Consider the following 115,343-nt stretch of genomic DNA (forward strand, 5'->3'; position numbering starts at 1 on the left):
ATACGGTGACGGTGATTTTTTCCGCCAGCGGCGGACGGCTCAGGAACCATTCGGCGTCGGCCCAGGATTGCATCACCTGTTTGGCATATTCATTGCCCGCTTTGGCTTTCTCTTCGACGTCGTAGAAGTTATCGAACATCAGCAGGGTGTGGGACAGCGCTTTGGCCGCAATCGGCGCCAGTTTCGCATCGTCCAGCGCATCAATCAGCGGATGAATGTTGTAACCACCCTGCATAGTGCCCAGCAGTTCAATGGCTTTTTCTGGGGAGACCAGCGGGGAGGTGGTGTCGCCTTTCGCGACAGCAGCGAGAAAACCGGCTTTAACATAAGCGGCTTCATCTACGCCAGGAGGAACGCGGTTGATCAACAGGTCTAACAGGAATTCTTCTTCGCCCACAGGCGGGGTCTTCAGCAGCTCGACAAGCGCAGCCATTTGGGTTGCGTCTAAAGGTTTCGGCACAATCCCCTGGGCAGCACGCTCAGCTACGTGCTTACGGTATTCTTCTAGCACGACGATATCTCCTCGCTCTCATTGTCATAATGCGGCGCTTTTGTTGATGGGCGATTCTCTTCACGCTCCTGTGAGACAGTAGTTAGTAGGGTAAATGCCCGGTACCGCATACGGCACAATAACAGGATTTTCTTTAAGTGTTAATCTGTTTACAAAAAAGCAACATAAAAAAGTGGCTGAATCGTTAAGGATGGTCTAATGCTCTACTGAGACGGGAGCTACAGCCATAAATGCTTACCTCATTTCGTGCTTTGATCGTCACGTAACGTTACCGATCCCAACATTAGCTAAAAATTAAACTATCGTCCCTTTATACTCACGCGAAACTGCACCCCGTCGGCGGCAGGCATAATGACCATAGCGATTCTCTGGAATCGGGAGAGATAAAATGACGTTGCCCTTTAAACCCCATCTCATTGCCCTTGTGTGCAGTGCCGGGTTATTTGCCGCTTCGGGCGTACTGTATGTTAAAAGCCGCGCTCCCGAAGCGCCCGCGCAGGCGGCAGCTCGCGCCTCTGAGCCAACGCAGACCGCTGTGCCCGCGCCTGTCGCGAAAACGACCTTTACCACTGCGCAAATCGATCAATGGGTCGCGCCTGTCGCGCTTTATCCCGATGCCCTGCTTTCGCAGGTGCTCATGGCCTCCACCTACCCGGCGAACGTGGTTCAGGCCGTCCAGTGGTCGCGAGATAACCCCACGCTGCAGGGCGATGCCGCTATTCAGGCGGTGGCCAGCCAACCGTGGGACCCCAGCGTCAAATCGCTGGTCGCCTTTCCTCAGTTGATGGCGCTTATGGGCGAGAATCCGCAATGGGTGCAAAACCTGGGCGATGCGTTCTTAGCCCAGCCACAGGATGTGATGGATGCGGTGCAAAGGCTGCGTCTGCTCGCTCAACAAACCGGTTCGCTAAAATCAACGCCGCAGCAAACCGTCACCAGCGTGCCGAAGTCCAGCGCTTCTACCGCCGTCACGACGACAACAACAACCACCACATCCGCCAGTACGCCAGCGACACCGTCGACCGTCATCAAAATTGAACCCGCGAATCCGCAGGTGGTGTACGTGCCGAACTATAACCCCGCGACGGTGTATGGCGCCTGGCCCAATACCGCTTATCCGCCGGTGTATTTACCGCCCCCTCCGGGGCAGCAGTTTGCCGATAGTTTTGTTAAAGGTTTTGGTTATAGTCTGGGCGTCGCCACCACCTATGCGTTGTTCAGCAGCATAGACTGGGATGACGACGATCATCACCACCATGACGACGACCATCATGATGATGATTACCATCATGGTGGTAACGGTTATCAACATAATGGCGATAATATCAACATCAATGTCAATAATTTCAACCGGATATCCGGGCAAAATCTGCCGGGCCAAACGATGGGCTGGCAGCATAATCCCGCCTGGCGCAATGGCGTCCCCTATCCGAATAATACCGTTGCGCAACGGTTCCATCCCACCAATGTTAGCGGCGGGTTAAGCACAACGCAGCAAGCGCCAGTGTCTCGCGACAGTCAGCGCCAGGCGGCCATGACGCAATTCCAACAGCGCAGCCATACATCACCCGCTAACCTGTCAGGCGAGACATCCCGCGATAGACAGCGCAAAGCGGCATCGCAGCAGTTAAATCAAATTGCCCAGCGTAATAATTACCGTGGCTATGACGGAACACAAAACAGCAGTCGTCGCGAGGCGGCGCAGCAGACACTGAATAAATCCACCACGCAGCAGCATCGTTCCGAGCTGAAGGCTAAAGCCCAGCAGCACCATGTTTCACAACAGCAGAGAGACACCGCCCGCCAGCGTATTGAATCCTCTACGCCGCAACAGCGTCAGGCATTTCGCCAGAATATGCACGCCAATGTGTTTAGCGGGAACGACAGTCGATCGCCGTCATGGCAATCGCAACAGCTACGCGGGCAGGAAAGCCGTCGCGGCAGTCACTTAAACACCGAGCAACGCGCCGCCGCGCGGGAACATTTTTCTGAACATCATGAATTTCATCGCCGTTAACCGGAGCAGATAATGAAAAAGGTTATGTTAAGCGCTCTGTTACTGTCGTTACCCTTGCTGGGCTACGCACAGGAACGGTTCCCCTCCCCGGAAGCGGCCGCCAGCGCCTTCGCCGCGGCGGTAGCCGGAAAAAACGAAACGCAGCTTACCGCGCTACTGGGCGATGACTGGCGGCAATTTCTGCCGCCGGAAGGTGCCGATCCCGAGGCCGTGGCCCGCTTCAATCGTGACTGGCGCGAAGGCCATCGCATTGTACAAAAAGACAATACGGCGCACCTGAATGTCGGACGAGAAGACTGGCAGCTCCCGGTGCCCATGGTGAAAGAGACTGGCGGCTGGCGCTTTGATATGGCGGCAGCCGGGAATGAGATCCTCACCCGTACTATTGGGCGAAATGAACTTTCTACCTTACAGGCCATGCATGCTTACGTTGATGCGCAGCAGGATTATTACTTACAAAACCATCGCTGGGCGCACAGGATAATCAGTAGCGAAGGCCAAAAAGATGGCCTGTACTGGCCAACCAAAGCAGGCGACGTCCCCAGTCCCTTAGGCCCAAACTTTAGCCCCGCAGCGCCAGACGAGGGTTACCACGGCTACCATTTCCGTATTATCAGCGATAACGACGGTCACGGCGCGGCGCTTCTGGCCTGGCCGATGCATTACGGCGAAACCGGGGTGATGAGTTTTATGGTCAACCAGGACGATCGTATTTATCAGGCGGATTTAGGCAAGGAGACGGAGAGTAAAGTTCAGGCTATCACGCGTTTTGCGCCAGACGCGCAGTGGCAGGTCGCCGAATAACCCGTAAGCGCCTGGCGTTATCGCCAGGCCATAATCATTAGCCCTGATGCGGCATTAATTCCGGGTGGCCTTGTACCGGCGGCTTGTTGCTGGTCAGCGCGGCTTCATCAGCCTGAATGCTGCCGGAATTGGCCGCCCATACGCCTTCATGCGTGTGGGTGATCTGCTGATGCTGCGCATTCAAATCCTCGCCCATTGCCGCAATATGCGTGCTTTCCGTACCGCCGCTGTTAGTCGCCCAGGGGATGACGGGATCGCTGGCAAATGCCATGCCGGAAATCAACGTCGCGGTTAGCGCTGCTGTTGTCAGAAAAAGTTTCATATATCAAACCTCATAATTAGCTCGCTATTATTTTATAGCGTTACTAATTTCAGGGTGATGACAAAGTAAGGAGAGGTATTTCTTATGAAACAATTAGTTGGTCGAAAATGACAAACAAAGGCACTACCGACGGCATAAGCTTTGAAAAACGTACTGCTGCGGAAAAGATAAATTTTGCGGTTTCGTTATCCTTCGCCATCATTTGACACATCTGATTTGCCATGCATAAAAAAAGCGGCTGTAAAGCCGCTTTTTTGTATCGGGTGGCGCATTGCCACCTACAGAAGATTATTTCTTCTTCGCTTTCGGGTTCGGCAGGTCGGTAATACTACCTTCGAACACTTCAGCAGCCAGACCGACGGACTCGTGCAGCGTCGGGTGCGCATGAATGGTCAGCGCGATATCTTCCGCGTCGCAGCCCATTTCGATCGCCAGACCGATTTCACCCAGCAGCTCGCCGCCGTTGGTGCCGACAATCGCCCCGCCGATCACGCGGTGAGATTCTTTGTCGAAAATCAGTTTGGTCATACCGTCTGCGCAGTCAGAAGCGATAGCACGGCCAGAAGCTGCCCACGGGAAGGTGGCGGTTTCATAGCTGATGCCTTTTTCTTTCGCTTCTTTCTCGGTCAGGCCAACCCATGCCACTTCTGGCTCGGTGTACGCGATAGACGGGATAACTTTCGGATCGAAGTAGTGTTTCTTCCCGGCGATAACTTCAGCGGCAACGTGGCCTTCGTGAACGCCTTTATGCGCCAGCATCGGCTGGCCGACGATATCGCCGATAGCGAAGATGTGCGGCACGTTGGTGCGCAGCTGTTTGTCCACGCGGATAAAGCCACGGTCGTCAACTTCCACGCCAGCTTTGCCCGCGTCGAGGTTTTTACCGTTCGGCACACGACCAATCGCCACCAGCACGGCGTCATAACGCTGCGCTTCAGCCGGGGCTTTTTTGCCTTCCATCGAAACGTAGATACCGTCTTCTTTCGCTTCAACGGCAGTCACTTTGGTTTCCAGCATCAGGTTGAATTTCTTGCTGATGCGCTTGGTGAAGACTTTAACGATGTCTTTATCAGCCGCCGGGATAACCTGATCGAACATTTCAACCACGTCAATCTCTGAACCCAGCGCGTGGTATACGGTACCCATTTCCAGACCGATGATACCGCCGCCCATGACCAGCATACGCTTCGGTACTTCTTTCAGTTCCAGAGCGTCGGTAGAATCCCATACGCGCGGGTCTTCATGCGGAATAAACGGTAATTGGATCGGACGAGAACCTGCCGCGATGATCGCGTTGTCGAAGTTGATCACGGTTTTGCCGTTTTCGCCTTCCACTTCCAGGGTGTTAGCCCCGGTGAATTTACCCAGACCGTTGACCACTTTCACTTTACGGCCTTTGGCCATACCCGCCAGACCGCCGGTCAGCTGCGTGATCACTTTCTCTTTCCAGGTACGAATCTTGTCGATATCGGTTTTCGGCTCACCGAAGACGATACCGTGTTCAGCCAGCGCTTTGGCTTCTTCGATAACTTTTGCTACGTGCAGCAGCGCTTTAGAAGGGATACAGCCGACGTTCAGACAAACACCGCCAAGGGTGCTGTAGCGTTCTACAATTACGGTTTCCAGACCTAAATCAGCGCAACGGAAAGCGGCAGAATAGCCTGCCGGGCCCGCCCCAAGTACCACGACCTGAGTTTTGATTTCAGTACTCATCATGACCTCTTTATTTGTATCCGGCGGTCCGGGGTACTTGATCGCCCATCATCCACCGGGTCGTTCTATCCGCCCGTATCTTACAAAATTGTTAACAATTTTGAAACAACAAACGGATCACGAATTATCGCTTTCGCTAATAACCTCACAAACTCCATGAGATTATCAAAAAAAAGCCGGCCGTCGGGCCGGCTTTTTCGCTTACATCACCAGACGGCGAATGTCAGACAACATATTGTTGATAATGGTAATGAAACGCGCACCATCAGCACCATCGATCACACGGTGGTCGAAGGAAAGAGAGATAGGCATCATCAGACGCGGCACAAACTCTTTCCCATTCCACACCGGTTCCATCGCCGACTTAGAAACGCCGAGGATAGCCACTTCCGGCGCGTTAACAATCGGCGCGAAGTGGGTAGTTCCCAGACCGCCGATGCTGGAGATAGTGAAGCAACCACCCTGCATTTCGCCAGCGGTCAGCTTACCATCACGCGCTTTTTTGGAGATGGTGGTCAGTTCACGAGACAGCTCGGTCACGCTCTTCTTATTCACGTCTTTAAAGACCGGAACCACCAGGCCATTCGGGGTATCAACCGCCACGCCGATGTTGATGTATTTCTTCAGGGTCAGACGCTGACCGTCTTCGGACAGAGAGCTGTTGAAGCGCGGCATCTGTTCCAGAGCAGCGGCAACCGCTTTCATGATGAAGACCACTGGCGTGTATTTCACGTCCAGTTTACGCTTCTCAGCTTCGGCGTTCTGCTGTTTACGGAACGCTTCCAGATCGGTGATATCGGTTTTGTCGAAGTGCGTAACGTGCGGGATCATCACCCAGTTACGGCTCAGGTTCGCGCCAGAGATTTTCTGGATACGGCCCAGTTCCACTTCTTCAACTTCACCAAACTTGCTGAAGTCCACTTTCGGCCACGGCAGCATACCCGGGATACCACCGCCCGCAGCAGCCGGCGCAGCTTCTGCGCGTTTGATAGCGTCTTTCACGTAAGCCTGAACGTCTTCGCGCAGAATACGGCCTTTACGACCGGTGCCTTTCACTTTCGCCAGGTTGACGCCAAACTCGCGCGCCAGACGGCGAATCAGCGGGGTAGCGTGAACGTAAGCGTCGTTTTCAGCGAACTCAGATTTGCCTTCCGCTTTGGCAGCCGGGGCAGCAGGCTTCTCAGCTTTCGCCGCCGGAGCTGGCGCCGCCGCTTCCTGTTTAGCCGGAGCGGCCGCAGGCGCTGCGCCTTCTACTTCGAAGACCATAATCAGAGAACCGGTTTTCACTTTATCGCCGGTGCTGATTTTGATTTCTTTCACGGTGCCCGCGAACGGCGCAGGCACTTCCATGGAGGCTTTGTCGCCTTCGACGGTGATCAGCGACTGTTCAGCGGCAACTTTATCGCCGACTTTGACCATCACTTCGGTGACTTCAACTTCGTCGCCGCCGATATCCGGTACGTTAACGTCTTTCACGCCCGTCGCTGCCGCTGGAGCAGCCGCAGCCGGAGCGGCTTCCGCTTTCGCTGGTGCTGCTGCGCCCGCTTCACCCGCCACTTCGAAGACCATAATCAGAGAGCCGGTAGACACTTTATCACCGGTGTTCACTTTGATCTCTTTCACGGTGCCCGCGAACGGCGCCGGCACTTCCATAGAGGCCTTGTCGCCTTCGACGGTGATCAGCGACTGTTCAGCTTCAACGGTGTCGCCCACTTTCACCATCACTTCAGTCACTTCAACTTCGTCACTGCCGATATCCGGAACGTGAACGTCTTTCGCCGCTGCCGCAGCAGGTGCTGCTGCCGGAGCCGCTTCTTTCTTCTCTTCTGCCTTAGCAGGTGCAGCGTCGGCTGCACCGTCGGCGGAATCGAAAATCATGATAAGTGCACCGGTCTCGGTTTTGTCGCCGACAGAGACTTTGATCTCTTTCACGACGCCAGCCTGCGGAGACGGGACTTCCATAGAGGCTTTGTCGCCTTCTACGGTGATCAGCGACTGTTCAGCTTCCACTTTGTCGCCCACTTTGACCAGAATCTCGGTGATTTCAACTTCATCTGTCCCGATGTCCGGTACTTTGATTTCGATAGCCATTATTCTTTTACCTCTTACGCCAGACGCGGGTTAACTTTATCTGCATCGATGTTGAATTTGGTAATCGCATCCGCTACCACTTTCTTGTCGATTTCGCCACGTTTAGCCAGTTCGCCCAGCGCTGCAACAACCACATAAGAAGCATCAACTTCGAAGTGGTGACGCAGGTTCTCACGGCTGTCGGAACGACCGAAGCCATCCGTACCCAGTACGCGATAGTCGTCAGCCGGTACGTAAGTACGAACCTGCTCGGCGAACAGTTTCATATAGTCAGTAGATGCCACTGCCGGAGCGTCGTTCATCACCTGAGCGATGTACGGTACGCGCGGGGTTTCCAGCGGGTGCAGCATGTTCCAGCGCTCACAATCCTGACCATCACGCGCCAGTTCGGTGAAGGAGGTTACGCTGTACACGTCAGAACCTACGCCGTAGTCTTTCGCCAGGATCTGTGCCGCTTCACGCACGTGACGCAGGATAGAACCGGAGCCCAGCAGCTGAACTTTACCTTTGCTACCTTCAAGGGTTTCGAGTTTGTAGATACCTTTACGGATACCTTCCTCGGCACCTGCTGGCATGGCCGGCATGTGGTAGTTTTCGTTCAGGGTGGTGATGTAGTAGTAAACGTTCTCTTGTTTCTCACCGTACATACGCTCCAGACCATCATGCATGATGACAGCCACTTCATAGGCGTAAGCCGGGTCGTAAGAGATACAGTTCGGGATAGTCAGCGACTGAATGTGGCTGTGACCATCTTCGTGCTGCAGACCTTCGCCGTTCAGCGTAGTACGACCGGAAGTCCCGCCAATCAGGAAGCCGCGAGCCTGCTGGTCGCCAGCCTGCCAGCACAGGTCGCCGATACGCTGGAACCCGAACATGGAGTAGTAGATATAGAACGGGATCATCGGCAGATCGTTGGTGCTGTAAGAGGTCGCCGCAGCCAGCCAGGATGCGCCTGCGCCCAGCTCGTTGATACCTTCCTGCAGAATCTGGCCTTTCTCGTCTTCTTTGTAGTAAGCAACCTGCTCACGGTCCTGCGGGGTGTACTGCTGGCCGTTCGGGCTGTAGATACCAATCTGACGGAACAGACCTTCCATACCGAAAGTACGCGCTTCGTCGGCGATGATCGGCACCAGGCGATCTTTGATCGACTTGTTCTTCAGCATCACGTTCAGAGCACGCACGAAAGCGATAGTGGTGGAAATCTCTTTGCTTTGCTCTTCCAGCAGCGCGCCGAAATCTGAAAGTTGAGGCAGCTCTAACTTCTCGGTGAAGTTCGGCTGACGGCTTGGCAGGTAGCCGTGCAGCGCCTGACGGCGTTCATGCAGGTATTTGTGTTCTTCAGAACCTTCCGGGAAGGTAATGTACGGCAGTTTTTCGAGATCAGCATCGGCAACCGGCACGTTGAAACGATCGCGGACGTAACGCACGCCGTCCATGTTCATTTTCTTAACCTGGTGAGCGATGTTTTTACCTTCCGCGGTGTCACCCATGCCGTAACCTTTAATGGTATGGGCCAGGATTACGGTCGCTTTGCCTTTGGTTTCCTGCGCTTTTTTCAGTGCCGCGTAGACTTTCTTCGGATCGTGACCACCACGGTTCAGCGCCCAAATCTGCTCGTCAGTCCAGTCGGCCACCAGGGCTGCGGTTTCCGGATATTTACCGAAGAAGTGCTCACGCACGTAAGCGCCGTCTTTGGATTTGAAGGTCTGGTAGTCGCCGTCAACGGTTTCGTTCATCAGCTGGATCAGTTTACCGCTGGTGTCTTTACGCAGCAGTTCATCCCAACGACCGCCCCACATGACTTTAATAACGTTCCAGCCAGCACCTGCAAAGATGCCTTCCAGTTCGTTAACAATCTTGCCGTTACCGGTGACCGGGCCGTCAAGACGCTGCAGGTTACAGTTGATAACAAAGACCAGGTTGTCCAGTTTTTCACGGGTGGCGATGGTGATCGCGCCTTTGGATTCCGGCTCGTCCATCTCGCCGTCGCCGAGGAAGGCGTAAACGGTCTGTTTAGAGGTATCTTTCAGGCCACGGTGTTCCAGATATTTCAGGAATTTCGCCTGGTAGATAGCACCGATTGGGCCCAGCCCCATAGAGACGGTCGGGAACTGCCAGAATTCCGGCATCAGTTTCGGGTGCGGATAGGAAGAGAGGCCATTGCCGTGAACTTCCTGACGGAAGTTATCCATCTGTTCCTGGGTCAGACGACCTTCCAGGAACGCGCGAGCGTAGATGCCCGGAGAGATGTGGCCCTGGAAGTACACCAGGTCGCCGCCATCCTGTTCGTTGCGCGCACGGAAGAAATGGTTGAAACAGACATCATAGATCGTGGCGGAAGACTGGAAGGACGCCATGTGGCCGCCCAACTCAAGGTCTTTTTTAGACGCGCGCAGCACGGTCATGATGGCGTTCCAGCGGATCGCAGAACGAATGCGACGTTCCAGCTCCAGATTGCCCGGGTATTCCGGTTCGTCTTCAACGGCAATAGTGTTGATGTAATTACTGGCCCCTGCGCCTGCCGCGACTTTCACGCCGCCTTTACGAGCTTCAGAAAGCAGTTGGTCAATCAGATACTGAGCGCGCTCAACACCTTCTTCACGGATGACCGATTCGATCGCCTGTAGCCAGTCGCGAGTTTCGATCGGATCCACGTCATTTGGGAAACGTTCTGACATGGGGGTATTCCTTATCTATCTAATACGTTGAGTTATCTGGAACCTGTCCCATTAAACTTTCGTCAGAAAGCTTAATAAGACAGGTTCTGCGTTTATTGCCTGGCCCATAAGGTGTAATTGTTGCAGCCAGTTTGGTCACGGACAGCGCGGAACAACCGGAACGTACACGTAGTACGTGAGGATTGTGAGCACTGCCCAGGACCAAAATGGCAAATAAAATAGCCTTATGGGCCTGGCATTTAGTTGCCGCGCACATTTTTGCGCTTTATTCACAACATCTTCTGGTTAACGTTCTGCCAGAAAAAACTAATTCTTGCGCTGTTCCAGACGGCGTAAGGCGCGTTCACGACGGCTCTCCTCACGGCTTCTGTCCAACATAATCTCTTCGATAAACGCCAGATGGCGGTGTGACGCTTCACGCGCTTCTTCTGGTTCTCCGGCCATAATGGCTTCAAATATACGGGTGCGATGCGTACTCACCAGCGGCAGCATCTCCCGACGCGCATACAGCAATTCGAAGTTCTGCCGCACGTTTTGCGCCAGCATCGGCTCCATACACCTTAGCAGATGAAGCAATACCACGTTGTGCGCCGCTTCGGTGACGGCGATTTGATACTGGAGCACGGCTTCGGACTCGGCATCCAGATCGCCGGACTCTTGCGCCAGCTCAATAGCGTGGTGCAGCTCGCGAATACGGTCTTTATCTTCGTCGGTGCTGCGCAGCGCCGCGTAATAAGCCGCAATGCCTTCCAGCGCATGGCGCGTTTCGAGCAGGTCAAACTGGGATTCAGGGTGATCGGAGAGCAGTTCCACCAGCGGGTCGCTAAAGCTCTGCCACAGGCTGCTCTGCACGAAGGTTCCGCCGCCCTGGCGACGAAGCAACAATCCCTTCGCTTCGAGACGTTGAATCGCCTCGCGCAAGGAGGGACGGGAGACGTCGAACTGTTTTGCCAGTTCACGTTCCGGTGGGAGTTTTTCTCCGGGACGCAATGTTCCCTCAAGGATTAAAAACTCCAGCTGCTGCTCGATCACATCGGAGAGTTTTGGTTGGCGGATTTTGCTGTAGGCCATGATTTCCTGTCTTAAGCCATTTGCCCGGAGTCAATTGGTCTTACCAATTTCATGTCTGTGACGCTAAAGTAACAAAGTATTCACCTTCTGTCCATACAGGTTTTGATTGAAATCAGTAAAGGAGGCACATTTTAACAATTTTACAGAAATCATGTTTCAAAACTGTAACTGTGCACAAATGTTAAATTTACCCACCAGGAGGTAGATTTAACGTATTTGAAACGATAAAAAATCTCATCTGAACCGATTCAACAGTAGATTAAATGCATTTTTATGCATAAATAATGAATAAAAACAAATTAACATCTGTAAGGGAAAATAAAAGGAGGTATTTACAAGTGCTTTCTTTTTACGCAACTCGTCATCACCCCTGCACAAAGCAGGTGCATTCGCGGCCACATACCATTATTCTGATCAAGACGAAAGAGTTGAAGTGACATTTTAAAAAACGAGCTTGTAAATAAATCAATACAAAAAGCGGAATTGCAAACTTACACACGCACTACTGCATCGTTCAAAATAAGCGCGTTATGAATAAACCGCGCCCGATACACGAGGTTTTATAATGGACAGTCAGCAGCACGGCGAGCAGCTCAAGCGCGGCCTGAAAAACCGCCATATTCAGCTTATCGCATTGGGCGGCGCGATAGGGACAGGCTTGTTCCTGGGAAGCGCCTCCGTTATTCAGTCGGCGGGGCCAGGAATTATCTTGGGCTATGCGATTGCAGGCTTTATTGCCTTTCTGATTATGCGCCAGCTGGGAGAGATGGTGGTTGAAGAACCGGTCGCCGGCTCTTTTAGCCACTTCGCCTATAAATACTGGGGCGGCTTTGCCGGATTCGCTTCCGGCTGGAACTACTGGGTGCTGTACGTATTAGTTGCCATGGCGGAACTGACCGCAGTGGGTAAATATATCCAGTTCTGGTATCCGGAGATCCCCACCTGGGCTTCTGCGGCAGCCTTCTTTGTGATTATCAACGCCATCAACCTGACCAACGTTAAAGTGTTCGGTGAGATGGAGTTTTGGTTCGCCATTATTAAAGTGATCGCCGTCATCGCTATGATTCTGTTCGGCGCGTGGTTACTCTTCAGCGATACCGCTGGTCCGCAGGCCACCGTGCGCAACCTGTGGGAACAGGGCGGCTTTCTGCCGCATGGCTGGACCGGGCTGGTGATGATGATGGCCATTATTATGTTTTCGTTCGGCGGACTGGAGCTGGTAGGGATCACCGCCGCTGAAGCCGATAACCCGGAACAGAGCATCCCCAAAGCCACTAATCAGGTTATCTATCGCATCCTGATTTTTTATATCGGCTCGCTGGCGGTTCTGCTTTCGCTGCTGCCATGGACTCGCGTCACTGCCGATACCAGCCCGTTTGTCCTTATCTTCCATGAGCTGGGCGATACGTTTGTCGCCAATGCGCTGAATATCGTGGTTCTCACCGCCGCGCTATCGGTTTATAACAGCTGCGTTTACTGCAACAGCCGTATGCTGTTCGGTCTGGCCCAGCAGGGAAATGCGCCGAAAGCGCTGCTGAACGTCGACAAACGCGGCGTGCCGGTGAGCTCCATTTTGGTTTCCGCTGTCGTGACTGCGTTGTGCGTGCTGCTCAACTACCTGGCCCCAGAGTCCGCATTCGGACTGCTGATGGCGCTGGTGGTCTCCGCGCTGGTCATTAACTGGGCGATGATTAGCCTTGCCCATATGATGTTCCGTCGCGCGAAACAGCAGCAGGGCGTGAAAACTCGCTTCCCGGCCCTGTTTTATCCGTTCGGCAACGTTCTCTGCCTGCTGTTTATGGCGGCGGTATTGATCATTATGCTGATGACGCCAGGTATGGCGATCTCCGTGTGGCTGATTCCGGTATGGCTGCTCATCCTGGGCGTCGGCTACCTGTGTAAAGAAAAAACGGCAAAAACGGTGAAAGCCCACTGATCGTGGCGTTACTTTTCCGCCCTCCTCGTCCGGGGAGGGTGTTATCTGCCTCACAGTTTCCCACGTATAACCATTTTATCCATATCAGCGGCGTGATCCTGCTACGCAAAAAAAAGCTCGCAGGCGAATAATTACCGCCATCATCTGATGGGGAGAAGTCTCAATGGATAAGGGCAGACTTTCGGTAAGAGAGAAAATCGGGTATGGCATGGGCGACGCCGGATGTAACATTATTTTTGGCGCTATCATGCTGTTTGTTAATTATTTTTATACGGATATTTTTGGTCTTGCCCCGGCGTTAGTCGGTGTTTTACTCCTTTCAGTACGCGTTATCGATGCCGTTACCGATCCGGTGATGGGCGCGCTTGCCGATCGTACCCAAAGTAAATATGGTCGTTTCCGCCCCTGGCTACTGTGGATTGCATTTCCCTACGCGCTGTTCAGCGTTCTGATGTTCACGACGCCGGACTGGGGCTATAACAGCAAAGTTGTCTATGCTTTCGTCACCTATTTTCTGCTTTCCGTGACCTACACCGCCATCAATATTCCCTATTGCTCACTGGGCGGCGTGATCACCAACGATCCAAAAGAGCGCGTGGCCTGTCAGGCTTATCGCTTCGTGTTAGTCGGCATCGCGACGCTGTTGCTATCGTTAACGCTATTGCCGATGGTGGACTGGTTTGGCGGCGGCGACAAAGCCAAAGGCTATCAGTTGGCGATGACCGTGCTGGCGATTATCGGCATGGGTATGTTTCTGTTCTGCTTTGCCAGCGTCCGCGAACGCGTTCGCCCTGCCGTTCCGACGCACGATGATATGAAGAATGATTTCAAAGACGTGTGGAAAAACGATCAATGGGTACGCATTCTGCTATTGACCTTATGTAACGTCTGCCCGGGGTTTATCCGTATGGCGGCGACCATGTATTACGTCACCTGGGTGATGGGACAAAGCACCCATTTCGCTACGCTTTTTATTAGTCTTGGCGTGGTCGGTATGATGATCGGCAGTATGCTGGCAAAAGTCTTAACCGATCGCTGGTGTAAATTGAAGGTATTTTTCTGGACCAATATCGCGCTGGCGATTTTCTCCTGCGCGTTCTATTTCTTTGATCCGAAAGCTACCGTAATGATAGTGGCGCTCTACTTCCTGCTCAATATTCTGCATCAGATCCCTTCCCCGTTGCACTGGTCGCTGATGGCGGACGTCGATGATTACGGCGAATGGAAAACCGGCAAACGCATTACCGGTATTAGCTTCTCCGGTAATCTGTTCTTCCTGAAACTAGGTCTGGCGATTGCCGGGGCGATGGTCGGCTTTTTGCTCTCCTGGTATGGTTATGACGCCAGCGCCAAAGCGCAAAGCGCCTCGGCGATGAACGGTATTATGCTGTTGTTTACCGTTATCCCCGGCGTTGGCTACCTGATTACCGCAGGCGTGGTACGTCTGCTGAAAGTTGACCGTGAACTGATGAAAAAAATCCAGGACGATTTGGAAAAACGTCGCACTAATTACCGCGAATTGAGTGAGTTGCAGGAGCTCAAAGCCGCTGAAAGCGTAAGGAAAGCCTGATGGCAAACTGGCCAAACCCGTTTATTGAACAACGTGCCGATCCGTTTATTTTACGCGACGGCAGCGATTACTACTTTATTGCCTCCGTACCGGAATATGACAGGCTGGAAATCCGCCGGGCTAATTCGCTGGAAGGGTTGCGCGCCGCCGACCCCGTTGTCGTCTGGCGCAAACCGGAAAGCGGCCCGATGAGCCAGCTCATCTGGGCACCGGAAATGCACCGCATCAACGGCAAGTGGTACATCTATTTTGCCGCTACCCATACTCAAGCGCTTGATAAGCTGGGAATGTTCCAGCACCGCATGTTTGCCCTGGAGTGCGCCGATGCCAACCCACTCACCGGCAAGTGGACGGAGAAAGGTCAGATTAAAACGCCGTTTGATACCTTCGCCCTCGATGCCACCACTTTTTATCATCAGGGAAAGCAGTGGTATCTGTGGGCGCAAAAAGCGCCGGATATAGCCAGTAACTCAAATATTTATCTGGCTGAACTGGAAAACCCGTGGACTCTTAAAGGCGAGCCGGTAAGGCTCAGTAAGCCAGAGTACGACTGGGAGTGTCGGGGTTTTTGGGTTAACGAAGGTCCGGCCGTCGTGGTGCATGGCGACAAGCTGTTTATCAGCTATTCGGCCAGCGCCACCGATGAAAACTACTGTATGGGGTTACTGTGGATTAACGTAAACGACGATCCGCTCACCCCGCAGAACTGGCATAAATCACCGCGCCCGGTCTTTACCACCAGCTATGAGAATCGCCAGTATGGGCCGGGACACAACAGCTTTACGCAAACGCCGGAAGGTGAAGATGTACTGGTGTACCACGCGAGAAATTACACCGAAATTGAAGGCGATCCGTTGTACGATCCCAACCGCCATACGCGTCTGAAACGGGTGCGCTGGGACGAAAACGGGATGCCTGATTTTGGCGTGCCGCCAGCCGATACGATCTAAGCCGTTGCACTGCCCGGTGGCGCTAACGCTTACCGGGCCTACAGATTTTTCCATTGTAGGCCGCATAAGCGTTAGCGCCATCGGCACAACGCTACACTAATGCCCCATAAATGGTGAGCAACGCAATAATCACCACCACCACAAACGAGGCCTTCTTCGCCATCGACACCGCCGCTTTGGGGGTTTCTACTTTGTCAGTATGCGGTTCGCGCGCCAGTGAGAACTGCGCCAGACGTGTGAGCACCTGATACTGCGAAGTATGCAGATCCGCCAGCGAGGCAAACCAGGCCGGCAACGCTTTCTCGCCATGCCCCAGTAATGCATACACTACGCCCGCCAGACGTACCGGAATCCAGTCCAGCACATGAAGAATAGCGTCAATGCCGGATTGCAAACGTTGGTGCGGCGTCTGATAGCGCGCCAGCCAGGTCTGCCAGGCCCGTAAAAACGCATAGCCCACCAGCGTTACCGGCCCCCATGGACCGCCAACGATAAACCAAAATAGCGGTGCGAGGTAAAAACGGAAATTTATCCATAACAACGCATTTTGCAGCTCACGCAAAAATTCACGCTCATTACAATCCGGCGGCACGCCGTGAATCAGCGTAAGCTCGCTGGCCATCGCCTCGCAAGGATGCGGATCGTTGCGGGACGCCGCTTTCAGCCAGGCGTGATAATGTACTCGCGCTTTGCCCGCGCCGATACACAGCACGCCCAGGAGAATCCACACCACCAGCGTCGGCACGTTAAATAGCAGCCCTTTTAACGCCTGGAGCAGTAGAAAAGTCACCACCATCGCGATCGCCGTCATTCCCATCGTGCGCAACATCGAAAAATGCGTAATCCGACGGAATAGCGCCTCCAGCCGATGATCGAGCTGCCAGTGCTCGCCCAGCTTAAACAGGCGCTCGACAATCAGCACCAGTAATGTCGTAAACAGCGTCATGTCATCTCCTTGTGCGACGAGAGGGCTACCAAAGCGCGAAAGCGCGGCCAGTCAAAGGCAGGGCCAGGGTCCGTTTTGCGGTCAGGCGCAATGTTGCAGTGTCCGGTCATATTGTCGGCGATCGCCGGATAGCAAGCGATAAGCGTGCGCGTCACGGCGGCTAGCTGCTGATACTGCGCATCGGTATAAGCCAGCGTATCCGTCCCCTCCAGCTCAATACCAATGGAGAAATCATTACAACGTTCCCGCCCCTGATAGTTTGACACGCCCGCATGCCACGCACGCTTATCAAAAGGCACATACTGGACGATTTCACCGTCGCGACGAATCAGACAATGGGCCGAAACACGAAGATGAGCGATTTCTGCAAAAAAAGGATGGGCGTCTGGATCTATCGTTCCGGTGAATAATGCATCGATCCACGGACCGCCAAACTCGCCGGGGGGCAGGCTAATGTTATGCACCACCAGCAAGGACGGTTTTTCGTCATCCGGACGGCAATCATAATGCGGAGAAGGGACGCGTCGCGCCTCTACCAACCAACCCTTATCTGGCAACATGCAGAGTCTCCTTTTGAGTGGTGCTTATAGCTGCTTCAGAGTAGCATGTTTCTACCTTATGATTCGTTAGCAATTTGGAGTTTTATCATGCCGCCTCGCCGTTATAACCCAGACGACCGACGTGACGCGCTACTGGAACGCATTAATCTCGATATCCCTGCCGCCGTTGCTCAGGCGCTGCGTGAAGATTTAGGTGGAGAAGTCGATGCTGGCAACGATATCACCGCGCAACTTTTGCCAGCAGATACGCAAGCCCATGCCACGGTGATCACTCGTGAAGACGGCGTTTTCTGCGGCAAGCGCTGGGTTGAAGAGGTCTTCATCCAACTGGCGGGCGATGATGTGCGCCTCACCTGGCATGTCGATGACGGCGACGCCATTCACGCCAACCAAACAGTGTTTGAACTGAACGGCCCGGCTCGCGTATTGCTGACCGGCGAGCGCACGGCGCTAAACTTTGTCCAGACCCTTTCCGGCGTCGCCAGTGAAGTACGCCGCTACGTTGGACTGCTGGCTGGCACCCAAACCCAGTTGCTCGACACGCGTAAAACGCTGCCTGGTCTGCGCACCGCGCTCAAATATGCGGTTTTATGCGGCGGCGGCGCCAATCATCGTCTGGGCCTCACTGACGCGTTCCTGATTAAAGAAAACCATATCATCGCCTCCGGTTCGGTTCGTCAGGCGGTGGAAAAAGCGTTCTGGCTACATCCGGACGTGCCGGTAGAAGTCGAGGTCGAAAATCTGGATGAACTGGACGATGCGCTGAAAGCAGGCGCGGATATTATCATGCTGGATAATTTCAACACCGACCAGATGCGCGAGGCGGTGAAACGCGTCAACGGCCAGGCGCGGCTGGAAGTATCCGGCAACGTCACCGCGGAAACCTTACGCGAATTTGCTGAAACCGGGGTGGATTTCATCTCCGTTGGCGCGCTGACCAAGCACGTACGCGCGCTCGATCTCTCCATGCGTTTTCGCTGATCCTCTCCACCCGATGGCGCTGCGCCGTCGGGTCTATAAATCACCTGTCCGTAGATCCGCGTCGTGATTCGGTAAAATATTCGTAGCGCCTCGCAATAACGTTGCCGTGTCATGTAACGCAGCGAAAATCTTCAGAATCCGCCTTCCCGTTTTATCTTTTGCCGCTCGCCCGCTCTTTCCTCGTTTGCCACAGTAGCGCCAGCTAACTCAAGGAGCGAACAATGGAAAAACAACGCGGTTTCACGCTTATCGAACTGATGGTCGTTATTGGCATCATCGCCATTTTAAGCGCCATTGGCATTCCGGCTTACCAGAACTATCTGCGTAAAGCGGCGCTGACGGATATGTTGCAAACGTTTGTCCCCTACCGTACTGCCGTCGAACTCTGCGCTCTGGAACATGGTGGGACGAGCACATGCGATGCGGGCGTCAACGGTATCCCCTCGCCCGTCATCACCCGTTATGTTTCGGGCATGAGCGTGGAAAAAGGCGTCATCACGCTTACCGGCCAGGAGAGTCTGAGCGGGCTTAGCGTCATCATGACGCCCGCCTGGGACAATGCTAACGGCATTACCGGCTGGACACGTAACTGCAATATTCAAAGCGACAGCGCGTTACAACAGGCTTGTGAAGATGTCTTCCGTTTTGACGCCAACTAAGGAGACAAGATGAAAGACGCTCAGCTCAACACCTTGTGTCAACGTCATCAGGCTGTACTGATCAATAGCGCCAGCAACAGTATCACTGTTGCGGTGGTCGACGCGCCCTCTCATGCGTTACTGGACGCTCTGCATTTCGCCACGCAAAAACAAATTGATATTGTGTGCTGGACTCGCCAGCAAATGGAAAATCATCGGCATAAGCAGGATCAGGCACCCTCGGCAAACGCCGCGAAAGGCGGAGAAACCGCGGCCCAGCTTCTCAATCAGACATTACGCTCGGCGATGGCGAAACGCGCCTCTGATATCCATCTCGAACCAGGCGCCAGCCGCTACCGGATAAGGCTCCGCATCGACGGTGTTCTTCATATTCTGCAGGACATCGCCAAAGAGACGGGGCTTGCGCTGACGGCCAGATTGAAAGTCCTGGGAAATTTGGACATCGCTGAACATCGGCTGCCGCAGGACGGGCAATTTACCGTTGACCTGTCGGGAGACAGCATCTCTTTTCGTATCGCCACGCTTCCCTGTAAAGAAGGCGAAAAAGTCGTCTTACGGTTGTTGCATCAGGTTGAACAAACGCTGGATCTGGACACGCTGGGCATGTACGGGGCACAACTTACCGCTTTTAGGCAAGCCCTACAGCAACCTCAGGGGCTGGTACTGGTGACTGGCCCCACCGGTAGCGGAAAAACGGTCACGCTATATAGCGCGCTACAAACCCGGAATACGCCGGGTATCAACCTCTGTAGCGTTGAGGATCCGATAGAAATTCCACTGGATGGGATTAACCAGACGCAGATCCATCCCCGCGCCGGGCTCACCTTTCAAAATGTGCTGCGCGCGCTTTTACGCCAGGACCCTGACATCATCATGGTAGGTGAAATTCGTGACGGCGACACCGCAGAAATCGCCATTAAGGCGGCACAAACGGGCCATCTGGTACTTTCAACGCTCCATACGAACTCCACCAGTGAAACCCTGATACGTTTGCAGCAAATGGGCGTAGCACGCTGGATGATCTCATCGGCGCTTACGCTGGTGGTAGCGCAACGCCTGGTAAGGAAGCTTTGCCCGCACTGCAAACAGCGTCTGAGCGATCCCGTGGTGCTATCGCCCAATCTTTGGCCCAACGCGCTACCGCGCTGGCAGGCAAGCGGCTGTCAGCATTGCTACCACGGCTTTTATGGCCGAACCGCGTTATTCGAAGTGTTAACCGTTACCCCGGCATTACGTCAGTTAATTGCGAGCGGCGCATCGGCGCAAGCACTGGAAGCCCACCTCCAACAGACCGGTACAGGGACGCTTTTTGAAAATGGCTGTCGCGCCGTTGAACAAGGCATGACGTCCTTTGAAGAGATACTGCGCGTTCTGGGAATGCCCCATGAGCGTTAAACAGCTCTGGCGCTGGCAAGGCGTTAACGATAAAGGTCAACTGGAACAAGACGTTGTATGGGCGGACAATCGTCTGGCGCTGATCATCACCCTGCAACATCAGCGCATTATGCCGCTTCGCATCAAGCGCATGGGCGTTAACGCCGCACTGTGGAAAGAAGAGCAAAGCGCTGAAATTATTCATCAGTTGGCCACGCTCATTCATGCCGGGCTGACGCTTTCTGAAGGGCTGGAACTCCTTGCGCAACAGCATCCACACCGACAATGGCAAGCGCTGTTGCGCACGCTGGCTCACGAGCTTGAACAGGGCGTCCCTTTTTCCAGCGCATTAGTCTCCTGGCCGCAGGTATTTCCGCCGCTCTACCAGACGATGATCCGCACCGGAGAACTGACCGGCAAACTGGCCGAATGCTGCTTTGAACTGGCCCGTCAGCAAAAAGCGCAACGGCAGATTACGGTTAGCGTGAAAAAGGCGCTGCGCTATCCCGCCATTATTCTGACAATGGCCGCCCTGGTCGTTTTCGCCATGCTGCACTTTGTTCTGCCGGAATTTGCCGCCATTTACCGTAGCTTCAATACCCCGCTCCCTCTTCTGACGCGCGGTATTATCGCGATAGCGCAATGGGGGGCGGCATGGGGTTGGCTCATCTTGTTCCTGACGATGCTCATTGCTATCGCTCACCGCAGGGTAAAACAAAAGCCGTCCTGGCAAGCGCAGCGGCAGCGTCTTCTGCTACGGCTTCCCGTTATGGGTCGCCTGATAAGAGGCCAGAAACTAGCGCAAATATTCACCGTACTGGCATTGACCCAAAGCGCAGGCATTCCTTTTCTTCAGGGACTGGAAAGCGCTATCGAGAGTCTCGGCTGCCCTTACTGGTCACAGCGTTTAACGCAGGTACATCAGGAGATCGCCGCAGGCAATCCGGTCTGGTTGGCGCTAAAAAATACCCAGGAATTTAGTCCGCTATGCCTGCAACTGGTCAGAACGGGCGAAGCGTCCGGTTCACTCGATATCATGCTGCATAACCTTGCCCGTCACCACAGTGAAACTACGCTGGCACTGGCCGATAATCTGGCGTCGCTGTTGGAACCGGCGTTATTGATCATCACCGGTTTAATTATCGGTACGCTGGTGGTGGCGATGTATTTGCCGATTTTTCATTTGGGAGACGCGATGAGCGGGATGGGATAAGGCTGGCGCACATTTACGCCAGCCAGAATATTAGAGGCTATTGAAAATGCGGTTTTCTTGTTCCTGCACCCGAATAAAGGTGGTGCGTTTGGTCAACTCTTTCAGGCGAGACGCGCCGACATAAGTGCAGGCTGAGCGTAGACCGCCCAGGATATCGCGGGCGGTATTGCCCACCGGCCCACGCAGCGGCAATTTAACCGTTTTACCTTCTGCCGCGCGGTATTTCGCAACGCCGCCGACATGACGGTTCATCGCAGATTCCGAACTCATGCCGTAGAACAGCATAAATTTCTCGCCGTTCTCTTCTACCACGCTGCCGCCGCTCTCTTCGTGCCCCGCCAGCATGCCGCCCAACATAACGAAATCCGCGCCGCCGCCAAAGGCTTTTGCTACGTCGCCTGGCATGGTGCAGCCGCCATCGCTGACGATCATGCCGCCCAGGCCATGCGCCGCGTCAGCGCATTCGATAACCGCCGACAGTTGCGGATAACCAACGCCGGTTTTTACACGCGTCGTGCATACGGAGCCAGGACCAATTCCCACTTTCACGATATCGGCGCCGGAGAGGATAAGCTCTTCGCACATCTCGCCCGTTACCACATTGCCTGCGCAGATTGTTTTTGTCGGCCATGCTTCACGTGCTTTCGCGACGAACTGCACAAAATGTTCTGAATAGCCATTGGCCACATCAATACAGACAAAGTTCAGCGCAGGATTCAGCGCCAGAATCTGCACGGTTTTTTCGAAATCAGCATCAGAGGTCCCGGTGGAAACCATCACATGCTTGAGAACATCAGCCGAAGCCGTGTTGATAAAAGCTGCCCACTCTTCAACGGTATAATGTTTATGTACAGCAGTCAGAATATCAAACCCGGCCAATGCTTGCGCCATTTCAAACGTCCCGACGGTATCCATATTGGCCGCAATAATCGGTACGCCAGACCAGGTCTGACCTGAGTGTTTAAAGGTGAATTGACGTTCCAGTTCGACATCGGAACGGCTTTTGAGGGTAGAACGTTTAGGACGGATAAGAACGTCTTTGAAACCTAACTTCAGATCTTCTTCAATACGCATGTGCGGATTCCTGGGGTTAATGGCGAAAAATCGAAACTCACAACTCCAGTGACGCTATCATACGCACTAATCATGGCCGTACAAGACTGCGAAATTCTCTTTTTTTACGTTACAATCCCATAAATTTACCTGGCGAATAGTAGGTTAATGCTCAGAGCGTATCGTCTTTGCATGCTTAAAATTTAACCTTTTGATTGTCAAACTAAAATTCCGGAAGCTGGAGATATGAGGTATACCGTAGCCTTAACCGGCGGTATTGGCAGCGGTAAAAGTACCGTCGCTGATGCCTTCGCTGACCTCGGAATAACCGTCATCGACGCGGATATTATCGCGCGCCAGATGGTTGAGCCAGGGCAGCCCGCCCTGAACGCAATAGCGGAACATTTTGGTTCTGAACTTATCGCCGCCGACGGCACGTTACGTCGCCGGGCGCTGCGTGAGCGTATTTTTTCGCATCCGGAAGAAAAAGCCTGGCTTAACGCTCTGCTTCATCCCTTAATTCAGCAGGAAACCCAACGACAGTTTCAACAGGCTACGTCGCCCTATGTGTTATGGGTTGTGCCTCTGCTGGTTGAAAACAGGCTGTATCAAAAAGCCAACCGCGTACTGGTGGTTGACGTGACGCCCGAAACGCAGCTCATACGCACAATGCAGCGTGATGATGTTACGCGCGAGCATGTTGAACACATTCTCGCTGCGCAGGCGACGCGTGAAGCGCGCCTTGCCGTGGCGGACGATGTTATTGATAATAACGGCGCACCGGATGCTATCGCATCAGATGTGGCCCGCCTGCACGCCAGTTATCTTAAGCTCGCGTCGCAGTTTGTCTCACAGGAAAAACCGTAATGCACACCCAGGTCCTATTTGAACACCCTCTCAATGAGAAGATGCGTACGTGGCTGCGCATAGAGTTTTTGATCCAACAGCTCTCCATCAACCTGCCAATTGCAGACCATGCTGGCGCACTGCATTTTTTCCGTAACATCAGCGATCTACTGGATGTGTTCGAACGGGGAGAAGTCCGTACCGAACTGCTGAAAGAACTGGAGCGCCAGCAGCGTAAATTACAGGCCTGGGTTGAGGTTCCCGGCGTCGATCAAGACCGTATTGAAGCCCTGCGCCAGCAGTTAAAATCCGCGGGCAGCGTGCTAATCTCCGCCCCGAGGATTGGCCAGCAGCTACGCGAAGATCGCTTGATTGCCCTTGTGCGTCAACGCTTAAGTATTCCTGGCGGCTGTTGCAGTTTCGATTTACCCACTCTGCATATCTGGTTACACCTACAACAGGCGCAGCGCGACGCCCAGATTGAAAGCTGGCTTGCCAGCCTGAATCCCCTCACCCAGGCGCTGACTTTGGTGCTTGATCTGATCCGTAATTCAGCGCCTTTCCGTAAGCAAACCAGCCTGAACGGTTTTTATCAGGATAACGGGGACGACGCCGATTTGCTGCGTCTTATGCTGACGCTCGATTCACAACTTTATCCGCAAATTTCCGGCCATAAGAGCCGTTTTGCCATTCGCTTTATGCCGCTGGATAGTGAAAATGGTCTGGTGCCGGAGCGTCTTGATTTTGAACTGGCCTGTTGCTAAGGAGTAAAAATGTCTGACGTGACCGTCGTAAACTGTCCGACCTGCGGTAAACCGGTCGTCTGGGGGGAAATTAGCCCCTTCCGCCCATTTTGTTCTAAACGCTGTCAGTTAATTGATTTGGGCGAATGGGCCGCCGAAGAGAAACGAATCGCCAGCAGCGGCGACCAGTCTGATAGCGACGACTGGAGCGAAGAGCGCTAACAGTGATGGCTCTGTTGAGACGGCAATATCGCCTTATGACAAAAATAATCAATAAATACGCGTAGTTTTGGTGCCATATGCGCGCGGCCGGGATAATACAAATAAAACCGGTCCGCCGCAGGCAGCCACTCGTCAAGTACGGAACACAACCGCCCATCCTGTAAGTCTTCGTGGACATCCTGTTCAAAAACATAGGTTAGCCCTGCCCCATCACGCGCGGCGGAGAGACGCAACGCTTTATCATTCACCATTAACGCGGCTTCCGGCGTAATTTCCAGCCGTTGCGCTCCGTGAACAAACTCCCACCGATATAGCCCGCTCTCACGCGTAAAACGATGGCAAAGGCAGCGGTGATTGATGAGTTCCTGAGGGTGCAGCGGCGTGCCAAAACGCGCAAGGTATGCAGGGGATGCTACGATCGCCGGGCGTAAAACATCACCGAGCGGAACGACATTCATATCAAGTTGTACCGCATCGCCAAAGCGAATACCGGCATCAAAGCGTTCGTTAATTAAATCCACAAAACCGTCATTCACATCGATATCCAGCCGAATATCGGGATAATCGCGCATGAAACCGGCGAGATTAGGTTGTAACAAAAGCGTAGCCGCCGTGCGCGGTACGGTCAGGCGTAATGTCCCTCCGGGTATATCGCGGCTCTGGCGGGCATGTTCCATCGCCTCATCAATATGGTTCAATGCGGGCCTGATACTGGCAAGAAAGGCATGTCCTGCTTCTGTCAAACCGACACGCCGGGTGGTTCGGTTCAACAATTTCACGCCAAGTTCATCCTCCAGTTGGCGCATATTCTGACTTAACGCCGACGTGGAAATATGTAACTGCGCCGCTGCCCGCGTGAAGCTATGGTTTTCAGCAATCATGCAAAAAGCATGCAATACGGACATCACATCATGACGCATTATTAAGCCAGCCTTCATAAACCATGCTTATTCCCCCTATTTTTCATCTTATACGCCAGGTATAGACTGCCTGCCATGCACAAAATATCCTCATGGAGGCAGTATGCAATATCGTACATTAGGCGCAAACGGACCGCGAGTGTCAGCCATCGGACTGGGATGTATGGGCATGAGCGCATTTTACGGCGCTCATGACGACAGCACCTCAATTAAGACGCTACATTATGCGTTAGATCAGGGGGTAACACTGCTCGATACCGCAGATATGTATGGCCCTTATACCAATGAAAGGTTAGTTGGAAGAGCCATCGCCGATCGTCGCGATCGGGTATTTTTAGCGACGAAATTTGGTATCGTTCTCGACCCTGCTAACCCTATGGCGCGTGGCGTCAATGGCAGACCGGAGTACGTTCGCCGTAGTTGTGAGCAAAGCCTGCAACGCCTGGGGGTCGATCATATCGATCTGTACTATCAACATCGCGTTGATCCATCAGTCCCCATAGAAGAGACTGTCGGTGCAATGGCGGACCTGGTGCGCGAGGGAAAAGTGCGTTATCTCGGGCTATCCGAAGCATCAACGCAAACGCTGGAACGCGCCCATAACGTTCACCCTATTACCGCGCTGCAAAGTGAGTATTCGCTTTGGTCCCGCGAAGCGGAAATTTCAGCACTTTCCACCTGTGAACGGTTGGGTATAGGATTCGTCGCTTACAGCCCGCTGGGACGCGGATTTCTGACCGGTACGATTAAAACGCCAGAAGATTTTGCTGCGAATGACTTCCGTCGCACAAATCCCAGGTTCATGGGTGAGAACTTCTCGCGCAATTTACGTCTGGCTGAAGCAATAAAACAAATGGCATGCGAAAAAGAGTGTACCCCCGCACAATTAGCGCTGGCCTGGCTGCTGGCCCGCAACAGGCACATCGTTCCCATTCCCGGCACCCGCCACTGCGCCAGGGTGGATGAAAACCTCGGCGCGTTATCACTGACCCTAAGCCCGCAGGAGCTGGCGGCAATTGAGGCGGTTTTTCCTCACGACGCCGCGGCCGGCCCCCGCTACTGGCCGGAAATTATGTCGACATTAAATCGCTAATAAGATCGATGGGGATCGTGTTGCGATCCCCCACTAAGGCGCAAGTTGGCGTAATTTACGAATAATCGGTTCATTGGCCGGCGGAAAATCGTCCGTATTCAACGCGTTTTGCGCGATCCACCGTCCCGGCTGCCCTTCTTTCCCCCACGGTTCGCCCTCCCAGCGTTCAACCAGCCAAAACCACAGCGTAATGTGCCTATCCGGGAATTGATATTCCAGAGTGTCGAATAATGTCACCTGTGTTGGCGTAATCCCCACCTCTTCCTGTAGCTCCCGGATCAACGCCTGCTCTGGTGTTTCGTCGGCTTCAATTTTTCCGCCCGGAAATTCCAGCTTGTTCGCCATATGCGCATCAGCGGCGCGTCGGGTAATAAAAATTTCGTCGTTCGGGTTGCGGATAATCCCAACCGCGATTTGCAGTTTTTTCATCTTGTTGCATCCATAAAAAAGGCGCAGTCGCCTGCGCCTTTTTATCTGTGTTCAATGCCAGACCGAATAAGCGTAGCGCCCTTCGGCAATAATGCCAGCACCGACCTGATGGCAACACATTATGTCTTATCAGGCCGGTAAGTTTATCGCATTAGCTCAGGCGACCGTGACACTGTTTGTATTTCTTACCGGAACCGCAAGGGCAAGGATCGTTACGTCCAATCTTACGTTCGCCGGTTTGGGCGGCCAGATCGGCAGCCACGGCGGTATCGTCATCCTGATGGCTTAGCTGCTGCATCTGCGCCAGGCGCTCCGCCTCTTCGCGACGCTGCATTTCCATCGCTTCGACCTCTTCCGGCATACGTACCTGGACTTTGCTCAGGGTACTGATCACTTCATATTTCAGCGATTCCAGCATCGCGGCGAACATAGCGAAGGATTCGCGCTTGTATTCCTGCTTCGGATCTTTTTGCGCATAGCCGCGCAGATGAATACCCTGACGCAGGTAATCCATCGCCGCCAGATGCTCTTTCCACAGGGAATCGAGCGTTTGCAGCATCACGCCTTTTTCGAAATGACGCATCATTTCAGCGCCAACCACCTCTTCTTTACGCTGATACACCTCGATGGACTTCGCCAGGATGCGCTCACGCAGCGTCTCCTCATGCAGCTCCGGCTCTTTATCCAGCCATTCGGCAATCGGCATCTCCAGGTCGAAGTCGTTTTTCAGGCGTTCCTGCAAACCCGGGATATCCCACATCTCTTCCAGCGACTGCGGCGGAATGTAGGCGTCGATAGTCGCCTTAAAGACATCTTCGCGAATGCTGTTAATGGTGTCGCTCACGTCAGACACATCCAGCAGTTCGTTACGCTGGGTATAAATTGCACGGCGCTGATCGTTCGCCACATCATCATATTCCAGCAGTTGCTTACGAATATCGAAGTTACGGCTTTCTACTTTACGCTGCGCGTTAGCGATAGCTTTCGTCACCCACGGGTGCTCAATCGCTTCGCCCGGCTTCATCCCCAGTTTACGCATCATACCGGAGACACGATCGGAGGCGAAAATACGCATCAGCGCATCTTCCATCGACAGGTAGAAACGGGAAGAACCCGGATCGCCCTGGCGACCGGAACGGCCACGCAGCTGGTTGTCGATACGGCGGGATTCATGGCGCTCGGTGCCAATGATATGCAGACCACCGGCAGCCAGAACCGCGTCATGGCGTACCTGCCAGTCCGCTTTAATCTGCGCAATCTGTTCTTCCGTCGGCGCTTCCAGCGCGGCGACTTCCGCCTGCCAGCTACCGCCCAGCATAATATCGGTACCACGACCCGCCATGTTAGTAGCGATAGTGACCGCCGCTGGATAACCAGCCTGCGCAACGATGCCTGCTTCGTTGGCGTGGAATTTTGCGTTCAGTACGTTATGTTTGATGCCCGCTTTGGTCAGCTCTCTGGAGACCACTTCAGATTTCTCGATAGAAATCGTCCCGACCAGCACTGGCTGACCGTTCGCGGTACGCTCTTTAATATCTTCGATAATGGCCTGGATTTTTTCCGCTTCGGTCATGTAGACCAGATCCGGCAAATCTTTACGGATCATCGGACGGTTGGTCGGAACAACGACGGTGTCCAGCTTATAGATAGAACTAAATTCGAAGGCTTCAGTATCCGCCGTACCGGTCATACCGGCCAGCTTTTCATACAGACGGAAGTAGTTCTGGAAGGTAATAGACGCCAGCGTCTGGTTTTCATTCTGAATTTCAACGCCTTCTTTCGCTTCTACCGCCTGGTGCAGACCGTCAGACCAGCGACGCCCCTGCATGGTACGACCGGTATGTTCATCAACAATGATGACTTCGCCGTCTTTCACAATGTAATCCACGTCACGGGTAAACAGCGCGTGCGCGCGCAGCGCGGCGGTGACGTGATGCATCAACATAATATTGCCAGGCGAGTAGAGCGACTCGCCTTCATCCATAATGCCTTCTTGCACCAGTAGCTCTTCAATCAGCACCAGACCGCGTTCGGTCAGGTTAACCTGGCGCGCTTTCTCATCAACGGAGAAGTGGCCTTCGCCCTGGAAAGTGTCAGAATCTTCTTTCTCCTGACGAATCAGGTGCGGAATGATTTTGTTCACTTTTTTGTACATTTCCGAGCTATCTTCCGCCGGGCCGGAAATAATCAGCGGCGTACGCGCTTCATCGATCAGGATGGAGTCAACCTCATCCACCAGCGCATAATGCAGTTTACGCTGCACGCGCTCTTCCGGGCTGAACGCCATGTTGTCGCGCAGGTAGTCAAAACCGTATTCGTTGTTAGTGCCGTAAGTGATGTCGGCAGCGTAAGCTTCACGTTTGGCTGGCGCAGGCATACCAGGCAGGTTGATACCAACGGACATACCGAGGAATTCGAATAGCGGGCGGTTGTTTTCGGCGTCACGCTGCGCCAGATAGTCGTTCACGGTTACCACATGAACGCCTTTGCCGGACAGCGCGTTCAGGTAGGCTGGCAGCGTTGCGGTCAGCGTTTTACCTTCACCAGTACGCATTTCGGCGATACAGCGATCGTTGAGCACCATACCACCCAATAGCTGAACGTCGAAGTGACGCATCCCAAAGACGCGTTTACTGGCTTCACGCACCACCGCGAACGCTTCCGGAATCAGGCTCTCTACGCTTTCGCCTTTTTCAATACGGGCGCGAAATTCGTTGGTTTTCGCTTTCAGTTCGTCATCGGAGAGTTTTTCCATCTCCGGTTCCATCGCATTAATAAGGCTGACGGCCTTACGCATACGACGCAGCGTACGATCGTTACGGCTACCGAATACTTTGGTTAATAATTTGATTAGCATAATAAAGTCTCAAATGCCCCGCGCCGCGGAGCTACAAATAAAGTAAAAGGGTCTTTTTTCGTTAGCTGAGACGTTGCGGACCGGCGCGGATACCCTGCGCCTGACTTATCCAGGCCGGGATGCTAAATGCGGTTTGTGGCGCAAAATACGCCAGGGAGAGGCGGCGAACAATCGCCGGCGGCGTGCCCTCCTGCGTGAGCATCGCGCTGAGCGTATTCAGTAAGGCGATATGATGCGCCTGTAATGGCGACGGCGCGTCGGCAACGGGCAGCGTTTGCGGCGCCATTGCAAAAGAAAGGTGGCGAATCACCGTGCGAATAGCGTGCTGATGCCAGTAATCTACGGTGAAATTGGGACGACGGTTAGAGGCTTCTAACAGCGCAAGATGGCTAAAGTTAACTTTAGACGCGGTGCTGGCGGTCGTCCTTGCAGGCGTATTGGTTTCAGCGGCGTTACTGAGCGCGGGCAAACCAAAACTCGCCGCGACCATCCCTAATAAGAGATGCGGCCAGAAGTATCGTCTGCCTAACTGTCGCCAGCGCGTCAGTATTCCACTCACGTCATTGCCACCTGATATGCCCTTCATGGGCTTACGGAATCAAAACAATTTGCGCACAAATCTTATCATTAAAGCGTACGCGCTACAGCAGTAATGACGAGAAGCTAAGGTGAAAATCGGCTAAGAAAACAGCGAACGCGCCGTGTTTCCATTTAACCCTGTCAAAATGGCTGTATTAAGGAAAGCGCAGATAAAGGATAGTAAAAAAAACGACTGGCTCGCCTGGCCGGAGAGAGTGCCAGGTTAACCAGTCGAATTTTATACGACAGCGTATGTCGTTATGCCAGTACCGTCGAAGGCGCTTTGAAAGCCAACGGCAGTTCTGCGTCGTCCTGGAAGGTCACAAATTCCCAGGCTTCCTGTTTTGCCAGGACTGCCTGTAACAATTTGTTATTCAATGCGTGACCGGATTTATACGCGGTAAACGCACCAATAATATTGTGACCACACATGAACAAGTCACCGATCGCGTCGAGCATTTTGTGACGAACGAATTCATCTTCAAAACGCAGGCCGTCTTCGTTCAATACGCGATAATCGTCAACAACGATGGCACAATCGAAGCTGCCGCCCAGGCACAGGCCGCGGGACTGCAGATATTCGATATCACGCATAAAACCGAAGGTACGCGCACGGCTGATCTGGCGCATGAACGCATCCGCAGAGAAGTTCATCGCGTAGCGCTGGCTGCTGGAATCGATCGCCGGATGGTTAAAGTCGATGGTGAAATCCAACGTAAAACCATTGTACGGTCTGAATTCAGCCCATTTATCGCCATCTTCAACCCGAACAGTCTCTTTGATGCGTACGAATTTTTTGGCGCAGTTCAGTTCATCAATACCGGCATCAAGCAGCAGGTAGACAAACGGAGCGGCACTGCCATCCATGATCGGGATTTCCGGGGCATTAACCTCAATAACGATGTTATCGATACCTAAGCCCGCCAGAGCAGCGTTCAGGTGCTCAACGGTTGAAATCCGTACATCATGCTCATTCACCAGACACGTACAGAGCATGGTATCACGCACAGATTTGGCATCGGCCGGGAAATCTACCGGTGGATTCAAGTCGGTGCGACGATAGATGACCCCGGTATTGGCCGGCGCAGGGCGTAATGTCAGGGTGACTTTTTTGCCGGTGTGTAAACCGACGCCAGTCGCCTGAACGATACGTTTAAGTGTCCTTTGTTTGATCATCGTATAATCTCGCCAAATTACCTATCCAACCGAAGTGTACTATACATTCGGCGGGCCAGTTTAGCACAAAGAGCCCAGAATCCCAAATTCCAGCTAATTCTTAATCAGCTTGCTTACGCAGGAATGCGGGGATATCCAGATAATCCGGCTCTTTCGCCGCCTGTGGTGTATTGTCGTTAACCACTTTCGCGACCGTTTTTTGCTCCTGCGTCAGCGGCGCCATACCGTGCTGCTGATAACGATCCAACACCGGCTGCTGCACCTGTTTATTGGTGACCAGAGTGATTTCAGGACGCTTGTCCATACCAATTCCAGTGGCAACAACGGTCACGCGCAGTTCGTCGTTCATATCCGGGTCCAGAGAAGTACCGATAACCACGGTGGCGTTATCCGACGCAAACGCGCGAATGGTGTTACCGACGGTTTCAAACTCGTCCAGACGCAGGTCGAAGCCCGCCGTAATGTTGACCAACACGCCGCGCGCGCCGGACAGGTCGATATCTTCCAGCAGCGGAGAAGAAATAGCCATTTCAGCCGCTTCTTCCGCACGATCTTCACCGCTCGCCACGCCGGAGCCCATCATTGCGTAGCCCATTTCAGACATCACGGTACGCACGTCAGCAAAGTCGACGTTCATCAGACCCGGGCGGGTGATCAGCTCTGCGATGCCCTGAACCGCGCCTTTCAGCACGTCGTTAGCCGCGCCGAACGCGTCGAGCAGGGAGATACCACGGCCCAGCACTTTCAGCAGCTTGTCGTTCGGGATGGTGATCAACGAGTCCACATGCTTGGACAGCTCAGTGATACCCTGCTCCGCAAATGCCATGCGCTTTTTACCTTCAAAATTGAAAGGTTTAGTCACCACGGCAACGGTCAGAATACCTAAATCTTTTGCCACTTCAGCAACCACTGGCGCCGCGCCGGTTCCGGTACCGCCGCCCATGCCTGCCGCGATAAATACCATGTCTGCGCCTTCAAGCGCCGCACGCAGCGCTTCACGGTCTTCGTCCGCCGCGTTACGACCGACTTCCGGGTTAGCACCAGCGCCCAGACCTTTGGTAATGCCGCTACCAATTTGAATGGTCTGGCCAACCGCCGTTTTACGCAACGCCTGAGCATCGGTATTCACCGCGAAGAATTCAACACCTTCGATGCGCTCGCGCACCATGTGTTCAACAGCGTTACCGCCGCCACCACCGACGCCGATGACTTTAATCACCGCGTCGTTGGTTAGTTCCATAGGTTCAAACATAATCTCTCTCCGTCATGTGCCTGTCGCCTGAGGCCGTAATATCTGGCGGCCTCATAAAAATTAAAACTCTTTTCGCAGCCAGCTATTAAGTCGCTTGATCCACGAGCCAACTGATGCCGTAACACGTTTTTCCACTTCTGCTTCACCGTTTAAGTGGGACTCTTTCCCGTAGTGAAGCAATCCCACCGCCGTTGAGTAATACGGCTCCTGGGCATAATCCGTCAGACCGGTGATATTCAGCGGCGCGCCGATACGCACCTGCGTATGAAACACGCGCTGAGCGCAAGCAGCAAGCCCTTCGATTTGCGCCGCGCCGCCGGTTAACACAATCCCCGCCGCCAGGTGATGTTTTACCCCTTGTTGGCGAAGCTGTTCCTGTAATTGCAATATCTCTTCGTTGACCAGATTGAGCAGCTCGGTGTAACGCGGCTCAATCACTTCCGCCAGCGTCTGACGTTGCAGGCTGCGCGGCGGACGCCCGCCTACGCTCGGTACTTCAACGCTTTCGTCTTTACCGACAATGGAACCCAGCGCGCAACCGTGGCGAACTTTAATGGCTTCAGCATCGCTCGGCGGCGTACCAAAGGCATAAGCGATATCGCTGGTCACCACGTTCCCTGCGTAAGGGATCACTTTGGTATGACGCAGCGCGCCGCCAGTATAAACGGCGATATCCATTGTACCACCGCCGATATCCACGACACAGACGCCCAGTTCACGTTCATCTTCCGTTAACACGGAATAACTGGCCGCCAGTCCGGCAAATATCAGTTGGTCAACTTTCAGACCACAACGTTCAACAGCTTTGACAATGTTTTTTGCCATATCGTTGTGGCAGGTAATCAAATGTACTTTCGCCTGCATACGCACGCCGGAAAGACCGACCGGATTTTTAATGCCTTCCTGGTAGTCAATGGCGTACTCCTGAGGAATCACATGCAGCACGCGATGTTCATCGCGCACGCGCACTGACTTCGCAGTATGCACGACGTTTTCCACATCTTCTTGCGTCACTTCCTCTTCGGAAATGGGCACCATACCAATTTCATTCTGACAGCTAATATGTTTGCCGGAAAGCGCCAGATATACCGAGGAGATCTGGCAATCGGCCATCAATTCCGCCTGGTCAATGGCGCGCTGAACGCATTTCACCACTGACTCAAGGTCATTCACCCCGCCTTTATCCATACCCCGCGATGGGCAACTGCCCACGCCAATGATATTGACCATACCGTCGGGCAGAACTTCCCCTACTAAAGCGGCAACCTTCGCGGTGCCAATCTCCAGTCCTACTACCAGTTTTCTGTCCGTCGCCTTGATCATTGTTGTTCTGCCTGTGCCTGATTCTGTTGCTGATTAGATTCCTCAGGGGGGAGCGGCGCCCAGCCAACTGCCGCACCTGAGTCATAACGCAAATCAACGTAGCTAATCCGTTTGCCATCGGTTTGCGCCTGCTGCTGTAAAACCGGATAGAGTTCTACAAAGCGAGCCAACCTTTTCATCGTATCGCCCCTGCCGAGATTGAGCTTAATGCCGTTATTAAGCGTCAATTGCCAGGAGCGACGTGCGGTCATCGCCGCTTCCTTTAGAGTGAATTTATCCTTAGCCAGCACCTGCCCCATCTCGCGGTATCCCTGCAACACTTCACTCGCGCTGCCTTCCGGGCCATACAACATGGGTAAAACCTGTTTGCCGATGCGGTCTGACGGCACACTGAAGGTGTTCCCTTCAGCATCGACCATATGTTGATCATTCCAACGCGCAATCGGCACATATTCAACCAGATGAATCTTCAATTCATCAGGCCACTGTTTTCTGACGCTGGCCTGTTTAATCCACGGCAAACGCTCAATCTGGCTCTGGATAATGTTCACATCCTGCGTCATGAAGGTTCCCGGCGCGCCCAGAGCCAGTATCGCCTGACGGATATCATCGTTACGCGTGTAGTGACGCTCGCCGGTTAATACCAGCTTTGATAACGGTAAACGCTGCGCATCTTCCATCCACCCTAACACGACCCACCCGCTAACAAACACGGTGCACAGTACCGTCAGCAGGAATAAAATTCCTGCAAGACGCGTTCCATTATTGCGGCGTGAAGAAGGCGCCTCTTCATCACTGTTTCGCGTGTTCAGCGCAGCCTGCGACATATCAGTCCGCCAACTCCAGAATTCGTACCACTAACTGCGAGAAGCTCATTCCCGCCTGACGCGCCGCCATCGGCACCAGACTATGGCTGGTCATCCCCGGAGAAGTATTGGCTTCCAGCAGATAAAACTGACCATCGCTGTCCAGCATGACGTCAATACGCCCCCATCCCGTGCAGCCTAAAGCTTTCCATGCCTGCAGGACGAGAGACTGTAGCGCGGCTTCCTGGGACGCTTCTAAACCGGCAGGGCAGAAATACTGAGTCTCATCAGAGAGATACTTCGCCTCATAATCATAGAAGGTTCCTGCCGGTTGGATACGAATTGACGGTAAAATTTCTTCGCCAACTATCGCCACCGTAAATTCCGGACCGCACAGCCATTTCTCAATCAGTATTTCGTCATCATGCTGAAAAGCCAATGATAACGCACCCTGTAAAGCATTTTCTTCTACTACTTTCGTCATACCGACGCTGGAGCCTTCACGGCTGGGTTTGACGATCAGCGGTAAACCCAGCGCCGAAATTCGCGCTTTTTGTTCTTCGCTAAGGCCTTTTTCAAACTCAGCGCGCGTCAGCGCGACCCACGGCGCAACCGGTAAGCCTGCGCCCTGCCACAGCAATTTACTGCGCAGTTTATCCATGGAAAGCGCCGAGGCCATCACGCCGCTGCCGGTATAAGGCAGGCCGAGCAGTTCAAGCATTCCCTGTAAGGTGCCATCTTCACCGCCACGGCCATGCAACGCAATAAAGACCTTCTGAAAGCCCATTGCTTTAAGCTGCGCGACATCGACCTCTTGCGGATCGACGGGATGCGCATCAATGCCGCCTTCACGTAACCCGGCCAACACTGCCGCGCCGGAATTTAACGAAACGTCCCGCTCCGCAGAGGTTCCGCCCAACAGGACCGCGATTTTATCAGCCATGTTGCTCTTCCTCCTGGATTTGCGGCTTCAGCTTGATTTCAGATAAGTAACGCGCAATTTTGCCAACATTTCCTGCGCCTTGCACTAATATCAAGTCGTTACCCGTCAGCACCGGCGCTAACATTGTCGCAACCTGAGCCGGATCGGAAACCAGAATCGGGTCAATTTTTCCCCGATTACGAATCGTACGACATAAAGAACGGCTATCCGCGCCCGGAATCGGCGCTTCGCCCGCCGGGTAAACGTCCAGCATCAGCAGCGCATCGACCTGGGTCAGCACATTGGCGAAATCGTCATACAGATCGCGCGTGCGCGTGTAACGGTGCGGCTGAAACAGCATCACCAGGTTTTTATCCGGCCACCCTGCTCGCGCAGCTTTAATGGTGGCGTCTACTTCAGTCGGATGATGGCCATAGTCATCCACCAGCATCGCCGTCCCGGCTTTACCATTCACCGGCTCAAGCGGGAACTCGCCGAGGAAGTCAAAACGACGCCCGGTCCCCTGGAAGCTTTCCAGCGCGCGCAGGATAGCGTCATCGTCGATGCCTTCTTCGGTCGCTACCGCCACTGCCGCAGCGGCATTCAGGGCATTGTGGCGACCCGGCGCATTCAACGTGACATGCAGATCCGGCATTCCCTGGCGCAACAGCGTAAAGTGCCCCTGCGGCCCTATCTGCTGATAATCTTCTACGCGGACGTCAGCATCCTCGCTAAAGCCATACGTCGTGGTCTGACGCCCCACCCGCGGCAGCAGCTCGCGGATGACCGGATCGTCGACGCACATTACCGCGCGACCGTAGAACGGCAGGTTATGCAGGAAGTTAATAAACGTCTGCTTTAAATTTTCAAAGTCGCCATGATAGGTATCCATATGGTCGGCTTCGATGTTGGTGACGATCGCGACCATCGGCTGCAAATGCAGGAAGGACGCGTCGCTCTCATCTGCCTCGGCAATCAGGTAACGACTATGGCCCAGACGCGCATGAACGCCTGCGGCTTTCACCAGTCCGCCATTCACGAAAGTCGGGTCCAGCCCCGCTTCGGCATAAATACTGGACACCATCGCGGTCGTTGTGGTTTTTCCGTGCGTCCCGGCAATGGCGATGCCGTGGCGAAAACGCATCAGTTCCGCCAGCATTTCCGCACGGCGAATAACCGGAATACGCGCTTCATGCGCCGCGACAATTTCCGGGTTATCCGCGGAAATTGCGCTGGAAACGACGACCACGCTGGCATCACGCACATTTTCCGGACGATGGTTAAAGAAAATCGTCGCCCCCAGGCTCGTCAACTGCTGGGTCACCGGATTCGGCGCTAAATCGGAACCACTGATCTGATACCCTTCATTGGCCAGAACTTCGGCAATACCGCCCATACCAGCACCACCGATGCCGACAAAGTGAATGTGCCGAACGCGACGCATTTCGGGCACGATGGAACGCAGTTTTGCCAGTTGTTGTGTATTCATTCTTTACGCCATTAACTCCAATACCCGCCATACTTCAAATTGCAGATGCGTTGGCTTGCCTGCAACCCAAATTATTGAGGGTAGAAAAACCCTGCGATGCAAAAGGCACCGCCACAAATTATGTCCGGGCAACCCGGCTGACTTCACTGGCGACGCGTTCGGTAGCATCCGGAATGGATACCGCGCGGGCACGCTCCGCCATGGTTAACAACGCCTCGCGCGACCACCCCGCCAGGGTGTCGGCGACAGCCTCTACAGTAAACTGCGGCTGCTCAAAAATCTTAGCTGCGCCGGCGTTTTCTAACGGTAGCGCATTCCAGTACTGCTGCCTGTCTTTATGCTGAAACGGCACGAATATCGCCGGTAACCCGGCGGCGGCGATCTCGCTCACCGTTAAAGCGCCGGAACGACATACCACCACATCCGCCCACGCATAGGCGGCGGCCATGTCATCGATAAATTCCGTTACCTTATGTTGCGGTTGTCCCGCCCCGGCATATGCCTGCTCTACCGTGAGCTGCGCGCCTTTTCCGCTTTGATGCCAGATTGTAACCGTATCGCCCAGTCTGGCGGCAACCTGCGGCATCGTCTGGTTCAGGACTCGCGCCCCCTGAGAGCCGCCGACCACCAACACGCGAATCGGGCCGTCACGACCAGCCAGACGCTCCTGCGGCAACGGCAACGCCAGTACGTCGGTACGCACCGGGTTACCCACCACTTCCGCGTTCGGAAACGCACCGGGAAACGCCTGCATCACCGTGGTCGCGATTTTGGCCAGCCACTGATTGGTTAGCCCGGCGATACCGTTTTGCTCATGCAAAACGACCGGAATACCCAATGACCAGGCGGCAAGACCGCCGGGGCCGGAAACATAACCGCCCATTCCCAGCACGACATCCGGCTTAAATCGCTTCATGATCGCCCGCGCCTGCCGCCAGGCGTTAAAAATCCGCAGCGGCGCCGCCAGAAGCGCTTTTACGCCTTTACCGCGCAGACCGGAGATCCGAATAAAGTCAATGTCGATGCCATGCTTCGGCACTAAATCCGCTTCCATACGATCGGCGGTACCCAGCCAGCGAACCTGCCAGCCCTGGGCCATTAAATGATGCGCAACGGCCAGTCCGGGGAACACGTGCCCGCCGGTACCGCCCGCCATCACCATTAACCGCTTCGGTTGACCACTCATCGAGAACCTCGTGTAAACGCCTGCGCTTTTTCCAGACGCGTTTCATAATCAATACGTAATAAAAACATAATGGCCGTCGACATAATCAACAGACTCGACCCGCCATAACTGATCAGCGGCAGCGTAAGGCCTTTGGTCGGCAGCATCCCCGCGGCCGCGCCAACGTTTACCAGCGCCTGGAAACTAAACCAGATACCGATAGAACACGCTAAAAATCCGGAAAAACGGTGGTCAATCTCCAATGCCTTACGGCCAATCGACATCGCGCGAAAAGCGACGAAGAATACCATTAAAAGCGCCAATACCACACCGATATAACCCAGTTCTTCCCCAATAATGGCGAAGATGAAATCGGTGTGCGCCTCCGGCAAATACTCCAGTTTCTGCACCGAATTCCCCAGCCCTTGCCCCCATATCTCACCGCGACCAAAAGCCATCAGCGACTGCGTCAGCTGATAACCGCTGCCGAACGGATCTTCCCAGGGGTTCCAGAACGAGGTAACGCGGCGAATACGATACGGTTCGGCGAGGATTAACAGAATCACCGCCGAGATGCCCATCCCGATAATGGCGATGAACTGCCATAATTTCGCCCCGGCGAGAAACAGCATCGCCAGCGTGGTGACAAACAGTACGACCACCGTCCCGAGGTCAGGCTGCGCCAGCAGTAACACCGCCAGCACCAGAATCACGCCCATTGGTTTTAAAAAGCCGCGCAGGTTATTTCGCACCTCATCAACCTTACGCACCAGATAGTTCGCGAGGTAGCAGAACAGCGACAGCTTGGTAAACTCCGCAGGCTGAATACGCAGCGGCCCCAGCGCAATCCAGCGCGACGCCCCGTTGACCGAGCTCCCGACGACCAGCACGATAAGCAGCATAATGATCGACGCTATCAGCATCGTCGTGCTGTATTTTTGCCAGAAGGTCATGGGCAAACGCAGCGTGACCATCGCCAGACAAAATGCCAGGAAGATATAGAGCGCATCACGTTTGGCAAACAAAAACGGATCGTTCGCCAGGCGCTGCCCGACTGGCATGGAGGCCGACGTCACCATGACAAAACCAATCGCCGCCAGCCCGAAGGTCAGCCATAGCAGCGTGCGGTCATACATGATCAGACTGTCGGCGTCTTTATCGCGCGAAGCCATCACCCAGCCTTTAAGCGCCGCAAACAGCCAGGCCAGGAGGCCAAAGCCTGGTACGCGCGGCATTCTCAGACGGGGGAGAGATAAACGCATCAACCTAACTCCTTCGCCAGACGGGTAAAGACATCGCCCCGTTGCTCAAAATTTTTAAACTGATCGAGGCTGGCGCAGGCGGGCGACAACAGCACCATATCACCCGGCTGAACGTGCGGCGCCAGCAAACGCATCGCCTCTTCCATCGTCTCAGTCTGTTGGGCGATTTCCGGACGCAGTGCGGCAAGCTGCGCGCCATCGCGCCCAAAGCAATACAGGCGGATACGATCGCCGGTCAGATAGCGCGCCAGCGGAGAAAAGTCTGCCGACTTACCGTCGCCGCCCAGCAGCAGATGCAGCGTACCGTCCACATGCAAACCGTTTAGCGCCGCTTCGGTACTGCCGACGTTGGTCGCTTTCGAGTCGTTGATCCAACGTACGCCGTTATGCTCCAACGCCAGCTGGAAGCGATGCGCCAGACCGGTAAATGTCGTCAACGCCTTCAAACTGCTGGCGCGCGGCAGACCTACGGCATCCGCCAGCGCCAGCGCCGCTAACGCATTGGTATAGTTATGCTGCCCGGAAAGCTTCATCTCTTTCACGTTCAGCACCTTCTCGCCTTTGACTCGCAGCCAGGTTTCGCCCTGCTGACGATTAAGGTGATAATCACCCATATTGACGCCAAAGCTGACGCAGCGCTCATCGGCCCCACGAACCGGCATCGTCAACGCGTCATCGGCATTCACCACGCACACTTTCGCCTTCTCGTAGACGCGCAGTTTCGCCGCCCGGTACTGTTGCAAACCAAACGGATACCGATCCATATGATCTTCAGTGACGTTGAGCACCGTTGCCGCCGCCGCTTGCAAACTTGAGGTGGTTTCCAGTTGGAAACTGGATAATTCCAGCACGTACAATTCGCGATCGGCATCCAGCAGCATCAGCGCCGGAAGACCGATATTGCCGCCAACGCCGACATTGACGCCCGCCGCTTTCGCCATCTCGCCCACTAAGGTGGTCACGGTGCTTTTGCCGTTCGAGCCGGTGATGGCCACAATCGGTGCCTGCGCTTCGCGGCAAAACAGTTCGATATCGCCGACAATTTCTACTCCAGCGCTGGCGGCAGCGCTAAGAGAGGGATGTGCCAGAGCAATACCAGGGCTGGCGACGATTAAATCCGCCGCTAAGAGCCACTCGTCGTTCAGGCCGCCAACGTGACGCTCAACCTCTTGCGGCAGCTTATCCAGACCCGGCGGCGTCACGCGAGTATCCATCACCCGCGGCGTCACGCCGCGGGCGAGAAAAAAGTCCACGCAAGAGAGTCCGGTTAAGCCCAGACCAATAATGACGACGTTTTTGTCCTGGTAATCAGCCATGATTAACGTACCTTCAGCGTTGCCAGGCCAATCAGCACCAGCATCAGCGAAATAATCCAGAAGCGCACAATCACGCGCGGTTCCGGCCAGCCTTTCAGTTCATAGTGGTGATGGATAGGCGCCATACGGAAAATACGCTGCCCGCGTAGTTTAAAGGAACCCACCTGCAGGATGACCGACAGAGTTTCCACCACAAAGACGCCGCCCATGATCACCAGCAGGAACTCCTGACGCAGCAGCACGGCGATAATGCCCAACGCGCCGCCCAACGCCAGCGATCCGACGTCGCCCATAAAAACCTGCGCCGGATAGGTGTTAAACCACAAGAATCCTAATCCCGCGCCGACAATCGCCGTACAGACAATCACCAGCTCGCCCGCATGGCGTAAATACGGAATATGCAGGTAATTGGCGAAGTTCATGTTCCCGGTCGCCCAGGCCACCAGCGCAAAGCCGGCGGCAACGAAAACAGTCGGCATAATCGCCAGACCATCAAGCCCGTCGGTCAGGTTTACGGCGTTACCCGTACCGACGATGACAAAGTAGGACAGCAGAATGTAAAACAGCCCCAATTGCGGCATAACATCTTTAAAGAACGGCACCACCAGTTGGGTCGCGGGTGTGTCTTTCCCGACGAGATAAAGCGCAAAGGCCACGCCGAGCGCGATAACCGACATCCAGAAATATTTCCAGCGCGCAATCAGCCCTTTGGTATCTTTCCGCACCACTTTGCGGTAGTCATCGACAAAACCGATAATGCCGTATCCAATCAATACCACCAGCACGCACCAGACGTACGGGTTAGACGGGTAAGCCCATAACAGAACGGAAATCACAATCGCCGTCAGGATCATGATGCCGCCCATCGTCGGCGTACCGCGTTTACTGAAGTGCGATTCCGGGCCATCGTTACGTACCACCTGGCCAAAAGAGAGTTTTTGCAGACGAGCGATCATACGCGGGCCCATCCATAAAGAGATGAACAGCGCGGTCAACAGGCTGACGATGGCGCGAAACGTCAGATAAGAAAAGACGTTAAAGCCGGAATAATATTTGACCAAATGCTCGGCCAGCCAAACTAACATGAACCTTTCTCCTGTAACGCATGAACCACATCTTCCATCGCGGCGCTGCGTGATCCTTTCACTAAAATAGTCATCATCGGTTGCTCCTGAAGCAGAGCGTGTAAACGCGCAATGAGCGCGGCTTTATCGGCAAAATGTTCGCCGACGCCGCTGGCGTGGCTGATAGCCTGACTGAGTTTTCCGGTGCTTAACACGCGATCAATACCCGCCGCTTTTGCGGCCTCGCCAACCTGGAGGTGGCACGCTTCGCTTTCTGCGCCCAGCTCGGCCATATCGCCTACCACCAGCACGCGGTAGCCGGGCATTTCAGAAAGGACCTGCACTGCGGCGGTCATCGAACCGACGTTGGCGTTATAAGCGTCATCCAGTACCAGTTGGTTTTCACTTAGTTGAATCGGGAACAGACGCCCGGGTACGGCTTTTAACGCCGCCAGCCCTGCTTTAATCGCCGTCAGCGTCGCCCCCACCGCCATTGATAAAGCAGCGGCCGCCAGCGCGTTGGCAATATTGTGCCGCCCCGGCAACGGCAGCAGCACATCAATGCTGCCCATCGGCGTTTGCAGGGTAAATTCGGTACCGTGTGACGTCACGTGGATATTCGCAGCGGTAAAGTCGCTGTTTGCCGCATTCGGCGAAAATCGCCACACCTGACGATCGCCAATAATGCTTTGCCAGTTCAGCCAGTCATTATTATCGGCATTCATAATCGCGATACCGTTCTCAGGCAAACCGGTATAGATTTCGCCTTTCGCTTTCGCCACGCCGGCCAACGAGCCGAAGCCTTCCAGATGCGCCGCCGCCAGGTTATTGACCAGCGCCGCTTCCGGGCGCGTCAGGCTAACGGTCCAGGCGATTTCTCCCTGGTGATTAGCGCCTAACTCGATTACCGCATAGTCATAATCATGGTTTAAGCGCAGCAGCGTTATCGGCACGCCGATGTCGTTGTTAAAATTGCCTGCGGTATACAGAGTATTTCCGCACTGGCTAAGAATCGCGGCAGTCATCTCTTTGACCGAGGTTTTGCCGGACGAACCGGTTAACGCCACCACCCGCGCCGGTACCTGCATACGTACCCAGGCGGCCAGTTGGCCAAATGCCTGACGCGTGTCTTTTACAATCACCTGCGGGAGATCGATATCCAGAGGACGACTGACCAGCAGGGCGCCAGCGCCGTTCGCTTTTGCTTTATCAGCAAAATCATGCGCATCAAAGCGTTCCCCTTTCAGCGCCACGAACAGGCATCCCGGCGTCACTTTCCGTGTGTCGGTAATGACCGTATCGAGCGTGAGATCCGCCCCGCGGTGTTCGGCGCCAAGGACATCGGCAATTTTGCTGAGCGTTACGCTAATCATGCGATCACCCCCAGCAAACGCGCTGCGGTCACGCGGTCTGAATAATCAAGACGCTGCGTGCCGACAATCTGGTAATCCTCGTGCCCTTTACCTGCAATCAGCACGACGTCATTGTCTTTTGCCTGCATAATGGCATTGGTTACCGCCTCAGCGCGGCCTTCCATTACCCTGACCTGCCCGGCGTCCAGCATTCCGGCCAGAATATCGTTGATAATGGCGCGCGGCTCCTCGGTACGCGGGTTATCGTCAGTCACCACGACGATATCCGCGAATTCTTCGGCAATGGCCCCCATGAGTGGGCGCTTACCTTTGTCACGATCCCCGCCACAGCCAAAGACGCACCACAATTTTCCGGCGCAGTGCAGGCGCGCCGCCTGCAACGCTTTTTCCAGCGCATCCGGCGTGTGCGCGTAATCCACCACCACCGTCGGTTTGCCTGGCGCAGTGAACACTTCCATACGCCCGCAAACCGGCTGCAAACGCGCGGCGGTTTTCAGCAAATCCGTTAACGGATAGCCCAGCGCCAGTAGCGTCGCCAATGCCAGCAGTAAGTTACTGACGTTAAACGCGCCCATCAGGCAGCTTTCGATTTCGCCTTCACCCCAGCTTGAAGCAAAACGAATCGTCGCTCCGCGGTCGTGGTACTCCACCGCCTCCGCTTTCAGCCAACGACCGTGACAGTTAGGGTTGATATGCCCTTCCATTGATACCGCGACCGCATCGGGTAGCGACGCCAGCCAGCGGCGTCCAACTTCATCATCGGCGTTGACGATTGCCTGACCGTGATGGTGGGTGGAATAAAGCATCCATTTTGCCGCCTCGTAATGCGCCATATCGCCATGATAGTCGAGATGGTCGCGGCTCAAATTAGTAAACACGGAGGCGGCAAATTTCAGCGCCGCCACGCGATGCTGCACCAGGCCGTGAGAAGAGACTTCCATCGCGCCGAAGGTCGCGCCCTGCGCAACCAGACTGGCCAGCACATGCTGAACATCCACTGCGGAACCGGTTGTGTTCTCCGTCGGGATCACTTTACCCAACAGTCCGTTACCTACCGTCCCCATCACTGCGCTGGTTTCGCCGAGCAACTGGCTCCACTGCGCCAGTAGTTGGGTGGTGGTGGTCTTGCCATTGGTGCCAGTCACCGCCACCAGACGCATGTTTTCAGATGGCTCATGGTAAAAGCGGCCCGCCAGCGCAGATAAACGCTCATTGAGCTGGCTGAGATAGACGACCGGTACGCCGTGCATTTCGCGAATCTCACCGTCGCTCGCCTCGTCTTTCGCCTCTGCAATAATGGCAGCTACGCCTTGCGCTATCGCCTGCGGGATATATCGACGCCCGTCCGCCTGATGACCCACCACTGCTACAAAGAGATCGCCCGCCGCAGCCACACGGCTGTCGAGCGTCATCTCTCGCAGTTCTCGCGCGGGTAGTCCAGCCACCCACGGAGCAAGAAGGTCGCGCAAATTACGATCTGCCACCTGTTCCCTCGCCTTGATTAATTACGAATTCATTTTTTTCGCCCGTTGCCAGCGCGTCCGGTTCGATGTTCATGGTGCGCAGAACGCCGCCCATGATGGCACCAAATACCGGCGCGGAAACGGCGCCGCCGTAGTATTTACCCGCCTGCGGATCGTTGATGACAACCACCAGCGCGAAGCGCGGCTGACTCGCAGGCGCGACGCCTGCGGTGTAAGCAATGTATTTGTTGATGTAGCGACCGTCCGGCCCCACTTTTTTCGCCGTACCGGTTTTAATCGCGATACGGTAGCCTTTAATTGCCGCCTTCACGCCGCCGCCGCCCGGCAGCGCCACGCTTTCCATCATATGCACCACGGTGCGTACGGTGGATTCAGGGAAGATGCGTTCGCCGGGTACAGGCGGATCAACTTTGGTAATCGACAGCGGGCGATAAATGCCATAGCTGCCGATCGTTGCATAGACTCGCGCTAACTGTAACGGCGTTACCATTAGCCCGTAGCCGAAAGAGAAGGTGGCCCTCTCTATGTCGGACCACCGTTGTTTTTGAGGATATAAGCCACTGCGTTCTCCGACCAACCCCAAATTGGTCGCCTTTCCTAGCCCAAAACGTGAGTAAGTATCTACTAACGCTGAGGACGGCATCGCTAACGCCAGTTTGGATACACCGACGTTACTCGACTTCTGTAGAACCCCGGTCAGGGTTAATTCGCTGTAGCGCGCCACGTCTTTAATTTCGTGGCCGTTAATTCGGTATGGAACGGTATTCAACACCGTATTTTCGTTGACGATACCGCGCTGAAGCGCAGTCATCACCACCATCGGCTTAACCGTAGAACCTGGTTCAAACACGTCGGTGATGGTACGGTTACGCATCGCGTCTTTCGGCGTACCGGCAAGGTTGTTGGGGTTATAGGAAGGGCTATTCGCCATCGCCAGTACTTCACCGGTATTGACATCGACCAGCACCGCGCTACCGGATTCCGCCTTGTTAAACGCCACCGCGTTGTTCAGTTCGCGGTAAACCAGCGCCTGTAAGCGTTCATCAATGCTTAACGCCAGGTTGTGCGCTGCCTGACTGTCAGTGGAGGAGATATCCTCAATCACGCGGCCATAGCGGTCTTTACGCACGATTCGCTCGCCAGGCTGACCGGTAAGCCACTTATCAAAGCTCTTTTCAACGCCTTCAATCCCCTGACTGTCGACGTTGGTAAAACCGATGAGGTGAGCGGTTACTTCTCCTGACGGGTAGTAGCGGCGTGATTCTTCACGCAAATGAATGCCCGGCAGTTTGAGTTTTTTGATGTAGTCCGCCATGTCAGGGTTTACCTGGCGCGCCAGATAAATAAAACGCCCTTTCGGGTTGGCGTTGATACGGGCGGAGAGCTGATCGAGCGGAATATTGAGCGCAGTAGAAAGCGCTTTCCAGCGATCGCCAACGCTGATGCCGCCGGCGTCATGAACTTCTTTCGGGTCGGCCCAGATCGCCTTAACCGGTACGCTGACCGCCAGTGGACGCCCGGAACGGTCGGTAATCATACCGCGTGAGGTGGAGACTTCCTGAACACGCAGCGAACGCATATCACCCTGACGCACCAGCATATCCGGGGCGATAATCTGTAGCCACGCCGCGCGTCCAAGTAAAAAAACCAGCGCCAGTAAAATACAGCCGCACAGCAACGCAAAACGCCAACTGATGAAGTTGGTCTGTTCTTCCTGGCGCTTCGATTTTTGCGTTTTTGCCGCTGCTTTCATGCGTCGCGTTTATCCTTATTTTTGCACTACGATATTTTCTTGGGACGGATCAACATGCTGCATTTGCAGCTTTTCCGTTGCGATCCGCTCCACCCGGCTGTGATCGCCGAGCGCATTTTCTTCAAGGATCAGGTTGCGCCATTCAATGTCCAATGCATCGCGCTCCAGAACCAGTTGTTCACGCTGCGCGGTGAGTAAACGAGTATGGTGCGCCGTCGTGACCACCGTCACCGCCGTTAAAATGATGCAAATGAACAAGCAGAGTGGCAGCTTCCCGAACCGCAAAAGATCGTCACCGATCACGCCAGGCAAGGCATGGCGCTCGTTGCTTCCTATCGATCCCTTCACTTTGCTTAGGGCTTCTGTCACTCTGCTGATCATGCGTTCGTCCTCTCTGCGATACGCAGAACTGAACTACGGGCCCGAGGATTTTCAGCTACCTCTTTTTCACCCGGCATCAACTTGCCTAACGCTCGTAACTCACGACCGCCCAGTTTTTTGAGCTGCGCTTCCGTCATCGGTAATCCCGCCGGTACCTGCGGACCGCGGCTTTGCTCACGCATAAAGCGTTTCACAATACGGTCTTCCAGCGAGTGGAAACTGATGATTGAAAGCCGCCCGCCTGGGGCCAGTACGCTGAGCGAGCTTTTTAGCGCCTGCTCTATCTCCTCCAGTTCACTGTTTACCCAGATGCGCACCGCCTGGAAGGTACGGGTCGCGGGATGTTTGAATTTGTCTTTTACCGGGGTCGCCGCCGCAACCACTTCCGCCAGCTCTTTGGTGCGGGTCATCGGCTGTTCGCGATTGCGCTCAACAATGGCGCGAGCAATACGTTTGGCAAAACGCTCCTCGCCGAATGTTTTCAGCACCCAGGCGATATCCGCCTCCTCCGCCGTTTGTAACCACTCGGCGGCAGACTGGCCGCGCGTCGGGTCCATTCGCATATCCAGCGGACCGTCGCGCATAAATGAAAAACCGCGCTCCGCATCGTCAAGCTGCGGAGAAGAGACGCCAAGATCGAGAAGGATCCCGTCAATCTTGCCGGTAAGCTCGCGCTCGGCGACATAATCAGCCAGCGCGGAAAAAGGTCCATGAATGATGGAGAAGCGAGGATCATTAATGGTCTGCGCAACGGCGATCGCCTGCGGATCGCGATCGATCGCCAGCAAGCGCCCCTCTTCGCCCAGTTGCGAGAGGATCAGGCGCGAGTGGCCGCCGCGACCAAATGTGCCATCAATATAGATACCATCCGGACGAATATTCAGCCCATTAACGGCTTCATCCAACAGTACCGTAGTGTGTTTAAAATTTTCCATCATCTTATAGAGACAAGTCCTGCAGCCGCTCCGATAACGTTTCGGTAGCTGACTGTTCAGCGTCGATATCTTCCTTGACCTGTTGATACCAGGTCGTTTCATCCCACAGCTCAAATTTGTTGAACTGTCCAACCAGCATCACTTCTTTCGTCAGTCCGGCATGTTGCCGCAGAACTGGCGCGATCAGTAATCGACCTGCACCATCCATCTGACATTCGCTGGCATGGCCCAACAGTAAACGCTGTACGCGACGTTCTACCGGGTTCATGCTCGACAGACGAGATAACTTTTGCTCAATAATTTCCCATTCAGGCAGGGGGTAAAGCAGCAGGCATGGGTGATGGATGTCAATGGTACATACCATTTGACCGGTAGCGCTCTCGATCAGTTGCTCCCGATAACGGGTCGGCACGGTCAGGCGCCCTTTACTGTCGAGATTGACTAACGTTGCCCCCCGGAACATGCCAGTCTCACCCCTTCTTACCACTTTATCCCACAAATTCCCACTCGAAGGAGTTTACGGAGCGGAGGAAAAGCTTGTCAAGCAAGTCACAACGCTTACCTAAGTAAAAAAGCCAATGTTTACGGCGAATATCTGCGTTGATTAATTTCCACCCAGCGTGCAAGTCAAATTAACGTTATGAATATTTGTAAGAAAAAAACCAAAGACCCACCGCCGTTTAAAACGGACTCAATATAATCCGAGAAAAATATAAAGTGTCAGTTTGCGACGCGAGCGGCATTTTAGGACATATTGCACCGTGTTAACAGTGCCTGTTTAACGTGTGCGGCGCCTGCTATACCAGCGCCTACGAGCGACTGTCGCGCCAAAGACAAAAAGTGGCTGTTAATTCGACGATTTCTTGCCTGCTTGTAACAAAACAAGACAAAGGAAAAGACTCGTTACGTCTTAATTAGTGGAATATGGACGATTTCGGACAAAAGAAAGGTAATAAAAAAGAATTTTCGGATAATTTTAAGGAATAATCTTAATTATTTAAGGGATATTTTTACTGATACGCATTTGTTTGACGGCGGCAGAAGAGAGAGTCTTTTACCGCCGGTCCTTTAGCTACGGCTCAGAATGCCGCGACGATACAGGTTTCGCCGAATACGCGTTAAGCCGGGTTTCGGTTTACGCGGTTCATCAAGACTTGCCAGCACAATCTCCAGCACGCGTTCCGCGACATCGCGATGACGCTGCGCCACCGCCAGTACCGGGCATTGCAGAAAATCCAGCAGCTCATGATCGCCGAAGGTCGCAATCGCCAAATCCGAAGGCAGTTTTCCATCGCGCCGCAGCGTAACGTCCATCACGCCCTGTAATAGCGCGAATGATGTCGTAAAGAGCGCCTGCGGCATAGGATGCGTTTCCAGCCATTTCTCAAACAGCTGCGCGGCGGCTTCGCGCTCATAGCTGTTGGCATATAAGAAATTCACCTCCCGCGGATCGTCTTTCCATGCGGTGCGGAACCCCTGCTCGCGCAGGAAACTGACGGACAACTCCGGCAGCGCGCCCAAATAAAGCACCGTTTCCGCCGGGAATTTACGCAGCTCTTCCGCCAACATCTCGGCATCATCCTGATCGGCGCCGACCACGCTGGTGAAATGTTCGCGATCCAGCGCGCGGTCGAGCGCGACGATGGGGAATGGATCGTTGGCCCAGCGTTGATAGAAGGGATGCTCCGGCGGTAACGAAGTTGAAACAATGATTGCATCCACCTGGCGTTGCAAAAGGTGCTCAATGCAGCGCATTTCGTTATCCGGCTGATCTTCAGAACAGGCGATCAGCAGTTGGTAGCCACGCTGGCGTGCCTGGCGCTCAAGATAGTTTGCGATACGGGTGTAGCTCGTGTTTTCAAGGTCCGGGATCACCAGACCAATGGAACGTGTGCGTCCAGCACGCAGCCCGGCAGCCACAGCGTTAGGATGGTAATTGTGCTCACGCACTACCGCCATGACTTTTTCTACGGTTTTGTCGCTCACGCGGTATTGCTTTGCTTTACCGTTTATAACGTAGCTTGCAGTTGTGCGCGAGACACCGGCCAGCCGAGCGATTTCATCCAGTTTCACAATTGCCCCTTGTGTAAATTGTACAAACCATAACCTTTATGTCGGCATGGGTTAAAATCGTTAACATCTAAGCGCAGTTTGATCACTCCGGCAACCGCTTTTATTCCGGGTTACCACGGATTTCGCAAAAAAAAGCCCAACCGGTGATATTGGGTTGGGCGATAATTCCTGTTGGCTGATATCCGGCAAACCTGCCTGATGGCGCTACGCTTATCGGACCTGGGCCAGATATCAGCCTGTAGACCGGATAAAACGCAACCGCGTCGTCATCCGGCGAATCTGCTCAGCGCATAATCTTATCGCCGCGCGAAAGCCCGACGACGCCTGAACGCGCCACTTCAACAATTTTCGCCACGTCGCGCAGCGAGGCCAGAAAAGCATCCAGTTTGTCGCTGGTGCCCGCCAGTTGAACGGTATACAGCGTTGGCGTAACGTCAATAATCTGACCACGGAAAATTTCCGTATTACGCTTCACCTCTTCCCGTCCGTAGCCGCTGGCCTGGATTTTCACCAGCATGATTTCCCGCTCAACGTGCGCTCCCTGTCCCAGCTCGCTGACGCGCAGCACATCAACCAGCTTGTGCAGTTGCTTTTCAATTTGCTCAAGCACTTTTTCATCGCCTACCGTCTGGATAGTCATGCGCGACAACGTCGGATCGTCTGTCGGCGCGACGGTCAGGCTTTCAATATTATATCCGCGTTGCGAAAAGAGGCCGATAACCCGCGATAACGCCCCAGATTCGTTTTCCAGTAATACCGATAAAATCCGGCGCATCATCAGGTCCTCTCCGTTTTGCTTAACCACATTTCGTCCATCCCGCCCCCGCGAATCTGCATTGGATAGACATGCTCGCTGCCATCAACGGTGACATCGACGAACACCAGTCGGTTATTACGCACATGCTCAAGGGCTTCGCTGAGTTTACTTTCCAGCTCATCCGGACGGTTAATCTGCAGCCCGACATGGCCATATGCTTCCGCCAGGCGCACAAAATCCGGTAACGACTGCATATAAGACTGAGAATGGCGACCGGAATAGATCATATCCTGCCACTGTTTCACCATCCCCAGATAACGGTTGTTCAGGTTCAGAACCAGTACCGGTAGTTCATACTGTAAGGCTGTCGACAGCTCCTGAATGTTCATCTGTATACTGCCATCGCCGGTCACGCAGACCACCATTTCTTTCGGCAGGGCCATTTTAACGCCCAGCGCAGCCGGTAGGCCAAAACCCATCGTGCCGAGCCCGCCGGAATTAATCCAGCGACGTGGTTTATCGAACGGGTAATAGAGAGCGGCAAACATCTGGTGTTGTCCTACATCGGACGTCACGTAAGCGTCGCCCTTCGTCAGACGCCAGAGGGTTTCAATCACCGCCTGGGGTTTAATACTTTCGCTTTCCGCGTCATATTTCAGGCACTGACGGGCGCGCCAGATCTCTATCTGCTGCCACCAGTCGCGAATATCATCCTGCGGCTGAGACGGCGCATCCTGCGCCAGTAGCTCCAGCATTTGTTCCAGTACCAGGCGGGCATCGCCCACCACCGGGATATCAGCGTTAACCGTTTTGGATATGGACGTCGGGTCAATGTCGATGTGTAATACCGTCGCGTTCGGACAATATTTAGCGAGATTATTCGTCGTGCGGTCGTCAAATCGTACGCCAACAGCGAAAATCACGTCGGCGTTATGCATGGTCATATTGGCTTCATAAGTGCCATGCATTCCCAGCATTCCTAACGACTGGCGATGAGTAGCAGGAAACGCGCCCAGTCCCATTAATGAAGAGACCACCGGCAGGTTAAAGGTTTCAATGATGTGGCGCAACGGCGCATAGCAGGCCGCGCTTATCGCCCCTCCCCCAACGTAGACCACCGGCTTTTTTGCCGACGCCAGCGTTTGCAAGGCACGCTTAATTTGTCCTTTATGTCCTGATGTTGTGGGATTGTAAGAGCGCATACTGACCGTCTCCGGCCAGGCATACGGCATTTTTTTCGCCGGATTCAAAATATCTTTCGGCAAATCCACGACCACCGGCCCAGGACGTCCGCTTGCCGCCAGCCAGAAGGCCTTTTTAAGCACCTGGGGAATATCTTCCGTCTGTTTGACCAGGAAGCTATGTTTGACCACCGGTCGGGAAATCCCCACCATGTCGCACTCCTGAAAGGCATCATAGCCAATCAATGAGGTGGCGACCTGGCCGGAAAGAATCACCAGCGGAATGGAATCCATATAGGCCGTAGCAATCCCGGTAATCGCATTGGTCGCTCCCGGTCCGGAAGTCACCAGCACCACGCCAACGTCGCCAGTGGCTCGCGCCAGGCCATCCGCCATATGCACCGCGGCCTGCTCATGACGCACCAGCACATGATCGATCCCTCCAACGGTATGTAGCGCATCATAAATATCAAGCACTGCGCCTCCAGGATAGCCGAACACCTGCTTTACGCCTTGATCGATAAGCGATCGGACGACCATCTCGGCTCCAGACAACATCTCCACGGCTTGCCTCCACTTTATACCTGTCATCACGGTTTGACGGACACCTTAACCGCTCGCTATCACGCCTGGCAATTGGGTGGAATGACGTAAAGATGGGGAAGGTTAGAATAATCAGGAGGCAAGAAGAGAAGAAATGGAGAAATACTCCGTCTGAATCACACCAGGTAATAAATAATCGCTTATAAATGCAGACTTACAGCAATTCATCTATTTTTCACAACGACGAAAAGAATCGCTCACCGTTAATTCAGCATAAAATTTTTTATATACGCTAAAAAGCAGAATAAACCAGAATTTGTTTCTGATTTATTCTGCCCGGTTTTATCGCTTACAAACAGAAACTAATAAATCTTCCATCCATTGGTGCCCTTTATCACGCCCAGCCGCTTCATGCCAGGAAAGGTAGCATGTCCGGCTATTCAGTTTTAAAGGCAACGGCAATATTTGCAGATCCAGCGACTCCGCAAACTCTTCCGCCAGCCAGCGCGGGGCAATAGCGACCAAATGCGTCTGCGAAACCACGTTCAGAACGCTGATAAGCGCCATGCCCTGATAAGCCACGCTCGACTGTTTATCCGGCGTGTCATACCACGGCTGACTAAATGACGCATAACGATCGAGAGAAACAACCGCATGTTGTTCATTATAAACATCGCCTTCCAGTAGCGGGCCGCTAATACGCGGGTGTTTTCGGCTGGCGACTAAAACCATTTCATCTTTAAATAGCGGTACGCTGGTAAACTCAGGACGACGGAATTCTTCATAACTAATAACGAATTCGGTTTCCTGATAGCGTAACTGATGCTCAGTATTCTGATTCAACGACGCTTTAAAAACGACATGAATATTTGGCGCAATTTTTTCTACACGATTATAAATCTGTGACGTCAGGATATTATCCAGCGGACTGCACACGCAAAGATTGAATACACGTTCGCTGCTGGTCGGCTCAAACCCCGATCCCGGCAATTCATTTTGCACCAATTGTAACGCCTGACGGACTGAACCAAATAACTGAAATGCACGGGCAGTCGGCTGAATTCCTCGTCCATATCGAACAAAAAGTTCGTCATTAAACATAACCTTCAGACGCGCTACGGCGTTACTGACCGCAGGCTGCGACATTCCCAGCGTGTGGGCGGCGCGCGTAATATTCTGCTCTTGCATTACCGCATCGAACACGGTCAATAGGTTCAAATCAACCATGCGAAGCTGTGGTTTGCCCATATCTAAAAGATGCGGCTTTTCGGTTTTGACCTCTGGCATATTTAACTCCACTGTCACGCTTAACTCCCTTTTTCTGGCTGAAGGCAGAAATAATTCCTGAAAATATGATTTACCATGCATATAAAATAAGAAAAAGGGAAAGCGTTAAAATTCGGAAAACATAAAGACGCTGACAGAGACAAATAGAATGCCAGCGCAAGCGTAATGTGTCCTGAGTCACACCATTGCGATTCATAATGTTTAAATTACGCAAGCAATATAACCATAACTATGGCGAATACACAATCATACACCAAGTGAATGATCATTTAAGTTTCAATTAAATGTTTATATTATTAATAGCTAAAAAGTTAACATTAATTTATCAATAACTTTATCCTTATCCATTAAGTAAACAAGGTTATTTGTTAAAATATAAAACAAATCAAAAAGATAAACCAAACCTTTAGCATACCTTTAACAGTCCATTCCCCTAACCAATTTGCAAACAAAAATGCCTAAATATTTCAAACAATGAAAAGTATGAATGTCCACTCGTTCTTTTATCCTTTATTGGACGCGCAGCCCAGCACAATTAGCTAAAGTACGTATCCGGATATCGTCAACAAAATGCAATGGCGACAGAAAATAGAGTTGACATTAAACGGCATATCCAGTACCACTAAAAGCATAACGCATTCGCTGGAGCTGAATTAATGTCACATATCGTTCGTTTCACTGGGCTACTACTACTCAACGCATTTATTGTGCGCGGTAGACCGGTGGGCGGCATTCAACATTAAGTCAGCTCGAAGTCAAACAAAACCCGCGCCGTTGCGCGGGTTTTTTTATGCCTGACGCAAGGCGCCCCTGGAGACAAGGACCACATCATGAGCCAGCAAGTCATTATTTTTGATACGACCTTACGCGACGGCGAACAAGCGTTACAGGCCAGCCTGAGCGCGAAAGAGAAGCTGCAGATTGCCCTGGCCCTTGAGCGCATGGGTGTTGATGTCATGGAAGTGGGCTTCCCGGTCTCTTCTCCGGGTGATTTTGAATCCGTCCAAACCATCGCCCGCACCATTAAAAACAGCCGCGTTTGCGCCCTGGCGCGTTGTGTAGAAAAAGACATCGACGTCGCGGCACAGGCGCTGAAGGTCGCCGACGCGTTTCGCATCCATACTTTTATCGCCACCTCGCCAATGCACATCGCCACCAAGCTGCGCAGCACGCTGGATGAGGTCATCGAACGCGCGGTATACATGGTTAAGCGGGCGCGTAATTACACTGATGACGTAGAGTTCTCCTGCGAGGATGCTGGCCGGACGCCTGTTGACGATCTGGCGCGCGTGGTGGAAGCCGCTATAAACGCCGGCGCGAGAACCATTAATATTCCCGATACCGTGGGCTATACCATGCCGTTTGAGTTCGCGGGAATCATTTCCGGCCTGTATGAACGTGTCCCCAATATCGACAAAGCTATCATCTCCGTTCATACCCACGACGATTTAGGGATAGCAGTAGGCAACTCGCTGGCGGCAGTACATGCGGGCGCGCGTCAGGTTGAAGGCGCGATGAACGGTATCGGAGAACGTGCCGGTAACTGCGCACTGGAAGAAGTGATCATGGCGATTAAAGTGCGCAAAGACATCATGAACGTACACACCAACATCAATCACCACGAAATCTGGCGCACCAGCCAGACCGTCAGCCAGATCTGTAACATGCCGATCCCGGCCAACAAAGCGATTGTCGGCAGCGGCGCTTTTGCCCACTCTTCCGGCATCCACCAGGATGGCGTCCTCAAGAACCGCGAAAACTATGAAATCATGACGCCAGAGTCCATCGGTCTGAACCAGATACAGCTGAACCTGACCTCCCGCTCTGGCCGTGCCGCCGTGAAACATCGCATGGAAGAGATGGGTTACAAGGACACAGACTACAACATGGACCACCTGTACGACGCGTTCCTGAAGCTGGCGGACAAAAAAGGCCAGGTGTTCGACTATGACCTGGAAGCGCTGGCGTTTATTAATAAACAGCAAGAAGAACCAGAGCATTTCCGTCTGGATTACTTCAGCGTGCAGTCCGGCTCCAGCGATATCGCCACCGCTTCCGTGAAGCTGGCCTGTGGTGAAGAGATCAAGGCCGAAGCGGCGAACGGCAACGGCCCGGTCGACGCCATCTATCAGGCGATTAACCGCATCACTGGCTACGACGTTGAGTTGGTTAAATACGACCTGAACGCCAAAGGCCAGGGCAAAGACGCGCTGGGTCAGGTCGATATCGTCGTGAACCATCATGGTCGCCGCTTCCACGGCGTCGGGCTGGCGACGGATATCGTCGAATCCTCCGCCAAAGCGATGGTGCACGTACTGAACAATATCTGGCGCGCCGCCGAAGTTGAAAAAGAATTGCAACGCAAAGCTCAAAATAAAGAGAACAACAAGGAAACCGTGTAATGTCGAAGAACTATCATATTGCCGTACTGCCGGGCGACGGTATCGGCCCGGAAGTCATGGCGCAAGCCCTGAAAGTTATGGATGCGGTACGCAGCCGTTTTGATATGCGTATCACCACCAGCCGCTATGACGTCGGCGGTATTGCTATCGACAATCATGGTCATCCACTGCCGAAAGCCACCGTTGAAGGGTGCGAGCAGGCGGATGCCATTCTGTTTGGCTCCGTCGGCGGCCCGAAATGGGAAAATTTGCCCCCGGAAAGCCAGCCAGAGCGCGGCGCCCTGCTGCCGCTGCGCAAACATTTCAAATTATTCAGTAACCTGCGTCCGGCGAAACTGTATCAGGGACTGGAAGCATTTTGCCCGTTGCGCGCCGATATCGCCGCTAACGGTTTCGATATCCTGTGCGTGCGCGAGCTGACCGGCGGGATCTATTTCGGACAGCCAAAAGGCCGTGAAGGCAGCGGTCAGTACGAAAAAGCCTTTGATACCGAAGTTTATCACCGCTTTGAGATCGAGCGCATTGCCCGTATCGCCTTTGAATCGGCGCGTAAACGCCGCCGTAAAGTCACCTCTATTGATAAAGCCAACGTACTGCAAAGCTCTATCCTGTGGCGTGAGATCGTCAACGATGTCGCGAAAACGTATCCCGATGTGGAACTCGCGCACATGTATATCGATAACGCCACCATGCAGTTGATTAAAGACCCGTCGCAGTTTGACGTACTGCTGTGCTCTAACCTGTTCGGCGACATTCTGTCCGACGAATGCGCCATGATCACCGGCTCAATGGGGATGTTGCCCTCCGCCAGCCTGAACGAGCAAGGATTTGGCCTGTATGAACCGGCTGGCGGCTCCGCGCCGGATATCGCCGGGAAAAATATCGCCAATCCAATTGCGCAGATCCTGTCGCTGGCGCTGCTGCTGCGCTACAGCCTGGATGCCAACGATGCGGCAACGGCCATTGAACAGGCGATCAATCGCGCATTAGAAGAGGGCGTTCGCACCGGCGATTTAGCCAGGGGCGCTGCCGCAGTCAGTACCGATGAGATGGGCGATATTATCGCCCGCTATGTCGCAGAAGGGGTGTAATCATGGCCAAAACGTTATACGAAAAATTATTTGATGCCCACGTGGTCTTTGAGGCGCCAAACGAAACGCCGCTGCTGTACATCGACCGCCACCTGGTGCATGAAGTCACCTCTCCGCAGGCGTTTGACGGTCTGCGCGCGCACCATCGTCCGGTACGTCAGCCAGGGAAAACCTTCGCCACGATGGATCACAACGTCTCGACGCAGACTAAAGACATTAATGCTTCCGGTGAAATGGCGCGTATCCAGATGCAGGAGCTGATTAAGAACTGTAACGAGTTCGGCGTCGAGCTGTATGACCTGAATCACCCGTATCAGGGCATCGTCCATGTGATGGGGCCGGAACAGGGCGTCACCCTGCCGGGCATGACCATCGTCTGCGGCGACTCCCACACCGCCACCCACGGCGCGTTTGGCGCGCTGGCCTTCGGCATCGGCACTTCTGAGGTAGAACATGTACTGGCGACGCAAACCCTGAAACAGGGGCGCGCTAAAACCATGAAGATTGAAGTCACGGGCAACGCCGCGCCGGGCATTACCGCCAAAGACATCGTGCTGGCGATCATCGGTAAAACCGGCAGCGCCGGCGGCACCGGGCACGTGGTTGAATTTTGCGGCGACGCTATCCGCGCGCTGAGTATGGAAGGCCGCATGACGCTGTGCAATATGGCGATTGAGATGGGCGCCAAAGCCGGTCTGGTCGCCCCGGATGAAACCACTTTCAACTACGTAAAAGGGCGTTTGCACGCGCCGAAGGGCCGCGATTTTGACGAAGCCGTCGAGTACTGGAAAACGCTGAAAACCGATGACGGCGCGACCTTTGATACTGTCGTCACCCTGCGGGCAGAAGAGATCGCGCCGCAGGTGACCTGGGGCACGAATCCGGGCCAGGTGATTTCCGTCACCGACATCATCCCCGATCCCGCCTCCTTTAGCGATCCGGTTGAACGCGCCAGCGCCGAAAAAGCGCTGGCTTATATGGGCTTACAGCCGGGCGTACCGTTAACGGACGTTGCTATCGATAAAGTCTTTATCGGCTCTTGTACCAATTCGCGCATTGAAGATTTGCGCGCGGCGGCGGAAGTCGCCAAAGGGCGCAAAGTTGCGCCTGGCGTGCAGGCGCTGGTAGTGCCGGGTTCAGGTCCGGTGAAAGCGCAGGCGGAAGCGGAAGGTCTGGACAAGATCTTTATCGAAGCAGGATTTGAATGGCGCTTACCGGGCTGTTCCATGTGCCTGGCCATGAATAATGACCGCCTGAACCCGGGCGAGCGCTGCGCCTCCACCAGCAACCGTAACTTTGAAGGTCGTCAGGGCCGCGGGGGTCGCACGCATTTAGTCAGCCCGGCGATGGCCGCCGCTGCCGCCGTTACCGGCCACTTCGCCGACATTCGCAGCATCAAATAAGGAAACTACCATGGCAGAGAAATTTACCCAGCATACCGGCCTGGTTGTCCCACTGGATGCCGCCAACGTCGATACCGATGCAATTATCCCTAAACAGTTTTTGCAGAAGGTTACGCGCACCGGTTTTGGCGCCCATCTGTTTAACGACTGGCGTTTCCTGGACGAAAAGGGCCAACAGCCAAATCCGGAATTCGTGTTGAACTTTCCGGAATATCAAGGCGCGTCGATACTGTTGGCGCGGGAAAACTTTGGCTGCGGCTCGTCGCGCGAACACGCGCCGTGGGCGCTGACCGATTACGGCTTTAAAGTGGTGATCGCGCCAAGCTTCGCCGACATCTTCTACGGCAACAGTTTCAATAACCAACTGCTGCCGGTAACCCTGAGCGACGCACAGGTCGATGAACTGTTTGCTCTGGTGAAAGCCAATCCGGGCATTAAATTTGAAGTGGATCTGGAAGCACAGGTGGTGAAAGCAGGCGATAAGACCTACAGCTTTAAAATCGACGACTTCCGCCGCCACTGCATGTTGAACGGTCTGGACAGCATCGGGCTGACGCTACAGCACGAAGACGCGATTGCCGCCTACGAAAATAAACAACCGGCATTTATGCGGTAACCTTTCACGCCTTACCGGGCCTACAGGTTATGCAATATCACCAGGTTGCCACTATATCCTGTAGGCCTGATAAGCGTAGCGCCATCAAGCGCCGGGTTACTCATCAGTCGCTCATGCCGGGGATATTCCGGCATTTTTTATACGTCTTTTACTCGCCCGCTCACCCCCGCGTGACCACAGAAACCGCCGTATAAATCCCGTTGAGACGCCGTCCCATCGTCGTCATCCAGAAACAGCCGAAATAAAAAAAGCCAGCAGATATTATCTGCTGGCGGGTGATTTTAGGCTATCGCCTACACCAATACTCAGTCACACATGATGTCTGCAATTGGCTTCAATCGGTCGCCTCCCACTGCATCAGTTCCGCGAGCATTTTTAAGCGCTGCGGCGCGCTCAGGCAAGCCAGCCAGGACGTTTTTTCCGTCGCGGCAAAATATCTCAACCAGAACTGGCGCATAGTGACCTCTTCCTCTTGCTTCATCGAAAGATATTATTGGCCTAATATAGGGATAATAAAATTGCTGAGTTTTTCATCGGAGTTCCCCTTTTATGCCCTCAGGTCGCCTGCAACAACAATTTATCCGTCTCTGGCAATGTTGTGACGGTAAAACGCAAGACACCACGCTTAATGAGCTGGCGGATCTGCTGAACTGTTCGCGTCGCCATATGCGTACGCTGCTAAATACGATGCAGGCGCGCGGTTGGCTAACATGGGAGGCCGAGGTTGGACGCGGAAAGCGTTCGCGTCTGACGTTCCTGTATACCGGACTGGCGCTGCAACAGCAGCGGGCGGAAGACCTGCTGGAACAAGATCGAATCGATCAACTGGTACAACTGGTCGGCGATAAAAGCGCTGTCAGGCAAATGCTGATTTCCCATCTGGGACGCAGCTTCCGCCAGGGGCGGCATATTCTGCGGGTTCTTTACTATCGTCCGATGCACAATCTCCTGCCGGGAACCGCATTACGCCGCTCGGAAACCCATATTGCCCGGCAAATTTTCAGTTCGCTCACGCGGGTAAATGAGGAAAACGGGGAACTGGAAGCGGACATTGCGCACCACTGGCAGCAAATTTCCCCTTTACTGTGGCGCTTCTACCTGCGCCCCGGCATTCATTTTCATCATGGCCGCGAGCTGGAGATGGAAGATGTCATCGCCTCGCTGACGCGTATCAATACGCTTCCGCTTTACTCGCACATCACAAAGATAGACTCCCCTACCGCGTGGACGCTGGATATTCATCTTTCCCAGCCGGATCGCTGGTTGCCGTGGCTGCTGGGCCAGGTCCCGGCGATGATTTTGCCGCGGGAGTGGGAAACGCTGGCTAATTTCGCCAGCCACCCTATCGGCACCGGGCCTTATGCCGTGCGGCGTAATACGCCGAACCAGCTCAAGATACTCGCCTTTGATGACTACTTCGGCTATCGGGCGTTGATAGACGAAGTGAACGTCTGGGTACTGCCGGATATCAGTGAAGAACCGGCCTGCGGCTTGATGCTGGAAGGGCCGATACAAGGCGGTGAAAAAGCGATAGAAAGCCGACTGGAAGAGGGGTGCTATTACCTGCTATTCGACGCCAGAACGCCGCGCGGCGCGCATCCGCAGGTCAGAGAATGGGTAAGCCACGTCCTCTCCCCCACCAATTTACTCTATCATGCAGATGAACCGCTACAGCAGCTCTGGTTCCCGGCCTATGGGCTTTTACCGCGCTGGCATCACGCCCGTCCAGGCCCGGGCGAAAAACCCGCCGGGCTGGAAACCCTCACGCTGACCTTCTATCGCGAACACATTGAGCACCGGGTTATCGCCCGTATCATGAGCGCGCTTCTGGCTGAACATCAGGTGCATTTGCATATTCAGGAGATCGACTACGATCAATGGCACGCCGGCGAGATCGAAAGCGATATCTGGCTCAATAGCGCTAACTTTACGCTGCCGCTGGATTTCTCGCTGTTCGCGCACCTGTGCGAAGTACCGCTCTTGCAGAACTGCATTCCGCGCGACTGGCAGGACGACGCCGCGCAGTGGCGCGCTGGCGAGATGAACCTGGCGAACTGGTGCCAGCAACTGCTGGCCAACAAAGCGATTGTGCCGCTGATCCACCACTGGCTGATTATCCAGGGACAGCGCAGTATGCGCGGGCTGCGCATGAATACCCTCGGCTGGTTTGATTTTAAATCGGCGTGGTTTGCGCCGCCAGATCCTTAACGCCAGCTCTTGATTGCTGCCCGGCAACAAAATCACTACACTAACGCCGAACTCAACGGGGTGCCGCGCTCATGCGCGCGCTGAGAAAATACCCGTCGAACCTGATCCGGATAATGCCGGCGAAGGGATTTGAGGCTACCTCTCAAGTCCTTTGCCACTCTTTAACTGAGGTGCAAAGTGTTAAAAAAATATCTTCCGCTTTTACTCCTGTGCGCGGCGCCTGCTTTCGCCAAACCCGTTCTCACCGTCTATACCTACGACTCGTTCGCCGCCGACTGGGGGCCAGGCCCGGCGGTGAAAAAAGCGTTTGAAGCCGATTGCAACTGCGAGCTGAAACTGGTGGCGCTGGAGGATGGCGTTTCGCTGCTCAACCGCCTGCGGATGGAGGGGAAGAACAGCAAAGCCGATGTGGTGTTGGGGCTGGACAACAATCTGCTGGAAGCGGCCACGCAAACTAAACTCTTTGCCAAAAGCGGCGTGGCGAATGAGGCGGTCAAGGTGCCCGGCGGCTGGAAAAACGACACATTTGTGCCGTTCGATTACGGCTATTTCGCCTTTGTCTACGATAAAAGCAAGCTGAAAAATCCGCCGAAAAGCCTGAAAGAACTGGTCGAGAGCGATCAAAAATGGCGGGTGATTTATCAGGACCCGCGTACCAGTACGCCAGGGCTGGGGCTGTTACTGTGGATGCGCAAAGTTTATGGCGATAACGCGCCGCAGGCCTGGCAAAAACTGGCGGCCAAAACGGTGACGGTGACGAAAGGCTGGAGCGAGGCCTACGGTTTATTTCTGAAAGGTGAAAGCGATTTGGTGCTCAGTTACACCACCTCTCCGGCGTATCACATTATTGAAGAGAAGAAGGACAATTACGCCGCCGCGAACTTCAGCGAAGGCCATTACTTACAGGTAGAAGTCGCGGCGCGTACCGTCGCCAGTAAGCAGCCGGAACTGGCGGAGAAATTCCTCAAATTTATGGTTTCTCCGGCGTTTCAGAACGCCATACCCACCGGCAACTGGATGTACCCGGTAGCGGACGTCGCCCTACCAGCAGGGTTTGAATCATTGGCAAAACCCGCCACAACGCTGGAATTCACGCCGCAACAAGTGGCAGCACAACGCCAGGCATGGATTAGCGAATGGCAACGCGCCGTCAGCCGTTAATTCCCGGCTGGCTGATTCCGGGGCTGTGCGCCGCCGCGCTGATGATAACCGTCTCGCTGGCGGCCTTTCTGGCGCTTTGGCTGAACGCGCCGTCGGGCGCGTGGTCGACAATCTGGCGGGATAGCTACCTGTGGCATGTGGTGCGCTTCTCATTCTGGCAGGCGTTTCTGTCCGCAGTGCTGTCTGTGGTCCCGGCGGTTTTTCTCGCCCGCGCGCTTTATCGACGCCGTTTTCCTGGACGTCTGGCGCTGCTGCGTCTGTGCGCCATGACGCTGATTCTGCCGGTACTGGTTGCCGTGTTCGGCATTCTTAGCGTGTATGGCCGTCAGGGCTGGCTGGCCTCGCTGTGGCAGATGCTGGGGCTTCAGTGGACATTCTCCCCCTACGGCTTGCAGGGCATTTTACTGGCGCACGTCTTTTTTAACCTGCCAATGGCGAGCCGTTTGTTGCTGCAATCTTTGGAAAGCATTCCCGGCGAGCAGCGCCAGCTCGCCGCCCAGCTCGGTATGCGCGGCTGGCATTTTTTCCGTTTTGTCGAATGGCCGTGGCTGCGCCGCCAAATTCCGCCCGTCGCGGCGCTGATTTTTATGCTCTGCTTCGCCAGTTTCGCAACGGTCCTGTCGCTCGGCGGCGGCCCGCAGGCCACCACTATCGAACTGGCTATCTTTCAGGCGCTCAGTTATGACTACGATCCCGCCCGCGCGGCGATGCTGGCATTAATCCAGATGGTCTGCTGCCTGGCGCTGGTACTGCTAAGCCAACGGTTGAGCAAAGCGATTGCCCCGGGGATGACGCTGACGCAGGGCTGGCGCGATCCTGACGATCGTCTCCACAGCCGTCTGACGGACGCCTTATTAATCGTGCTGGCGCTGCTGCTGCTGCTTCCGCCGCTGGTCGCCGTGGTGGTCGATGGCGTCAACCGCAGCCTGCCGGAGGTGCTGGCGCAACCCATTCTGTGGCAGGCTGTCTGGACATCGCTACGCATTGCGCTGGCGGCGGGCGTTCTGTGTGTGGTGCTGACCATGATGCTGCTGTGGAGTAGCCGCGAGCTACGCCAACGCCAGCAACTATTCGCCGGACAAACGCTGGAACTCAGCGGGATGTTGATCCTCGCGATGCCGGGGATCGTGCTGGCGACAGGCTTCTTTTTACTGCTCAATAACAGCGTTGGCTTACCGGAATCCGCCGACGGCATCGTGATTTTCACCAATGCGCTGATGGCAATCCCCTACGCGCTAAAAGTCCTGGAAAACCCAATGCGCGATATTACCGCCCGTTATGGAATGCTGTGCCAGTCATTAGGAATTGAAGGCTGGTCGCGGTTAAAGGTCGTGGAACTGCGGGCGCTGAAACGTCCGCTGGCGCAGGCGCTGGCGTTTGCCTGCGTACTTTCTATCGGTGATTTTGGCGTCGTCGCGCTTTTCGGCAATGACAATTTCCGCACGCTGCCGTTTTATCTGTATCAGCAGATCGGCTCCTACCGCAGCCAGGACGGCGCGGTGACCGCGCTGATACTGCTGCTGCTCTGCTTTACGTTATTTACCCTCATAGAGAAACTACCGGGCCGACATGCTAAAACTGATTGATATCACCTGGCTTTACCATCATTTGCCGATGCGTTTTACGCTGGCGGTAGAACGCGGCGAGCAGGTGGCGATTCTTGGCCCCAGCGGCGCGGGGAAAAGCACGTTGTTGAATTTAATTGCCGGTTTTCTTGCGCCTGCCAGCGGTACGTTACTGATTGCCGGTGAAGATCATACGCTTACGCCGCCCTCACGCCGTCCGGTCTCAATGCTGTTTCAGGAGAATAATTTATTCAGCCACCTGAATGTGCAGCAAAATATCGGTCTGGGGCTAAACCCCGGGTTAACGCTCAACGCCAGCCAGCGGGAAAAACGGGACGCTATCGCACGTCAGATGGGCATTGAGAGTCTGATGACGCGTTTACCGGGCGAGCTGTCCGGCGGTCAGCGTCAGCGGGTAGCGCTGGCGCGCTGCCTGGTACGTGAACAGCCGGTACTGCTGCTGGATGAACCGTTCTCCGCGCTCGATCCCGCGCTGCGCCAGGAGATGCTGACGTTGGTCAGCGATATCTGCCGCGAGCGACAGCTCACGCTGTTGATGGTCTCGCACAGCGTGGAAGATGCGGCGCGAATTGCGCCCCGGTCAATCGTCGTCGCCGACGGACGCATTGCGTGGCAAGGCAAAACAGACGAGCTACTAAGCGGTCAGGCCAGCGCCTCAGCGCTATTGGGCATCAAATCCCATATTTTGTAGGCCGGATAAGGCGAAGCCGCCATCCGGCAAAGGAATCGTTAGTAACCCACAACTTTGCGCAGAATATCGATATATACCGGCATCAGCGGGTGGCGAACCAGCACCACCAGCGCGACCACGCCGATCCCGAGCGTCAACGGCGCCAGATACAGCAAACGGCTGCGGGGGAAATACGCGGTTAAACGATCGACTGCCGCTTTGCCGCTGCGCCACAGCCGCCAGCATAGCCAGCCTCCGACCCACAGCAGCAACGCCGTCGCCAGCAGCAGCCATTTGAAATCTCCGCTCTGCATATCGGAAGGAATATCGATTGCCGCTCCCGCCAGAATGCCCGGCAGGAAATAAAACGGCGGCCACAGCAAACAGCCAATCAAGTTCGGCCCAATAAATTTCGCCACGGGAAGATCCAGCATCCCTGCCACCATCGGCACCAGAGGCCTCGTCGGACCGACAAAACGTCCGACCAGGATCGTGAACATACTGTGCTGATGCAGCGCGTGTTCGGTTTTATCCAGCAGCGACTTGTTCTTTTTCATAAAAGACCAGCGGTGTAGCGGCTTTTTAAAGCGCCACCCCAGCCAGAACGAAATCCAGTCGCCCATCAGACAGCCGATAATACCCACCAGCCAGGCATGCCAAAAATTGAGCTCGCCGCTGCCGATAAGCGCGCCCAGCCCCGCCATCAGTACCGTGCCGGGTAAAATCAACCCCACCAGCGCCAGCGATTCCAGGAAGGCGACCAGCAACACGGCGATAAGCGAATACAGAGTGGATTGGGTGATAAAGTGTTCCAGCAGTGCTTGCATAGTGTGTCCGTCAGCGTGATGAAGCAGGGATTCTGCTTACCCCGTCCCCCTTCGTCAAGCCGTCAATTATCCGAATAGTTACGGCTTATGACATCTTTGTGGACACATCATTCACTTTTTATTCACATCCGGCCCTGAACTCGCTAGGACTTGCCCCGGTGCATTTTTTAAATACCCGCGAAAAATAGAGCTGATCGTCAAATCCAACATTGCGCCCAACGGTCGCTATCGGCATTCGCGTGGTGCTAAGCAGGAGTTTCGCCTGGCTGATACGCTGATCTTCGCGCCAGCTCAATACGCTAATGCCTAACTGCTGGCGGAACAGATGCGATAACCGGGAGGGCGACAGGCAGACATGCTGGGCGACGCTGGCGATATCAAAATGGCTGTCCGCCAGATGGTCGCTGATATACTGGCAGGCATCGCGCACACGGCTATCCATCGGCGGATGCAACGACTCATTAATTACCGCCATACGTCTGAGCAACAACTGCTCCAGCAGATTGATCGCCAGTAGCTCAGAATAGCGACCTTCTCCTTGCCCGGCGCTGATGATCTGCCCGAACAGTTCGCTGAAATGCGGCTGGCGCGCCTCGTCCGGGCGGAAAAATCCTGTCTGGGCAAAGATTGTCGGCCAGGTCAGCCACTCCTGCCAGTAGGCGCGAGGCCGGAAATAAACCCACTGGTGATACCACTCGCTGGCGTCCGGATGCCGTCCATAGTGATGAATCTCGCCCGGCGGAAACAATAATATATCGCCAGGCCGACAGACAAACTGCTCGCCATTATTATTAATGACGCCCTCTCCGCGGATGGTCAGGTTAAGAATATATCCCTTCATGCCCAACGGACGATCGATAAAAAAATCCAGATATCCATTCGCTTCAATTGGCGTCAGTCCGGCGACCAGATGGGCATTAAATGAATATCCCGGCAATAGCGGATCATTTTGCGTTTCAGCCATGATTTCTCTACCCCCCGATGTTCAGAGAAGAAACAAATTGTCCATATTGACCAGGACGACAGTGCTTACGTCTCCGCAAGACCTTGCGCTTGATGAAAGCACGTATCAACCCCGCTTGTGAAAAGCGCTTTGTAACAAAAGCGTACAGTTCAGGCGATAAAATTAAGTAACAGAAGTGTCTATAACTATGGCTGGAATGTCCACATTGAATATTTGCACAGCGTCACACTTTGCAAAGCATTAGCATTTTTGTCCATAAGATTAGCGGATCCTGCCTGACGGTTTTTGCCGCGACTCTCTACTGTTTCTCCATACCTGTTTTTCTGGATGGAGTAAGACGATGGCAATTGCAATTGGCCTCGATTTTGGCAGTGATTCAGTGCGCGCTCTGGCAGTGGACTGCGCCACCGGCGACGAGATCGCCACCAGCGTAGAGTGGTATCCGCGCTGGCAAGAAGGCCGTTATTGCGACGGCCCGAACAACCAGTTCCGTCATCATCCGCGCGACTACATGGAGTCAATGGAGGCCGCGCTGAAAGCCGTTCTGGCACAATTAAGCGCCGCGCAACGCGCAAATGTCGTTGGCATTGGCGTTGACAGCACCGGCTCTACGCCAGCGCCGATTGACGCCGACGGTAACGTCCTGGCGCTGCGTCCGGAGTTCGCCGAGAACCCGAATGCGATGTTTGTGCTGTGGAAAGATCACACCGCCGTGGAAGAGGCCGACGAAATCACTCGTCTGTGCCATAAGCCAGGCAAGGTCGACTACTCCCGCTATATTGGCGGCATTTACTCCAGCGAATGGTTCTGGGCGAAGATTCTGCACGTTACCCGTCAGGATAGCGCCGTCGCGCAGGCCGCCGTCTCGTGGATTGAACTGTGTGACTGGGTGCCGGCGCTGCTTTCCGGCACCACTCGCCCGCAGGATATCCACCGTGGCCGCTGCAGCGCCGGGCACAAAACACTGTGGCATGAAAGCTGGGGCGGTCTGCCGCCCGCGAGCTTCTTTGATGAACTCGATCCGTGCATTAACCGTCATCTGCGCTACCCGTTATTTAGCGAAACCTTCACCGCCGATCTGCCCGTGGGCACCCTGTGCGCCGAATGGGCGCAGCGCCTCGGCTTGCCGGAAAGCGTGGTGATTTCCGGCGGCGCGTTCGACTGTCACATGGGCGCGGTCGGCGCGGGCGCACAGTCCAATACGCTGGTAAAAGTCATCGGCACGTCTACCTGCGACATTCTGATTGCGGATAAACAGAGCGTCGGGGATCGCGCCGTGAAAGGCATTTGCGGTCAGGTTGACGGCAGCGTGGTGCCGAACTTTATCGGTCTGGAAGCGGGGCAATCTGCTTTCGGCGATATCTACGCCTGGTTTAGCCGCGTGTTGAGCTGGCCGCTGGAACAACTTGCCGCGCAGCACCCGGAACTGAAACCCCAGATTAACGCCAGCCAGAAGCAGCTACTGCCAGCGCTCACCGACGCCTGGGCGAAAAATCCGTCCCTGGATCACCTGCCGGTGGTGCTCGACTGGTTTAACGGTCGCCGCACGCCCAATGCTAATCAGCGTCTGAAAGGCGTCATTACCGATCTCAATCTCGCCACCGACGCGCCAGCGCTGTTTGGCGGTCTGGTCGCCTCGACCGCCTTCGGCGCGCGCGCCATTCAGGAGTGTTTTACCGATCAAGGTATCGCGGTCAATAACGTGATGGCGCTTGGCGGCATCGCCCGTAAAAATCAGGTCATTATGCAGGTCTGCTGCGACGTACTGAATCGTCCGTTGCAGATCGTCGCTTCCGACCAGTGTTGCGCATTAGGCGCCGCTATCTTTGCCGCCGTCGCTGCGAAAGTCCATGCCGATATTCCTGCCGCCCAGCAAAGCATGGCAAGCGCGGTAGAACGCACTCTGCGCCCCCACCCTGAACAGGCGCAACGCTTCGAACAGCTTTACCGCCGCTACCAGCAGTGGGCGCTAAGCGCAGAACAACATTATCTTCCGACTGCCGCGCCGGCGCCAACGACCCCGGCCAATCAGGCAATCCTGACTCATTAAGGACACGACAATGACGATTTTTGATAATTATGAAGTATGGTTTGTGATTGGCAGCCAGCATTTGTATGGCACAGAAACCCTGCGTCAGGTCACCCAACATGCCGAGCATGTGGTCAACGCGCTGAATACCGAAGCCAAACTGCCATGTAAACTGATATTAAAACCGCTGGGCACCTCGCCGGATGAGATTACCGCCATTTGTCGTGACGCCAATTATGACGATCGCTGCGCAGGGCTGGTGGTCTGGCTGCACACCTTCTCCCCGGCCAAAATGTGGATCAACGGGCTGAGTATTCTTAACAAACCACTACTGCAATTCCATACCCAATTTAACGCCGCCCTGCCGTGGGACAGCATCGATATGGACTTTATGAACCTGAACCAGACTGCGCACGGCGGCCGCGAGTTCGGTTTTATCGGCGCGCGGATGCGTCAGCAGCACGCGGTCGTCACCGGTCACTGGCAGGATAAAGAGGCCCATACGCGTATCGGCGCCTGGATGCGCCAGGCGGTCTCTAAACAGGATACTCGCCAGCTAAAAGTCTGCCGCTTCGGCGACAATATGCGTGAAGTCGCAGTGACTGACGGTGATAAAGTGGCCGCGCAAATCAAATTTGGCTTTTCGGTCAATACCTGGGCGGTCGGCGATCTGGTGCAGGTGGTGAATTCTATCGGCGACGGCGATATCAACGCTCTGATTGACGAGTATGAAAGCAGCTATACCCTGACGCCCGCCACCCAAATCCACGGCGATAAACGCCAGAACGTGCGAGAAGCGGCGCGTATTGAACTCGGTATGAAGCGTTTCCTGGAACAGGGCGGCTTTCACGCCTTTACGACGACATTTGAAGATTTGCACGGCCTGAAACAACTCCCGGGTCTGGCCGTACAGCGTCTGATGCAACAGGGCTACGGCTTTGCGGGCGAAGGCGACTGGAAAACCGCCGCTCTGCTTCGCATTATGAAAGTGATGTCAACCGGTCTGCAGGGCGGCACCTCATTTATGGAGGATTACACCTACCACTTCGAGAAAGGCAACGATCTGGTGCTCGGCTCGCACATGCTGGAGGTGTGTCCGTCCATCGCGGTGGAAGAGAAACCGATCCTCGACGTCCAGCACCTCGGCATTGGCGGCAAGGAAGATCCGGCGCGTTTGATTTTCAATACCCAAACCGGCCCGGCGATCGTCGCCAGCCTGATCGACCTCGGCGATCGTTATCGCCTGCTGGTCAACTGCATTGACACCGTAAAAACGCCGCACTCCCTGCCGAAACTGCCGGTGGCTAACGCGCTGTGGAAGGCGCAGCCGGATCTGCCGACCGCCTCCGAAGCGTGGATTCTGGCTGGCGGCGCGCACCATACCGTCTTCAGCCACGCGCTGGATCTGAACGATATGCGCCAGTTCGCAGAAATACACGATATCGAAATCGCGGTGATTGATAACGATACCCGTCTGCCGGCCTTTAAGGACGCGCTGCGCTGGAACGAGGTGTATTACGGTTTAAAACGCTAAAAGTGGAGTCTGAATGCCCGGTGGCACTGCGTTTACCGGGCCTACGGTCCTGTAGGTCGAATAAGGCATTTGTGTCGCCATCCGGCACACCGTCGCTCGTAGGCCGGATAAGCGAAGCGCCATCCGGCAGGGAGAAAACAATGTTAGAAGATCTCAAACGCCAGGTACTGGAAGCTAATCTGGCGCTGCCAAAACACAACCTGGTCACCCTCACCTGGGGTAACGTCAGCGCCGTCGATCGCGAACGCGGCGTACTGGTGATTAAGCCGTCCGGCGTCGATTATAGCGTCATGACCGCTGACGATATGGTGGTGGTCAGTCTGGAGAGCGGTGAAGTCGTTGAAGGTCATAAGAAACCGTCGTCCGATACGCCAACCCACCGTCTGTTGTACCAGGCATTTCCGACTATCGGCGGCATCGTACACACCCATTCGCGCCACGCGACTATCTGGGCGCAGGCGGGTCAGCCGATTCCGGCGATGGGAACCACCCATGCCGACTATTTCTACGGTACGATTCCCTGCACTCGCAAAATGACCGAGGCGGAAATTAATGGCGAGTATGAATGGGAAACGGGCAATGTCATTGTTGAAACCTTTGAAAAACAAGGTATTGACGCTGCTCAAATGCCCGGCGTGCTTGTCCATTCGCACGGCCCGTTTGCCTGGGGTAAAAATGCCGAGGATGCAGTGCATAACGCCATCGTGCTGGAAGAAGTGGCCTATATGGGGATCTTCTGCCGCCAGCTTGCGCCGCAGTTGCCCGACATGCAGCAATCCCTGCTGGATAAACACTATCTACGCAAACACGGCGCAAAAGCCTATTACGGGCAGTAATGCCTCTAAAAACGCGTCCCATGGGGGGCGCGTTGATGAATCTGGTCGGTGATATATTCAGCAAATGCGCTTTGATAGACGTAATGATCAGAACTCACATATTCAATAATATTATCATAATATCCCTGCAACACTTTTCCTTCCAGCGCATGGAAGAAAATATAATCCTCGATTGTTGACTGCCAGCGTTGCCCATTTAACAGATAGTTAATAATGGTATCCCGATGTCCGTTTTTTCTGTCGTGTCCTTGCCAGTGAAAAAAAGCATTGCCGTTTTCAATAATCTCGGTACGCCAAATTTGTTCTGTCCATGTTTTATACTCAAAAAATCGACTCACGGTTTTTATGGAAGGGTTAGCGCGTTGAGTATTGACGAAAAGATAACGGTCGCTCCCTACCAGACGCGCCTGCATACTCACATTCATAAAAGATCATTCCCGAATACCACAAATTTTGATAAAAACACCCGCACCCGAAAGTCAAAATAAAATTATATTCTAAAATAAAAATTAAATTATGCAGAGAGTTCCCGACGAATTCGCACTGTAATCCATTTTTATTTAACCATAGCGGCCAATTGGAATATTATATTTCTACCTGACGGTGCGGATGTTCCAAATGAAATTGTTACACTTTTCATTAAGTAAAACAAACAAAAAATATCGCTTTTTTGTTAATCCGAGAAATAAGTAACAGATTCGAACAAGCGCCTTTCTGAAAAATACTTAATGTATGAAAACAGACTTGACACAAAACGGCTAATACATGGGTAAAAATGGTAAATAAACATGATTCAAAATTAGCAGTTATAGGATAATTATATCTGCTGTATATACCGGCATCATTATATTGATAAATATACGTCAGCAAAAATATCTGACGCTAAAAGCCCTTTTATCGTTAAAATATCCATTACACCCGTCACGGGGAACGAACTCATTCATGAAATATCGCTACATCATCAGAATCGCGGCAGGCATAATTCTCATTATGGCTACGGTGTTTATCCATAATGCCATCGCTATTTATCAGTTCAGTCAGCAAAACCAGACGCGCATAGCTGACTGCGCGATTGTCGCAGGAGCAGGCGTTAGCGGAAAAACGCCTTCTCCCGTTTTTCAGGCCAGACTGGATCATGCCATCTGGCTTTACCAACAACACATTGTCCGCGCGTTGGTATTAACGGGCGGCTACGGCGCTGGCGCAACGGTTTCCGACGCGGCGATAGCCCGTCAATACGTTCTGGAAAAAGGCATTCCGGCTAAGGCGATTTTTATTGAAGAGCGCTCTACCGTGACGCGCGAAAATATTCGTTACGCAAAACAGATACTGCGACAACAACAATGGCGCACAGCGTTACTGGTCAGCGATCCGCTGCATATGCTGCGTCTGAAAACTATCGCTCAGGATAATGGTATCGATAGCCGCTCATCACCCACGCGATCCACCCGCTATAAATCCTGGTGGGCGAAAACCCGCTTCTTACTGCGAGAAACTTTTTATTACAGCGGATATCGGCTTTTACGTTATATGCCTGTACAAAATAACAGTATTACCCCCTAAAACAGGTTATAATTAGCGTGAATTTTTTAGACAGGTAATCATCGTGGCGCAGGCAGGTTTCATTTTAACCCGGCACTGGCGGGATACGCCGCAAGGGACGGAGGTCTCTTTCTGGCTGGCGACAGACAACGGCCCTGTGCAGGCGACGCTGGCGCCGCAAGAGTCCGTGGCGTTTATTCCGACCAGCCAGACCTCCCGCGCCGCCTCGCTGCTACAGGCGGAAAAAGACTATCGCCTGACGCCGCTCCAGCTGCGAGACTTTCATCGTCAGCCGGTATCCGGTCTGTATTGCCGTACTCACCGCCAGCTTATGCGGATGGAGAAACTGCTGCGCGAAAACGGCGTCACCGTTTATGAAGCGGATGTACGCCCGCCGGAACGTTACCTGATGGAGCGTTTTATTACGTCGCCCGTTTGGGTAGACGGCAAGATGCGCAACGGCGTTATCCGCAATGCGCGTCTTAAACCCCACCCCGACTATCGACCGCCGCTAAAATGGGTCTCGCTGGATATCGAAACCACGCGACACGGCGAACTGTATTGCATTGGTCTGGAAGGCTGCGGCCAGCGTACCGTTTATATGCTGGGCCCGGCGAATGGCGATGACCGCCAACTGGACTTCGAGCTTGTGTATGTCGCCAGCCGCCCGCAGCTGCTGGAAAAACTCAACGCCTGGTTTGCCGAACATGATCCTGACGTCATCATCGGCTGGAACGTGGTGCAGTTCGACCTGCGTATGCTGCAAAAACATGCCGAACGCTACCATATCCCTTTACGGCTGGGGCGAGACAATAGCGAACTGGAGTGGCGCGAACATGGCTTCAAAAACGGCGTTTTTTTCGCCCAGGCCAGAGGGCGAGTCATTATCGATGGTATCGACGCGCTTAAATCCGCGTTCTGGAATTTTTCGTCTTTTTCGCTGGAAGCCGTCTCGCAGGAACTGCTCGGCGAAGGAAAATCCATTGATAATCCCTGGGATCGTATGGATGAGATCGATCGTCGCTTTGCCCAGGATAAACCCGCCCTCGCCACCTACAACCTGAAAGACTGCGAGCTGGTCACGCGCATTTTCCATAAAACCGAGATCATGCCGTTTTTGCTGGAACGCGCGACGATCAACGGCCTGCCGGTCGATCGCCACGGCGGTTCGGTCGCCGCATTCGGGCATCTTTACTTTCCGCGAATGCACCGCGCCGGCTATGTCGCGCCCAATCTCGGCGAAGTGCCGCCGCTGGCAAGTCCCGGCGGCTACGTAATGGATTCACAACCCGGATTATACGATTCAGTACTGGTGCTGGATTATAAAAGCCTGTACCCGTCGATTATCCGCACGTTTTTGATTGATCCCGTCGGGCTGGTCGAAGGCATGGCGCAGCCGGATCCGGAACACAGTACCGAAGGTTTCCTTGACGCCTGGTTTTCACGAGAAAAGCACTGCCTGCCGGAAATTGTTAGCCAAATCTGGCACGGGCGCGATGAAGCCAAACGTCAGGGCAATAAACCGCTCTCGCAGGCGCTTAAAATCATTATGAACGCCTTTTATGGCGTACTCGGCACCACGGCCTGCCGCTTTTTCGATCCCCGTCTGGCGTCGTCAATCACCATGCGCGGTCATGCGATTATGCGCCAGACCAAAGCATTGATTGAGGCGCAGGGTTATGACGTGATTTATGGCGATACCGATTCCACTTTCGTCTGGCTCCGGCGTGCGCATTCAGAAGCCGACGCGGCGGAAATCGGGCACAGGCTGGTGCGCCACGTGAACGAATGGTGGGCGCAGACGTTACAACAGCAAAATTTGACCAGCGCGCTGGAGCTGGAGTTTGAAACCCACTTTTGCCGTTTTCTGATGCCGACCATCCGCGGCGCGGATACTGGCAGTAAAAAACGCTACGCGGGCCTGATTCAGGAAGGCGACAGCCAGCGCATGGTATTTAAAGGTTTGGAAACGGTGCGGACCGACTGGACGCCGCTGGCGCAGCGCTTTCAACAGGAGCTGTATCTGCGTGTTTTTCGCAATGAACCTTATCAAGACTATGTGCGTGAGACTATCGATAAACTGATGGCGGGCGAACTGGACGCGCAGCTGGTTTATCGTAAGCGTCTGCGTCGCCCTTTACATGAGTACCAACGTAACATCCCGCCGCACGTTCGCGCCGCCCGGCTGGCGGATGAACAAAACCTGAAGCAGGGTCGTCCGGCGCAGTATCAGAATCGCGGCGCCATAAAATATGTCTGGACTGTTAACGGCCCCGAGCCCGTGGATTACCAGCAGTCGCCGCTGGATTACGAACACTATCTTACCCGCCAGCTACAACCCGTGGCGGAAGGAATTCTTCCCTTCGTTGAAGATAATTTTGCTACACTACTGACCGGGCAACTGGGGCTATTTTGACGCGTGACGAAAGCGCCGCCTTCCAGTACCATAGCGCCCTTTCCATTCCTGGACCTAATTAACGCCACTACCACATTAGCCTGGTAGCGGGGTCGTATACTCGCAATTATCCAGTGCTGTCGCCTGGGAATGGCGAGTAATGCCTGCAATTAAAGATATAGAGCCGAACACATATGCCTTTTACACTTGGTCAACGCTGGATCAGCGATACAGAAAGCGAGCTGGGACTTGGAACCGTTGTTGCGATGGATGCGCGAACCGTCACCTTACTTTTCCCGTCCACGGGGGAAAACCGCCTGTATGCGCGCAGTGATTCTCCCGTGACCCGCGTCATGTTCAACCCTGGCGATACGATTACAAGCCATGAAGGCTGGCAGCTACATATCGATGAAGTAAAAGAAGAAAATGGCCTGCTTGTTTATGTCGGCACCCGCCTGGATACCGAAGAGACCAATGTGACGCTGCGCGAAGTTCTGCTCGACAGCAAGTTGGTTTTCAGTAAGCCCCAGGATCGTCTGTTCGCCGGTCAAATCGATCGAATGGATCGGTTCGCGCTGCGCTATCGCGCCCGTAAATTTCAGAGCGAGCAGTACCGGATGCCATACAGCGGCCTGCGCGGTCAGCGGACCAATCTGATCCCGCATCAGCTTAATATCGCTCATGATGTGGGTCGTCGCCATGCGCCGCGCGTACTGCTGGCGGATGAAGTGGGCTTAGGTAAAACCATTGAAGCCGGGATGATACTGCATCAACAGTTATTATCCGGCGCGGCGGAACGCGTATTGATCATTGTTCCGGAAACCCTGCAACACCAGTGGCTGGTAGAAATGCTGCGCCGTTTCAACCTGCGCTTCGCGCTGTTCGATGACGAACGCTATACCGAAGCGCAGCACGACGCGTATAACCCGTTTGAAACCGAACAACTGGTGATCTGCTCGCTGGATTTCGCCCGCCGTAATAAGCAGCGTCTGGAACATTTGTGCGACGCCGAGTGGGATTTGCTGGTGGTCGACGAAGCGCATCATCTGGTGTGGAGCACCGATGCGCCGAGCCGTGAATATATGGCCATCGAACAATTAGCTGAACGCGTACCGGGCGTGCTGCTGCTGACCGCCACGCCAGAACAGCTGGGGATGGAAAGCCATTTCGCCCGTCTGCGCCTGCTGGATCCGAACCGTTTCCACGATTTCGAACAGTTTGTCGAAGAACAGAAAAACTACCGCCCTGTCGCCGATGCGGTGGCCATGCTGCTGGCGGGCAATAAACTCAGCAACGACGAACTGAACAGGCTGGGCGATCTGATCGGCGAACAGGATATTGAACCGCTGTTGCAGGCCGCTAATAGCGATCGCGACGACGCGCAGGCCGCCCGTGATGAGCTGGTGTCGATGCTGATGGATCGCCACGGCACCAGCCGCGTTCTGTTCCGCAACACCCGTAACGGCGTCAAGGGGTTCCCGAAACGTGAACTGCATACGGTAAAACTGCCGCTGCCGACCCAGTATCAGACCGCCATTAAGGTCTCCGGCATTATGGGCGCGCGTAAGAGCGCGGAAGATCGCGCCCGCGATATGCTCTATCCGGAACAAATTTATCAGGAGTTCGAAGGCGATACCGGCACCTGGTGGAACTTCGACCCACGCGTTGAGTGGCTAATGGGCTATCTGACCAGCCATCGTTCGCAAAAAGTGCTGGTGATCTGCGCTAAGGCGACCACCGCGTTACAGCTGGAGCAGGTGCTGCGCGAACGCGAAGGCATCCGCGCCGCCGTGTTCCATGAGGGCATGTCGATTATCGAACGCGACCGCGCCGCCGCCTGGTTCGCCGAAGAAGATACCGGCGCGCAGGTGCTGTTATGTTCTGAAATCGGCTCCGAAGGACGTAACTTCCAGTTTGCCAGCAATCTGGTGATGTTCGACTTGCCGTTTAACCCGGATCTGCTGGAACAGCGTATTGGTCGTCTGGATCGTATCGGCCAGGCGCATGATATCCAGATCCACGTCCCGTACCTGGAAAAAACCGCCCAGTCGGTGCTGGTTCGCTGGTATCACGAAGGGCTGGACGCCTTTGAGCACACCTGCCCGACCGGTCGCGCGATTTATGATTCAGCCTACGCCAGTCTGATTAACTATCTGGCCGCGCCTGAAGAAACCGACGGGTTTGACGATCTGATCAAATCCTGCCGCGAGCAACATGAAGCGCTAAAAGCCCAGTTAGAACAGGGCCGCGACCGCCTGCTGGAGATCCACTCCAACGGCGGAGAAAAAGCCCAACAGCTCGCACAAAGCATTGAAGAACAGGACGACGACACCAACCTGATCGCGTTCGCCATGAACCTGTTCGATATCGTCGGCATTAACCAGGACGATCGCGGCGACAACCTGATCGTGTTGACGCCGTCCGATCACATGTTGGTGCCGGATTTCCCCGGCCTGCCGGAAGACGGCTGTACTATCACGTTTGAACGTGACGTAGCCCTGTCTCGCGAAGATGCGCAGTTTATTACCTGGGAACATCCGCTCATCCGTAACGGGCTGGATCTGATCCTCTCCGGCGATACCGGCAGCAGCACCATTTCGCTGTTGAAAAATAAAGCGCTGCCCGTCGGCACGCTGCTGGTCGAACTGGTTTACGTCGTGGAAGCGCAGGCGCCGAAACAGCTACAACTGAACCGCTTCCTGCCGCCGACGCCGGTACGTATGCTGTTAGATAAAAACGGCAACAATCTGGCCGCCCAGGTCGAGTTTGAAACCTTCAACCGTCAGCTCAGCGCCGTGAATCGCCACACCGGCAGCAAACTGGTTAACGCCGTGCAACAGGACGTCCACGCCATTTTGCAACTGGGCGAGACGCAGATTGAAAAGTCCGCCAGAGCGCTGATTGATAACGCGCGTCGCGAGGCGGATGAAAAACTGTCCGGGGAACTGTCGCGTCTGGAAGCGCTGCGCGCCGTCAACCCGAACATTCGCGACGACGAACTTGCCGCTATCGACAGCAACCGTCAGCAGGTGCTGGAAAGCCTGAATCAGGCAGGCTGGCGTCTGGACGCGCTGCGTCTTATCGTCGTCACGCACCAATAACGGAGCCGTACATGGGGATGGAAAACTACAATCCGCCGCAGGAACCCTGGCTGGTTATCCTGTATCAGGATGAGCACATTATGGTGGTCAATAAGCCCAGCGGCCTGTTGTCCGTGCCGGGGCGTCTGGAAGCGCACAAAGACAGCATTATGACGCGTATCCAGCGCGACTACCCGCAGGCAGAGTCGGTGCATCGTCTGGATATGGCCACCAGCGGCGTGATTGTAGTGGCGCTGACCAAAGCCGCGGAACGGGAGCTAAAACGCCAGTTCCGCGAACGGGAGCCGAAAAAGCAGTATGTGGCGCGCGTATGGGGGCATCCCTCCCCGGCGGAAGGACTGGTTGACTTACCGCTCATCTGCGACTGGCCGAACCGGCCAAAGCAGAAAGTGTGTTATGAAACCGGCAAACCGGCGCAAACGGAATATAACGTGGTGGAGTTTGCGGCGGATAATACCGCCCGCGTGGTGCTCAAACCGATCACCGGGCGTTCGCATCAGCTTCGTGTGCATATGCTGGCGTTAGGCCACCCGATTTTAGGCGATCGGTTTTACGCTTCGCCGGAAGCGTTGTCGCTGGCGCCGCGTTTGCAGTTACACGCCGAAATGCTGACCATTACCCATCCCGCTTACGGTAACAGCATGACGTTTAAAGTCCCGGCAGATTTTTAAATTCGGAGCCAATTTATGCCGGGGCGCTTCGCTTGCCCGGCCTACATTCATTAACGTAGGCCGGATAAGGCGCTAGCCGCATCCGGCAATTCAATCACTTGAAGCCTTTCTGTTCTTTGATTAGCTCATACGCTTTCTGAATTTCCTGCGCTTTTTGCTTCGCCATCTCCATCATTTCCGGCGGTAAACCTTTCGCGACCAGTTTGTCCGGATGATGCTCGCTCATCAGTTTGCGATAAGCGCGTTTAATGGTGGTTGCATCGTCGGTGGTTTTAACCCCCAGCACATTACAGGCATCTTCCAGCGTCGGGCCGCGCTGCGCCTGCTGCCAGCCGCCGCCGGACTGTTGATGATAACCGCCGCCAAACTGCGCGCCGCCCTGCATCATGCGCAGAAACTGATCGAACTGTACGCGGGAAATACCTAACTCTTCCGCAATCACGTACAGCACTTCCCGCTCATTAGGATGCAGCGAGCCATCGGCAAACGCCGCCTGGATCTGAATTTCCAGAAACATCCGGATCAGATCAAAACGTCCGAAGCAGACGCTACGAAACTGCCGCATCTTTTCACGTAATGGGTAATTATCCGCTTTTCCGACCCGAAAGGCGTTCTGCGCGGCAGTACGTGAATCGCCGTGTAAATTCATGCGATCCATCAACTGACTGGCGATATGAATATCTGCTTCCGTCACCCGTCCTTTTGATTTGGTTAAGTGGCCCATCACTTCAAAGGTGGTGGCAAAAAACAGCGCCTGCCGTTCCCGCTGGTTGGCAAACCACGCCATTTTTCGGCTGCGGGCTTTGTCGAACATATGGCCCACCAGCAGACCCAGGACCACGCCCCAAAAGCCGCCGCCCATCATCAGGGCTACGGCGACGCCAATTATCTTTCCCCAGTACTGCATAGACTCCCCAAAACGTTACGCTATCGGTGAGGCTATCTCCCACAAAATAAGGTGCTTTTCTGCGAATGAAGGCTACGGTCAATTGTGGGACATCGCCTATAATTTGCATTATCATACCTGTCATTCAATGCCGTGCCTAACACCACAGACGCTAAACGGCAGGATTAACACTGGCGCAGCGAAGATGAGTAAGTTAGGCTGTGACCGTTTGTCACGCGCAACGCTACCGATGATGGAACAATAAATACAACGTATGAAAAAACGTATTCCCACTCTTCTGGCCACCATGATCGCCAGCGCCCTTTATAGTCATCAGGGGCTGGCAGCCGATCTCGCCTCACAGTGTATGTTGGGCGTGCCGAGCTACGATCGTCCTCTGGTAAAAGGCGATACCAACGATCTGCCGGTTACTATCAATGCCGATAACGCTAAAGGTAACTACCCGGACGATGCCGTTTTTACCGGCAACGTGGACATTATGCAGGGGAATAGCCGCCTGCAAGCGGATGAAGTGCAGCTTCATCAGAAGCAGGCGGAAGGTCAGCCGGAACCTGTACGCACCGTCGATGCGCTGGGTAATGTGCATTATGATGATAATCAGGTCATCCTTAAAGGGCCGAAGGGCTGGGCGAACCTGAACACCAAAGACACGAACGTCTGGGAAGGCGATTACCAGATGGTGGGCCGTCAGGGGCGCGGTAAAGCCGATCTCATGAAGCAGCGCGGCGAAAACCGCTATACCATTCTGGAAAACGGCAGCTTTACCTCCTGTCTGCCTGGCTCCGATACCTGGAGCGTGGTGGGGAGTGAAGTCATCCATGACCGCGAAGAACAGGTTGCGGAGATCTGGAACGCCCGGTTTAAAGTAGGTCCGGTTCCGATCTTTTATAGCCCCTATTTACAGCTACCCGTCGGTGACAAACGTCGCTCAGGTTTCCTGATCCCGAACGCGAAATACACGACCAAGAACTATTTCGAGTTCTACTTACCGTATTACTGGAACATCGCGCCCAATATGGACGCCACCATCACCCCGCACTATATGCACCGCCGCGGCAATATTATGTGGGAGAACGAATTCCGTTATCTCACGCAGGCAGGCGCCGGGTTGATGGAATTAGATTATCTGCCTTCTGATAAAGTCTACGAGGACGAACATCCCAAAGAGGGCGATAAGCACCGCTGGTTATTCTACTGGCAGCACTCAGGCGTGATGGATCAGGTGTGGCGTTTTAACGTCGATTACACCAAAGTCAGCGACTCCAGCTACTTTAATGATTTCGACAGTAAGTACGGTTCCAGTACCGACGGCTACGCAACGCAGAAATTCAGCGTCGGCTACGCCGTACAAAACTTTGACGCTACGGTGTCGACCAAACAATTCCAGGTGTTTAACGATCAGAACACCAGCAGCTACTCTGCGGAGCCGCAGTTAGACGTTAACTACTACCATAACGATCTCGGGCCGTTTGATACCCGGATCTACGGCCAGGCGGTACATTTCGTCAACACCAAAGACAATATGCCGGAAGCGACCCGCGTCCACCTGGAGCCAACCATCAATTTGCCGCTCTCCAACCGCTGGGGCAGCCTGAACACCGAAGCGAAGCTGATGGCGACGCACTATCAGCAAACGAATCTGGACAGCTATAACAGCGATCCAAACAACAAAAATAAGCTGGAAGATTCGGTTAACCGCGTCATGCCGCAGTTTAAAGTCGACGGTAAGCTCATCTTCGAACGCGATATGGCGATGCTGGCGCCGGGGTATACCCAGACGCTGGAACCACGCGTGCAGTACCTGTATGTGCCGTACCGCGACCAGAGCGGCATCTATAACTACGATTCTTCTTTGCTGCAATCCGACTATAACGGCCTGTTCCGCGACCGCACTTATGGCGGTCTCGACCGTATTGCTTCCGCCAACCAGGTCACGACCGGCGTCACAACACGCATTTATGATGATGCCGCCGTTGAACGTTTTAACGTTTCTGTTGGTCAAATCTACTATTTCACGGAGTCTCGCACCGGCGATGACAACATTAAATGGGAGAATGACGACAAAACCGGTTCGCTGGTTTGGGCAGGCGACACTTACTGGCGTATTTCAGAACGCTGGGGGCTGCGTAGCGGAGTGCAGTACGATACCCGTCTGGATAGCGTCGCTACCAGCAGCAGCAGCCTCGAATACCGTCGGGATCAGGATCGTCTGGTACAGTTGAACTACCGCTATGCCAGCCCGGAATATATTCAGGCTACGTTGCCTTCGTATTATTCCACGGCAGAGCAGTATAAAAACGGCATCAACCAGGTGGGCGCGGTGGCAAGTTGGCCGATTGCCGATCGCTGGTCGATTGTCGGCGCGTACTACTTCGATACCAATTCGAGCAAACCTGCAGACCAGATGCTCGGCTTGCAGTACAACTCTTGCTGCTATGCGATCCGCGTCGGATACGAACGTAAGCTGAACGGTTGGGATAACGATAAACAACACGCGATTTATGATAACGCGATTGGCTTCAACATTGAGCTGCGCGGTTTGAGCTCTAACTACGGCCTCGGCACGCAAGAAATGTTGCGTTCGAACATTCTGCCGTACCAAAGCTCTATGTAATCTGATTGATTTACAACGTAATCCGCATTGCGGTTAATTGAAATGGAAAAAGTATGAAGAACTGGAAAACGCTGCTTCTCGGTATCGCCATGATCGCGAATACCAGTTTCGCTGCCCCCCAGGTAGTCGATAAAGTCGCAGCCGTCGTCAATAATGGCGTCGTGCTGGAAAGCGACGTTGATGGCTTAATGCAATCAGTCAAACTCAACGCGGGTCAGGCAGGTCAGCAGCTTCCGGACGACGCCACGCTGCGTCACCAGATCCTGGAACGTTTGATTATGGATCAAATTATCCTGCAGATGGGTCAGAAGATGGGGGTGAAGATCACGGATGAGCAGTTGGATCAGGCCATCGCCAACATCGCCAAACAAAACAATATGACGATGGATCAGATGCGCAGCCGTCTGGCTTACGATGGACTGAACTATTCAACCTACCGTAACCAGATTCGTAAAGAGATGATTATCTCTGAAGTGCGCAACAACGAGGTTCGTCGCCGTATCACCGTTTTGCCGCAAGAAGTTGACGCGCTGGCAAAACAGATTGGCACCCAAAACGACGCCAGCACCGAGCTGAACCTGAGCCATATCCTGATTGCTCTGCCGGAAAACCCAACCTCCGAGCAGGTTAACGACGCGCAGCGCCAGGCGGAAAGCATTGTTGAAGAAGCGCGTAACGGCGCAGATTTCGGCAAACTGGCGATTACCTACTCTGCCGACCAGCAGGCGCTAAAAGGCGGTCAGATGGGCTGGGGCCGTATCCAGGAGCTGCCGGGGATTTTCGCCCAGGCGCTGAGCACCGCGAAGAAAGGCGACATTGTCGGCCCGATTCGCTCCGGCGTCGGTTTCCACATTCTGAAAGTAAACGACCTGCGCGGTCAGAGCCAGAGTATCTCCGTGACCGAAGTTCACGCTCGTCACATTCTGCTTAAGCCGTCGCCTATCATGAACGATCAGCAGGCGCGCCTGAAGCTGGAAGAAATCGCGGCTGACATTAAGAGTGGTAAAACCACATTTGCCGCTGCGGCGAAAGAGTACTCTCAGGACCCGGGCTCCGCTAACCAGGGCGGTGATTTGGGTTGGGCTACGCCAGATATTTTCGATCCGGCGTTCCGCGACGCGCTGACGAAGCTGCATAAAGGCCAAATAAGCGCGCCGGTACACTCCTCTTTCGGCTGGCATCTGATCGAATTGCTGGATACGCGTAAGGTAGACAAAACCGATGCGGCGCAGAAAGATCGCGCTTATCGTATGCTGATGAACCGTAAGTTCTCAGAAGAAGCGGCGACCTGGATGCAAGAACAGCGCGCCAGCGCTTACGTTAAGATTTTGAGTAACTAATGAGCAGTGCGCAACGCGTTGTTATCACTCCCGGCGAACCCGCCGGGATTGGCCCCGATCTTGTCGTCCAACTGGCGCAACGCGCGTGGCCGATTGAACTGGTCGTCTGTGCGGACGGCGCGCTCCTGACGGAGCGGGCCGCCATGCTCGGCCTGCCCCTCTCGCTTCTCCCTTACTCGCCTGATGTCCCCGCTGCGCCGCAGCCCGCGGGAACGCTGACCCTATTGCCGGTCTCGCTGCGCGCGCCTGCCATCCCCGGTCAGTTGACGGTAGAAAATGGCCCCTATGTGGTAGAGACGCTGGCGCGAGCGTGTGATGGCTGTCTGAACGGTGAATTTGCCGCGCTGATCACAGGCCCCGTGCACAAAGGCGTTATTAACGACGCAGGCATTCCGTTTACCGGTCATACCGAGTTTTTCGAAGAGCGTTCGCAGGCGAAAAAAGTCGTGATGATGCTGGCAACCGAAGAACTTCGCGTGGCGCTGGCGACCACGCATCTGCCGCTACGGGCGATTGCAGACGCCATCACCCCTGCGCTTTTGCACGAAGTGATTGCTATTTTGCATCACGATTTGCGGACCAAATTTGGTATTGCCGAACCGCGCATTCTTGTCTGTGGCCTGAATCCGCACGCGGGCGAAGGCGGTCATATGGGCACGGAAGAGATAGACACCATCATTCCGGTGCTCGACGAGCTGCGGGCGCAGGGAATGAAACTCAACGGGCCGCTACCTGCTGATACGCTGTTTCAGCCCAAATATCTCGATAATGCCGACGCGGTGCTGGCGATGTACCACGATCAGGGCCTGCCCGTGCTAAAATACCAAGGATTCGGTCGGGGAGTGAATATTACGCTCGGCCTACCTTTTATTCGAACCTCCGTTGACCACGGCACCGCGCTTGAACTGGCAGGTCGTGGAAAAGCGGATGTCGGCAGTTTTATTACGGCGCTTAATCTCGCCATCAAAATGATTGTTAATACCCAATGAATAATCGAGTCCATCAGGGCCATTTAGCCCGTAAACGCTTCGGGCAAAACTTTCTCAACGATCGGTTTGTGATCGACAGTATTGTTTCTGCTATTAATCCGCAAAAAGGCCAGGCGATGGTTGAAATCGGCCCCGGTCTGGCGGCGCTGACGGAGCCGGTCGGCGAACGACTGGATAAGCTCACGGTCATTGAACTTGACCGCGATCTGGCGGCGCGTTTGCAAACCCATCCGTTTTTAGGGCCGAAGCTGACTATTTATCAGCAGGACGCCATGACCATGAACTTTGGCGAACTGTCTGCGCAGTTGGGCCAGCCGCTGCGTGTGTTCGGCAATCTGCCCTATAATATCTCCACCCCGCTGATGTTCCATCTCTTTAGCTATACTGATGCCATTGCCGACATGCACTTTATGTTGCAAAAAGAAGTGGTAAATCGTCTGGTTGCAGGGCCGAACAGCAAAGCGTATGGTCGTTTAAGCGTGATGGCGCAATATTACTGTCAGGTGATCCCGGTGCTTGAAGTGCCGCCATCCGCCTTCACGCCGCCGCCCAAAGTGGACTCCGCCGTGGTGCGTCTGGTTCCACACGCAACAATGCCTTACCCGGTTAAAGATATTCGCGTGTTGAGCCGTATTACCACCGAGGCCTTTAACCAGCGCCGTAAAACGATCCGTAACAGTCTCGGCAACCTTTTTAGCGTTGAGACGTTGACGGAAATGGGTATTGACCCGGCAATGCGCGCGGAAAATATCTCTGTCGCGCAGTACTGCCAGATGGCCAATTATCTGTCGGAAAACGCGCCTTTGAAGGAGAGTTAAACATGATCAATTCGCCCAGAGTGTGTATTCAGGTGCAAAGCGTCTACATTGAGGCGCAATCCTCACCTGACGATGAACGTTACGTTTTTGCCTATACCGTAACCATCCGCAATCTGGGCCGGGCGCCAGTGCAGCTATTGGGCCGCTACTGGCTGATTACCAATGGTCATGGCCGTGAAACCGAAGTCCAGGGCGAAGGTGTGGTTGGCGTCCAGCCGCGCATTGCGCCTGGCGAAGAGTATCAGTACACCAGCGGCGCGGTAATTGAAACGCCGCTGGGCACCATGCAGGGTCATTACGAAATGATCGATGAAAATGGCGACGCCTTTACCATCGACATTCCCGTGTTTCGACTCGCCGTCCCTACACTCATTCACTAAAATTATAACAATGGCAACTTATCTCATCGGCGACGTTCACGGTTGCTACGACGAACTGATCGCCTTATTACAGCAAGTGGAATTTACGCCAGACACAGACACTCTGTGGCTGACTGGCGATTTGGTCGCCCGCGGTCCTGGTTCGCTGGACGTGTTACGCTACGTCAAATCACTTGGCAATAGCGTGCGTCTGGTGCTGGGGAATCACGATTTACACCTGTTGGCCGTATTCGCCGGGATTAGCCGCAACAAACCTAAAGACCGGCTGACCCCGCTTCTTGAAGCGCCGGACGCCGATGAGCTGTTGAATTGGTTACGCCGTCAGCCACTGTTGCAGGTAGATGAAGAGAAAAAGCTGGTCATGGCGCATGCGGGTATTACCCCGCAGTGGGATTTGCAGACGGCAAAAGAGTGCGCCCGCGATGTTGAAGCGGTGCTGTCGAGCGACTCGTACCCGTTTTTCCTCGACGCGATGTATGGCGATATGCCGAATAACTGGTCGCCGGAGTTAAGCGGTCTGGCGCGGCTACGCTTTATTACTAATGCCTTTACCCGTATGCGTTACTGCTTTCCTAACGGTCAACTGGATATGTACAGCAAAGCGTCGCCGGAAAATGCCCCTGCGCCGCTGAAGCCGTGGTTCGCCATTCCGGGGCCGGTGAGCGAGGCTTACAGTATTGCGTTCGGGCACTGGGCGTCGCTGGAAGGGAAAGGGACGCCGGAAGGTATTTACGCGCTGGATACCGGCTGCTGCTGGGGCGGGGAGTTGACCTGTTTACGCTGGGAAGATAAACAGTATTTTGTGCAGCCGTCAAACCGCCAGATGGATATGGGCGAAGGCGAAGCGGTCAACGCCTGATAGGTTTATGCCTGATGGCGCTACGCTTATCAGGCCTACATCCGGCTCAAGAGTAGGCCGGATAAGGCGTTTCGCCGCCATCCGGCACTACAGTATTAACGACGTTCCAGAATCTCGAAACAATAGCTGTGAGAATTCTGCGCGTCGGCATCGTGAAACTCACTGAATACCGATTCCCAGTCATCCGGTTCATAATCCGGAAAATGGGTATCGCCTTCGACTTCCGCATCAATATGCGTCAGATAAAGCTTCTGCGCCTTTGGCAAGAACTGCTCGTACACGCGCCCGCCGCCAATGACCATAATTTCCGGCGCATCGCCGCAAGCGGCAATCGCCTCATCGACAGACTTCACCCACTGCACGCGATCGTCGGTGCCCGGCTGGCTGCTGATAACAATATTTTTACGTCCCGGTAAGGGGCGTCCGATGGACTCCCAGGTGTGACGTCCCATGACGACAGGTTTATTTAACGTGTTACGTTTAAACCAGGCGAGATCGGCAGGCAGGTTCCACGGCATGGCGTTTTCCATACCGATGACGCGATCCACCGCTAACGCCGCAATCAGACTGATCATTAATTATTTCCTGATACAAAAAAAATTGCCGCCACTATACGTAAAGCGCAATCTTTCGTCGACTGACGAAAAGAGGATGAGCACGAAAATTTTTCGTTCTGCTGGCGACGCCACTCATTTGATGTGGAGCGCCAGCATTACAGTAGTTCAAAAACAGCCAATTAGCAGTAAAGTTTGCAGAACATCACATTTTTTACTTTAGATTGACGGTTTGACCTCGGGTTCATCGGCGACCTCCCCGGAATGTTTGCCCTCAGCCGTTCCCTGCCAGCCGTGGCGCTGAATCAACGACAGATGCTCCCGGTCCTCGGTAATAATTTCGCTCAACATCGCGCTGGTACGTTTATAGGCGGCGGCGCGAGATAACGGATCGTTTTCCCCTTTCGCCATCTCTTCCACCATCCGGGTATTAAAATGGCGGAACAGATCCGCGCGCTCGCGGGCTTCATAACGCCCCAGCCCCAGCGCCTCCAGCGCCTGTCGCCCGCTTTTGAGCGCGCCTTCGAAGGTTTCACGTTCGGGCATCGCCACACCAGCCTGGCGCAGGCGAATGTAATGATCGACATCACGGGCACGGGCGATAATCTGCAGATGCGGGAAATGCGACTTCACCAGTTCACTCAGTTGCAAATTGGTTTGCGGATCGTCAATGGCGTTAATCAATACCTCCGCCTTCGCCGCTCCGGCAGATTCCAGTAAATCCATACGCGTCGCGTCGCCATAAAAAACCTTCATGCCGAATTTACGCAGCGTTTCGATATGATCGGGGTCGTGATCGAGCACCACCATCTTCACCCCGCTCGACAGCAGCAAACGCCCGGCTATCTGACCAAACCGTCCAAACCCGGCCACAATAACCCGCGGTTGCTCTTCGTCGATTTCATCCGCCTCGCGCGCTTCCCCCTTCTCGGTCTTTTCCATGCGCGTCAGCAGCATCAGAAAAATCGGCGTTGCCGCCATCGACAGCGCGACCGCCAGCGTCAGCGCTTTTGCCCATTCCGGCTCAAGTACACCCGCCATTTGCGCCGCGCCAAAAACCACAAACGCAAACTCACTTCCCTGGCCTAATAAGACGGCAAACCAGCGACGCTGTTTTGCCGGTACGCCCAGGGGCCTCGCGACCAGCCACAGCATGACGATTTTGATTGCCAGAAAACCGGCCAACAACAGCAGAATGCGCAGCGGATTCTCCACCAGCGTGCCGAAATCAATCGACATGCCGACGCCAATAAAGAACAGCCCCAGCAGCAACCCTTTAAAGGGTTCAATATCGCTTTCCAGCGCATGACGATATTCCGAACTCGCCAGCAGAACGCCCGCCAGAAACGCGCCCATCGCCATTGACAGCCCAACCTCTTCCAGCAACAGGCCGAAACCAAACACCAGAAATAGCGCCACGGCGCTGAACACCTCCCGCAAACCAGAACGCGCGACAAAGCGCAGCGCCGGGCGCGTAACGTAGCGTCCCAGCAACACCACCAGCGCCAACGCGCCTGCGACTTTCAACGCCGATAGCGCAAACGCGCCAAGCGTGGTGGATGCGCCGCTGGCGGCCAGCAGCGGAATCATCGCCACCAGCGGGATCGCCGCGATATCCTGGAACAAGAGCACTGCAAATGCGCTACGCCCTACTTGCGAAACGGTCAGGTTACGCTCATTCATTGCCTGCATGGCGATAGCCGTGGACGAAAGCGCCAGCGTCATGCCAATCAGTTCCGCCACCTGCCAACGCAGGCCAAGAAACATGCAGAACAGACCAATCAGTCCGCCGCAGACCACCATTTGTAACGCGCCGCCGCCAAATACCGAGGCGCGCAGCTTCCATAACCGTTGCGGGTCCAGCTCAAGCCCAATAACAAACAACATCAGCACGACGCCGATTTCCGCAAAATGCAGAATAGATTCGGCGTCCGTTACCAGCCGTAGCCCCCAGGGGCCGATAATGCAACCCGCAATCAGATACCCCAGCACCGATCCTAAGCCCAAACGTACCGCAATCGGCACAATCAACGCCGCCGAACCAAGATAGATCAGCGCCTGCAGTAGAGTATGGCTATCCATGATTCACCTCCTGCCATGCCAGTAAACGCTGTTTATACTGACGCGCCTGCGCCTGTAAGGTGTCGTCATCGCAAATGAACGTGCAGTGCATGGCAAACGGCGGCAGCCATTTGAGGCCGCAATAGAGCGCCGTCGCCTGTAGCGGCTGAGAAAGGACGTCAAATCCGGGATGGGAGCCGATAGCAAAGTGGTTTTCACCACCGCCGGTCGTTACCGCCCACAGCAGATGTTTACCGTGCAATGCCGTACCGCCATGACCGTAAGCCCAGCCGTGGGTGAGGACTTTATCCATCCATAATTTGAGTAAAGGAGGGACGCTGTACCACTGCATCGGATGCTGCCAGACGATAAGACTCGCGCGCGACAGCGCCTCCTGCTCGGCGGCAACGTCAATATTGAAATCGGGATAGAGGTGATAAAGCGAACGTATTTCGACGTTTTCCAGCGTCCCTGCCTGTTCAAGCATCCGCTTATTCGCATGAGAATGATGCGGATACGGATGCGCATAAATAATGAGGATCATGATTAGCCTGTGATGATCTGTTTTTTATTACAAAGTGTAGTGACAAATTCGCCAGGCTAATAGTGAATATTATTGAGCGGCTAACCAGAAAAAATTGAATTAACGCCAGCAAGGAGTTGACGCCATCCTGCTCCCGGAAGACGCTCTCGAAGGGCCGCAGGCGTTTGCGGAAAAGCGCGATCCGGTGTGGAAAGGTCGGTGATGATAGCAGTCTTAAATCGCTGACCAATCGGTTTAAGGCCTTCTTGTCGGGCGGCGCTGCGCTAAATTTGCCTGTAATGACTGTAATATCAATCCATTACATGATGACACAGGCCCAATAAGCGCAGCGCCAACAGCATCTGAACCTCCAGACACGCTGGATGCCAGATCGCCGACGCATAAATTAACCTAATGGGTCAGGTACTTAGAGCCTGGCCCAGTAGGCGTAATTGTTGAAGCCAGTTTGGGGCCGACCAGCGCGCAGAAACCGGAGCGTACACGTAGTACGTGAGGATTTTGAGCACTGCCCGGCCCCCAAATGGCGAATAAAATAGCCTAATGGGCCAGGCTCTTAATCTTTCGCCATGCGGTTAAACTGCTCAATAGTAAGATCCCACGGCTCACGGGCCGCATCCGGCATAAAACTGCCGTCATCCACGCCAATTTCGTCCTTGATAATTTTATTCAGTTTCTCATTCATCGTAAGAATGAGATCCTGATATTTCTGTTTATCAGCAGCAAGGTTATGGTTCTCATCGGGATCATTTTTAAGATCGTAAAGTTCAAGATCGTTGTACTTAATAAGATCCTCCCAGGTTTCCGGCGTATTATGCTCCCTTAGTGAGAAATAGCGTGCAAACTTATAACGACCATCGTTAATCATCCGCGTCCCTGAACGATGGCTAAAATCAGGATGCAGATGGGATATTTCCTGCTTGATTTGCGCCACCGTTTTTTGTTTATCTCTTTGTAGCGCGATAACGCGGTGGAGATAATGGGCATCGGTATACAAGATCATGCCATAGCAATATAAGCTGGCATTTCTCACCGCATTAACCGCAACGCCCTCCGGGTTTTTTAGCAATCCGCTAAAATTAACGCCTTTGCGGTTGCCTAACGCCTGGTGCTGTTTTTCTTCCGGCAAACCGGTCAGCCCAACTAATGTCGGCGCGATATCAAGATGACAGGTCAACGCCTGACATTTCTTATTACCGGGGTACGCCGGGTGGGAAATAATCATCGGTACATGGATCTGTTCTTTATAAACGGAAGCGCCTTTACCGTGCATCTGATGGCTTCCGCCTAATTCGCCATGATCGGCAGTAAATACAACAATCGTTTTATCAGTTAACTTGAGGGCATCAAGTTCATTTAATATCCGGTCAAGGTGTGTATCACAATCGCGGATACAGTTGAAATAGTAGTCAAGCAGTTTACGCCAACGACGATCTTCATCAGGAAATTGCCCTTCCAGCGCAGCGCGCGCCGTCTGGTATTCAAGATGCGCCGGCGGTCTTCCCTGCTCATTGAATGACTGATGCCTGTTTGCCGGCAGCGGATAGTTCGGCCAGCTTGCCTGATAAAGCTCGTTTTCCGGCGGCTGCGTGGGCGCCAGGGTATTATCATCCTGATCCAACTCGCCACGCCACTGTACCTTTTCTCCCTCTTTATCGGTATCAATAAACATGACGTCATGAGGATTAACGAGGTTAACGGCCAGGAACCAGGGCTTGTGTTGGTCATTCAAGGGCTGCCCCTTGCATCTTAACCAATTTATAGTCTGAGCCGTGGTGGTTGAATCATAAAAATAGCCGCCTTTACTATGGCCTATAATATCGCCGATGCCGTGATAGTCAGCAAAACCATATTTTTCCATAATATTATGTAATTCTGGTTCAGGAATATCCCCGACATCAATATCCTCATCTTTTTCGTCAGGCAAAGGCTTCTCCAGTTTTTCTGTAAGATGCCACTTACCTTTATAGGCCGTATAGTATCCCAGTTCCCGCATCATATGGCCTGTGGTTCCAAGAGCGGGGTCAAGGTCATAAGGCATCCAGGGCAATCCCAGATTATCAAACATCTTTGTCTGGGGCATATGTAAGCCGGTATACAATACGGAGCGGGAAGGCGTACAGACATTACTGGTATTCTGATGATTACAGAATGTCACCCCCGTTTTCATGAGCCGCTCTCTGCCGGGTACCGGGAAAGGAAACGTAGGAAAAAAACGCTCCTGGTCGGTCACGACTAACAGAATATTATATCCTTCTGGCAATTTTTCCGGGATTTCGCCGGTAAACGGTTTATCCCACGCCGGTTTCGCCTTGACGGCACATTTTTCATCAGCTTTTACCGCGCCGGATAGCATACCGCCGGCGGCAAGAATACCGGCGCTGGTTAACAGTTTCCTACGCGTAAGATCCGTCTCTTCTGCGGACAGATTTTTTTTATTACTCATATTATTATACCTGTAGTCAGTAACTTTATCACATATTCATTTATTACTGTACGAGGAAGCGTGGATATGTATCAATGCCTTCCGGGTAAGAATATGTGTTATAAATTGATTTGTATTTCAAATTAGAAATATATTAATAAATAACCATAATTCACTGAAAAATCATTTAGATGAAAAGTTCATTTTTTTATTTTAGAGATACAACTGCAGACATTACTTCATAAAAAAATACATTATTAAACATACTCTATAGCTCTGTGTTCGCGCCTTTTCCCTTCAGCTACGGTGATTACCCTATGCCGCTACAATAAAATCCCCCCGAAAGAAACACTATCAGTAACAGGCCGCGTAACCATAGACATACAACCGGTAATATCACTCTGTGAAATTAAAACATAACTCAATTCTGTTATGTTGCTTATGAATAAAACTAGCGTATTGCCGTGTGATTCAATAAAAATTACGTCATTACAAGAAATAATATAAAAATTATTATTTACAGGGGGTTAAGTTTCTTTTTAACTGGCAGCGCATTATTTTACATTGACAACAACATAAAGAGGTGACTATAACAAGATATAAGACGGTCACACCAAATAAGGCTATTTTCAGATAATCAACCGAGGTTATTACCCAAAATAATTCGAGTTGCTTAAAGGCGGCAAGGGTGTGAGTCCCCAGGAGCATAGATAATTATGTGACTGAGGTGAGCGACAAATCTGCCGGGAGCAGATTTGAACGTCGCGTGCGACGGCCCGTCAGGGCGAGGCCCATGGATGGGCCGGGTAATCCGTAGCCAACCCATAAGCCACCTGAAGTATGAAGGGGATAAATAATTTCGTTACGGATTACTGATATTGCGCAAACCTTATCATCAATGCAACAGGAACAGAACTATGAAAAAACGCATTATTGCCGCCGCATTACTGGCAACAGTTGCTTCATTCAGCACACTTGCGGCAGAGCAGGTCTCTAAACAAGAAATCAGCCACTTCAAACTGGTTAAGGTTGGCACCATAAATGTGTCCCAGAGTGGCGGGCAGATTTCCTCACCCTCTGATCTACGCGAAAAACTGTCAGAATTAGCCGATGCGAAAGGCGGAAAATATTACCATATTATCGCTGCACGTGAGCATGGTCCGAATTTTGAAGCCGTTGCCGAAGTTTATAACGATGCGACGAAATAAAGCTCTGATTGCGCCATAACGAAGGCGCAGGCATGAAATAATAAGAGAGCGCCAGCAAGGTGCCATGTTCCGTCACAATCCACTCAGGGCCGTCTGGAAACAGATGCTGGCCCTCTTTTTTATCAACAGTTCATCCGGGGCAGGCAAGCCGTTGGAATGTGCGCGCGCAGGCAGTAAGCCCTTCGTGAATAAGACGGTTTTGCGGGCTGTTTTAAGGTAATATTTAGTGCGCTTTTACCTGCCTGAACCAGTAATTTTCCATTTTCGTTATCCATTTCCCCTTTTTATTTTTCGGTATTACGCCAGCCCAAAGTAATTGCAGCTGTCGGTTATAGGTTCCAATAGCGTGTCCACCATACGCCCCTTCAAATGCTATCACCATGGGTCCCTGCCCTTTTACCCCCTCTTGTCCTTCATGGCAATAAAGCGCGTTGCGGTGAGTCACGTCAAGTTCATACTGCACGTTCAGTTTCACACATTTTTCCCCGCAGCCTTCTACTGGCGGCAATATTGTCATGGTATAAGGCGGGTTATCTGCCGTGGTTTTCCATGTTCCGATCAGGTCTTTGCAGGCGTTTATCTCCGTAGCCCCGGAGGCGGCAGAAAATAGCGCGAGAAAATAAAAAGGTATTAGTTTCAGTTTCATTACAGACTCCTGTTCCTTATACCTCATCATTTATACCTAATCATAAGGATAAATGCCCTGCGATATGTTTTTTTCCGGGAAATGTTGAGCCGCTGTTCAGAGAAATGTCGATGAGTGTAACCTCATGTAAGCGGACAGCGCGGTGGGGAAAGCGGGAACACGGGCGAATGGTCTAACGTATTTCGACGTTTTCCGGCGTCCCTGCCTGTTCAGGCATCCGTTTATTCGCATGGGAATAAATGGATGCGCATAAAGAGAAAATATTATTGAGCGGCTAACCAGAAAAAATTGAATTAATTATCCAGCTCGCTCATATTTTTCAGCTGATCGCGGTTAATCTGTTCGGTTTTCCCGGTGGCGGCGTTTTTGTAAGACACCATACCGGTGTCGTTATCGACCTCGGGTTTCCCGTCGGTGACAATAGTTTTGCCATCCGTGGTTTCAACCGCCTGGTTAGAAGAGCATCCTGCGACGGTGAATAGTGTTGCTGCGGTAAACAGTGCGGTCATAAGACGTTTTTGCATGGTGTTCTCCCTGCTTTTCAGTTGTTTTAGCATGTGACTGTTAACTGTAGCGTTATTGGCGAAAAGCAGGGAGAAATGCAGAACACTCTTAACGAGGGTTATCCGATGGCGTTCCGCGCAAAGTCATGTTTCCGGTCTGTGTTAGCGTCAAGCCGCGAGTTTCCGGGGCAAACATCACCGATACGCCAAGCCCGACTAACGAAATCAACGCGCCAATCAGCATGACGTTATTAATACCGTAACGAGTAATGAAAATCGGTAATGCCCAGGTGGAGACAATGGTTCCGATGCGGCTTAATGACATGATGACCCCCACGGCCGAAGCGCGAATATCCGTCGGGAAGAGTTCATTAGGATAAAGCCATTGCAGTATGCCCGGCCCGCCGGAAAAGAAGGCGTATACCGCAAACGCCACCACGACCAGTATGATGCCCAGATTTGACACCAGCCCCAGCAGCGCCAGCGCGATAGTCATCATGGCGAAGCTGCCAATAAGCAGAGGGCGACGGCCAATACTGTTTAGCCAGAACATCGCCGGTATACAGCCCAGCATAAAAAAGAGGCTAATGACCACATTGCCGAGCGCCGCGTTGCGCCCCTGCTCCCAGCCGAGTAACCCGACGATCTGCGGCCCAAAGGTATAGATAGCGAACATCGGGATCACCTGACAGGTCCAGATAGCCGCAACGAACAGTACAAACGGGAAATGACGGCGGTTAAACAGCTGCAGGAAGCGGGTCTCCTGCGGCGGCTCATCGTCAAAGCAGACCGGTTCACCGAACAGTTTGATCATCATTTGTTCGCACTCTTTTACCCGTCCTTTTCGCAATAGCCAGCGTGGCGATTCCGGCAGGTCAAAGCGGCCAATCAAAATGATTAAGCACGGGATAAAGGCGCTGCCAAGCATCCAGCGCCAGCCGCCTTCCATGTCATACAGCCAGTAGCCCACCAGGTTGGCGCAGGTCGCGCCGACGTACCACATCGCGGCGATAAAACCGATGGAGAACGCGCGCTGGCGGGTGTTGGAAAACTCCGTAATCATGGAAGTGGCGATAGGGTAATCCGCGCCGATAACAATGCCAATTAAAACGCGCATCACCAGCAATTCAAGCGGCGTGGAAACAAACATGGTCGCCACGGAGATAACACCGATAGCGATAATATCAAGCAGGAACATTTTACGCCGCCCGACTTTATCGCAAATATAGCCAAACAACGAGGTGCCGATAAACAGTCCGGCAAGCGTAGCCGCGCCGAGCGCGCCAATCCATTCAGCATCAAGGTGCAATAGCGGCGTCAGTTGTTCCAGCGCCACGCCAATGATCACCAGCACGTAGCCATCAAGGAACGGGCCGCCGCTTCCCCACAGCATAATTCTGCGATGAATGGAGGAGAATTTAAGGTCATCAAAGTTCCTGGGCTGCTGCATGGTGATGTCCTGTTTCAACACGGGCAAAGCGCATCTGTAGGCCGGATAAGGCGTTTCCGCCGCCATCCGGCATTGGCGCCACATGGTTGCCGGATGGTGACGCTACCGCATCTTATCCGGCCTACGGGGGCACAACTTCGTACTTATTAGCCGTAGCGGAACTCCACGCCAAACGTCCCGCGCGGGTATTCCCATTTTTCCAGCGCCGTATCAAGGCCGAGGATCCGGCACGTTCCGCACTCCAGGCACCCGGCGTAATCAAAACGAACGCTGCCGTCGTCCTGCTCTTTATACAGTCCCGCCGGACAGGCCTTAATCAGTACCTCCAGCGCCTGTTTATCAGGATCGGTTTTGAGAATGATGTGCGGGCTGTCTTCATCCACATTGAACTTATTGACGCCCAGTTTGACGTCCACATTAACGGGAGATGTCATAATACGGTCACTCCTTTCAGGCCATCTTTCATCAGGTTGATGAAGCCCACTTTCTTCGCATGGCGCAGGATTTTTTTACGCATCGGCACCGGAGCGGAGCCATCCACGGTGAACAGGTCGCGCGCGATATTGACCGCCATTTCGGGATAAGCGGTAAACATGCGGGGATTATCAAGAAAAGCTGGCAGTTTCTGATACATACGCATATCGCGCATCGGACCTTCGTCCAGATGCTGACGGTATTCCCCCAGCGATTGCTTGCTAAAATCGTCGCGCTTCATCGCCGAAAGCACCGTCTTCGCCGCCGCTTCGCCTGCGGATATGGCGAGATCCATACCCCGGATGGTAAAGCCGAGGTTCATACACATGCCGGCAGCATCCCCGGCAATCAGTACGCCATCGCCCACCAGTTCAGGCTGCATATTCATTCCCGCCTCGGGTACAACGTGTGCGGCATATTCCACCAGCTTGCCACCGGCGATCAGCGGCGCAACTGCCGGATGCTGTTTGAAATCTTCCAGCATTTGCGGGACCGATTTTTTCGCGTCTTTCAGATGATGAAGTCCGCAGACCAGCCCCAGGGAAAGGGTTGTTTCATTCGTATACAGGAAGCCACCGCCCATCAGACCATCGGTTGGCGCCCCGGCAAACAGACAGGCGGCACCTTCGTTGCCCTGTAGCTGGAAACGATCTTCAATGACCGACTTCGGCAATTCGATCAGTTCCTTCACACCGACGGCAACATGCGATGCCTCAACACGCTTGGCCATGCCCAGCTTTTCAGCCAGCAGAGAATTCACCCCGTCAGCGAGGATTACGACTTTGGCTTCCAGAATATCGCCATCGGCTTCCACGCCCACGACTTTGCCATCACGCTGAACAACGTTATCGACGCGAATACCGGTGATCAGTTGCGCCCCCGCCTCTTCGGCCTGCTCCATCAGCCAGGCGTCAAATTTACTGCGTAAGACGGAATAGGAAACCTGCGACGCTGAAGCATCTTCACCATTGCAGTAGTCGATAGTCATCGCCCCGTTGTCGGTCATAAAGGCGAGTTTTTCGTGGGTGATCATGCGTTCAATGGGGGCCTGATCCGCAAAGCCGGGAATGATGCGTTCCAGGCTATGTGCATACAAACGCCCACCGGTGACATTCTTCGCGCCAGCAGAATTGCCGCGCTCGATAACCAGCACCTGTGCACCTTCGCGAGCAAGCACCAGCGCCGCAACCGAACCGGCCAGACCTGCACCCACGATGATGGCATCAAAGATATCTTCGGACATACGTACTCCTGTCAGCGGCAGGATACCTTCGCATCCTGCCCGAAATGGTTTATCGCGCTAAGGCAGCCGTCAGCGCAGGCAGGATCTTCAGCGCATCGCCAACGATGCCAAAATCCGCATACTGGAAGATTGGCGCGTTTTTATCTTTGTTGATGGCGAAAATCGTCTGCGCGCCGTTGGCGCCAACCATATGTTGGATCTGCCCGGAGATCCCCACCGCCAGATACAGTTCAGGTTTGAGCATCAGGTTGGAGATACCGACGTAGCGCTCGTGCTCCATCCACTTCTCGTTTTCCGCCACCGGGCGGGAACAGGCCAACTCGGCGCCAATCGTCTGGCACAGCGCTTCGGCCAGCGAGATATTCTCTTTGCTGCCGATGCCGCGTCCCACGCTGACCACCAGACGCGCTTTGTCGAGGTCAACGCTGTTGCTCTGACGCGCCTGGGTTGCGGTGCGGGTCACGGCAGTGGCCGGAGCCTGCCACTGCACGGTGTGCATCTCGCCGCTGCGAGAAGCATCCGGTTGTTGTGCGTCAAACGTTCCGCTGCTGAGCGTGATCACGGCAAACGGCGAAGCGATGGTTTCTGCCCCTATCGCCAGACCGCCGTAGACCATATGTTTAACCGCCGCTTTTCCATCCTGCAGGGCGACTTCGCTGGCATCGTTGGAAACCGCAGCCGACAAGCGATAGCCCAGCTTTGCCGCCAACAGCTTGCCCCGACGCGTATTCGGCAGCAGCACCGCGCCGCCCTCGCTATGCTGACGAATAGTCTCAGCCATCGCAGCAGCGTAGTCTTCGATCATGCGGTCTTCTGGTTTGCCGCTGAGCAGCCAGACATGATCCGCGCCCAAATGACATGCTGTCGCGCTGTCTGCTTCGTTCAGTACGAACGCGTTAACTTTTTCACCTACAGCCTGCGCGCCACTCATCAGTTCGGGCAGACGAGAAGGGGTATCGCTGAATACCCAGACACTGGAAAATTTGTTCATAACATCCCCTGATAATTAAATGATTTTGCGCAGATTCTCGACAAACGCGGCGATTTGTTCTTCACCGTCACCTTCAATCACCACACGCTGACGCTCGCGCTGCTTCGGTGCGGCAACCTGTTGTGCGGAATACGCGGGTACGCTGTTCAGCCCGATATCCGCAGGCGACCAGACCTGAACCGGTTTTTTCGCCGCGCCAAGAATGGCTTTCATCGAAGGGATTTGTGGGGTGTTAATGTCGGTGGAAACCGCGATCACCGCCGGGAGCGGGATGCTCAGCGTTTCAACTTCATCTTCCAGTTCGCGTTCTACTGTCAATGTGCTGTCGGTAAGAGAGAGGATTTTACTCACGCCGTTAATCGCCGGAATGTTCAGCGCTTCGCCCACCAGCAAACCAACCTGCTGAGCATAAAGATCGGAAGAACCGTCGCCGCAGATAAGTAGATCGAAACCTGATTTTTGCGCCGCGGCGGCCAGCGCGCTGGCGGTTTGTTGCGGCAGCGCCTGCTCAAATTGATCGTCAATGACCACAATCAGTTCATCAGGGCCACGAGAGAGGACATCTTTGCGCCCTTTTGCATTGGTCAGCGCTTTGCCGCCAACGCTCATGGCGACAACCTGAGCGTCTCCCAACTGCTGTTTTAACTGGCAAGCAGCTTCAATTGCATTCAGATCATATTGGCTGATTTTGCTATCCGCTTTGCTGAAATCGAGTGTTCCGTCAGCATTATTAATCGCAATATCCTGCTCATCAGGTACGCATTTGTAGCAAGTAATTATCTTCATTGCATCTCCAGAAATCATGAAGGAAACGTATTTATATCGGCGGTGTTAAATACAGATATCACGCTCTTTAATTCGGAAATAAAACCTTAATCACCAATATTGAAAATGTCACACATTGATATTCGTAACTTTCAATAGTGTTACGCACCTCACCAATATTGAAAGAAATATGCCAAATATGAAAATTTTCAATATTGTTTGCTGGCTCAACAATATTGAACGTCAGATACTTAAAAAAGTTAAAAAACCACAACCAACAAATTGATAAATAAAGAAAAATCAAAATTTAGACACAAAATAATCAACGCAAAAAAGTGTGACGAAGATAACAGAATCACCCGAAGTGAATACCCATCATGAGTTACTCATTGAGGCGTCCCAGAGGTTAAAAACTTATCAACAAATCATTAATAATAAATAAACAAACGTTCATGGACTGGCACGCTAAATAAATTTCGTTTTCACACTGGAATTCACTTATGAAAAATGAAAAGAAAAAATCGGGAATTGAACCGAAGGTTTTTTTTCCGCCATTAATAATTGTCGGGATACTTTGCTGGCTAACAGTCAGAGATCTTGATGCCGCTAACGTCGTTATTAATGCGGTATTCAGTTATGTCACCAACGTCTGGGGTTGGGCATTTGAATGGTATATGGTCGTCATGCTCTTCGGCTGGTTCTGGCTGGTTTTTGGCCCCTATGCCAAAAAGAGATTAGGTGACGAAAAACCGGAGTTTAGCACCGCCAGCTGGATTTTCATGATGTTCGCCTCCTGTACATCCGCTGCGGTTCTGTTCTGGGGCTCTATTGAGATCTACTACTATATCTCCACCCCGCCGTTCGGCCTGGAACCAAATTCCACGGGCGCGAAAGAGATAGGCCTGGCGTACAGCCTGTTCCACTGGGGGCCGCTACCGTGGGCAACCTATAGCTTCCTTTCCGTGGCCTTCGCCTACTTCTTCTTTGTACGCAAGATGGATGTCATCCGCCCCAGCTCCACGCTGGTACCGCTCGTCGGTGAAAAGCATGCGAAAGGGTTGTTCGGTACCATCGTCGATAACTTCTACCTGGTGGCGCTGATCTTCGCGATGGGCACCAGCCTCGGTCTGGCTACCCCGCTGGTCACCGAGTGTATGCAATGGCTGTTCGGTATTCCGCATACGCTGCAATTGGATGCCATCATCATTACCTGCTGGATCATTCTGAACGCGATTTGCGTGGCCTGCGGCCTACAAAAAGGGGTCAGAATCGCCAGCGATGTGCGTAGCTACCTGAGCTTCCTGATGCTCGGCTGGGTGTTTATCGTCAGCGGCGCCAGCTTCATCATGAACTACTTCACCGACTCCGTCGGGATGCTGTTAATGCATCTGCCACGGATGCTGTTCTATACCGACGCCATCGGTAAAGGCGGCTTCCCACAGGGCTGGACCGTTTTCTACTGGGCGTGGTGGGTTATTTACGCCATCCAGATGAGTATCTTCCTGGCCCGTATTTCCCGTGGTCGTACCGTACGTGAGCTGTGCTTCGGGATGGTGATGGGTCTGACCGCGTCTACCTGGATCCTGTGGACTGTCCTTGGCAGTAACACGCTGCTGCTGATGGATAAAAACATCCTCAACATTCCGCAACTGATTGAGCAACACGGCGTGGCGCGCGCCATTATCGAAACCTGGGCCGCCTTGCCGCTCAGCACCGCCACCATGTGGGGCTTCTTCATCCTCTGCTTTATTGCCACCGTTACGCTGATTAACGCCTGCTCTTACACCCTGGCGATGTCGACCTGTCGCGAAGTTCGCGATGGTGAAGAGCCGCCTCTGTTAGTGCGTATCGGCTGGTCGGTGCTGGTCGGCATCATCGGTATCGTTCTGCTGGCGCTGGGCGGGTTGAAGCCGATTCAGACCGCGATTATCGCCGGAGGATGCCCGCTGTTCTTCGTCAACATTATGGTGACGCTGTCCTTTATTAAAGACGCCAAAGTGCACTGGAAAGACAAGTAATTCTTATTAACCCAATTGATCAAGAGGCTGAAAGATGGATTTCAACTTAAATGACGAACAGGAGCTGTTTGTCGCCGGTATTCGCGAACTGATGGCCAGTGAGAACTGGGAAGCTTATTTTGCCGAGTGCGATCGTGACAGCGTCTACCCTGAGCGTTTTGTAAAAGCGCTGGCGGATATGGGTATTGATAGCCTGCTGATCCCGGAAGAACACGGCGGTCTGGAAGCGGGTTTTGTTACCGTCGCCGCCGTCTGGATGGAGCTGGGACGTCTTGGCGCGCCAACTTACGTGTTGTACCAATTGCCGGGAGGTTTTAACACTTTCCTGCGTGAAGGAACTCAGGAGCAAATTGATAAAATCATGGCCTTCCGGGGCACCGGTAAGCAGATGTGGAACTCTGCTATCACCGAACCGGGAGCGGGATCGGATGTTGGTAGTCTGAAAACCACTTATACACGCAAAAATGGTAAGGTTTATCTTAATGGCAGTAAGTGCTTTATCACCAGTAGCGCCTATACCCCGTACATCGTGGTCATGGCGAGAGACGGTGCATCGCCGGATAAACCGGTTTACACCGAGTGGTTTGTGGACATGAGCAAAGCAGGTATCAAGGTCAACAAACTGGAGAAACTCGGTCTGCGCATGGACAGCTGCTGTGAAATCACCTTTGACGACGTTGAACTGGACGAGAAAGACATGTTCGGTCGGGAAGGTAACGGCTTCAACCGCGTGAAAGAAGAGTTTGACCATGAGCGCTTCCTCGTCGCGCTGACCAACTACGGTACCGCAATGTGCGCTTTTGAAGACGCTGCGCGTTACGCGAATCAGCGCGTGCAGTTTGGTGAAGCTATTGGCCGTTTCCAGCTGATTCAGGAGAAGTTTGCGCATATGGCGATCAAACTGAACTCCATGAAAAATATGCTGCTGGAAGCCGCGTGGAAAGCAGATAACGGCACTATTACCTCCGGCGACGCGGCAATGTGCAAATACTTCTGCGCCAACGCCGCGTTTGAAGTGGTAGACACCGCCATGCAGGTACTGGGAGGTGTTGGTATCGCGGGCAACCACCGCATCACGCGTTTCTGGCGTGACCTGCGCGTTGACCGTGTTTCTGGTGGTTCTGATGAAATGCAGATCCTGACGTTGGGTCGTGCGGTACTCAAGCAATACCGCTAATCGATCCCTTGTAGGCCTGATAAGACGCGGGGCGTCGCCATCAGGCAATCATGCCGGATGGCGCTGTGCTTATCCGGCCTACATACCGCAAAAAATGCCAGGAGAAAAATGATGAATCATTTACCAATGCCAACCTTTGGCCCGCTTGCTGGGGTACGCGTTGTTTTTTCGGGAATCGAAATCGCCGGTCCATTCGCCGGACAGATGTTCGCCGAATGGGGCGCCGAGGTTATCTGGATTGAAAACGTCGCATGGGCCGATACCATCCGCGTACAGCCTAACTACCCGCAGCTCTCACGCCGCAACCTGCACGCCCTGTCGCTGAATATTTTCAAAGATGAAGGTCGGGAAGCGTTTCTGAAACTGATGGAAACCACCGATATTTTCATTGAAGCCAGTAAAGGACCGGCCTTTGCCCGCCGTGGTATTACTGATGAAGTGCTGTGGGAACATAACCCGAAACTGGTCATTGCCCACCTTTCCGGCTTCGGCCAGTATGGTACCGAGGAGTACACCAATCTTCCGGCGTATAACACCATCGCGCAGGCATTCAGTGGTTATCTGATCCAAAACGGCGACGTTGATCAGCCGATGCCAGCCTTCCCGTATACCGCCGATTACTTCTCCGGGATGACCGCGACGACAGCCGCGCTGGCAGCCCTGCACAAAGTACGCGAAACGGGTAAAGGTGAAAGCATCGATATCGCCATGTACGAAGTGATGCTGCGCATGGGTCAGTACTTCATGATGGACTACTTCAACGGCGGCGAAATCTGTCCACGTATGACGAAAGGGAAAGACCCCTACTACACCGGTTGCGGCCTGTATAAATGCGCCGATGGTTACATCGTCATGGAGTTGGTCGGCATCACGCAAATCAACGAGTGTTTTAAAGATATTGGCCTGGCCCATATTCTCGGTACGCCGGAAGTTCCGGAAGGCACGCAGCTCATCCATCGCGTGGAATGCCCTTACGGCCCGCTCGTCGAAGAGAAACTGGACGCCTGGCTGGCAACACACACTATCGCCGACGTTCAGGCGCGCTTTGCTGAGCTGAATATCGCCTGTGCGAAGGTGCTCACCATTCCGGAACTGGAAGGTAATCCGCAGTACGTTGCCCGCGAATCGATTACTCAGTGGCAAACAATGGACGGTCGCACCTGTAAAGGGCCGAACATCATGCCGAAATTTAAAAACAACCCGGGGAAAATCTGGCGTGGCATGCCGTCACACGGCATGGATACCGCCGCCATTCTGAAAAACATTGGTTATAGCGAAGCAGATATTAAGGAACTGGTCGGCAAAGGCCTGGCCAAAGTTGAGGATTAAACGCGATGCGCTAATCGGTTTTCCGGTTAGCGCTCACGCCTGATTTCAGTGGATAAAGCAATATGGATATCGTTGGCGGACAAAACTTACGTCAGATGTGGGACGACCTGGCCGGGGTGTACGGAGATAAAACGGCGTTAATTTTCGAATCCTGTGAGGGAATCGTTCGGCAGTTTAGCTATGCTTCGCTCAATGAAGAGATTAACCGCACGGCGAACCTTTTTTATTCCTTAGGGATCCGCAAGGGTGATAGGGTCGCGCTGCATCTGGATAACTGTCCGGAATTCATCTTTTGCTGGTTTGGACTGGCAAAAATCGGCGCCATTATGGTGCCGATTAATGCCCGCTTACTGGGCGAAGAAAGCGCCTGGATCCTGCAAAACAGCCAGGTGAGTCTGCTGGTTACCAGCGCCCAGTTTTATCCTATGTACCGTGAAATACGCCAGGACAATAGCACTCCGCTTAATCATATCTGTCTGATTGGCGAGCAGCTTCCGGCTGACGACGGCGTGAGCCACTTTACCCAACTACAAGCACGCCAGTCGGCCACGCTGTGCTATACGCCCGTGTTATCCACTGACGATACGGCGGAAATTCTGTTTACCTCCGGTACCACCTCGCGTCCAAAAGGGGTGGTGATTACCCACTATAACCTGCGTTTTGCAGGCTACTACTCTGCCTGGCAAATCGCCCTGCGCGATGATGACGTGTACATGACGGTGATGCCCGCGTTTCATATCGACTGCCAGTGTACCGCCGCAATGCCAGCCTTTTCCGCCGGCAGCACCTTTGTCCTGCTAGAGAAGTACAGTGCCAGGGCATTCTGGGATCAGGTACGTAAATATCAGGCGACGGTGACCGAGTGCATTCCGATGATGATCCGCACGCTGATGGTCCAGCCCGCCGCGCCAACGGACAGGCAGCATCATCTGCGCGAAGTGATGTTCTATCTCAATCTATCCGCGCAGGAAAAAGACGATTTTACCGAACGCTTTGGCGTCAGGCTGCTGACCTCCTACGGTATGACTGAAACCATCGTCGGTATTATCGGCGACCGTCCCGGAGACAAACGGCGCTGGCCTTCCATTGGTCGCGTGGGTTTTAGCTATGAAGCTGAAATTCGCGACGATCAAAATCGCCCGCTGCCCGCCGGAGAAATTGGCGAAATCTGTATTAAAGGCATCCCCGGCAAGACTATCTTCAAAGAGTATTACATGCAGCCGGAGGCAACCGCCAGGGCGCTGGAACCAGAGGGCTGGTTACATACCGGTGATTCGGGTTACCAGGATGAGGATGGCTATTTCTATTTTGTCGACAGACGCTGCAACATGATTAAACGCGGCGGGGAAAATGTCTCCTGCGTCGAGCTGGAAAATATTATTTCTGCGCATCCGAAAATTCAGGACATTGTGGTGGTTGGTATTAAAGACGCGATCCGTGATGAGGCCATTAAAGCGTTTATCGTCCTTAATGAAGGTGAAACATTAAGCGAAGCCGAGTTTTTCAGCTTCTGCGAAAACAATATGGCGAAATTCAAGGTTCCCTCTTTTATGGAGATCAGAACTGACCTGCCACGCAATTGTTCAGGAAAAATAATCAAAAAAAATCTGAAATAAACCTTCCGGCAGGAATCCCTCCCGCCGGGAAACTATTTATCTGGAGATGAACTATGAGTGAGTCATTACATCTGACCCGTAACGGCCCGATCCTGGAAATTACCCTCGACCGACCTAAAGCGAATGCCATTGACGCGAAAACCAGTTTTGCGATGGGTGAAGCTTTTCTTAATTTCCGTGACGACCCGGAATTACGCGTAGCAATCATTACCGGCGGCGGTGAGAAATTCTTTTCTGCTGGCTGGGACTTAAAAGCGGCAGCGGAAGGTGAAGCGCCAGATGCCGATTTTGGTCCCGGCGGCTTTGCTGGTTTAACCGAAATATTTGACCTCGATAAGCCGGTCATCGCCGCGGTGAACGGCTACGCGTTTGGCGGCGGTTTTGAGCTGGCGCTGGCGGCAGACTTTATTGTCTGCGCCGAAAACGCCAGCTTCGCGCTGCCGGAAGCAAAGCTCGGCATCGTGCCTGACAGCGGCGGCGTATTGCGTCTGCCTAAGCTGCTGCCACCGGCTATCGTCAACGAAATGGTAATGACCGGCAGACGAATGAGCGCCGAAGAAGCGCTGCGTTGGGGGATCGTGAACCGCGTTGTCAGCCAGAGCGAACTGATGGATAGCGCGCGCGAACTGGCGCAACAACTGGTCAATAGCGCCCCGCTGGCTATCGCGGCGCTGAAAGAGATTTATCGCGCGACCAGCGAAATGCCGGTAGAAGAAGGCTACCGCTACATCCGCAGCGGCGTACTGAAGCATTATCCGTCGGTACTGCATTCAGAAGATGCGCTCGAAGGACCGCAGGCATTTGCCGAAAAACGCGATCCGGTGTGGAAAGGTCGTTAATATGACTATGCCGGATGGCGCTTCGCTCATCCGGCCTACAGCACATGCGCAACCGTAGGCCGGATAAGGTGTTTACGCTGCCATCCAGCAAAAAACCGAGGTACAACTATGAGCTATTACGCCTTTGAAGGACTGATCCCGGTGGTGCATCCGGACGCGTTTGTCCATCCCAGCGCCGTGCTGATTGGCGATGTCATCGTGGGCGCCGGTGTTTATATTGGCCCACTCGCGTCATTGCGTGGGGATTATGGTCGCCTGATCCTGGAGGCAGGCTCTAATCTGCAGGATGGCTGCATTATGCATGGCTACTGCGATACCGATACCATCGTGCATGAAAACGGCCATATCGGCCACGGCGCTATTCTACATGGCTGCGTGGTGGGACGGGACGCCCTGGTCGGCATGAATAGCGTCATTATGGACGGCGCAGTGATTGGCGAAGAGAGCATTGTCGCCGCCATGAGTTTTGTCAAAGCCGGATTTCAGGGTGAGGCAAGGCAACTGCTGGTGGGATCACCGGCGCGCGTACTACGCCAAGTTACGGACCAGGAGCTGCACTGGAAACGCCTCAATACCAAAGAATATCAGGATCTTGCGATCCGTTGTCGAACGGGGTTATCTGAAACGAAGCCGTTAACGCAGGTCGAAGAAAACCGACCGCGCCTGAAAGGCACGACGGACGTGAAGCCAAAATCAGCACAGTAATTGATGCCGGATGCGCTCACGCTTATCCGGCCTACGCGTCAATTACCGTTTACCCCGCCATCAGGTTAAACAGACAATTAGCGACGCATACTCTTGGAGAGCATCATCTGCCATTTCTGCTCACGGTTTAGCTCTGTGGGGGGAACGGCAGACAGTCGCGGCGCTTTCGCCACGCTCACTTTTCTTTCCTGCAAATTATGATTCAATCGGCGATAGAGTTGAGAGTCGATACTCACGACTTTCACCAGACGCTGGCACTGGCAGCCTCGTCCTGCAATTTGGTTAGGGATCATCTTCACTTCACAAACAATTTCCCCCACTTCTGACAGAATATAGGAGAGCGTATTAATTGCTTTGCAATGTTCAATATCAAATTGACGGGAAATCTCCCTGGCAGTGATCCATCGGTTCTCTGCCATCATCCAGTCAGCAATTAACAAATAAAGCGGTCTTTCAACATATTTTTCACACATAAGCACACCATTTCACAAATTAAAAATCTGGCTACGGCCTGTCCAAACTAATAAAAACTAAGCCATATTAAAATTGTGGATATGCAAGATAGTATGCGACTTAAATATTGATTAGTGTGAGCAATATCGTGCTTATTACATTGAAAATGTGGTTACGGAAACGGACTTCTCCAGGAATGACCTTACGCAAGATAAAAAAAGGGTTTCTTTACAGAAACCCTTTCAACATTATATTACAGGTCCGGTTAGAGCAATATCCGCCGGACCCTTTGTTTACGACTTTTTGATCTGCGCGTGCATTTCCTGCACCGAGGTTACCTTCTCGGTGGCATCAGCATTGAGCGCCATCGTCGTGGCAAAACCGCCGTTCAGCGTGGTGTCATAATGCACTTTATACTGCAGCGCGCTGCGGCGAATCACCCTGGAGTCTTCAATCGCGCGGCGGCCTGCGGTGGTGTTGATGATGTAGGTATATTCGCCATTCTTGATACGGTCCTGAATGTGCGGACGACCTTCATGCACCTTGTTCACCAGACGCGGGTTGATACCGGCTTCGCCCAGCACAATCGCCGTACCGTGGGTGGCATCCAGCTCAAAGCCCTGTTTCAGCAGCTTGGCGGCGAGATCCACCACGCGCTCTTTGTCGCCTTCGCGGACGGAGAGCAGCGCACGGCCCTGTTTCTTCATGGTGGAGTTACTGCCCAGCTGCGCCTTAGCGAACGCTTCCGCGAAGGTACGGCCGACGCCCATCACTTCCCCGGTGGAGCGCATTTCTGGCCCTAACAGCGGGTCAACGCCCGGGAATTTGTTAAACGGCAACACCACTTCTTTCACCGAGTAGTACGGCGGGATAATTTCTTGGGTCACGCCCTGCTCGGTCAGCGATTTGCCGGCCATCACGCGCGCCGCCACTTTCGCCAGAGGCACGCCGGTGGCTTTAGAGACGAACGGTACGGTACGCGCCGCACGCGGGTTGACTTCAATCAGGTAGACTTCGTTGTCCTTGACCGCAAACTGCACGTTCATCAGGCCGCGCACCTGCAACTCGAAGGCCAGCTTCTGCACCTGCTGGCGCATCACGTCCTGAATTTCCTGGCTCAGGGTGTAGGCCGGCAGGGAACAGGCGGAGTCGCCGGAGTGTACGCCCGCCTGCTCAATGTGCTCCATAATGCCGCCAATCAGCACCATTTCGCCGTCGCAGATAGCGTCCACGTCCACTTCAACCGCGTCATCAAGGAAGCGGTCCAGCAGCACCGGCGCATCGTTAGAGACGCTGACCGCCGTCTGGAAGTAGCGACGCAGATCGGCTTCGTCATAGACAATTTCCATCGCCCGACCGCCCAGCACGTAAGAAGGACGTACCACCAGCGGGTAGCCGATCTCTTTCGCTTTTTCGACAGCCTGTTCAATGGCGGTGACGGTGGCGTTGGCCGGTTGCTTCAGCTTCAAACGGTCAACCGCATGCTGGAAGCGTTCACGGTCTTCCGCGCGGTCGATGGCGTCCGGGCTGGTGCCGATTACCGGCACGCCTGCCGCTTCCAGCGCGCGCGCCAGCTTCAGTGGAGTCTGGCCGCCGTACTGCACGATAACGCCTTTCGGCTTCTCGATGCGCACGATTTCCAGCACGTCTTCCAGCGTCACCGGCTCGAAGTACAGGCGGTCGGAAGTGTCGTAGTCGGTGGAGACGGTTTCCGGGTTACAGTTGACCATGATGGTTTCGTAACCGTCTTCGCGCAGCGCCAGCGAGGCATGGACGCAGCAGTAGTCAAACTCAATGCCCTGGCCGATACGGTTCGGGCCGCCGCCGAGGACCATGATTTTATCGCGATCAACGGACGGGTTCGCTTCGCACTCATCTTCATAAGTGGAGTACATGTAGGCGGTATCGGTGGCGAATTCCGCCGCGCAGGTATCCACGCGTTTGTAAACCGGGTGCAGGTCATACTGGTCACGCAGCTTACGGATTTCCGCTTCACGCACGCCCGCCAGTTTCGCCAGACGCGCATCGGCAAAGCCTTTACGCTTCAGCTGACGCAGGAAGTCGGCGTTGAGGCCGGTAATCCCGACGTCAGCCACTTTCTCTTCCAGACGCACCAGCTCTTCAATCTGCACCAGGAACCAGCGGTCGATGTTGGTCAGGTTGAACACGCCGTCGACGGAGAGGCCTGCGCGGAAGGCATCGGCGATGTACCAGATACGATCAGCGCCCGCATCTTTCAGCTCGCGGCGGATTTTGGTCAGCGCTTCCGGGTCGTCGAGGCTGACTTTCGGGTCGAAACCGGTGGCGCCCACTTCCAGGCCACGCAGCGCTTTCTGCAGGGATTCCTGCTGCGTGCGACCAATCGCCATCACTTCCCCGACCGATTTCATCTGGGTGGTCAGACGGTCGTTGGCACCGGCGAATTTCTCGAAGTTAAAGCGCGGAATTTTAGTAACCACATAGTCGATGGACGGCTCGAAGGAGGCCGGAGTGCGCCCGCCGGTGATGTCGTTCATCAGTTCGTCAAGGGTGTAACCCACCGCCAGTTTGGCGGCTACTTTGGCAATCGGGAAGCCGGTGGCTTTCGACGCCAGCGCCGAGGAGCGGGAGACGCGCGGGTTCATTTCGATAACGATCAGACGACCGTTTTTCGGGTTCACTGCGAACTGGACGTTAGAACCGCCGGTTTCGACGCCGATTTCACGCAGTACCGCCATCGAGGCGTTACGCATGATTTGGTATTCTTTGTCGGTCAGGGTCTGGGCGGGCGCCACGGTGATGGAGTCCCCAGTATGGATACCCATTGCGTCGAAGTTTTCGATAGAGCAGACGATGATGCAGTTGTCGTTTTTATCACGCACCACTTCCATCTCGTACTCTTTCCAGCCGATCAGCGATTCATCAATCAGCAGCTCGTTGGTTGGCGAGAGGTCCAGACCGCGTTCGCAGATTTCTTCGAACTCTTCACGGTTGTAAGCGATACCGCCGCCGGTGCCGCCCATGGTAAAGGACGGACGGATGATGCACGGGAAGCCCACGTCAGCGGCAACCGCCAGCGCTTCTTCCATGGTGTGCGCGATACCGGAACGCGCGGTGTCGAGACCAATTTTCTTCATCGCGATATCGAAGCGACGACGGTCTTCGGCTTTATCAATGGCGTCGGCGGTGGCGCCAATCATGGTGACGCCGAACTCTTCCAGCACGCCCTGCCGCTCCAGCTCCAGCGCGCAGTTCAGCGCGGTCTGGCCGCCCATGGTCGGCAGCACCGCATCCGGACGCTCTTTTTCAATGATTTTGCGCACCACTTCCCAGTGAATCGGCTCGATGTAGGTGGCATCGGCCATTTCCGGGTCGGTCATGATGGTGGCCGGGTTGGAGTTCACCAGAATAACGCGGTAGCCCTCTTCGCGCAGGGCTTTACACGCCTGAGCGCCGGAGTAGTCAAACTCACACGCCTGACCGATAACAATCGGACCCGCGCCCAGAATCAGGATGCTTTTTATATCTGTACGTTTTGGCATGGCTCTTATTACTCCTGATTATTTCGCGGACTGACGGTATTGCTCAATAAGCTCGATAAAGTGGTCGAACAGCGGCGCCGCATCGTGCGGGCCCGGGCTCGCCTCCGGGTGTCCCTGGAAGCTGAACGCCGGTTTGTCGGTACGATGAATCCCTTGCAGGGTGCCGTCGAACAGCGACTTGTGGGTCACACGCAGGTTGGCTGGCAGCGAGTCTTCATCCACCGCAAAGCCGTGGTTCTGCGCGGTGATCATCACCACGTTTCTGTCCATATCTTTTACCGGATGGTTGCCGCCGTGATGGCCGAACTTCATCTTAACGGTCTTCGCACCGCTCGCCAGCGCCAGCAGTTGATGGCCGAGGCAGATGCCAAATAGCGGAATGTCGGTTTCGAGGAATTTCTGGATAGCAGTAATCGCGTAGTCGCACGGGGCCGGATCGCCAGGGCCGTTTGACAGGAAGATGCCGTCCGGATTCATTTTCAGCACCTCTTCAGCAGAGGTCTGCGCTGGCACCACCGTCAGGCGGCAGCCGCGATCCACCAGCATACGTAGAATGTTGCGCTTGGCGCCAAAATCGTAGGCCACCACGTGGAACGGCAGGTCATCCTCAGATTTCGCTTCCGGTAAACCGTCTTTCAGCGTCCAGCTACCCTGCGTCCAGCGGTAAGTTTCCGCCGTGGTCACTTCTTTCGCCAGATCCATACCGTTCAGTCCAGGAAATGCTTTCGCTTTTTCCAGCGCCAGCTTCGCATCCGGGCTATCGCCTGCAATGATGCAGCCGTTCTGTGCGCCTTTCTCACGCAGCAGTCGGGTCAGCTTGCGGGTATCGATATCAGCAATCGCCACAATGTTATGCCGTTTGAGGTAAGAAGAGAGGTCTTCGGTGTTACGGAAGTTGCTGGCAATCAACGGCAGATCGCGAATCACTAAACCTTGCGCATGAACCTGAGAAGATTCTTCATCGGCTTCATTGGTGCCGACATTACCAATATGGGGATAAGTAAGAGTGACGATTTGGCGGGAATAGGAAGGATCAGTGAGGATTTCTTGATAACCGGTCATTGAAGTATTGAAAACGACTTCCCCAACCGCCGAACCCGTTGCCCCAATGGCCCGACCGTGAAACTGGGTTCCGTCTTCCAGAACCAATAGCGCTGACTTAATCAAAACACCCTCCAGAGAATATTCACTCACTTTATTTGCATATTAATTCATTCAGTCAGTATGAAGCAATGCAAATTTGCTTACCCGTGGATTTCTGGCAAACGGCGGCATTCTGAAGTTAAGCCGGATAAAAGTCAACTTAAAGAGGGTATTTTTTATGTTATTTTGCACATTATAAGGAAGTTATTCTGTTTAAGAGGCAAAAAGATCAACTAAGTGACGATAGAAAACGCTTGCGCTTCCTTGAGTTCGCAAAAAACTGGCTGGCATGATAAAAAGTGGACCAAATGGTCAAATTTCACATTAAAACAACAAAAAACAACGATAAAAACTAACTTAATAGCCATCAATGTAATTAAATGCATAAAAATTCAAAATTAATCAAATTAACAAGAAAAACATTTTAAAAATCAATAAATTAAAAATATAAAAAACAAATCAAATGCATTATAAAATCAACAAAAAACAGCAAATTAAGACAATGTAATGACAACTCCAATCGCGATATAAATATCCAGCTTCTTTTTCTTTAAGACTAGCGCATACGATTGGACCACAACCAGCCTCACTACAGCATAAAAAAGCCAACCTATTGAAGCAAAAGAGATAAAACGCCCCCGTGGAACAGCACTAACCCCCCGATGGATATCAGTCTTATTAGTCTGGTCGAGGTGCCTTTTGCATACGGTAAGCCACTGCGGCAGAACATGTCGTGGGCGAAGAAACTGTCGAAACATGAATGGTGAAAAGCGTTATTTATCTGACCGAATAACCGGGGGGGCAAAAAACAAAAGGGCAATAATATATTGCCCTTTGTAATCAATTAATCTTGATTACCACAACCACATCACGAAGGTATTTAGTCGCTATAATACATCCAGCCCCAGCACATCCCGCATGTCAAATAGCCCATTTTTCTTCGTTTTTAGCCATAACGCCGATCGCAACGCGCCATTTGCAAACGTCATGCGGCTGGAAGCTTTATGCGTAATCTCTACGCGCTCGCCAATATCGGCAAACATCGCGGTATGTTCGCCGACGATGTCGCCCGCCCGAACGGTCGCAAAGCCAATCGTGCCCGGTACGCGCTCGCCGGTATAACCTTCACGCGAGTAGACCGCGCAGTCCTTCAGATTTTTATCCAGCGCCCCGGCGATTGCCTCGCCCATTGCCAGCGCCGTACCCGACGGTGCATCCACTTTATGGCGGTGGTGCGCTTCAATAATTTCAATATCGCTATAGTCGCCCATTACCTTCGCGGCTTTCTCCAGCAGCTTGAGCATGACGTTAACGCCGACGCTAAAGTTTGCGGCGAAAACGATCGCAATCTCTTGCGACGCCTCGCGAATGGCCTGTTTACCGGCGTCGTCAAAGCCGGTAGTACCAATCACCATCCCTTTACCATGCTGGCGGCAAAACGCCAGATGCGTCAACGTGCCTTCCGGACGGGTAAAATCGATGAAAACGTCAAAATCATCTTTTACCGCCTCAAGACTGCTTTGAACGATCACGCCGGACTTTCCCGCCCCCGCCAGTTCGCCAGCATCGCTGCCCAGCAAGGAAGAGCCTTCGCGCTCCAGCGCGGCACCCAGCTGAACACCTTCCATCGCCATGGCGGCCTGGATTAACTGCCGTCCCATGCGGCCACCGGCGCCGGCAATGGCGACGCGGATTTGTGCTTCATGCATAGCTATTCTCTTTTGTAAAAATTGCGTAAACCGTTTTCAGAGTAACCAGCGCGCCCGGAGGCCGCCATCTAAAATCGCCGATAATTAGAAATTAATGATAAACAGGGAGCGATATCAGTAAAAGACATGATTCATCCCGCAGGATGAATCATTGCTGGAGAGAATGAAAGAAGAGAAACTTACTCAGGATAGAGGGAACCGGCAGGAAAATGACTTAAAAACCAGGTCACTGCCAGTAAATCCGCGCTACCGCCAGGGCTTAAGTTACGCAGGATGAGTTCATCATCGAGGGACTGCATCGCTTCAATGCCCCCCTCAACCAATACGCCCCCTTGCCACAACAATTTTTGTGCCTGCTGCTGCACGTAGTAAAGCCCTTCCAGGCCTCCCCGTGACACCAGATTGGTATCATCATTCCACGCCATCAGATGCAACAATGTTTGCAGTAGGGCAAGATGGGTATCGTCATGCTCCTGCACGACCCGGTTAAACACCGGCAAAGCCTGCGTTCTGACGGTTCGAAAACCGCTTTCCGCTTCTCCCCGCGCGCCCGACAGGCCATAACACTGGAAATGGGTTTCACTCTTTGTCAGTTTTCCCGCTTTTTTTGCTGAGAGCTCGTGGGCAACAATATTCCGACTCAGGCGGGCAACCTGGTCGCAGATACGATTTTGCTCCAACGGTTCTCCCCGCGCGAGAAGTCGGCCAATCGCTGCGCTCAGCAGGCCAAAAGCGAAAATCGCCCCGCGATGGGTATTCACACCATTGGTCGCCTGTAGCATATCGTTCTCACAGGCCATCCCCAGCGGACGCAGCATCACCAGGACATTTTCTGCCGCCAGCGCCGCCGTGTTGTTGCCCATGATAAAAAACTTTTCCATCCATGGAGCAATGGCGGTAGTGCTACGTTCAAATGCCGCCAGATCCATATCCCTATGCGCTCCCGAATTACGAATATCGACCAGACCGGGTTTTGGTGTCAGCCTGGCTTCCGTCAGCAGCGCTCTTGCAACCAACCCGTTAAGATCGCCAGCCGCCAGCGATGAGTACGCTGGCGTACGCCGTTCAGTTACAACGCTCACGCTCATAGCATTCAATCCTTCGTGCAATTTCATCCAACAAAAGGTCAAGGGTGTGATGCTTGCCCCGGGCACAGAGATGAGCATCCTGCTGGCATATCAAACATGGCCGGGCAGGATACCCGAGTTCACGGCGTGATAGCGACTTACCGTCGCTATCAATAATGTCGATGTCCCAAAGCCGCCCTAACGGATGGCTCATCTCTAGTGTCGACATGTGCTGTTTCAACGCCATTGCCGGCGCACAGACCGCTGCCATCCATTCCGGGC

At 53.8% G+C, this 115,343-nt stretch carries 97 protein-coding genes, 1 pseudogene and 1 riboswitch (2 of these 99 cut by a window edge); of the genes and pseudogenes, 43 read left to right on the forward strand and 55 right to left on the reverse strand.

Annotated elements, in window-relative coordinates:
- A protein-coding gene (gene acnB / locus NA330_RS08305) for a bifunctional aconitate hydratase 2/2-methylisocitrate dehydratase (protein WP_000888956.1) crosses the window boundary here: on the reverse strand, nucleotides 1-511 show its beginning. The gene continues 2,087 nt to the left of window position 1, outside the view; 511 of the gene's 2,598 nt are visible here — the first part of the coding sequence; it begins with the start codon at nucleotides 509-511; the stop codon falls past the left edge of the window.
- A gap of 388 nt (nucleotides 512-899) precedes the next feature.
- Here acnB and NA330_RS08310 point away from each other — a divergent pair, with 388 nt between their 5' ends.
- Nucleotides 900-2,528 carry a DUF3300 domain-containing protein gene (locus NA330_RS08310; RefSeq protein WP_023241687.1) on the forward strand — a complete coding sequence of 543 codons (1,629 nt, stop codon included), beginning with the start codon at nucleotides 900-902 and terminating at the stop codon, nucleotides 2,526-2,528.
- 12 nt (nucleotides 2,529-2,540) lie between these two features.
- Nucleotides 2,541-3,332, forward strand: coding sequence for a DUF2950 family protein (locus tag NA330_RS08315; protein WP_000757452.1), 792 nt, complete (start codon nucleotides 2,541-2,543; stop codon nucleotides 3,330-3,332).
- A gap of 37 nt (nucleotides 3,333-3,369) precedes the next feature.
- On the opposite strand, the gene NA330_RS08320 is transcribed toward NA330_RS08315, so the two are convergent.
- The 5 genes from NA330_RS08320 to pdhR all read right to left on the reverse strand — a co-directional run bounded on the left by NA330_RS08320 (nucleotide 3,370) and on the right by pdhR (nucleotide 11,207).
- Nucleotides 3,370-3,654 (reverse strand): outer membrane protein, encoded by a 285-nt coding sequence (locus NA330_RS08320; RefSeq protein ID WP_000765363.1) that lies wholly within the window; start codon nucleotides 3,652-3,654, stop codon nucleotides 3,370-3,372.
- Nucleotides 3,655-3,942: 288 nt separating this feature from the next.
- The gene (lpdA, locus tag NA330_RS08325) at nucleotides 3,943-5,367 is read right to left on the reverse strand and encodes a dihydrolipoyl dehydrogenase (RefSeq protein WP_001537804.1); all 1,425 of its coding nucleotides are present in this window, start codon (nucleotides 5,365-5,367) and stop codon (nucleotides 3,943-3,945) included.
- A 201-nt stretch (nucleotides 5,368-5,568) separates the two neighbouring features.
- Nucleotides 5,569-7,458 carry a pyruvate dehydrogenase complex dihydrolipoyllysine-residue acetyltransferase gene (gene aceF, locus NA330_RS08330; RefSeq protein WP_000963594.1) on the reverse strand — a complete coding sequence of 630 codons (1,890 nt, stop codon included), beginning with the start codon at nucleotides 7,456-7,458 and terminating at the stop codon, nucleotides 5,569-5,571.
- A 14-nt stretch (nucleotides 7,459-7,472) separates the two neighbouring features.
- Complete coding sequence (gene aceE, locus NA330_RS08335) at nucleotides 7,473-10,136, reverse strand: pyruvate dehydrogenase (acetyl-transferring), homodimeric type (protein ID WP_000003840.1); 2,664 nt, start codon at nucleotides 10,134-10,136, stop codon at nucleotides 7,473-7,475.
- A 306-nt stretch (nucleotides 10,137-10,442) separates the two neighbouring features.
- Nucleotides 10,443-11,207 (reverse strand): pyruvate dehydrogenase complex transcriptional repressor PdhR, encoded by a 765-nt coding sequence (gene pdhR / locus NA330_RS08340; protein WP_023241686.1) that lies wholly within the window; start codon nucleotides 11,205-11,207, stop codon nucleotides 10,443-10,445.
- Between the two features lie 562 nt (nucleotides 11,208-11,769).
- Here pdhR and aroP point away from each other — a divergent pair.
- The 3 genes from aroP (at nucleotide 11,770) to NA330_RS08355 (ending at nucleotide 15,663) form a co-directional block, all read left to right on the forward strand.
- On the forward strand, nucleotides 11,770-13,143 hold the full coding sequence (gene aroP, locus NA330_RS08345; RefSeq protein ID WP_000969487.1) for an aromatic amino acid transporter AroP: 1,374 nt from the start codon (nucleotides 11,770-11,772) through the stop codon (nucleotides 13,141-13,143).
- 163 nt (nucleotides 13,144-13,306) lie between these two features.
- Nucleotides 13,307-14,713, forward strand: coding sequence for a glycoside-pentoside-hexuronide (GPH):cation symporter (locus NA330_RS08350; protein ID WP_000357539.1), 1,407 nt, complete (start codon nucleotides 13,307-13,309; stop codon nucleotides 14,711-14,713).
- The gene (locus NA330_RS08355) at nucleotides 14,713-15,663 is read left to right on the forward strand and encodes a glycoside hydrolase family 43 protein (protein WP_023241685.1); all 951 of its coding nucleotides are present in this window, start codon (nucleotides 14,713-14,715) and stop codon (nucleotides 15,661-15,663) included. The genes NA330_RS08350 and NA330_RS08355 overlap by 1 nt, the downstream gene beginning before the upstream one ends.
- Before the next feature lie 91 nt (nucleotides 15,664-15,754).
- On the opposite strand, the gene ampE is transcribed toward NA330_RS08355, so the two are convergent.
- Both ampE and ampD read right to left on the reverse strand, forming a co-directional pair.
- Nucleotides 15,755-16,609, reverse strand: a complete 855-nt coding sequence (ampE, locus tag NA330_RS08360; RefSeq protein WP_000172035.1) for a beta-lactamase regulator AmpE — start codon at nucleotides 16,607-16,609, stop codon at nucleotides 15,755-15,757.
- Complete coding sequence (ampD, locus tag NA330_RS08365) at nucleotides 16,606-17,169, reverse strand: 1,6-anhydro-N-acetylmuramyl-L-alanine amidase AmpD (RefSeq protein WP_000936326.1); 564 nt, start codon at nucleotides 17,167-17,169, stop codon at nucleotides 16,606-16,608. The genes ampE and ampD overlap by 4 nt, the downstream gene beginning before the upstream one ends.
- Nucleotides 17,170-17,256: 87 nt before the next feature.
- On the opposite strand from ampD, the gene nadC reads away from it, so the two are divergent.
- The 4 genes from nadC to hofC all read left to right on the forward strand — a co-directional run bounded on the left by nadC (nucleotide 17,257) and on the right by hofC (nucleotide 21,396).
- Complete coding sequence (nadC, locus tag NA330_RS08370) at nucleotides 17,257-18,150, forward strand: carboxylating nicotinate-nucleotide diphosphorylase (RefSeq protein ID WP_001135136.1); 894 nt, start codon at nucleotides 17,257-17,259, stop codon at nucleotides 18,148-18,150.
- Nucleotides 18,151-18,371: 221 nt separating this feature from the next.
- The gene (gene ppdD / locus NA330_RS08375; protein ID WP_000414989.1) at nucleotides 18,372-18,809 is read left to right on the forward strand and encodes a prepilin peptidase-dependent pilin; all 438 of its coding nucleotides are present in this window, start codon (nucleotides 18,372-18,374) and stop codon (nucleotides 18,807-18,809) included.
- 9 nt (nucleotides 18,810-18,818) lie between these two features.
- A complete protein-coding gene (gene gspE / locus NA330_RS08380) occupies nucleotides 18,819-20,204 on the forward strand; it encodes a type II secretion system protein GspE (protein WP_023241684.1) in 1,386 nt (461 codons plus the stop codon).
- Complete coding sequence (hofC, locus tag NA330_RS08385) at nucleotides 20,194-21,396, forward strand: protein transport protein HofC (protein ID WP_023241683.1); 1,203 nt, start codon at nucleotides 20,194-20,196, stop codon at nucleotides 21,394-21,396. The genes gspE and hofC overlap by 11 nt, the downstream gene beginning before the upstream one ends.
- Before the next feature lie 30 nt (nucleotides 21,397-21,426).
- Here hofC and NA330_RS08390 read toward each other — a convergent pair whose 3' ends face one another.
- Complete coding sequence (locus NA330_RS08390; protein ID WP_001217365.1) at nucleotides 21,427-22,470, reverse strand: GMP reductase; 1,044 nt, start codon at nucleotides 22,468-22,470, stop codon at nucleotides 21,427-21,429.
- Nucleotides 22,471-22,695: 225 nt separating this feature from the next.
- Here NA330_RS08390 and coaE point away from each other — a divergent pair, with 225 nt between their 5' ends.
- From coaE to yacG, 3 genes are read left to right on the forward strand one after another with little or no spacing between them, the layout of a single operon-like run.
- Nucleotides 22,696-23,316: a dephospho-CoA kinase gene (gene coaE, locus NA330_RS08395; protein WP_001270913.1), complete on the forward strand. Its 621-nt coding sequence runs from the start codon at nucleotides 22,696-22,698 to the stop codon at nucleotides 23,314-23,316.
- The gene (gene zapD / locus NA330_RS08400; RefSeq protein ID WP_000557441.1) at nucleotides 23,316-24,059 is read left to right on the forward strand and encodes a cell division protein ZapD; all 744 of its coding nucleotides are present in this window, start codon (nucleotides 23,316-23,318) and stop codon (nucleotides 24,057-24,059) included. The genes coaE and zapD overlap by 1 nt, the downstream gene beginning before the upstream one ends.
- A 9-nt stretch (nucleotides 24,060-24,068) precedes the next feature.
- On the forward strand, nucleotides 24,069-24,260 hold the full coding sequence (gene yacG / locus NA330_RS08405) for a DNA gyrase inhibitor YacG (RefSeq protein ID WP_001286419.1): 192 nt from the start codon (nucleotides 24,069-24,071) through the stop codon (nucleotides 24,258-24,260).
- Here the strand turns inward: yacG and NA330_RS08410 are convergent.
- The gene (locus NA330_RS08410; RefSeq protein WP_023196622.1) at nucleotides 24,257-25,198 is read right to left on the reverse strand and encodes a LysR family transcriptional regulator; all 942 of its coding nucleotides are present in this window, start codon (nucleotides 25,196-25,198) and stop codon (nucleotides 24,257-24,259) included. The two genes, yacG and NA330_RS08410, sit on opposite strands and share 4 nt — an antisense overlap.
- Nucleotides 25,199-25,283: 85 nt before the next feature.
- Between NA330_RS08410 and NA330_RS08415 the strand changes: the two genes are divergently transcribed.
- Entirely contained in the window at nucleotides 25,284-26,273 is a 990-nt protein-coding gene (locus tag NA330_RS08415; protein WP_023241682.1) for an aldo/keto reductase, read from the forward strand.
- Between the two features lie 33 nt (nucleotides 26,274-26,306).
- Here NA330_RS08415 and mutT read toward each other — a convergent pair whose 3' ends face one another.
- From mutT to leuO, 23 genes are all read right to left on the reverse strand, one after another.
- Entirely contained in the window at nucleotides 26,307-26,702 is a 396-nt protein-coding gene (gene mutT, locus NA330_RS08420) for an 8-oxo-dGTP diphosphatase MutT (RefSeq protein WP_020898382.1), read from the reverse strand.
- Nucleotides 26,703-26,853: 151 nt separating this feature from the next.
- On the reverse strand, nucleotides 26,854-29,559 hold the full coding sequence (gene secA / locus NA330_RS08425; protein ID WP_023241681.1) for a preprotein translocase subunit SecA: 2,706 nt from the start codon (nucleotides 29,557-29,559) through the stop codon (nucleotides 26,854-26,856).
- 61 nt (nucleotides 29,560-29,620) lie between these two features.
- Nucleotides 29,621-30,118, reverse strand: coding sequence for a secA translation cis-regulator SecM (gene secM / locus NA330_RS08430; RefSeq protein ID WP_000014336.1), 498 nt, complete (start codon nucleotides 30,116-30,118; stop codon nucleotides 29,621-29,623).
- 278 nt (nucleotides 30,119-30,396) lie between these two features.
- Entirely contained in the window at nucleotides 30,397-31,314 is a 918-nt protein-coding gene (lpxC, locus tag NA330_RS08435; protein ID WP_000595487.1) for a UDP-3-O-acyl-N-acetylglucosamine deacetylase, read from the reverse strand.
- Between the two features lie 100 nt (nucleotides 31,315-31,414).
- Complete coding sequence (gene ftsZ, locus NA330_RS08440) at nucleotides 31,415-32,566, reverse strand: cell division protein FtsZ (protein ID WP_000462785.1); 1,152 nt, start codon at nucleotides 32,564-32,566, stop codon at nucleotides 31,415-31,417.
- A gap of 60 nt (nucleotides 32,567-32,626) precedes the next feature.
- Nucleotides 32,627-33,889 carry a cell division protein FtsA gene (gene ftsA, locus NA330_RS08445; protein WP_000588463.1) on the reverse strand — a complete coding sequence of 421 codons (1,263 nt, stop codon included), beginning with the start codon at nucleotides 33,887-33,889 and terminating at the stop codon, nucleotides 32,627-32,629.
- Entirely contained in the window at nucleotides 33,886-34,716 is an 831-nt protein-coding gene (gene ftsQ / locus NA330_RS08450; RefSeq protein ID WP_000075721.1) for a cell division protein FtsQ, read from the reverse strand. The genes ftsA and ftsQ overlap by 4 nt, the downstream gene beginning before the upstream one ends.
- A 1-nt stretch (nucleotide 34,717) precedes the next feature.
- Nucleotides 34,718-35,638 carry a D-alanine--D-alanine ligase gene (locus tag NA330_RS08455; RefSeq protein ID WP_000763895.1) on the reverse strand — a complete coding sequence of 307 codons (921 nt, stop codon included), beginning with the start codon at nucleotides 35,636-35,638 and terminating at the stop codon, nucleotides 34,718-34,720.
- Nucleotides 35,631-37,106, reverse strand: coding sequence for a UDP-N-acetylmuramate--L-alanine ligase (gene murC / locus NA330_RS08460; protein ID WP_001096072.1), 1,476 nt, complete (start codon nucleotides 37,104-37,106; stop codon nucleotides 35,631-35,633). Before murC ends, NA330_RS08455 begins: the two co-directional genes overlap by 8 nt.
- Before the next feature lie 118 nt (nucleotides 37,107-37,224).
- On the reverse strand, nucleotides 37,225-38,292 hold the full coding sequence (murG, locus tag NA330_RS08465; protein ID WP_023241679.1) for an undecaprenyldiphospho-muramoylpentapeptide beta-N-acetylglucosaminyltransferase: 1,068 nt from the start codon (nucleotides 38,290-38,292) through the stop codon (nucleotides 37,225-37,227).
- A complete protein-coding gene (gene ftsW, locus NA330_RS08470; protein WP_001239803.1) occupies nucleotides 38,289-39,533 on the reverse strand; it encodes a cell division protein FtsW in 1,245 nt (414 codons plus the stop codon). Before ftsW ends, murG begins: the two co-directional genes overlap by 4 nt.
- Nucleotides 39,533-40,849 (reverse strand): UDP-N-acetylmuramoyl-L-alanine--D-glutamate ligase, encoded by a 1,317-nt coding sequence (murD, locus tag NA330_RS08475; RefSeq protein ID WP_000796441.1) that lies wholly within the window; start codon nucleotides 40,847-40,849, stop codon nucleotides 39,533-39,535. Before murD ends, ftsW begins: the two co-directional genes overlap by 1 nt.
- A gap of 2 nt (nucleotides 40,850-40,851) precedes the next feature.
- Complete coding sequence (gene mraY / locus NA330_RS08480; protein ID WP_000964138.1) at nucleotides 40,852-41,934, reverse strand: phospho-N-acetylmuramoyl-pentapeptide-transferase; 1,083 nt, start codon at nucleotides 41,932-41,934, stop codon at nucleotides 40,852-40,854.
- Entirely contained in the window at nucleotides 41,928-43,286 is a 1,359-nt protein-coding gene (gene murF / locus NA330_RS08485) for a UDP-N-acetylmuramoyl-tripeptide--D-alanyl-D-alanine ligase (RefSeq protein ID WP_000626637.1), read from the reverse strand. The genes mraY and murF overlap by 7 nt, the downstream gene beginning before the upstream one ends.
- A complete protein-coding gene (murE, locus tag NA330_RS08490) occupies nucleotides 43,283-44,770 on the reverse strand; it encodes a UDP-N-acetylmuramoyl-L-alanyl-D-glutamate--2,6-diaminopimelate ligase (RefSeq protein WP_000775072.1) in 1,488 nt (495 codons plus the stop codon). The genes murF and murE overlap by 4 nt, the downstream gene beginning before the upstream one ends.
- Nucleotides 44,757-46,523, reverse strand: a complete 1,767-nt coding sequence (gene ftsI, locus NA330_RS08495; protein WP_000642235.1) for a peptidoglycan glycosyltransferase FtsI — start codon at nucleotides 46,521-46,523, stop codon at nucleotides 44,757-44,759. Before ftsI ends, murE begins: the two co-directional genes overlap by 14 nt.
- 15 nt (nucleotides 46,524-46,538) lie before the next feature.
- On the reverse strand, nucleotides 46,539-46,904 hold the full coding sequence (gene ftsL / locus NA330_RS08500; RefSeq protein WP_000625651.1) for a cell division protein FtsL: 366 nt from the start codon (nucleotides 46,902-46,904) through the stop codon (nucleotides 46,539-46,541).
- On the reverse strand, nucleotides 46,901-47,842 hold the full coding sequence (rsmH, locus tag NA330_RS08505) for a 16S rRNA (cytosine(1402)-N(4))-methyltransferase RsmH (RefSeq protein WP_000970444.1): 942 nt from the start codon (nucleotides 47,840-47,842) through the stop codon (nucleotides 46,901-46,903). The genes ftsL and rsmH overlap by 4 nt, the downstream gene beginning before the upstream one ends.
- A gap of 1 nt (nucleotide 47,843) precedes the next feature.
- Entirely contained in the window at nucleotides 47,844-48,302 is a 459-nt protein-coding gene (gene mraZ, locus NA330_RS08510) for a division/cell wall cluster transcriptional repressor MraZ (RefSeq protein WP_000488294.1), read from the reverse strand.
- 605 nt (nucleotides 48,303-48,907) lie between these two features.
- On the reverse strand, nucleotides 48,908-49,912 hold the full coding sequence (cra, locus tag NA330_RS08515) for a catabolite repressor/activator (RefSeq protein ID WP_000762406.1): 1,005 nt from the start codon (nucleotides 49,910-49,912) through the stop codon (nucleotides 48,908-48,910).
- Between the two features lie 283 nt (nucleotides 49,913-50,195).
- On the reverse strand, nucleotides 50,196-50,687 hold the full coding sequence (ilvN, locus tag NA330_RS08520) for an acetolactate synthase small subunit (protein WP_001563086.1): 492 nt from the start codon (nucleotides 50,685-50,687) through the stop codon (nucleotides 50,196-50,198).
- 2 nt (nucleotides 50,688-50,689) lie between these two features.
- On the reverse strand, nucleotides 50,690-52,414 hold the full coding sequence (ilvI, locus tag NA330_RS08525; RefSeq protein ID WP_000425612.1) for an acetolactate synthase 3 large subunit: 1,725 nt from the start codon (nucleotides 52,412-52,414) through the stop codon (nucleotides 50,690-50,692).
- Between the two features lie 321 nt (nucleotides 52,415-52,735).
- Complete coding sequence (leuO, locus tag NA330_RS08530; RefSeq protein WP_001115420.1) at nucleotides 52,736-53,680, reverse strand: transcriptional regulator LeuO; 945 nt, start codon at nucleotides 53,678-53,680, stop codon at nucleotides 52,736-52,738.
- A gap of 656 nt (nucleotides 53,681-54,336) precedes the next feature.
- On the opposite strand from leuO, the gene leuL reads away from it, so the two are divergent.
- From leuL to leuD, 5 genes are all read left to right on the forward strand, one after another.
- The gene (gene leuL / locus NA330_RS08535) at nucleotides 54,337-54,423 is read left to right on the forward strand and encodes a leu operon leader peptide (protein ID WP_001575587.1); all 87 of its coding nucleotides are present in this window, start codon (nucleotides 54,337-54,339) and stop codon (nucleotides 54,421-54,423) included.
- A gap of 87 nt (nucleotides 54,424-54,510) precedes the next feature.
- Complete coding sequence (leuA, locus tag NA330_RS08540) at nucleotides 54,511-56,082, forward strand: 2-isopropylmalate synthase (protein WP_000082819.1); 1,572 nt, start codon at nucleotides 54,511-54,513, stop codon at nucleotides 56,080-56,082.
- Entirely contained in the window at nucleotides 56,082-57,173 is a 1,092-nt protein-coding gene (gene leuB, locus NA330_RS08545) for a 3-isopropylmalate dehydrogenase (RefSeq protein WP_000042336.1), read from the forward strand. The genes leuA and leuB overlap by 1 nt, the downstream gene beginning before the upstream one ends.
- A gap of 2 nt (nucleotides 57,174-57,175) precedes the next feature.
- Nucleotides 57,176-58,576: a 3-isopropylmalate dehydratase large subunit gene (gene leuC / locus NA330_RS08550; protein ID WP_001140632.1), complete on the forward strand. Its 1,401-nt coding sequence runs from the start codon at nucleotides 57,176-57,178 to the stop codon at nucleotides 58,574-58,576.
- Nucleotides 58,577-58,586: 10 nt separating this feature from the next.
- Nucleotides 58,587-59,192 (forward strand): 3-isopropylmalate dehydratase small subunit, encoded by a 606-nt coding sequence (gene leuD, locus NA330_RS08555; protein ID WP_000818267.1) that lies wholly within the window; start codon nucleotides 58,587-58,589, stop codon nucleotides 59,190-59,192.
- Nucleotides 59,193-59,526: 334 nt separating this feature from the next.
- Here leuD and sgrT read toward each other — a convergent pair whose 3' ends face one another.
- Nucleotides 59,527-59,649: a glucose uptake inhibitor SgrT gene (sgrT, locus tag NA330_RS08560; RefSeq protein ID WP_001248755.1), complete on the reverse strand. Its 123-nt coding sequence runs from the start codon at nucleotides 59,647-59,649 to the stop codon at nucleotides 59,527-59,529.
- Nucleotides 59,650-59,741: 92 nt separating this feature from the next.
- Here sgrT and sgrR point away from each other — a divergent pair, with 92 nt between their 5' ends.
- The 4 genes from sgrR to thiQ all read left to right on the forward strand — a co-directional run bounded on the left by sgrR (nucleotide 59,742) and on the right by thiQ (nucleotide 64,838).
- Complete coding sequence (gene sgrR, locus NA330_RS08565; protein ID WP_001139028.1) at nucleotides 59,742-61,400, forward strand: HTH-type transcriptional regulator SgrR; 1,659 nt, start codon at nucleotides 59,742-59,744, stop codon at nucleotides 61,398-61,400.
- A gap of 46 nt (nucleotides 61,401-61,446) precedes the next feature.
- Nucleotides 61,447-61,546, forward strand: a riboswitch (TPP riboswitch).
- A gap of 31 nt (nucleotides 61,547-61,577) precedes the next feature.
- Nucleotides 61,578-62,561, forward strand: a complete 984-nt coding sequence (gene thiB, locus NA330_RS08570; protein WP_000915326.1) for a thiamine ABC transporter substrate binding subunit — start codon at nucleotides 61,578-61,580, stop codon at nucleotides 62,559-62,561.
- Nucleotides 62,537-64,147: a thiamine/thiamine pyrophosphate ABC transporter permease ThiP gene (thiP, locus tag NA330_RS08575; RefSeq protein WP_000235635.1), complete on the forward strand. Its 1,611-nt coding sequence runs from the start codon at nucleotides 62,537-62,539 to the stop codon at nucleotides 64,145-64,147. Before thiB ends, thiP begins: the two co-directional genes overlap by 25 nt.
- Complete coding sequence (thiQ, locus tag NA330_RS08580) at nucleotides 64,131-64,838, forward strand: thiamine ABC transporter ATP-binding protein ThiQ (protein ID WP_000915976.1); 708 nt, start codon at nucleotides 64,131-64,133, stop codon at nucleotides 64,836-64,838. The genes thiP and thiQ overlap by 17 nt, the downstream gene beginning before the upstream one ends.
- A gap of 38 nt (nucleotides 64,839-64,876) precedes the next feature.
- On the opposite strand, the gene NA330_RS08585 is transcribed toward thiQ, so the two are convergent.
- A complete protein-coding gene (locus tag NA330_RS08585) occupies nucleotides 64,877-65,644 on the reverse strand; it encodes a DedA family protein (RefSeq protein WP_001148369.1) in 768 nt (255 codons plus the stop codon).
- A 118-nt stretch (nucleotides 65,645-65,762) separates the two neighbouring features.
- On the reverse strand, nucleotides 65,763-66,608 hold the full coding sequence (gene araC / locus NA330_RS08590) for an arabinose operon transcriptional regulator AraC (RefSeq protein ID WP_000852387.1): 846 nt from the start codon (nucleotides 66,606-66,608) through the stop codon (nucleotides 65,763-65,765).
- A gap of 340 nt (nucleotides 66,609-66,948) precedes the next feature.
- Here araC and araB point away from each other — a divergent pair, with 340 nt between their 5' ends.
- The 3 genes from araB (at nucleotide 66,949) to araD (ending at nucleotide 71,007) form a co-directional block, all read left to right on the forward strand.
- The gene (gene araB / locus NA330_RS08595; protein WP_023241677.1) at nucleotides 66,949-68,658 is read left to right on the forward strand and encodes a ribulokinase; all 1,710 of its coding nucleotides are present in this window, start codon (nucleotides 66,949-66,951) and stop codon (nucleotides 68,656-68,658) included.
- A 10-nt stretch (nucleotides 68,659-68,668) separates the two neighbouring features.
- Nucleotides 68,669-70,171 carry an L-arabinose isomerase gene (gene araA / locus NA330_RS08600; RefSeq protein ID WP_023241676.1) on the forward strand — a complete coding sequence of 501 codons (1,503 nt, stop codon included), beginning with the start codon at nucleotides 68,669-68,671 and terminating at the stop codon, nucleotides 70,169-70,171.
- Nucleotides 70,172-70,311: 140 nt separating this feature from the next.
- Entirely contained in the window at nucleotides 70,312-71,007 is a 696-nt protein-coding gene (araD, locus tag NA330_RS08605; RefSeq protein WP_023241675.1) for an L-ribulose-5-phosphate 4-epimerase, read from the forward strand.
- Nucleotides 71,008-71,012: 5 nt separating this feature from the next.
- Here araD and NA330_RS08610 read toward each other — a convergent pair whose 3' ends face one another.
- Nucleotides 71,013-71,432, reverse strand: a complete 420-nt coding sequence (locus tag NA330_RS08610) for a DUF4751 family protein (RefSeq protein WP_023241674.1) — start codon at nucleotides 71,430-71,432, stop codon at nucleotides 71,013-71,015.
- Nucleotides 71,433-71,949: 517 nt separating this feature from the next.
- Here NA330_RS08610 and NA330_RS08615 point away from each other — a divergent pair.
- The 4 genes from NA330_RS08615 (at nucleotide 71,950) to rluA (ending at nucleotide 78,716) form a co-directional block, all read left to right on the forward strand.
- Nucleotides 71,950-72,570, forward strand: a complete 621-nt coding sequence (locus NA330_RS08615; RefSeq protein WP_000877504.1) for a YdcF family protein — start codon at nucleotides 71,950-71,952, stop codon at nucleotides 72,568-72,570.
- Nucleotides 72,571-72,613: 43 nt separating this feature from the next.
- Nucleotides 72,614-74,965 (forward strand): DNA polymerase II, encoded by a 2,352-nt coding sequence (gene polB, locus NA330_RS08620; RefSeq protein ID WP_023241673.1) that lies wholly within the window; start codon nucleotides 72,614-72,616, stop codon nucleotides 74,963-74,965.
- Between the two features lie 173 nt (nucleotides 74,966-75,138).
- Nucleotides 75,139-78,045, forward strand: a complete 2,907-nt coding sequence (gene rapA / locus NA330_RS08625) for an RNA polymerase-associated protein RapA (protein ID WP_001116966.1) — start codon at nucleotides 75,139-75,141, stop codon at nucleotides 78,043-78,045.
- An 11-nt stretch (nucleotides 78,046-78,056) separates the two neighbouring features.
- Entirely contained in the window at nucleotides 78,057-78,716 is a 660-nt protein-coding gene (rluA, locus tag NA330_RS08630; RefSeq protein ID WP_000525196.1) for a bifunctional tRNA pseudouridine(32) synthase/23S rRNA pseudouridine(746) synthase RluA, read from the forward strand.
- Nucleotides 78,717-78,810: 94 nt separating this feature from the next.
- Here rluA and djlA read toward each other — a convergent pair whose 3' ends face one another.
- Complete coding sequence (gene djlA / locus NA330_RS08635) at nucleotides 78,811-79,623, reverse strand: co-chaperone DjlA (protein WP_001200595.1); 813 nt, start codon at nucleotides 79,621-79,623, stop codon at nucleotides 78,811-78,813.
- A gap of 253 nt (nucleotides 79,624-79,876) precedes the next feature.
- Here djlA and lptD point away from each other — a divergent pair, with 253 nt between their 5' ends.
- Genes lptD through apaH form a run of 6 tightly spaced genes read left to right on the forward strand, consistent with a single transcriptional unit; the run spans nucleotide 79,877 to nucleotide 86,623 of the window.
- Entirely contained in the window at nucleotides 79,877-82,237 is a 2,361-nt protein-coding gene (gene lptD, locus NA330_RS08640; protein ID WP_000746119.1) for an LPS assembly protein LptD, read from the forward strand.
- 53 nt (nucleotides 82,238-82,290) lie between these two features.
- A complete protein-coding gene (surA, locus tag NA330_RS08645) occupies nucleotides 82,291-83,577 on the forward strand; it encodes a peptidylprolyl isomerase SurA (protein WP_000800482.1) in 1,287 nt (428 codons plus the stop codon).
- Nucleotides 83,577-84,566, forward strand: coding sequence for a 4-hydroxythreonine-4-phosphate dehydrogenase PdxA (gene pdxA / locus NA330_RS08650; protein WP_000093001.1), 990 nt, complete (start codon nucleotides 83,577-83,579; stop codon nucleotides 84,564-84,566). The genes surA and pdxA overlap by 1 nt, the downstream gene beginning before the upstream one ends.
- Nucleotides 84,563-85,384 (forward strand): 16S rRNA (adenine(1518)-N(6)/adenine(1519)-N(6))-dimethyltransferase RsmA, encoded by an 822-nt coding sequence (gene rsmA, locus NA330_RS08655; protein WP_001065397.1) that lies wholly within the window; start codon nucleotides 84,563-84,565, stop codon nucleotides 85,382-85,384. Before pdxA ends, rsmA begins: the two co-directional genes overlap by 4 nt.
- Nucleotides 85,385-85,386: 2 nt before the next feature.
- Nucleotides 85,387-85,764 (forward strand): Co2+/Mg2+ efflux protein ApaG, encoded by a 378-nt coding sequence (gene apaG / locus NA330_RS08660; protein ID WP_000610894.1) that lies wholly within the window; start codon nucleotides 85,387-85,389, stop codon nucleotides 85,762-85,764.
- A 10-nt stretch (nucleotides 85,765-85,774) separates the two neighbouring features.
- On the forward strand, nucleotides 85,775-86,623 hold the full coding sequence (gene apaH / locus NA330_RS08665; RefSeq protein ID WP_000257211.1) for a bis(5'-nucleosyl)-tetraphosphatase (symmetrical) ApaH: 849 nt from the start codon (nucleotides 85,775-85,777) through the stop codon (nucleotides 86,621-86,623).
- A 95-nt stretch (nucleotides 86,624-86,718) separates the two neighbouring features.
- Here the strand turns inward: apaH and folA are convergent, their stop codons facing one another.
- The 3 genes from folA to kefF form a co-directional block, all read right to left on the reverse strand.
- Nucleotides 86,719-87,198, reverse strand: coding sequence for a type 3 dihydrofolate reductase (gene folA, locus NA330_RS08670; protein WP_000624379.1), 480 nt, complete (start codon nucleotides 87,196-87,198; stop codon nucleotides 86,719-86,721).
- 198 nt (nucleotides 87,199-87,396) lie between these two features.
- Nucleotides 87,397-89,259, reverse strand: a complete 1,863-nt coding sequence (kefC, locus tag NA330_RS08675) for a glutathione-regulated potassium-efflux system protein KefC (RefSeq protein WP_023241672.1) — start codon at nucleotides 89,257-89,259, stop codon at nucleotides 87,397-87,399.
- Nucleotides 89,252-89,782 (reverse strand): glutathione-regulated potassium-efflux system oxidoreductase KefF, encoded by a 531-nt coding sequence (gene kefF, locus NA330_RS08680; RefSeq protein WP_000600706.1) that lies wholly within the window; start codon nucleotides 89,780-89,782, stop codon nucleotides 89,252-89,254. The genes kefC and kefF overlap by 8 nt, the downstream gene beginning before the upstream one ends.
- 121 nt (nucleotides 89,783-89,903) lie before the next feature.
- Between kefF and NA330_RS08685 the strand changes: the two are divergent.
- Nucleotides 89,904-89,984, forward strand: a pseudogene (locus tag NA330_RS08685) (hypothetical protein); the annotation flags it as partial.
- A gap of 351 nt (nucleotides 89,985-90,335) precedes the next feature.
- Here the strand turns inward: NA330_RS08685 and NA330_RS08690 are convergent.
- Entirely contained in the window at nucleotides 90,336-92,225 is a 1,890-nt protein-coding gene (locus tag NA330_RS08690) for a sulfatase-like hydrolase/transferase (protein ID WP_023241671.1), read from the reverse strand.
- Between the two features lie 896 nt (nucleotides 92,226-93,121).
- Here NA330_RS08690 and srfN point away from each other — a divergent pair.
- A complete protein-coding gene (gene srfN, locus NA330_RS08695) occupies nucleotides 93,122-93,412 on the forward strand; it encodes a DUF1471 family virulence protein SrfN (RefSeq protein WP_000745961.1) in 291 nt (96 codons plus the stop codon).
- Between the two features lie 223 nt (nucleotides 93,413-93,635).
- Here srfN and NA330_RS08700 read toward each other — a convergent pair whose 3' ends face one another.
- From NA330_RS08700 to NA330_RS08730, 7 genes are all read right to left on the reverse strand, one after another.
- A complete protein-coding gene (locus NA330_RS08700; RefSeq protein ID WP_161460226.1) occupies nucleotides 93,636-94,052 on the reverse strand; it encodes a hypothetical protein in 417 nt (138 codons plus the stop codon).
- 299 nt (nucleotides 94,053-94,351) lie between these two features.
- Nucleotides 94,352-94,582, reverse strand: coding sequence for a YgdI/YgdR family lipoprotein (locus NA330_RS08705; protein ID WP_001172089.1), 231 nt, complete (start codon nucleotides 94,580-94,582; stop codon nucleotides 94,352-94,354).
- A gap of 88 nt (nucleotides 94,583-94,670) precedes the next feature.
- Entirely contained in the window at nucleotides 94,671-96,011 is a 1,341-nt protein-coding gene (locus NA330_RS08710; RefSeq protein WP_001187057.1) for an MFS transporter, read from the reverse strand.
- Nucleotides 96,012-96,157: 146 nt separating this feature from the next.
- Nucleotides 96,158-96,445 (reverse strand): ferredoxin-like protein FixX, encoded by a 288-nt coding sequence (gene fixX / locus NA330_RS08715; protein ID WP_023241670.1) that lies wholly within the window; start codon nucleotides 96,443-96,445, stop codon nucleotides 96,158-96,160.
- Entirely contained in the window at nucleotides 96,442-97,728 is a 1,287-nt protein-coding gene (locus NA330_RS08720) for an FAD-dependent oxidoreductase (RefSeq protein WP_001287773.1), read from the reverse strand. The genes fixX and NA330_RS08720 overlap by 4 nt, the downstream gene beginning before the upstream one ends.
- 49 nt (nucleotides 97,729-97,777) lie before the next feature.
- Nucleotides 97,778-98,719: an electron transfer flavoprotein subunit alpha/FixB family protein gene (locus NA330_RS08725; RefSeq protein WP_001032198.1), complete on the reverse strand. Its 942-nt coding sequence runs from the start codon at nucleotides 98,717-98,719 to the stop codon at nucleotides 97,778-97,780.
- 15 nt (nucleotides 98,720-98,734) lie between these two features.
- Nucleotides 98,735-99,505 (reverse strand): electron transfer flavoprotein FixA, encoded by a 771-nt coding sequence (locus NA330_RS08730; protein WP_000692195.1) that lies wholly within the window; start codon nucleotides 99,503-99,505, stop codon nucleotides 98,735-98,737.
- A 479-nt stretch (nucleotides 99,506-99,984) separates the two neighbouring features.
- On the opposite strand from NA330_RS08730, the gene caiT reads away from it, so the two are divergent.
- The 6 genes from caiT to caiE all read left to right on the forward strand — a co-directional run bounded on the left by caiT (nucleotide 99,985) and on the right by caiE (nucleotide 107,168).
- The gene (gene caiT, locus NA330_RS08735; RefSeq protein ID WP_000787073.1) at nucleotides 99,985-101,502 is read left to right on the forward strand and encodes an L-carnitine/gamma-butyrobetaine antiporter; all 1,518 of its coding nucleotides are present in this window, start codon (nucleotides 99,985-99,987) and stop codon (nucleotides 101,500-101,502) included.
- Nucleotides 101,503-101,536: 34 nt separating this feature from the next.
- Entirely contained in the window at nucleotides 101,537-102,679 is a 1,143-nt protein-coding gene (caiA, locus tag NA330_RS08740) for a crotonobetainyl-CoA dehydrogenase (RefSeq protein WP_000347134.1), read from the forward strand.
- A 111-nt stretch (nucleotides 102,680-102,790) separates the two neighbouring features.
- The gene (gene caiB, locus NA330_RS08745; protein ID WP_023241669.1) at nucleotides 102,791-104,008 is read left to right on the forward strand and encodes an L-carnitine CoA-transferase; all 1,218 of its coding nucleotides are present in this window, start codon (nucleotides 102,791-102,793) and stop codon (nucleotides 104,006-104,008) included.
- Between the two features lie 62 nt (nucleotides 104,009-104,070).
- Entirely contained in the window at nucleotides 104,071-105,624 is a 1,554-nt protein-coding gene (gene caiC, locus NA330_RS08750) for a crotonobetaine/carnitine-CoA ligase (RefSeq protein WP_023241668.1), read from the forward strand.
- Between the two features lie 53 nt (nucleotides 105,625-105,677).
- A complete protein-coding gene (gene caiD / locus NA330_RS08755) occupies nucleotides 105,678-106,463 on the forward strand; it encodes a crotonobetainyl-CoA hydratase (protein WP_000004376.1) in 786 nt (261 codons plus the stop codon).
- A 108-nt stretch (nucleotides 106,464-106,571) separates the two neighbouring features.
- Complete coding sequence (gene caiE / locus NA330_RS08760; protein ID WP_000122863.1) at nucleotides 106,572-107,168, forward strand: carnitine operon protein CaiE; 597 nt, start codon at nucleotides 106,572-106,574, stop codon at nucleotides 107,166-107,168.
- Between the two features lie 77 nt (nucleotides 107,169-107,245).
- On the opposite strand, the gene caiF is transcribed toward caiE, so the two are convergent.
- The 6 genes from caiF to citX form a co-directional block, all read right to left on the reverse strand.
- Complete coding sequence (caiF, locus tag NA330_RS08765) at nucleotides 107,246-107,641, reverse strand: carnitine metabolism transcriptional regulator CaiF (RefSeq protein ID WP_000333324.1); 396 nt, start codon at nucleotides 107,639-107,641, stop codon at nucleotides 107,246-107,248.
- A gap of 273 nt (nucleotides 107,642-107,914) precedes the next feature.
- A complete protein-coding gene (carB, locus tag NA330_RS08770; RefSeq protein ID WP_023241667.1) occupies nucleotides 107,915-111,142 on the reverse strand; it encodes a carbamoyl-phosphate synthase large subunit in 3,228 nt (1,075 codons plus the stop codon).
- 18 nt (nucleotides 111,143-111,160) lie between these two features.
- Complete coding sequence (carA, locus tag NA330_RS08775) at nucleotides 111,161-112,309, reverse strand: glutamine-hydrolyzing carbamoyl-phosphate synthase small subunit (RefSeq protein ID WP_000597280.1); 1,149 nt, start codon at nucleotides 112,307-112,309, stop codon at nucleotides 111,161-111,163.
- Between the two features lie 863 nt (nucleotides 112,310-113,172).
- Nucleotides 113,173-113,994: a 4-hydroxy-tetrahydrodipicolinate reductase gene (gene dapB, locus NA330_RS08780; RefSeq protein ID WP_000544032.1), complete on the reverse strand. Its 822-nt coding sequence runs from the start codon at nucleotides 113,992-113,994 to the stop codon at nucleotides 113,173-113,175.
- A 179-nt stretch (nucleotides 113,995-114,173) separates the two neighbouring features.
- Nucleotides 114,174-115,082 (reverse strand): triphosphoribosyl-dephospho-CoA synthase CitG, encoded by a 909-nt coding sequence (citG, locus tag NA330_RS08785; protein ID WP_000117014.1) that lies wholly within the window; start codon nucleotides 115,080-115,082, stop codon nucleotides 114,174-114,176.
- Nucleotides 115,060-115,343, reverse strand: partial view of a citrate lyase holo-[acyl-carrier protein] synthase gene (gene citX / locus NA330_RS08790; RefSeq protein WP_000679052.1) — the 3' portion only. The gene runs 268 nt beyond the window's last position; only the last 284 of its 552 coding nucleotides appear in the window; its start codon lies off the right edge, out of view; it ends in the stop codon at nucleotides 115,060-115,062. The genes citG and citX overlap by 23 nt, the downstream gene beginning before the upstream one ends.

Origin of the sequence: Salmonella sp. NW722, assembly GCF_051702785.1 — a bacterium.
GTDB lineage: Bacteria > Pseudomonadota > Gammaproteobacteria > Enterobacterales > Enterobacteriaceae > Salmonella > Salmonella enterica.

Excerpts from the sequence above, each read along its gene's own strand:
- rsmA (WP_001065397.1), top strand. The coding sequence starts at position 84,563 with ATGAATAATCGAGTCCATCAGGGCCATTTAGCCCGTAAACGCTTCGGG.
- NA330_RS08320 (WP_000765363.1), bottom strand. The coding sequence starts at position 3,654 with ATGAAACTTTTTCTGACAACAGCAGCGCTAACCGCGACGTTGATTTCC.
- NA330_RS08315 (WP_000757452.1), top strand. The coding sequence starts at position 2,541 with ATGAAAAAGGTTATGTTAAGCGCTCTGTTACTGTCGTTACCCTTGCTG.
- NA330_RS08690 (WP_023241671.1), bottom strand. The coding sequence starts at position 92,225 with ATGAGTAATAAAAAAAATCTGTCCGCAGAAGAGACGGATCTTACGCGT.
- NA330_RS08730 (WP_000692195.1), bottom strand. The coding sequence starts at position 99,505 with ATGAAGATAATTACTTGCTACAAATGCGTACCTGATGAGCAGGATATT.
- ftsZ (WP_000462785.1), bottom strand. The coding sequence starts at position 32,566 with ATGTTTGAACCTATGGAACTAACCAACGACGCGGTGATTAAAGTCATC.
- sgrR (WP_001139028.1), top strand. The coding sequence starts at position 59,742 with ATGCCCTCAGGTCGCCTGCAACAACAATTTATCCGTCTCTGGCAATGT.
- caiF (WP_000333324.1), bottom strand. The coding sequence starts at position 107,641 with ATGTGTGAAAAATATGTTGAAAGACCGCTTTATTTGTTAATTGCTGAC.
- coaE (WP_001270913.1), top strand. The coding sequence starts at position 22,696 with ATGAGGTATACCGTAGCCTTAACCGGCGGTATTGGCAGCGGTAAAAGT.
- caiD (WP_000004376.1), top strand. The coding sequence starts at position 105,678 with ATGAGTGAGTCATTACATCTGACCCGTAACGGCCCGATCCTGGAAATT.
- NA330_RS08710 (WP_001187057.1), bottom strand. The coding sequence starts at position 96,011 with ATGCAGCAGCCCAGGAACTTTGATGACCTTAAATTCTCCTCCATTCAT.
- thiQ (WP_000915976.1), top strand. The coding sequence starts at position 64,131 with ATGCTAAAACTGATTGATATCACCTGGCTTTACCATCATTTGCCGATG.
- NA330_RS08350 (WP_000357539.1), top strand. The coding sequence starts at position 13,307 with ATGGATAAGGGCAGACTTTCGGTAAGAGAGAAAATCGGGTATGGCATG.
- leuD (WP_000818267.1), top strand. The coding sequence starts at position 58,587 with ATGGCAGAGAAATTTACCCAGCATACCGGCCTGGTTGTCCCACTGGAT.
- thiP (WP_000235635.1), top strand. The coding sequence starts at position 62,537 with ATGGCAACGCGCCGTCAGCCGTTAATTCCCGGCTGGCTGATTCCGGGG.
- murC (WP_001096072.1), bottom strand. The coding sequence starts at position 37,106 with ATGAATACACAACAACTGGCAAAACTGCGTTCCATCGTGCCCGAAATG.
- leuL (WP_001575587.1), top strand. The coding sequence starts at position 54,337 with ATGTCACATATCGTTCGTTTCACTGGGCTACTACTACTCAACGCATTT.
- djlA (WP_001200595.1), bottom strand. The coding sequence starts at position 79,623 with ATGCAGTACTGGGGAAAGATAATTGGCGTCGCCGTAGCCCTGATGATG.
- rluA (WP_000525196.1), top strand. The coding sequence starts at position 78,057 with ATGGGGATGGAAAACTACAATCCGCCGCAGGAACCCTGGCTGGTTATC.
- caiT (WP_000787073.1), top strand. The coding sequence starts at position 99,985 with ATGAAAAATGAAAAGAAAAAATCGGGAATTGAACCGAAGGTTTTTTTT.
- leuC (WP_001140632.1), top strand. The coding sequence starts at position 57,176 with ATGGCCAAAACGTTATACGAAAAATTATTTGATGCCCACGTGGTCTTT.
- aceF (WP_000963594.1), bottom strand. The coding sequence starts at position 7,458 with ATGGCTATCGAAATCAAAGTACCGGACATCGGGACAGATGAAGTTGAA.
- carB (WP_023241667.1), bottom strand. The coding sequence starts at position 111,142 with ATGCCAAAACGTACAGATATAAAAAGCATCCTGATTCTGGGCGCGGGT.
- apaG (WP_000610894.1), top strand. The coding sequence starts at position 85,387 with ATGATCAATTCGCCCAGAGTGTGTATTCAGGTGCAAAGCGTCTACATT.
- araC (WP_000852387.1), bottom strand. The coding sequence starts at position 66,608 with ATGGCTGAAACGCAAAATGATCCGCTATTGCCGGGATATTCATTTAAT.
- murF (WP_000626637.1), bottom strand. The coding sequence starts at position 43,286 with ATGATTAGCGTAACGCTCAGCAAAATTGCCGATGTCCTTGGCGCCGAA.
- murG (WP_023241679.1), bottom strand. The coding sequence starts at position 38,292 with ATGAGTGGTCAACCGAAGCGGTTAATGGTGATGGCGGGCGGTACCGGC.
- lpxC (WP_000595487.1), bottom strand. The coding sequence starts at position 31,314 with ATGATCAAACAAAGGACACTTAAACGTATCGTTCAGGCGACTGGCGTC.
- ampD (WP_000936326.1), bottom strand. The coding sequence starts at position 17,169 with ATGTTGCCAGATAAGGGTTGGTTGGTAGAGGCGCGACGCGTCCCTTCT.
- nadC (WP_001135136.1), top strand. The coding sequence starts at position 17,257 with ATGCCGCCTCGCCGTTATAACCCAGACGACCGACGTGACGCGCTACTG.
- NA330_RS08725 (WP_001032198.1), bottom strand. The coding sequence starts at position 98,719 with ATGAACAAATTTTCCAGTGTCTGGGTATTCAGCGATACCCCTTCTCGT.
- mraY (WP_000964138.1), bottom strand. The coding sequence starts at position 41,934 with ATGTTAGTTTGGCTGGCCGAGCATTTGGTCAAATATTATTCCGGCTTT.
- NA330_RS08455 (WP_000763895.1), bottom strand. The coding sequence starts at position 35,638 with ATGGCTGATAAAATCGCGGTCCTGTTGGGCGGAACCTCTGCGGAGCGG.
- murD (WP_000796441.1), bottom strand. The coding sequence starts at position 40,849 with ATGGCTGATTACCAGGACAAAAACGTCGTCATTATTGGTCTGGGCTTA.
- pdhR (WP_023241686.1), bottom strand. The coding sequence starts at position 11,207 with ATGGCCTACAGCAAAATCCGCCAACCAAAACTCTCCGATGTGATCGAG.
- NA330_RS08705 (WP_001172089.1), bottom strand. The coding sequence starts at position 94,582 with ATGCAAAAACGTCTTATGACCGCACTGTTTACCGCAGCAACACTATTC.
- NA330_RS08585 (WP_001148369.1), bottom strand. The coding sequence starts at position 65,644 with ATGCAAGCACTGCTGGAACACTTTATCACCCAATCCACTCTGTATTCG.
- zapD (WP_000557441.1), top strand. The coding sequence starts at position 23,316 with ATGCACACCCAGGTCCTATTTGAACACCCTCTCAATGAGAAGATGCGT.
- leuB (WP_000042336.1), top strand. The coding sequence starts at position 56,082 with ATGTCGAAGAACTATCATATTGCCGTACTGCCGGGCGACGGTATCGGC.
- NA330_RS08415 (WP_023241682.1), top strand. The coding sequence starts at position 25,284 with ATGCAATATCGTACATTAGGCGCAAACGGACCGCGAGTGTCAGCCATC.
- caiC (WP_023241668.1), top strand. The coding sequence starts at position 104,071 with ATGGATATCGTTGGCGGACAAAACTTACGTCAGATGTGGGACGACCTG.
- rsmH (WP_000970444.1), bottom strand. The coding sequence starts at position 47,842 with ATGATGGAAAATTTTAAACACACTACGGTACTGTTGGATGAAGCCGTT.
- mutT (WP_020898382.1), bottom strand. The coding sequence starts at position 26,702 with ATGAAAAAACTGCAAATCGCGGTTGGGATTATCCGCAACCCGAACGAC.
- NA330_RS08720 (WP_001287773.1), bottom strand. The coding sequence starts at position 97,728 with ATGTCCGAAGATATCTTTGATGCCATCATCGTGGGTGCAGGTCTGGCC.
- ppdD (WP_000414989.1), top strand. The coding sequence starts at position 18,372 with ATGGAAAAACAACGCGGTTTCACGCTTATCGAACTGATGGTCGTTATT.
- pdxA (WP_000093001.1), top strand. The coding sequence starts at position 83,577 with ATGAGCAGTGCGCAACGCGTTGTTATCACTCCCGGCGAACCCGCCGGG.
- lptD (WP_000746119.1), top strand. The coding sequence starts at position 79,877 with ATGAAAAAACGTATTCCCACTCTTCTGGCCACCATGATCGCCAGCGCC.
- NA330_RS08410 (WP_023196622.1), bottom strand. The coding sequence starts at position 25,198 with ATGAAGGCTGGCTTAATAATGCGTCATGATGTGATGTCCGTATTGCAT.
- caiB (WP_023241669.1), top strand. The coding sequence starts at position 102,791 with ATGAATCATTTACCAATGCCAACCTTTGGCCCGCTTGCTGGGGTACGC.
- apaH (WP_000257211.1), top strand. The coding sequence starts at position 85,775 with ATGGCAACTTATCTCATCGGCGACGTTCACGGTTGCTACGACGAACTG.
- citG (WP_000117014.1), bottom strand. The coding sequence starts at position 115,082 with ATGAGCGTGAGCGTTGTAACTGAACGGCGTACGCCAGCGTACTCATCG.
- NA330_RS08610 (WP_023241674.1), bottom strand. The coding sequence starts at position 71,432 with ATGAATGTGAGTATGCAGGCGCGTCTGGTAGGGAGCGACCGTTATCTT.
- fixX (WP_023241670.1), bottom strand. The coding sequence starts at position 96,445 with ATGACATCTCCCGTTAATGTGGACGTCAAACTGGGCGTCAATAAGTTC.
- NA330_RS08310 (WP_023241687.1), top strand. The coding sequence starts at position 900 with ATGACGTTGCCCTTTAAACCCCATCTCATTGCCCTTGTGTGCAGTGCC.
- leuA (WP_000082819.1), top strand. The coding sequence starts at position 54,511 with ATGAGCCAGCAAGTCATTATTTTTGATACGACCTTACGCGACGGCGAA.
- yacG (WP_001286419.1), top strand. The coding sequence starts at position 24,069 with ATGTCTGACGTGACCGTCGTAAACTGTCCGACCTGCGGTAAACCGGTC.
- ftsI (WP_000642235.1), bottom strand. The coding sequence starts at position 46,523 with ATGAAAGCAGCGGCAAAAACGCAAAAATCGAAGCGCCAGGAAGAACAG.
- kefF (WP_000600706.1), bottom strand. The coding sequence starts at position 89,782 with ATGATCCTCATTATTTATGCGCATCCGTATCCGCATCATTCTCATGCG.
- araB (WP_023241677.1), top strand. The coding sequence starts at position 66,949 with ATGGCAATTGCAATTGGCCTCGATTTTGGCAGTGATTCAGTGCGCGCT.
- caiA (WP_000347134.1), top strand. The coding sequence starts at position 101,537 with ATGGATTTCAACTTAAATGACGAACAGGAGCTGTTTGTCGCCGGTATT.
- caiE (WP_000122863.1), top strand. The coding sequence starts at position 106,572 with ATGAGCTATTACGCCTTTGAAGGACTGATCCCGGTGGTGCATCCGGAC.
- aceE (WP_000003840.1), bottom strand. The coding sequence starts at position 10,136 with ATGTCAGAACGTTTCCCAAATGACGTGGATCCGATCGAAACTCGCGAC.
- secA (WP_023241681.1), bottom strand. The coding sequence starts at position 29,559 with ATGCTAATCAAATTATTAACCAAAGTATTCGGTAGCCGTAACGATCGT.
- sgrT (WP_001248755.1), bottom strand. The coding sequence starts at position 59,649 with ATGCGCCAGTTCTGGTTGAGATATTTTGCCGCGACGGAAAAAACGTCC.
- gspE (WP_023241684.1), top strand. The coding sequence starts at position 18,819 with ATGAAAGACGCTCAGCTCAACACCTTGTGTCAACGTCATCAGGCTGTA.
- ftsQ (WP_000075721.1), bottom strand. The coding sequence starts at position 34,716 with ATGTCGCAGGCTGCGCTGAACACGCGAAACAGTGATGAAGAGGCGCCT.
- mraZ (WP_000488294.1), bottom strand. The coding sequence starts at position 48,302 with ATGTTCCGGGGGGCAACGTTAGTCAATCTCGACAGTAAAGGGCGCCTG.
- lpdA (WP_001537804.1), bottom strand. The coding sequence starts at position 5,367 with ATGAGTACTGAAATCAAAACTCAGGTCGTGGTACTTGGGGCGGGCCCG.
- dapB (WP_000544032.1), bottom strand. The coding sequence starts at position 113,994 with ATGCATGAAGCACAAATCCGCGTCGCCATTGCCGGCGCCGGTGGCCGC.
- ilvN (WP_001563086.1), bottom strand. The coding sequence starts at position 50,687 with ATGCGCCGGATTTTATCGGTATTACTGGAAAACGAATCTGGGGCGTTA.
- rapA (WP_001116966.1), top strand. The coding sequence starts at position 75,139 with ATGCCTTTTACACTTGGTCAACGCTGGATCAGCGATACAGAAAGCGAG.
- NA330_RS08390 (WP_001217365.1), bottom strand. The coding sequence starts at position 22,470 with ATGCGTATTGAAGAAGATCTGAAGTTAGGTTTCAAAGACGTTCTTATC.
- ftsW (WP_001239803.1), bottom strand. The coding sequence starts at position 39,533 with ATGCGTTTATCTCTCCCCCGTCTGAGAATGCCGCGCGTACCAGGCTTT.
- ftsL (WP_000625651.1), bottom strand. The coding sequence starts at position 46,904 with ATGATCAGCAGAGTGACAGAAGCCCTAAGCAAAGTGAAGGGATCGATA.
- NA330_RS08615 (WP_000877504.1), top strand. The coding sequence starts at position 71,950 with ATGAAATATCGCTACATCATCAGAATCGCGGCAGGCATAATTCTCATT.
- ampE (WP_000172035.1), bottom strand. The coding sequence starts at position 16,609 with ATGACGCTGTTTACGACATTACTGGTGCTGATTGTCGAGCGCCTGTTT.
- folA (WP_000624379.1), bottom strand. The coding sequence starts at position 87,198 with ATGATCAGTCTGATTGCGGCGTTAGCGGTGGATCGCGTCATCGGTATG.
- NA330_RS08355 (WP_023241685.1), top strand. The coding sequence starts at position 14,713 with ATGGCAAACTGGCCAAACCCGTTTATTGAACAACGTGCCGATCCGTTT.
- ftsA (WP_000588463.1), bottom strand. The coding sequence starts at position 33,889 with ATGATCAAGGCGACGGACAGAAAACTGGTAGTAGGACTGGAGATTGGC.
- kefC (WP_023241672.1), bottom strand. The coding sequence starts at position 89,259 with ATGGATAGCCATACTCTACTGCAGGCGCTGATCTATCTTGGTTCGGCG.
- hofC (WP_023241683.1), top strand. The coding sequence starts at position 20,194 with ATGAGCGTTAAACAGCTCTGGCGCTGGCAAGGCGTTAACGATAAAGGT.
- leuO (WP_001115420.1), bottom strand. The coding sequence starts at position 53,680 with ATGCCAGAGGTCAAAACCGAAAAGCCGCATCTTTTAGATATGGGCAAA.
- surA (WP_000800482.1), top strand. The coding sequence starts at position 82,291 with ATGAAGAACTGGAAAACGCTGCTTCTCGGTATCGCCATGATCGCGAAT.
- araA (WP_023241676.1), top strand. The coding sequence starts at position 68,669 with ATGACGATTTTTGATAATTATGAAGTATGGTTTGTGATTGGCAGCCAG.
- srfN (WP_000745961.1), top strand. The coding sequence starts at position 93,122 with ATGAAAAAACGCATTATTGCCGCCGCATTACTGGCAACAGTTGCTTCA.
- araD (WP_023241675.1), top strand. The coding sequence starts at position 70,312 with ATGTTAGAAGATCTCAAACGCCAGGTACTGGAAGCTAATCTGGCGCTG.